Below are 115343 nucleotides of genomic sequence, written 5' to 3'. Positions count from 1 at the left end.
TCCGGCCGTCACTCGGCGACCATCAGCGGCGGCTCCGCCGGGGTGCTCCACGGCGCGCGCAGCTTCGTCATGCAGGACGAGGACGGCCAGACCATCCCCTCCCACTCCGTCTCCGCCGGGCTGGACTACCCCAGCGTCGGCCCCGAGCACGCCTGGCTCGCGGACATCGGCCGCGCCGAGTACCGCGCGATCGACGACGGCCCCGCCATGGAGGCCTTCGCGCTGCTGTCCATGACCGAGGGCATCATGCCCGCGATCGAGTCCGCCCACGCCCTCGCCGGCGCGCTCGAGCTGGGACGCGAGCTCGGCGAGGACGCCGTGATCCTGGTGAGCCTCTCCGGCCGAGGGGACAAGGACGTGGACACCGCCTCGCGCTGGTTCGGGCTGGTGGGCGACGATCCCGCGCGCGCCGACCTCGCCGCCATGCGCAATCTCGCCCGCACCGCCGCACCCGTCGCCCAGGAGGAGGCCCGATGACCGCCGCCGACACCCCCCGCCTGCGCGCCGGCGACGCCCTGGACCGCGCCCGCGCCGAGGACCGCGCCGCGCTCATCGGCTACCTGCCCGTCGGATATCCCGACCTCGACCGCTCGATCGAGGCCGCGAAGGTGCTCATCGACCACGGCGCGGACATGATCGAGCTGGGCCTGCCCTACTCCGACCCCGTCATGGACGGGGCCGTGATCCAGCAGGCCGCCTCGGCCGCGCTCGAGCGCGGCACCCGCACCCGGCACGTCCTGGAGGCCGTCGAGCAGCTCTCCGGCCGCGGCGCCGCGATCCTGGTGATGAGCTACTGGAACCCGGTGCTCGCCTACGGGCCCGACGCCTTCGCCCGCGACCTCGCCGCCGCCGGCGGCGCCGGGCTGATCACACCCGACCTCATCCCCGACGAGGGCGCCGACTGGATCGCCGCCTCCGAGGAGCACGGCGTGGACCGTGTGTTCCTCGTCGCACCGAGCTCCCCGCGGGACCGGCTCGAGCATGTGGTCTCGCACACGCGCGGATTCGTGTACGCGGCGAGCACCATGGGCGTCACCGGCACCCGGGCCAGCGTCTCCACCGCCACCGAGGGCCTCGTCGAGCGCACCCGGGCGGCCGGGGCGAGGAACGTCTGCGTGGGACTGGGCGTCTCGAACGGTGAGCAGGCCGCGCAGGTCGGCGCGTACGCTGATGGAGTGATCGTCGGCTCCGCCTTCGTGCGCGCCCTGATCGAGCACGAGGGCGACGACGCGGCGGCCCGCACGGCCCTCGCGGCCGTCGCGGCGGATCTCCGCGGCGGCGTCGAGCGCGCCCGCACCTGACCAGCCCCGCAGGACCGACAGCCGAGAGGAGAGCACGCGATGATCCCGAGCCCCAGCATCTCCGCCCTCTCCCTCGGCCCCCTCACGATCCACTTCTACGCCCTGTGCATCCTCGCCGGCATCGGCGTGGCGCTGTGGTGGGCGACGAAGCGGTGGGAGGCCCGCGGCGGCGACGGCGACACCCTCTTCGACATCGTCTTCGTCGCGGTGATCGCCGGGATCATCGGCTCGCGCGTCTGGCACGTCCTGACCTCCCCGGCGCCCTTCTTCGGCCCCGGGGGCGACCCGCTCTCGGTGCTGTACATCTGGCAGGGCGGGCTCGCGATCTACGGCGGCGTCGCCGGCGGTGCCCTCGCGGTGTGGATCATGGCCCGGCTCAAGGGCGTCTCCTTCACCGCGCTGGCCGACACCATCGCCCCCACCATCATGCTCGCCCAGGTGCTGGGCCGCTTCGGCAACTGGTTCAACCAGGAGCTGTACGGCCCGCCGCTGGACGCCTGGTGGGCATGGGACGTGACCTGCGAGACGAACGGGGCCACGATCGCCGGCTGCGTGCCGGGCACCTACCACCCCACCTTCCTGTACGAGCAGCTGTGGAACCTCGCCGGCCTCGCCGTGCTCCTGCTGCTCAGCCGCCGCTTCCAGTGGGCGGGCGGCCGCGTGTTCTGGGCCTACGTCGCGATCTACTCCAGCGGCCGCGCCTGGATCGACGCGATCCGCTCCGAGCCCGTGCTGATGGTGGGCCCGCTGCGCATCCACACCCTCGTCGCCCTGCTCATGGTGCTCGTGGGGGTGGGGATGTTCGTGCTGCTCACCCTGCGCAAGCGGAAGCGCGGGGGAGAGGTCGTCGCCGCCGACGGCTCCTTCAGCCTGCCCGCCCAGACCGAGGGCAACGGCCCCGACGAGGACGAGGTCGAGAAGTCGGGCACGCCTCCCTCTCCCGGCCCCGCTCCCTCACCCGGCCCCTAGGGCCCCTCCTCCAGCGGCGCGAAGCGCGCGGAGGGCGGCCCGGGGCCCGGGCGCTCGTCGGATCCTCGACGGGCTCGTCACCGGCCGCCGCTCCAGAAGGGCTCCCGCGTCATGCTCCCCCTCACCTCCCGCTTCTCGTCCCTCCCTGCCGCCCAGGGCCTCTACCGGCCGGACAGCGAGGTCGACTCCTGCGGCGTCGCGATGATCGCGACGCTCCGCGGCACCCCCCAGCACCGCATCGTCCAGCACGCCCTCGAGGCACTGCGCAACCTCGATCACCGCGGCGCGGTCGGCGCCGAGGAGAACACCGGTGACGGCACCGGGATCATGATCCAGCTGCCCGACGCCTTCCTCCGTGAGGTCAGCGGCCTGGACCTGCCGCCGCTGGGGCAGTACGCCGCCGGCATCGCCTTCGTGCCCCGCGAGGCCGACGGCCGCGCCGCCGTGCTCGAGACCCTCGAGCGCGTCGCCGCCGAGGAGGGCCTGCGTCTGCTCGGCACCCGCGAGGTGCCCGTGACCGACGGGCTCGTCGGCCCCTCGGCCGAGAAGGTCCGCCCCGACTTCGTGCAGGTCTTCCTCGCCGACGCCCGCGCCGAGCGCACCGGCCTCGAGCTCGAGCGGGCCGTCTTCGCCACCCGCCGCCGCGTCGAGCACGCCACCGAGGGCTACTTCCCCTCCCTCTCGACCCGCGTGATGGTGTACAAGGGGATGCTCACCCCCGTCCAGCTCGACGAGTTCTACCCCGATCTGCGCGATCCCCGCTTCGCCTCCGCCCTCGCGATCGTCCACTCGCGCTTCTCGACCAACACCTTCCCCGCCTGGCCGCTCGCCCACCCCTTCCGCACCCTCGCGCACAACGGCGAGATCAACACGGTGATCGGCAACCGCAACCGTGTCCGGGCGGCCGAGGGGTCGATGGCCACGGACGCCTTCGGCGAGGACTTCTCCCGCCTGCTGCCGATCACCACGCCCGGCGGCTCGGACTCCGCGGGCCTCGACGAGGTCGCCGAGCTGCTGCACCTCTCGGGCCGCTCCCTGCCCCACGCGCTGATGATGCTGGTGCCCGAGCCCTGGGAGAACGACGAGTCGATGGACCCGGACCTGCGGGCCTTCTACGAGTTCCATGCCGCGCTCCAGGAGCCCTGGGACGGCCCCGCGGCCGTCGTCTTCTCCGACGGCACGCAGGTCGGCGCGCGCCTGGACCGCAACGGCCTGCGTCCGCTGCGCTACTGGGTGATGGAGGACGACCTGGTGATCCTCGGGTCCGAGACGGGGCTCGTGGACGTCCCCCGCTCCGAGGTGGTGCGCACCGGCCGCATCGCGCCGGGAGAGATCTTCCTGCTCGATCTCGAGGCGGGCGAGATCGTGCCCAGCGACGAGCTCAAGCACGAGATCGCCACCGCCCGCCCCTACGCCACCTGGGTGAAGGAGCAGAAGGTCGCGCTCGGTGACCTGCCCCGGCGCGAGCACATCACCCACTCCCGCTCCTCCGTGCTGCGCCGCCAGCAGACCTTCGGGTACACGGAGGAGGAGCTGCGGGTGCTGCTCGCCCCGATGGCCGCCAAGGGCGCCGAGCCGCTCGGCGCCATGGGCACCGACACCCCCATCGCGGTGCTCTCTGACCGTCCCCGGCTGCTGTTCGACTACTTCACGCAGATGTTCGCGCAGGTCACCAACCCGCCGCTGGACTCGCTGCGCGAGGAGATCGTCACCTCGCTCGGGGTGAGCATCGGCCGGTCCCGGAACCTCCTGGACGCGACCCCGCAGCACGCCCGGCAGCTGTCGCTGGATGCTCCGGTGCTGGACAGCGACCAGCTCGCGCAGCTGCTCGCGGTCGACGCCCACCCCGCCACGGCCGACTTCCACACCGTGCGGCTGCGCGGCCTCTACCCGGTCGCCGGCGGCACCGCCGCGCTGCGCGCACGGCTCGAGGAGATCTGCGAGGAGGCCGTCGCCGCGATCGACGACGGCGCGACCTTCCTGGTCCTCTCCGACCGCGACACCAACCAGGTCCTCGCCCCGATCCCCTCGCTGCTGATGACCAGCGCCGTCCAGCACCACCTGGTGCGCACAGGCCGACGCACCTCCGCCGCGCTCGTGGTCGAGGCCGGGGACGTGCGCGAGGTGCACCATGCGGCGCTGCTCATCGGCTACGGCGCCAGCGCGGTCACCCCCTATCTCGCGATGGAGAGCGTCGAGGAGCTCGTCGAGCGCGGGGTGGTCAGCGACCTCAGCCCCGAGCAGGCCGTCGCGAACCTCGCAAAGTCGCTGTCCAAGGGTGTCCTGAAGATCATGTCCAAGATGGGCATCTCCACGGTCGCCTCCTACCGCGGCGCCCAGATCTTCGAGGCCGTGGGCCTCAGCCAGGAGCTGGTGGACACCTGGTTCCCCGGCACCATCAGCCGCATCGGCGGCATCGACCTCGAGGTCATCGCCCAGGAGATCGCCGCCCGCCACGCCCTGGCCCATCCGGTCGACGGCGTGCACCCGCCCCACCGCGGCCTGCCCGTCGGCGGCGAGTACCAGTGGCGCCGCGAGGGCGAGCCGCACCTGTTCACCCCCGAGTCGGTGTTCCGCCTGCAGCACTCCACCCGCGCGAGGAGGTACGACGAGTTCCGCGCCTACACCGACGCGGTCGACGAGCAGCACGAGCGGCTGCTGACGATCCGCGGGCTGCTGCGCCTGCGCACCGACGACTCGCCCGCGATCCCGCTGGAGGAGGTCGAGCCGGTCGAGTCGATCACGCGACGCTTCATGACCGGTGCGATGAGCTACGGCTCCATCTCCCAGGAGGCCCACGAGACCCTCGCGATCGCCATGAACCGCCTGGGCGGCATGTCCAACAGCGGCGAGGGCGGCGAGGACCCCGAGCGCCTGCACGACCCCGAGCGGCGCAGCGCCATCAAGCAGATCGCCTCCGGCCGATTCGGCGTGACCAGCGAGTACCTGACCTTCGCACGCGACATCCAGATCAAGATGGCGCAGGGCGCGAAGCCCGGCGAGGGCGGACAGCTCCCGCCCGAGAAGGTCTACCCCTGGATCGCCCGGACCCGCCACTCGACCCCCGGCATCGGACTGATCTCCCCGCCCCCGCACCACGACATCTACTCGATCGAGGACCTCGCCCAGCTGATCCACGACGCGAAGAGCGCGAACCCGGCCGCGCGCGTGCACGTCAAGCTCGTCTCCCGCTTCGGGGTCGGCACGGTCGCCACCGGCGTGTCGAAGGCCCATGCGGACGTCGTCCTCATCTCCGGGCACGACGGCGGCACCGGCGCGAGCCCGCTGAACTCCCTCAAGCACGCCGGCACCCCCTGGGAGCTCGGCCTCGCCGAGACCCAGCAGACCCTGCTGCTGAACGGGCTGCGCGACCGCATCACCGTCCAGGTCGACGGGCAGATGAAGACGGGCCGCGACGTGGTGATCGCGGCGCTGCTCGGGGCCGAGGAGTACGGCTTCGCCTCCGCGCCGCTGGTCGTCACCGGCTGCGTCATGATGCGCGTCTGCCACCTGGACACCTGCCCCGTCGGCGTCGCCACCCAGAACCCCGAGCTGCGCGCCCGCTACGCGGGCCGGGCCGAGCACGTGGTGACCTTCTTCCAGTTCGTCGCCGAGCAGGTGCGCGAGCACCTCGCCGCGCTCGGGCTGCGCTCCCTGGACGAGGCGATCGGGCGCACCGACCTCCTCGCCCTGCGCGAGGACCAGCGGGCGCTCACCGTGCTCGGCGAGGCGAAGCGCGAGGGCCTCGACCTCGCCGCCGTGCTCGCCGCGCCCGAGATCCACCCCGGCGACTTCCCGCGCCGCCGCCGCGGCCAGGACCACGCCCTCGAGAAGGCCCCTGACCATCCCTGGATCGCCGCGGCCGAGGAGGTGATCGACGCCCGCGCGGGCACGGTCCGGATCCCCGGGCAGGTGCGGAACATCGACCGCAGCGCGGGCACCCTGCTCGGCCACGAGGTCACCCGCCGCACCGACGGCGCGGGCCTTCCCGACGACGCGATCGTGCTCGAGCTGACCGGCACCGGCGGACAGTCCTTCGGGGCGTTCCTCCCGCGCGGCGTGAGCATGCACCTCACCGGCGACGCGAACGACTACGTCGGCAAGGGGCTCTCGGGCGGCGTGATCGCCGTCGGCCACGGCGTCGGCACCGGGCCCTCGCTGACCTCCGCCCCGATCGCGGGCAACACCTGCGCCTACGGCGCCACCAGCGGCCGCCTGCTGCTCGCGGGCGCCGCGGGGGAGCGGTTCGGGGTGCGCAACTCCGGCGCGACCCTGGTGGTCGAGGGGATCGGCGACCACGGCGCCGAGTACATGACCGGCGGCGCCGTGATCGTGCTCGGCCCGACCGGCCGCAACCTCGGCGCCGGCATGAGCGGCGGCACCCTGTTCGTCCTGGACCTGGACCCCTCCTGCCTGAACCCCGCCGACGCCCGGGGCTTCTCCGTCGCCCCCGTGCGCGAGGAGCACCGCGGCTTCGTGCTCGAGGCGCTGCGCGACCACCTGGCCCGCACCGGCTCCGACCGGGCGGCCGCGCTGCTGGCCGACGAGGAGGAGCTGATGGGGCGCCTCACCGAGATCGCGCCCCGCGCCTTCCTCACCATCACCGCGATCCGGGACGACGCGGTGGCCCAGGGGCTCGACCCCGATGCGAACGATGTCTGGAACGAGATCATGGAGGCCACCCATGGCTGATCCCCGAGGATTCCTGCGCACCCGCGACCGCGAGCTGCCCGCCCGCCGCCCGGTCCCGGTGCGGCTGATGGACTGGCGCGAGGTCTACGAGGCCCGCGAGAAGGGCACCCTCTCGGTGGTCTCCCGCCAGGCCGGGCGCTGCATGAACTGCGGCATCCCCTTCTGCCACCAGGGCTGCCCGCTGGGCAACCTGATCCCGGAGTGGAACGACCTGGTCTACCGCGACGACTGGGAGGAGGCCGCCGAGCGCCTCCACGCGACCAACAACTTCCCCGAGTTCACCGGCCGCGCCTGCCCCGCCCCCTGCGAGTCCAGCTGCGTGCTGGGCATCAACCAGCCGCCGGTGACGATCAAGAACGTCGAGGTCTCGATCATCGACCGTGCGTTCGAGGAGGGCTGGGTGCGCCCGGTCCCCGCGACCCGGCACACCGGCCGCTCCGTCGCGGTCGTCGGCTCCGGCCCGGCGGGCCTCGCCGCCGCCCAGCAGCTCACCCGCGCCGGCCACGCCGTGGTCGTGCTCGAGAAGGACGACCGCCTCGGCGGTCTGCTGCGCTACGGCATCCCCGAGTTCAAGCTCGAGAAGCGGCACGTCGACCGTCGCCTCGCCCAGATGCGCGAGGAGGGGACCCGCTTCCGCACCGGCGTCGACGTCGGCGGGACCGGCGAGGGCGCGCTGTCCGTCGAGGAGCTGCGCTCCCGCTTCGACGCGGTCGTGCTCGCGACCGGCGCGAGCGTCCCGCGCGAGCTGGCCGTCCCCGGCCGGGAGGCCGCCGGGATCCACCCCGCCATGGACTACCTCACCCAGGCGAACCGCCTCGTCGAGGGCGACTGGCTGGGGGAGCGGATCTCCGCCGAGGGCAAGGACGTGGTGATCATCGGCGGCGGCGACACCGGGGCCGACTGCCTCGGCACCGCGCTGCGCCAGGGCGCCCGCTCGGTGACGACCCTCGCCATCGGCACCCAGCCGCCCAGCGAGCGGGACGAGTCCCAGCCCTGGCCCACCCACCCGGTGCTCTTCGAGGTCTCCACCGCCCACGAGGAGGGCGGCGCACGCTCCTATCTCGCCTCCACCACCGGCTTCGAGGTCGACGCGGACGGCGCCGTGACGGGCCTGCGCGTGGCCCGGACGCAGTTCGTCGACGGTCGCCGCACCCCCACCCCCGGCACCGAGACCGTGCTCCCCGCCACCCTGGTCCTGATCGCGATGGGCTTCACCGGCGCGAAGGAGCAGGGGCTGATCGAGCAGCTCGGTGTGGAGATGACCTCACGCGGCACCGTCGTGCACGACGGCTCCTGGGCCACCTCGGCGCCCGGCGTCTTCACCGCGGGCGACTGCGCCCGAGGCCAGAGCCTGATCGTGTGGGCGATCGCGGAGGGCCGCTCCTGCGCGGCGGCGGTCGACGAGCACCTGATGGGCACCAGTTCCCTCCCGCGCCCCGTGCGCCCCGGCGAGAAGCCTGTCACAGTGTGAAAGACTAGGCGGAGTACACGCGACGCCGCGGCCCTGTCACGGCGCTCGCGCGCTGTCCACCGGGGCCGCGGCCCTTCACTCGAACTACAGATGGGTTGACATGCGCAAAGCGAAGATCGTCTGCACCCTTGGTCCCGCGACCAACACCTACGAGCAGATCCGGACGCTGATCGAAGCCGGGATGAACGTGGCGCGGATGAATCTCAGCCACGGCACTCACGAGGACCACGAGCAGGTCTACGCCAACATCCGCAAGGCCTCCGACGACCTCGGCAAGAACGTCGCCGTGCTCGTCGACCTGCAGGGCCCGAAGATCCGCCTGGGCAACTTCGCGGACGGCCCCCACATTCTCGAGGTCGGCGACACCTTCACGATCACCACCGACGACATCGTCGGCACGAAGGAGCGCGTCTCGACGACGTTCAAGGGCCTGCCGGGCGACTGCCGCCCCGGCGACGTGCTCCTCATCGACGACGGCAAGGTCTCCGTGCGCGTCACCGACGTCACCGAGACCGACGTGACCACCGTCGTGGAGGTCCCCGGGCCCGTCTCCAACCACAAGGGCATCAACCTGCCCGGCGTGGCCGTCTCCGTCCCCGCCATGAGCGAGAAAGACATCGCGGACCTCCGCTGGGGCCTCGCCCTCGGCGCGGACCTGATCGCCCTGTCCTTCGTGCGCGACGCCCACGACATGGACGACGTGCTCCGCATCATGCAGGAGGAGGGGCGCCGCGTCCCGGTCATCGCGAAGATCGAGAAGCCGCAGGCCGTGCGCGCGTTGCGCTCGATCGTCGGCGCCTTCGACGGCATCATGGTCGCCCGCGGCGACCTCGGCGTGGAGCTGCCGCTCGAGCAGGTCCCGCTCGTGCAGAAGCGCGCGATCGAGCTGGCCCGCCGCAACGCGAAGCCCGTGATCGTGGCCACCCAGGTGCTCGAGTCGATGATCGAGAACCCGCGCCCCACCCGAGCCGAGGCCTCCGACTGCGCCAACGCCATCCTCGACGGCGCCGACGCGGTCATGCTCTCGGGCGAGACCAGTGTGGGCAAGTACCCCTTCGAGACCGTGCGCACCATGGCGCGCATCGTCACGAACACCGAGGAGAACGGCGCCGACCGCATCCTGCCGCTGGGCACCATCCCGCACACCCGCGGCGGTGCGATCACCCGCGCGGCCTCGGAGATCGGCGACCAGCTCTCCGCGCAGTACCTGGTGACCTTCACCGAGTCCGGCGACACCGCGCGCCGCCTCTCGCGGCTGCGCCCGACCATCCCGCTGCTGGCGATGACCCCGTATCCCGAGGTCGCCCGCCAGCTGTCCCTCACCTGGGGCGTCGAGGCGCACCTGGTGCCCATGCAGAAGGACACCGACGAGATGGTCACCGTCGTCGACGAGCTCCTGCGCGAGCAGAAGGGGCTGCAGAAGAACGACCTGGTCATCATCGCGGCCGGGTCGCCCCCCGGCGTCCACGGCTCGACCAACACCCTGCGCGTGCACCGCATCGGCGACCTCGACGGCACCGAGTCGGCCCGCATCGAGGCCGACCGCATCGCCACCGGTCAGTGACCGCCGAGCGGTGACCTGCGGGCGAAGGCCCGTCCGGTCCGGGGAAGACCCCGGACCGGCGACGGCGCCCGCGGCCGATGGCCGCGGGCGCCGTCCCGTGCGTACCGGGTGCGGGACTCGAACCCGCACGCCCTTGCGGACAGCGCATTTTGAGTGCGCCGCGTCTACCATTCCGCCAACCCGGCCTGCCCTCGGGTGCCGAGGGCTGGACTAGGATACCGCTGATGACCACCGGCCACCGCCGACGGGTGCAGGGCACCCGGGCGCCGGCCCCGACCGAGACACAGGGCGACATGACTGACGACTTCACCGAACTTCCCGACGACGCCCAGGACACCGCCGCCGCGGGTGATGCACCGCGCCGCACCGCGGTCGTCGCCGAGGACGAGAGCCTCATCCGCATGGACATCGTCGAGACGCTCACGGAGGCGGGCTTCGACGTGATCGCCGCCGTCGGCGACGGCGAGAGCGCCATCGAGAAGACCCGGGAGCTGCGCCCCGACGTCGTGATCCTCGACGTGAAGATGCCGCAGACCGACGGCGTCACCGCCGCCGAGAAGATCGGCGAGGAGAACCTCGCCCCCGTCGTGATGCTCACCGCCTTCTCGCAGTCCGAGCTGGTCGAGCGGGCCCGCGACGCCGGCGCGATGGCCTACGTCGTCAAGCCCTTCACCCCGGCGGACCTCCTGCCGGCCGTGGAGATCGCGATCTCCCGCCACCAGCAGATCGTGCAGCTCGAGTCCGAGATCGCGGACCTGGGCGAGCGCTTCGAGACCCGCAAGCGCGTGGACCGCGCCAAGGGCCTGCTGCAGACCAACATGGGCCTGTCGGAGCCGGAGGCCTTCCGCTGGATCCAGAAGACCTCCATGGACCGTCGACTGACCATGCGCGAGGTCGCCGACGCGGTCGTCGACCAGCTCGGCGGCCAGGGCAAGGACTGAGGGCCGGCAGGCGCCATCGACCGGCGCGCGGGGGCGCGCCGGTCCTGCGGAGGGGGACACCGAGCACATGAGCATCACGCGACGCACGCTCGTGCAGGGACTCGGGGCCGGCGTGCTCGGCGCCGGGGCGCTGAGCGGCTGCAACCAGGGCGGCGGCATCCGCCGGGGGCGCCGTCGGCCCACCACCACCGAGCCCACCGCGGGTGACCTCGAGGAGCCCGACCAGCCGCTCGTGATCGGGCAGATCGGCGCCTCCTACGGCCGGATGGCGAGGTTCGAGGAGGCGATCGCGGTCTCGATCGACGAGGCGAGGATCGACGTCAACGCCCGCTGGGAGGGACTGTTCGGCCAGGAGGTCGTGCTCCTGGAGCGCCACGTCATGGAGGCGCCCGGCGAGGACCTCGCCCCGGTCATCGCCCAGATGGCAGATGCCGGCGCCACCTGCGTGATCACCTCGATAGACGAGGAGTCCCTGATCGCGGCGATGCCCGCTCTGGTCGAGGCGCAGCTGGCGATCCTCGACGTGCTCACCTCCGGGATGGGCGTCCGCGCGGCCGAGGTGAAGACCTCGAACCTGCTGATCCGCCTCGCCCCCAACGACCGCGTGATGGCCGCCCGCTACGCCGAGGAGGCCCTCGGAGGCGGAGGAGGGGAGAAGTCGGGGCCCGCCGGCACCGTCGCCTACCTCTCCGAGGACACGCTCCAGGGCCGCAGCCTCCTGAACGAGATGAGGCAGGTGCTGAACCCCTCGAGCGGCCGCGTCGTCAGCCAGCAGTTCTACGAGGTCGGGAAGATCGGCGACATCGGCGCCCGGGTGAAGGCGGTCCTCGAGTCGCCGCCCGCGCTGCTGGTCGCCAACGGCGGGGCGGAGCTCGCCCCGTTCCTCTCGGCCCTGCACACCGCGACCCTCGACGAGGGCAAGCGGCCCCGTATCGAGTTCCCGCGGAGGGTGTCGCCGGCGGCGACGATCGACTACTCGCAGGAGCCGGTCGCGAAGGACCTCGCCCCCGAGTCGCTGACCGCCGTGACCGGCTACGAGCCGGGCGGCGAGATCACCGTCGGCCACGAGAACATGATGCTCAACCGCAATCCCGAGTTCCTGCGGCGTGGCTACGCCTACTCGCAGCACGGCTACGACGCGCTGGTCATGCTGTGCCTCGCGGCGCAGCACGCCCTCTCGGTCGAGGGCACCGCGCTCGCGGCGGCCCTGAACGCCGTGCTCACCGGCAGCGAGGAGTGCACCGACTTCGAGGAGTGCCGCCGGGTGATGACCACGGCGCTGGAGGCGGGGGAGAAGGCCACCGTCGCCTACGTCGGCCGGATGGGGAAGGTCGAGCTCGGCGGGCAGTCGGACGCCCGCATCGGCCAGCTGCGGGAGTTCACCTGGAACGAGGCGAACGTGATGCAGCCCGGCACCGACGGGGGCTTCGAGTCGCCGGAGTGAGGCGCCGCCCGGGCGGCGACGGCGCCGCTCAGCGCGGCGGCAGCAGCTGCGTCGCGACCGTGATCGTGCTGAGCAGGGTCCCCGCCTCGTCGTGGACGTCCACCAGATAGCTCGCGACCTGGCGACCGAGATGGCGCGGGGTGCACGTCGCGGTGACCCAGCCCTCGCGCGCCGAGCGATGGTGCAGGGCGGAGACCGAGGTGCCCACCGCCTGGGCCCCCTCGCCGTGCACCTCGCGGGCGCGCAGCAGCGCCGCGACCGAGGCGATCGATTCGGCCAGCGCGATCGTCGCCCCGCCGTGCAGCAGCCCGGCCGGCTGGGTGCTGCCCGCGACCGGCATCCGCATCGTGCCGCCGCTCGGGGAGAGTGTGAGCACCTCCATGCCCAGCCGCTCCACGAGCGTCCCGGCGAAGGACGCCTCGAGCTGGGCGGCGAGCCGCGCGTCCAGGGGCGCCGGCGCCCCCTCGGTCGCGCCGACGGGGGCGTTGGCGGGGTCTGCGGGGCGGATGCGCTGATCGGACATGCCCCGAGACTGCCACAGCCCGCCGGGTGCGCGGAGGTGATCGCGACATGGGAGACTGCTCCTCATGAGTGCGAGCGACACCGATGACCAGCGCCTCCTTCTGATCGACGGCCACGCGATGGCCTTCCGGGCCTTCTTCGCCCTGCCCGCGGACGGCTTCAGCGACGGCCGCGGCCAGGCCACCAACGCCGTCTACGGCTTCACCCGCATGATCATCAACGTCGTCGCCGCCGAGCGGCCCACCCATCTCGCGGTGGCCTTCGACCTGCCCGGCGGGACCTTCCGCGACCGCATCTACGACCAGTACAAGGGCGGCCGCGACGAGACCCCGCAGGCCTTCCACGGCCAGATCGGCCTGATCCAGCAGGTGCTGGACGCGCTCGGCGTGCGCTGGCTGACCTACGAGGACTACGAGGCCGACGACATCATCGCCACACTCGCCACGCGCGCGGAGGAGCAGGGCCACGAGGCGCTGATCGTCTCCAGCGACCGCGACGCCATCCAGCTGGTGGGGGAGAAGGTCACCCTGCTGCAGCCGGTCAAGGGCGTCACCGAGATGCGGCGCATGACCCCCGCCGCCGTCGAGGAGAAGTACGGGATCCCGCCGGAGCGCTATCCGGACCTCGCCGCGCTCGTCGGCGAGGCGGCGGACAACCTCCCCGGCGTCCCCGGCGTCGGCCCGAAGACCGCCGCGAAGTGGATCGTGCAGTACGACGGGCTCGAGGGCGTGCTCGCGCACGCCGAGGAGATCAAGGGCAAGGCCGGCCAGTCCCTGCGCGACCACATGGAGGACGTCAGGCGCAACCGGCTGATGAACGCCGCCTTCACCACCCTCGAGCTGCCCGAGGACCCCGGGCACTACGCCCTCGGCGGCGGGGACCGGGCCCGCGTGCTCGAGGTGTTCGACGACCTCGCCTTCGGCGACACGATCCGCCGCGACCTCCCCGCCGCGCTGCTGGGCGAGGACGTGGCCGAGGAGGCGGCCCCCGAGCGCGCGGCCGACGTGCTGCGCCTGCGCGATGCCGCCTCACTCACCTCCCTGCTCGGCGAGGAGGACGCCCCGCTCTCCCTCGACCTCGTCGAGGACGTGCGCGGCGGGGCGCTGCTGGGCCTGGCGACCCCTGAGCAGGCCGGCGCCGCCGCGCTCGGCGCCCTGGACTCCGAGGCCTCCGAGCTGCTCGGCGCGGCCCTCGAGGGCTCCCGGGAGCTGCGGATCGCGGACGTCCCCGCCCTGCGCAGGCGCCTGGCGGAGAACGGCTACCGGCTCGGGGACGGGGTGCGCGACCTGGCGCTGGAGTCCTTCGTACTGCGCCCCGGCGCCCGCAGCTACGACACCGAGGCCCTCGCCGCGGATCTCGCGGGCGCGAGCTTCGAGCCGAAGCCGCGCAAGCCCGCCGAGTCGACCCTGAAGAAGGAGAGCGCGGAGACCCGCGCCGAGCACATCGCCCGGGCCGAGGACCGCCTCGCGAGCGCCGTCTCCGCCCTGCACCCAGCCGCCGCGGAGCTCGCGGACCGGATCGAGGCCGCCCCCTGGGCGGGGAGCATCCTCGACGACCTCGAGCGCCCCCTCCAGCGCGTGCTCGAGACGATGCACTCCCGCGGCATCGCGATCGACCACGCCGCGCTGCAGTCCCTGCGCGAGGAGTTCGAGGGTTTCGTCGCCCAGGCCAGGCGCGAGGCCGGCGAGATCGTGGGGGAGGAGGTCAACCTCGCCTCCCCGAAGCAGCTGCAGGTGGTGCTCTTCGAGACCCTCGCCCTGCCCACCACGCGCAAGATCTCCTCCGGCCACTCCACCGACGCCGAGTCCCTCACCGATCTGAGGGAGTCGCTCGACCCGGACTCCGCCGGCCACCGCTTCCTCTCCTGGCTGCTGCGCTTCCGCGAGATGAGCAAGCTGACCGGCTATCTCGTGGGCCTGGACAAGGAGATGGACACCGGCTCCCGCGTCCACACCACCTTCCAGCAGACCGCCGCGGCGACGGGTCGGCTCGCCTCGACCGAGCCGAACCTGCAGAACATCCCCGTGCGCACCTCCGAGGGGCAGCGGATCCGCGACGTCTTCGTCGCGGGCGAAGGCTTCGAGTCGCTGATGACCGCGGACTACTCGCAGATCGAGATGCGCATCATGGCCCACCTCTCCGAGGACGAGGGGCTGATCGCGGCCTTCCGCTCCGGGGAGGACCTCCACAACTTCGTCGCCTCGCGCGTGTTCGGCGTGAGCCCCGACGCGGTCGATCCGGCCATGCGCTCCAAGACCAAGGCGGTCAGCTACGGCCTCGCCTACGGGCTCTCCGCCTTCGGGCTCTCCCGCCAGCTGCGGATCTCCCGCGCGGAGGCGACCGCGCTGCGGGACGGCTACTTCGAGCGCTTCGGCGGGGTGCGCGACTACCTCCACCGCAGCGTCGAGAAGGCCCGGGAGACGGGCTACACCGAGACGATCCTCGGTCGGCGCCGCTACCTCCCGGACCTCACCAGCGACAACCGGCAGCGCCGTGAGAACGCCGAGCGGGTCGCGCTGAACTCCCCGATCCAGGGCAGCGCCGCGGACCTCATCAAGCTCGCGATGCTCGCCGTCGAGGAGCGGATGCGCGAGGCGGGGCTGCGCTCGCGCATGCTGCTCCAGGTCCATGACGAGCTCGTGCTCGAGGTCGCTCCCGGCGAGGTCGAGCAGGTGCGGGAGATCGTCGAGGACGGCATGGACTCGGCCTACGAGCTCTCGGTCCCGCTCGAGGTCGGCATCGGCGTGGGACGCACCTGGCGCGAGGCGGCCCACTGAGGCCCGGGTTCCCACCGCCGCCCCGTCGCCGGACAGGGCGGACATCACACCGGCGCGCCGCGGAGCGGTCGCCGGCGCCCTCGCGCGCCGGGGGCATCGCTGGTAGGCTGTCGAAGGCTTGCGCGCCCCGGTGCACGAGCGAACCGCCCTCCCGGCCCGGACCCCCGGTCCCGCCGCTGGGCGGAGCACGTCCCCCGACCCTACTCATTTCCTGTCCCGACGGAGTCCTTACCTACATGACCGACACCACGACCCCCCAGATCGCCATCAACGACATCGGTGACGCCGACGAGCTCATGGCCGCCATCGATGCCACCATCAAGTACTTCAACGACGGCGACATCGTCGAAGGCACCGTGGTGAAGGTCGATCACGACGAGGTCCTCCTGGACATCGGCTACAAGACCGAGGGCGTCATCCCCTCGCGCGAGCTGTCCATCAAGCACGACGTCGACCCGGCCGACGAGGTCGAGGTCGGCGACGAGATCGAGGCCCTCGTCCTCCAGAAGGAGGACAAGGAGGGTCGCCTGATCCTGTCCAAGAAGCGCGCCCAGTACGAGCGCGCCTGGGGCTCGATCGAGCAGATCAAGGAGGACGAGGGCGTCGTCACCGGTCGCGTCATCGAGGTCGTCAAGGGTGGCCTCATCGTCGACATCGGCCTGCGCGGCTTCCTCCCGGCCTCCCTCGTGGAGATGCGCCGCGTCCGCGACCTGCAGCCCTACGTCGGCCAGGAGATCGAGGCGAAGATCATCGAGCTGGACAAGAACCGCAACAACGTGGTCCTGTCCCGCCGCGCCTACCTGGAGGAGACCCAGTCCGCGGTCCGCTCCGACTTCCTGCAGACCCTCCAGAAGGGCCAGGTCCGCGAGGGCGCCGTGTCCTCCATCGTCAACTTCGGCGCGTTCGTCGATCTCGGCGGCGTCGACGGCCTGGTGCACGTCTCCGAGCTGTCCTGGAAGCACATCGACCACCCCTCCGAGGTCGTCGAGGTGGGCCAGAAGGTCAAGGTCGAGGTCCTGGACGTCGACATGGACCGCGAGCGCGTCTCCCTGTCGCTGAAGGCGACCCAGGAGGACCCGTGGCAGCTCTTCGCCCGCACCCACGCCATCGGCGAGGTCGTGCCGGGCAAGGTCACCAAGCTCGTCCCCTTCGGCGCCTTCGTGCGCGTCGAGGACGGCATCGAGGGCCTCGTGCACATCTCCGAGCTGGCCCAGCGCCACGTGGATCTGCCCGAGCAGGTCGTCACCGTCGACCAGGACGTCTTCGTCAAGGTCATCGACATCGACCTCGAGCGTCGCCGCATCTCCCTCTCCCTCAAGCAGGCGAACGAGGGCGTCGACCCCGAGGGCGACGACACCACCTTCGATCCCGCGCTCTACGGCATGGCCGCGGAGTACGACGCCAACGGCGAGTACAAGTACCCCGAGGGCTTCGACCCGGAGACCAACGAGTGGCTCGAGGGCTACGACGCCCAGCGCGAGGAGTGGGAGGCCCAGTACGCGGCCGCCTACGAGCGCTGGACCGCCCACAAGGCCCAGGTCGCCGAGGCGATCCGCGCCGACGAGGAGTCCGCGAACGCTCCGGCCGCCGCCTCGACCTCCTCCTCCGAGTCCGCGCCCGCCGCGCAGTCCTCCTACCAGTCGAGCTCCTCGGACGAGGGCACCCTCGCCTCCGACGAGGCCCTGGCCGCCCTGCGCGCCAAGCTCACCGGCAACTGATCCTCGGATCACCGGACGGCCCGGTCCCCGCAACTCGCGGGGGCCGGGCCGTCCCCGTTCCCGGCGTTCGGGCGGCCCCGATCCGGGAGCATCACGGCAGGGCACACTAGGCTCATGACCACTTCTCTCGAGTCCCACCCGATCCACACCTGGCTCACGGACATGGACGGCGTGCTCGTCCACGAGCAGTCCGCGCTGCCCGGCGCCCCCGAGTTCATCGCCGCGCTGCAGCAGTACGGGCGGCCCTTCCTGGTGCTCACCAACAACTCGATCTTCACCCCGCGCGATCTCCGGGCGCGCCTGGCCCGCAGCGGCATCGACCTCCCCGAGGAAGCGATCTGGACCAGCGCCCTGGCCACCGCCCGCTTCCTCGCCGAGCAGCAGCCCGGCGCCTCCGCCTACGTGATCGGCGAGGCCGGGCTCACCACCGCCATCCACGACGAGGGCTTCATCCTCGCCGACAGCGACGTCGAGTTCGTCGTGCTGGGGGAGACCCGCACCTACTCCTTCGAGTCCATCACCCGCGCCATCCGGCTGATCAAGGGCGGGGCGAAGTTCATCGCCACCAACCCCGACGTCACCGGACCCAGCGCCGAGGGCCCGCTGCCGGCGACCGGCTCCGTCGCCGCGATGATCACGGCCGCGACCGGGATCCATCCGTACTACGTCGGCAAGCCGAACCCGCTGATGATGCGCACCGCCCTGAACCGCATCGGAGGCCACTCGGAGACCTCGGTGATGATCGGAGACCGGATGGACACCGACGTGAAGTCGGGTCTCGAGGCGGGCATGCGCTCGATCCTCGTCCTCACCGGCTCCACCGACGTCGACGAGATCCCGCAGTTCCCCTTCCGCCCCACCGCCGTGCTGGACGGCATCGCGGACGTGGTCCCCTTCGTCGAGCGGCTGACCCCGCACGAGGCCGTCGAGCTCGACGAGGACTGAACACAGGGGGCGGGCACCGGCCCGGCAGGGCAGGACCGGCAGCGGCGATCCGGCCGGCGAGGTCCCGACCTGTGAAGATCCGGTGATGCCGTCGTGCGGGGTCGGCGAGTCGGCCTTGACCCCGGGCGTCCGAGCTGGAAAGGTCACGACCAGCTCGCCGGAGGGTCAAGGAACGGCAAAGGCCCAGGGGTGGTGGAGGAGTCCACGTCCCGACCGTCCGGAGGAGCCCGTGGGGACAGATGGTCCCCCGACGCACTCGGAAGGAGACGACGATGACTCGTCGGCACCAGGTCAGGACCCTCGCCGCGCTCGGCCTCGGCGCCCCGTTGCTCGTGGGCCTCGGCATCGGAGGATTCTCGCAGGCGGTCGCGACCACCGCCGTGCCGCCCGTCCAGGACGCGCCTGCCGCGGTCGCCGCACCCGCCGAGCGGACGGGCTCGCAGGAGGACGCCGCGGGGGAGGACGGCGCCGCCGGGGAGGAGGCCGCCGCGCCGAGCGAGGTCTTCACCACGGGCTCGCAGGAGTTCCCCCGCGCCGACCGGAGCACGATCACCGCGGGGGACGTCGCCTCGCAGCTGTACGGCTACGCCGCCGACCCGAGCCTAAGCGACGAGGCCACCTGCACCGACGGCCTCGCCCTCGACCAGCCCGGCGCGGTCACCCGCTGCACCGTGATCGGCTGGAGCGGCGAGCAGGAGACCTACTACGGCTACATGGCGCCGGCCGGCGTCGCCGAGGCCGACTACTGGCTCTACTTCAGCAAGGACGCCCCTCTGTCCGAGGAGGCCGCCGCGACGCTCAACGACGGGCTGAACGGCACCGGCGCCTATCCCGTCTGGGGCGAGGAGCAGGAGCAGTCCACCACGCTCTCGCAGGACGTCGCCGTGGAGCGCGCTAACTTCGTGCTCGACGGCTTCGGCCGCGAGGACCTCACGGTCACCTCCGTCGAGGGGGAGGTGGATCTCACCTCGACCACCCCGGTGCGCGGCACCGCCGTGGAGGACGGCTCCGGCCGCACCGTCGGGGTGACCCTGCTGCCGATCCCCACCGACGGCGAGGCGCCCGCGATGATGATCAGCATCGACGGCCCCTGATCCCCGCTCCGCTCCCCGCCGGTCCCACATCGGCGGGGTGCCCCTGAGCCCTCGGGCGGGCGTCCGCACAGCGCGGACGCCCGCCCGAGGGCCGCCGGGCTCATGAGATGATCGACGACATGCTGCGCTGGCTCACGGCCGGGGAATCCCACGGCCCCTCCCTCCTCTCCCTGCTCGACGGCGTCCCCGCCGGGATCGAGCTGACCAGTGACGATCTGAAGGACGCGCTCGCGCGCCGCCGCCTCGGTCACGGCCGCGGCAGTCGCCAGAAGTTCGAGCAGGACGTGCTGACGATCCACGGCGGGCTCCGTCATGGACGCACCCTCGGCTCCCCGCTCGCGATCGAGATCGCGAACTCCGAGTGGCCGAAGTGGGAGAAGGTCATGAGCGCGGACCCCGTGCCGCGCGAGGACCTGCTGATCGACGCCGGCACCGGCGACGAGCGCGAGATCGCCCGCAACCGCCCCCTCTCGCGCCCCCGCCCCGGCCACGCCGACCTCTCCGGGATGCTGAAGTACGGCTTCGACGAGGCCCGTCCCGTGCTCGAGCGCGCCAGCGCCCGCGAGACCGCGGCCCGCGTCGTCGCCGGCCGCGTCGCCGCGGCGCTGCTCGAGCAGGCCGCCGGCATCCGGCTGGTCTCCCACACCCTCTCCGTCGGCTCCGTGTCCGTGCCCGAGGATGCGCCGCTGCCCACCCCCGACCACCTCGAGCAGCTCGACGCCGATCCGCTGCGCTGCTTCCACGAGGGCACCTCCGCGGCGATGGTCGACGAGGTCGACGCCGCGAAGTCCGACGGTGACACCCTTGGCGGCGTCGTCGAGGTCCTCGCCTACGGCCTTCCCGTCGGCCTCGGCTCCCACACCCAGTGGGACCGGAAGCTCGACGCGCGCCTCGCCCAGGCCGTCATGTCGATCCAGGCCATGAAGGGTGTCGAGATCGGCGACGGCTTCGCCACCGCCGCCCGCCGCGGCTCCGTCGCCCACGACGAGATCCTCGTCGCGCCCTCCCCGCGCGGCGAGCGCTCCGCCTTCCCCCGCGCCACCAACCGCGCCGGCGGCCTCGAGGGCGGGATGACCAACGGCGAAGTGCTGCGCGTGCGCGGGGCGCTCAAGCCGATCTCCACCGTCCCCCGTGCGCTGCGCACGGTCGACGTCTCCACCGGGGAGCAGACCACCGCCAACCATCAGCGCTCCGACACCTGCGCGGTCGCCCCGGCCGCCGTGATCGCCGAGGCCGTGGTCGCCCTGACCCTGGCCGATGCGCTGCTGGAGAAGACCGGCGGGGACAGCATCGACGAGATCCGCGCCCACCTCGAGGGCACGCTCGACCTCCAGGCCGGGCTCGCCCGCCGTGGGGAGGACTCCGCCTCGTGACCGGTCCCGTGGCCGTCCTGATCGGTCCGATGGCCGCCGGGAAGACCAGCGTGGGACGCGCTCTGGCCGCACGCCTCGGCGTCCCCTTCGCCGACCTCGACGCGCTGATCGTCCAGGAGGCCGGACGCACGATCCCGGACCTCTTCGCGGACGAGGGGGAGCCCGCCTTCCGCGAACGGGAGGCCCGCTCGCTCGCCCGCGCCGTCGCGCACCAGCGGGGCGTGCTCTCCCTCGGCGGCGGCGCCCCGATGCACGCCGGCGCCGCCTCGACCCTGCGCGACCTGCCCGTGGTGCTGCTCGAGATCGACGAGGAGACGGTCTCGCGCCGGATCGCCCACGGCGTCGGCCGCCCGATGCTGTCCGGCGAGGACCCCATGGCCCGTTGGCGCGAGCTCGCCGCCGCCCGGGCGGAGACCTATCGTGGACTGGCGACCCATCGCATCGACGCCGCCCTCGGCAGCCCGGACCGGGTGGCCCTCGCCATCATCGACGCCCTGCAGCTTCAAGGGCCCGCGCGCCCCCAGGAGGAGACCGAATGAGCACCACCGTCATCCCCGTCACCACGCCCACCGGCGGCTACGACGTGCACGTGGGGCGGGGCCTGCTCGAGCAGGTCCCCGCCCTGGTGCCGGAGCGCGCCCGGCGCGTGGTGATCGTGCACCAGCCGAGCCTGCGCGACGTCGCCGAGCAGGTCCGCGCCGGGATCGAGGAGACGGGGCGGCAGTCCTTCGCCGCCGAGGTCCCCGACGGCGAGGAGGCCAAGACGGCGCAGGTCGCCGGGTTCCTGTGGGGCGTGTGCGGCCAGGCCGAGATCGGCCGACAGGACCTCGTGATCGGGCTCGGCGGTGGTGCGGCGACGGACCTCGCCGGCTTCGTCGCGGCCTCCTGGCTGCGCGGCGTCGACGTGCTCCAGGTCCCCACCACCGTCGCCGCGATGGTCGATGCGGCCGTGGGCGGCAAGACCGGCATCAACACGTCCGAGGGGAAGAACCTCGTCGGCGCCTTCCACCCGCCGATCGCCGTGGTCGCCGACCTCGACGTCCTCGGCGGGCTCGGCCACAACGACGTCGCCGCTGGCCTCGCCGAGGCGGTCAAGGCCGGCTTCATCGAGGACACCGCGATCCTCGACATCGTCGAGCAGGACCCCGCCGCGGTGCTCGACGTCTCCACCGACGCCTTCCGCGAGGTGATCGAGCGCGCGATCCGGGTCAAGGCCCGCGTGGTCTCCGCGGATCTGCGCGAGAGCGGGGAGCGGGAGATCCTCAACTACGGCCACACCCTCGCCCACGCGATCGAGCGCAACGAGCGCTACCAGTGGCGCCACGGCGCCGCCGTGAGCATCGGGATGATGTTCGTCGCCGAGCTCTCCCACCTCTCCGGCAAGCTCTCCGAGGCCGAGGTGGACCGCCACCGCAGCATCCTCACCTCGCTCGGCCTGCCCGTCACCTACCGCGACCGCCAGTGGCCCAAGCTCGAGGACGCGATGAAGCGGGACAAGAAGACCCGCGCCGGCCTGCTGCGCTTCGTGGTCCTGGACCGGATCGGCTCGGTCTCCCGGATCGAGGGGCCCGACCCCGCACTCCTGCTGAGCGCCTACGCCGCCATCACCGACGACTGAGCACGACCGAGCCCGCCCGAGCAAGGAGGAGCACCATGACCGAGCAGCCCGGCACCGCCGCGCAGGACGGCCCCGCCGCGCAGGGGATGGTCGATGTGCGCCGCCGCACCGCGACCGTGCGCGGCGTCGAGTTCGGCCGCGGGCGCCCCGAGATCATCGTGCCGCTGGTGGGCGACGACCTCGACGCCCTGTTCGCCCAGGCCGAGGCGGCGAGCGCGACCCCGGCCCGCGTGGTCGAGTGGCGCCTGGACCGCTTCCGCCCCGACCTCGAGGACGCCGAGCACCACCGCGAGGCGGTCCTCGCCGCGCTCGGCCCGCTGCGCGCCGCCCTCGGCGCCGACCGCGCCCTGCTGGTCACCTTCCGCACCACCGCCGAGGGCGGGCAGAGGCCCTACGGCCCCCGCGCCCTCGTCTCGCTGCTGGAGGCGCTGATCACGGGACGCCGGGCGGGCACGCAGTCGGCCGTCGACCTTGTCGACATCGAGACCTCCCACGACCCCGCGGTGGTCGCCTCGGTCATCGACTCCGCCCGCCGCCACGGTATCGCCGTGGTCGGCTCCTTCCACGACATGGAGGGCACCCCCGACGAGGAGACGATCGCGGGGATCCTGCGCGAGCAGCGCCGCCTCGGCGCGGACATCCCCAAGGTCGCCGTCACCCCGCGCACCGCCCGCGACGTGCTCACCCTGCTCTCGGCGAGCCTCGCCGTCGCCGAGGAGCGGACGGGCCCGCACATCGCGATCTCCATGGGCACCCTCGGGGCGAGCAGCCGCGTGGCCGCCGAGGCGTTCGGCAGCGCCGCGACCTTCGCGACCGCGGGGGAGGGGTCCGCCCCCGGCCAGCTCGGCGCGGACGACGTCGCCCGGATGATCGAGCTCCTGCGGCCCTGACCCGGCCCCGGCCGGCGCCTCGGCGCTCCGGCCGGACCGCGGAGGGGCCGGCGCGCCGACGCCCGGCAGCGCAGCCGCCTCAGCGCGGCGAGGCGGTCCCGGGGTCCTGCTCCTCGCGCCGCTCGTTCTCGGCGGTGCCAAGCAGCTCCGCCGGATCCGGGAAGATCCGGTCCTCGTAGTCGCTCGCGTCGAGGTCCTCGGCCCCGGCGTCCTCGGCGAGGTCGTCGTGGTCGATGTCGACGACGGGGATCGCCCCCGTCTCCTGCGCGACCCGCTCCCGCTCGTCCTTGCGGGTGCGGCGCACCAGCTGCTTCAGCTGGGTGGCGGACATCGTCACCTGCCACTCCTGATGGGCCGGCAGCGACCAGCGGCGCCACGCCGCGACCCCGGCGAGCAGCGAGCCGACGGCGACCGCGACCAGCACCGTCGGGGAGGGGAGCCCGAGAGCCAGCACCAGCCAGGTCAGCACCGCGGTGACCAGCGCACCGGTCGCGTACAGCGGGCCGCCCCCGAAGACTTGGGGGATCCTGCCCACGAGCACGTCGCGGATCACGCCGCCGCCCACCGCGCTGGTGACCCCGAGCAGGATCGCCGGCAGCGTGTCCAGGCCGTAGCCCAGGGACTTCGCCGTGCCGGTCGCGGCCCACAGCCCCATCGCCGCGATGTCCAGCGCCGTCACCAGGCGGCGCCACCAGGGGCCGTCCGCATGGATGACGAAGGTGAACATGGCTCCGCCGAGGGCGCAGGTGAGATACCAGGGCCCGTCGAAGGCCGCCGGGGTGCCGTAGTCGAGGATCAGATCGCGCACCAGACCGCCGCCGAGCCCGGCGACGATGCCGATCACCGCGAAGCCGACCGCGTCGAAGTTCAGGCGGGAGGCGATCGCACCGGCCGCCACGCCCATCACGAACACGCCCACGAGGTCCAGCACGCGGAGGAAGTCGTTCGTCACGAGCAGTTCAAGAGGGTCCACCCCAGCACCGTAGTCCGTGCAGGCAGGAGCGTGAACGGGCCCGTGACCCGGCCGACCCGCCCTACCATCGGACCATGCCCGGCAGCATTCCTCCCCCTCGTCCTGACCGCCCCCTGCGGATCGGCCTCACCGGCGGCATCGGCGCGGGCAAGTCGACCGTCGCCGCGCTCTGGCGGGAGCGCGGTCTGCGCGTGATCGATCTGGACGCCCACTCCCGGGCCGTCCTGGACGTCCCCGGCGACGGGGTCGAGGAGGCGATCGCCTGCTTCGGCGAAGGTGTGCGGAACCCTGCCGGCACGATCGACCGCGCCGCCATGGCCCGGATCGTCTTCGCCGATGCCGCGGCCCGCGCCGACCTCGAGCGGATCGTTCTCTCCCGCGTGGACCGGGCGGTCGCGGAGGAGGAGGCCGAGGCGGCCGTGTCGGGGGAGCGGGTCATCGTCCACGACAGCCCGCTGCTGCTGGAGAAGCACGGCGAGTCCGGCTACGACGCGGTCGTCGCGGTGCTCGCCCGGCGCGAGGACCGCATCGAGCGGGTGGTCCGGGACCGGGGCAGGGACCGCGCCTATGTCGAGTCGGTCATGGCGGCGCAGGTCACCGATCTCGAACGTATCCGCCGTGCGGACCGCCTGGTGCTGAACACGGCCGATCGCCCCGCTCTCCTCGCGCGCTCCGGCCGTGCCCTCGACGCGGTCCTCGAGGAGCACGACCTCCGCACCTGATCGCGTCGGACCCCGGCCGACCCGGCGCCGGGCGCCGGGAGCAGCCTGTGCGCCGTCCCGCCCGGCCCCGCGGGGCCGTCGGCCCTGAGCGGACAGAGGCACCGCATCGTGTCCTCCGACGGCCCCGGGTCGTAGGCTCGTCCTCATGCGTCCCGTCACCGATCTCGTCCGCGCCGAGCACCCCTTCGAGGTCGTCTCCGAGTACTCGCCCTCGGGCGATCAGCCGCAGGCGATCAAGGAGCTCACCAAGAGGATCAACGACGGCGAGCAGGACGTGGTCCTGCTCGGCGCGACCGGCACCGGCAAGTCCGCGACGACGGCCTGGCTGATCGAGCAGGTGCAGCGACCCACCCTGGTCATGGCGCACAACAAGACCCTCGCCGCGCAGCTCGCCAGCGAGTTCCGGGAGCTGCTGCCGCACAACGCGGTGGAGTACTTCGTCTCCTACTACGACTACTACCAGCCCGAGGCGTACGTCCCGCAGTCGGACACCTACATCGAGAAGGACTCCTCGATCAACGCCGAGGTGGAGCGGCTGCGGCACAGCGCCACCAACTCGCTGCTGACCCGACGGGACGTGGTCGTCGTCTCCTCCGTCTCCTGCATCTACGGCCTGGGCACCCCGCAGGAGTACGTGGACCGAATGGTGCAGCTGAGCGTCGGCGACCAGCTGGACCGCGACGAGCTGCTGACCCGCTTCGTGGACATGCAGTACGACCGCAACGACATCGCGTTCGAGCGCGGCACCTTCCGGGTGCGCGGGGACACGGTCGAGATCATCCCGATGTACGAGGAGCTCGCGATCCGCATCGAGTTCTTCGGCGACGAGATCGATGCGCTCTACACCCTCCACCCGATGACCGGCGAGGTCATCCGGCAGGAGGAGCACATCCACATCTTCCCCGCCTCCCACTACGTCGCCGGTCCCGAGCGGCTCTCCCGCGCGATCGGCACGATCGAGGAGGAGCTCGCCGAGCGGCTCGAGGAGCTCGAGGGGCAGAACAAGCTGCTGGAGGCGCAGCGCCTGCGCATGCGCACCACCCACGACCTCGAGATGCTGCGGCAGATGGGCTCGACCAACGGGGTCGAGAACTACTCCCGCCATCTCGACGGCCGCGCGCCGGGCACCGCCCCGAACACCCTCATGGACTACTTCCCCGAGGACTTCCTGCTGGTCATCGACGAGTCCCATGTGACCGTCCCGCAGATCGGCGCGATGTACGAGGGGGACCGCTCCCGCAAGCGCACTCTGGTCGACTTCGGCTTCCGCCTCCCCTCGGCGCTCGACAACCGCCCGCTGACCTTCTCCGAGTTCACCGAGCGCACCGGCCAGACCGTCTACCTCTCCGCCACCCCCGCCGAGTACGAGCTGAACCGCGCCCACGGCGTGGTCGAGCAGATCATCCGGCCGACGGGACTGGTGGACCCCGAGGTCATCGTCAAGCCCGTCAAGGGCCAGATCGACGACCTGCGCGAGGAGATCGACAAGCGGGTCAAGCGCGACGAGCGCGTGCTGGTCACCACCCTGACCAAGCGCATGGCCGAGGACCTCACCGACTTCCTGCTCGAGAACGGGGTGCGGGTCCAGTACCTCCACTCCGACGTGGACACCCTGCGCCGCATCGAGCTGCTGCGCTCCCTCCGGCAGGGCGAGTACGACGTGCTCGTCGGCATCAACCTGCTGCGCGAGGGCCTGGACCTGCCCGAGGTGTCCCTGGTCGCGATCCTGGACGCGGACAAGGAGGGCTTCCTCCGCTCCCGCACCTCGCTGATCCAGACGATCGGCCGTGCGGCCCGCAACGTCTCCGGCCAGGTGCACATGTACGCGGACACGATCACCGACTCGATGCAGGACGCGATCGACGAGACCAACCGTCGCCGCGAGAAGCAGATCGCGTACAACACCGAGCACGGCATCGACCCGACTCCGCTGCGCAAGCGGATCGCGGACGTCACCGACATGCTCGCCCGCGAGGACATCGACACCGACACCCTCCTGGCCACCGACTACCGCTCCGGGAAGGAGAAGGTGGCCCAGGACCGGGCGCGCGCGAACGCCGTCGACTCGATGCAGGGTCGCCAGATCGACCTCGGCGATGATCCCGTCGGCGCGCTGACCGGCATGATCGACGAGATGACCACGCAGATGCACCAGGCCGCGGAGTCGCTGAACTTCGAGGTCGCGGCGCGGCTGCGCGACGAGGTGCAGGAGCTGAAGAAGGAGCTGCGGGCCGTGCAGCGGTCCTGAGCCGATGACGACGAGGCGCGGGTGCACGCTGGGCGCCGTGCTGACCGCCGGCCATCGGATGCGCCGGCTCTGGTGGCGGGTGCGCAGACCGCGCACCTACGGTGTGAAGGTGCTGCTGCGCCACCCCGAGCGGCCCGAGCTGTTCCTGGCCGTGCGCCATTCCTACGTGGACCAGGACCGGTGGGCGCTGCCCGGTGGACGCTATCGCACCGCGCGGGAGACACCCTCCGACGCGGCGCGCCGCGAGGTGCACGAGGAGCTCGGCCTCCGCATCCGGGGCGAGCTCGACGAGCTGAGGACGCTCGAGGTGAGGACCGAGGGCAAGCGCGACACCCTCACGCTGCTGTCGGGGAGGGCCGGCGGGGTCGAGGTGCGCACCTCGCTCGAGCTGCGCGAGGCCCGCTGGCTGCGCACCGACCTCGCCGACGTGCCGGCCGGGGATCCCGTCTCGCGCTGGCTCCGCCTCGCGCTCGATGTCGGCACCGGCCGGGCCGACGACGGGACACCCGGATCGGACTGAGCCTCACCCCTCCAGCTGCGAGCGACGAAGCCCGATCTCCCGCAGGGCGCCGTGCCCCGGGAGATCGCTCACGGCGTGATCGTCACCTGGAGGCCGAGCACGGTGAGCACGCTCAGCACCGACCGCAGCGCGGGACCGCCCGCGCCGGACTCGATGTCGCGCAGCGTCCGGTCGGACACCCCGGCCAGATCCCCGAGCTGCTGCTGGGTGAGCCCGGCCTCCTTACGAGCACGACGGATCGCAGCGCCGATCTCCGTCGCGGGGTCCTGAGCCTGAGCCATACCGGAACGAACTTTCCGAAAGTGGGGTCGACGCGAGGAAGTCTGCCACCCCCGCTCCAGTTTCGGAAGGATCCTGCCGAAACGAGCGAGCGGTCATGTGATGCCCTGCCGCATAGCGTCCGCTGACTCACGATCGGCAGAATGCTTCCGGTCTTCGTCGGGAACGCCTGTCCGACGGTCTCGGAGGCGGCCCGGCTTCACCACCTCGCGGTGACGGTGCGACGCATGCATGGTGCCGTGTGCTCAGCGCGGCGGCTCCTCGGCGCGCTCCCAGCTCTCGACCGGCCCGGGGACCACCTCGAACAGCGGATGCGCCGTCGGCCCCGCGAGCGAGTTCGCGCGCTCCCAGCGCTCCGGACTGCGCTCCTCGAGCTTGTGGAGCAGATGCCGCCACTCGAGGTCGAGCTGCCCGCTGGTGACCGGGATCCTCGGCACCTCGACCCTGCTGACGACCGCGCCGGCAGAGGCGCCGTGGGCCGCCTCTCCGCTGGCTGCTCCGTCCTTGACCGACCGGGCGGGCCGACGGTCGATGCGGGAGCGGTCGAAGCGGTACCCGCGCGTCGCCGCCTCCTCGGCGAGCACTTCGAGATACTCCCCGATCGAGTCGAGTGGATCGGCCTGCGCGCGGAAGCGCTCGAGCTGAGGATGCGATCGGTACCCGCGGGTGCGCCCGGCCAGCACCGCCTGGGCCAGCAACGTCTCCCGCCAGCAGCCCGTGAGGCCCTGGCGGTCGAGGTGACGGGGGTGCAGGGACCACAGGCGCATCGGGCCATCCTCCCTCATCCGCCGAGGCAGGCGAAGGTCGCGCCGCGCACCGACGATCGTCGTCGGTCACGCTCAGGCTCTCCCGATAGCGTCATGAGCACGCCACGCCCCGCGGTGCGCGACTCGTCCCGCCGCGAGAGAAGGAGGACCCCGTGCCCCAGTCCCAGCGCAACCGGATCCTGTCATCGGCCGTCGGCACCGCCGCCGCGTCGGGCCTCGGGATGATCCCCGTGCACCGCCTCCCGCGCCCCGTGCGCGCCGGCTACGTCGCGCTTCCCGCGGTGCTTACCACCGGCGTCAGCCTCCTGGCGCAGCAGGGGCGCCCGGACCCGTCGGCCGACGACGACCCGAGTGCTCACGGCCTGCGGCCGCCGACGGTCCCCGAGACCGCGATCTCGCTCGCCCTCGGCGGCCTGATGGTCGGGGCGGGCGTCGCGGGCCTGCGCCTGGACCGCGGGGCGGAGAACTTCCTGCGGCGCCGCGGCGTGCCCGCACCTCGGCTCTGGATCGGACTCGCCACCGGTGCGGTGACCCTGGCCTCGACCCTCTTCGACGAACGCACCGCCGAGCCCGGCGGCACGTCGACGCAAGAGCAGGTCCTCGCGCTCCTGACCCGCGAAGACCCGATGGCCCTCGCCCCGGGCAGGGATGGTGTGCCCGAGGACGAGTACGCCCCGGAGGCGGAGGCGATCGCAGAATTGCTGGGCACCGGCGCCGCGCCCACTGCCGCCCAGCTCGACGAGGTCTGGGAGCAGTGGTTCTCCCAGCCGCTCAGCCCGCTCCTCGGCGCCGGCCGCATGGACTCGCTGCTCGAGGCGCTCTCCGCACTGGCCCCGGAGGATCCCGGCGCGTAGTGCCCGCGGAGAACGGCGGAGGTCTGCCAGGATCGAGTGATGACGACTCCCCGCAGCGCGCCGCCGCTCGTCGTCCTGCGGGGGAACTCCGCCTCCGGGAAGTCGACGGTCGCTCGCCGGGTCCAGCGCGCCCTTCCGCGCGGCGAGGTCGCGGTGATCGGGCAGGACCATGTGCGCCGCGAGCTACTGTGGGAGCGCGACAGCGGCCGGGGCGACACCGTCGGCCTGCTCGAGTCGATGGTGCGGCACTGCCTCGGGATCGGGCGGATCACCCTCCTCGAAGGCATCTTCGGCGCCGAGCGGTATGGGGGGATGTTCGCGCGGATGCTCGCGGAGGCACCCGGTCCGCGACTCGTGTACTACCTCGACGTGAGCCTGCCGGAGACGCTGCGGCGGCACGCCGGCAAGCCGATCGCGGGCCATGTGACCGCCGAGGAGGTCGCGTCCTGGTACCGCCCGCACGACGTGCTCGGCGTCCCCGGGGAGCAGGTCCTCGCCGAGGAGCTCGACGAGGACCAGATCGTCGAGCGGATCCTCGCGGACCTCTCGATGCTCCGCACCGGCCCGCGAGAGCGTGGGGGGCCGACGCCGTCCGCTCCTGAGGAGCTCACTTCTCCGCCGAGCGCTCCGTGATCGCGAGATCGAGGGGGAAGTCGATCGGGCTGCCGGGGAAGAGCAGGCGCCCGGCCGCATCGGCGCTCTCGCGGATCGCGGCGGCCGCGGCGTCCGCGTGATCGGCCGGGGCGTGCACGATCACCTCGTCGTGGAGGAAGAACGCCAGGTGCGCGCGGCGGGAGAACACCGGACCCGAGGCGTCGGCCCGCTCGTCGGTGGAGACCTCGGGGAGCTGCGCGAGCCGCAGCCGCAGCGCCGCCATCCAGGACAGCGCCCATTCCGCCGCGGTGCCCTGCACCACGAAGTTGCGGGTGAACCGGCCGCGGTCGCGGGCCGAGCGGCGGGCCCGCTCCTGCTCGCCGGCGCCCGCGTCGGGCCCGTTCGCGGAGCGCTGCGCCTGCACCCAGCCGGGCTCAGGGGCGGGGGAGGAGCGGCCCAGCCAGGTCGTCACCGTGCCGCCGCGCTCCCCGGTCGCGGCGGCACCGTCCACGAGCGCCATCGCCTCGGGGAACGTGCGTCGGAGCCGGGGCACGACTCGTCCGCTGTCCCCTGTGGTGCCGCCGTACAGGGCGCCGAGCACCCCGACCTTCGCCTCCTGCCGGCTCGCGACCACGCCCGCCTCGACGATGCCGGAGTAGAGGTCCTTCCCGGCCCCTGCCGCGATCATCTCCCCGTCGTGCGACATCGCCGCGAGCACCCGCGGCTCGAGCTGGGAGACGTCGGCGCTGACCAGCCGCCAGCCAGGATCGGCGCGCAGTGCGGGCCGCAGCCGGCGCGGGATCTGCAGCGCCCCGCCGCCGCTGGAGGCCCAGCGCCCGGTGACCACACCGCCCGGCACGTAGACGGGCCGGTACCGTCCCTCGCTCACCCACTCGTCCATCCATGCCCAGCCGTTGGCGGTCAGCAGGCGGGACATCTTCTTGTACCGCAGCAGGGGCTCGATCGCCGGATGCTCGTGCTCCTGCAGCTCCCACTGGGAGGTGGAGGAGACGTCGATGCCGGCGCGGTGCAGGGCGCGCAGCAGCTTCGGCGGCGAGTCCAGCGACACGGTCGGATCCCCGAGCGCGGTGCGCACCTCGGCGGCGACCTGCACCATCTGCGCGGGGAGCGTCCCGGGGGAGGGGCGCGGCCCCAGGGCCTCGGTGAGGATCCGGTCGTGCTCGGCCACGTCCCAGGGGATCCCCGCCGCCTGCAGCTCGGCCGCGATCAGCGCCCCGGCGGACTCCGCCGCCAGCAGCAGGCGCAGCCGCGTCGGGTCCTCGGCGCCCGCGATCGCCGAGAGCTGCCGCGCGAGCTCCGCACCGGTCTCCTCGATCCCGTCGGGCACGCCGTGGGCGGCAGACGGCCGGGCATCGAGGTCGAAGAGGGTCGCGCCGAGGTCGCGTCGCGGCTCCTCCGGCTCGAGCGGGGTGTCCCATCCCGTCGCCTCGCGCAGAGGACCGGGCTCCGTCACCAGGTCGGAATGGCGCAGGATCCGGTGCACCAGGCGCAGGTCGTGGCAGCGCTCGAGGGTCACCCCGGCCGCGAGCAGACGCGGGTACCAGGCGGCGGCGTCGCTCCAGACCCAGCGCGGCCGGTGCGCGGCCTCGAGCTCGGCGACGAGGGAGGGGAGATCCTGGACGGTGCAGGTCCGCTCGTCGAGGACGGATCCGCCGGCCGCGAGCCCGCGCAGCACGACCACTCCGCCCGCCCCGCGACCGAGCACGCACCGCGCCGGGGCGGGTGCGGCGGTGCCCGGCGGGGGAGAGGTCACCAGCCCCGCTCGCGCCAGGCCGGGAGGGAGGCCCGCTCGGCCCCGAGCGTGGTGTCGTCGCCGTGGCCCGGGTACACCCAGGTCGCATCGTCCAGCCGGTCGAAGATCCGCTGCTCGACGTCGTCGATCAGCTGCGCGAAGCGCTGCGGGTCGCGGTCGGTGTTGCCCACCCCGCCGGGGAAGAGGGAGTCGCCGGTGAAGAGGTGGTCGCCCTCCTCGCCGCCGCGCCACAGCACCGCGACGGAGCCGGGGGTGTGGCCGCGCAGGTGGATGATCTCCACCTGCTGCTCGCCGAACTCGATCACGTCGCCGTGGGCGAGGGGCAGGTCGATCTTCTCCGCGATCTCCTTCGCGTCCTCCGCACCGGCGGCGGTGCGCGCGCCGGTCGCCGCGACCATCTCCGCGAGCGCGCCCACGTGGTCGTGATGGGAGTGAGTGGTGAGGATGACGTCCAGCCAGTTGTGCTCGGCGCCCGCCGCGATCATCCGGCGCAGGGCGTCGGGGTCCGCGGCCGCGTCGATCAGCAGCTGGGCGCCGCTCGACCGACAGGTCAGCAGGTAGGCGTTGTTGTCCATCGGACCGACGGACAGCTTGCGGATCTGCAGGTGCTCGAGGTCGCGCACGGCGGGCTCGCCGCCCGGCTCGACGTGTCCGGTGTACTCGTGATCAGCCATGGGGACAGTATGTCGCCCTTATCTCCCCCGAACAACTGTTCGATGGTCGGTGTGCGCCCCTAGAATGCCGGGGTGACTGATTCCCTGGTCGTCCGTGGTGCGCGCGAGCACAACCTCAAGAACATCGACATCGACATCCCCCGCGACAAGCTGGTGGTGTTCTCCGGTCTGTCCGGCTCCGGCAAGAGCTCCCTGGCCTTCGACACCATCTTCGCCGAGGGGCAGCGACGCTACGTCGAGTCGCTCTCCAGCTATGCGAGGCAGTTCCTCGGGCAGATGGACAAGCCCAGCGTCGACCTGATCGAGGGGCTCTCCCCGGCGGTCTCGATCGACCAGAAGTCCACCAACCGCAACCCGCGCTCCACCGTCGGCACGATCACCGAGATCTACGACTACCTGCGCCTGCTGTTCTCCCGCACCGGCGAGCAGCACTGCCCCGTCTGCGGCGAGCTGGTCACCTCCTCCTCGGCCGAACAGATCGTGGACACCCTCCTCGAGGAGGAGCCCGGCACCCGCTTCCAGCTGCTGGCACCCGTCGTCCAGGGCCGCAAGGGAGAGCACCAGGACCTGCTCAGCTCCCTGCGCTCCCAGGGCTACGCCCGCGCCCGCATCGACGGGGACAACCGCCGCCTGGACGAGGAGATCAGCCTCGACAAGCGCTACAAGCACACCATCGAGGTGGTCGTCGACCGGCTCTCCGCGAAGCCCGACGCGCGCCGTCGCCTCACCGACTCGGTCGAGACCGCGCTGCGGCTGGCCGAGGGCATCCTGCTGGTCGACTACGTGGACCGCGACGACGAGGACCCGCAGCGCACCCGCCGCTTCTCCGAGAAGCGCGCCTGCCCGAACGACCACCCCCTCGCGATCGACGACATCGAGCCGCGAACGTTCTCCTTCAACGCCCCCTACGGCGCCTGCCCCGAGTGCACGGGCCTGGGCCAGCGGCTCGAGGTCGATCCCGAGCTCGTGATCCCTGACGAGGACCTCTCCCTCTCAGGCGGCGCGATCGCCCCGTGGACCATGGGGCACGCCGACCGCCACCTGGAGGTCATGTCCGGCCTCGCCGAGGAGCTCGCCTTCTCGATGGACACCCCCTGGCGCGCGCTGCCCGAGCGTGCGAAGGAGGCGCTGCTGCACGGCAAGGACTTCAAGGTCCACGTGAAGTACCGCAATCGCTTCGGACGCGAGCGCACCTACTCCACGGGCTTCGAGGGCGTCATGCACTTCCTCGAGCGGCGTCACAGCGACACCGAGTCCGACTGGGCCAAGGAGCGCTACGAGCAGTTCATGCGCGAGGTGCCCTGCCCCGCCTGCCAGGGTGCGCGCCTGCGCCCCGAGGTGCTCGCCGTGACCGTCGGCGGGAAGTCCATCGCCGAGGTCTGCGAGATGTCGATCGGCGACGCGCTCGCCTTCCACCAGGGCCTCGAGCTCGGGGTGCGGGAGGCCGCGATCGCCGACGAGGTGCTGCGGGAGATCCGCTCCCGCCTCGGCTTCCTGCTCGACGTGGGCCTGGACTACCTCTCCCTGGCCCGCGCGGCCGGCACCCTCTCCGGCGGCGAGGCGCAGCGCATCCGCCTGGCCACCCAGATCGGCTCCGGCCTGGTGGGCGTGCTCTACGTCCTCGACGAGCCCTCCATCGGCCTGCACCAGCGCGACAACGAGCGCCTCATCGCGACCCTCGAGCGCTTGCGCGACCTCGGCAACACCCTGATCGTCGTCGAGCACGACGAGGACACGCTCAACTCGGCCGACTGGGTCGTGGACATCGGCCCGCTCGCCGGCGAGCACGGCGGGAAGGTGGTCCACTCCGGCCCCGTCGAGGGCCTGAAACAGAACCCCGACTCCCTCACCGGCCGCTACCTCTCCGGCGAGCTGGAGATCCCCGTGCCCGCGGTGCGCCGCCCCGTGGACAAGGAGCGGATGCTGAAGGTCGTCGCGCCGCGCGCGAACAACCTCACCGGGCAGGACGTCTCCTTCCCGCTCGGCGTGCTCACCGCCGTCACCGGCGTGTCCGGCTCGGGCAAGTCCTCCCTGGTCAACGACATCCTGTACTCGGTCCTGGCCAAGGAGCTCAACCGCTCCCGCATCGTGCCCGGGCGGCACAAGCGCGTCACCGGCCTCGAGCACCTCGACAAGGTCGTGCACGTGGACCAGTCGCCGATCGGCCGCACCCCGCGCTCGAACCCCGCCACCTACACCGGCGTGTGGGACCGGGTGCGCACCCTCTTCGCCCAGACCAACGAGGCGAAGATCCGGGGGTACACCGCCGGGCGCTTCTCCTTCAACGTCAAGGGCGGTCGCTGCGAGGCCTGCTCCGGCGACGGCACGTTGAAGATCGAGATGAACTTCCTGCCCGACGTGTACGTGCAGTGCGAGGTCTGCAAGGGCCAGCGCTACAACCGCGAGACGCTCGAGGTGAAGTTCAAGGACAAGAACGTCGCCGAGGTGCTGGCCATGTCCATCGCCGAGGCGCTCGAGTTCTTCGACGCCGTCCCCGCGATCCGCCGCCAGATGCAGACCCTGGTCGACGTGGGCCTCGGCTACGTGAAGCTCGGCCAGTCCGCGACCACCCTCTCGGGCGGCGAGGCGCAGCGCGTGAAGCTCTCCTCCGAGCTGCACAAGCGCTCCAACGGCCGCACCATCTACGTGCTCGACGAGCCGACGACGGGCCTCCACTTCGAGGACGTGCGCAAGCTGCTCGAGGTGCTCGAGGGGCTCGTGGACAAGGGCAACTCCGTGATCGTCATCGAGCACAACCTCGACGTCATCAAGACCGCCGACCACGTCATCGACCTCGGCCCCGAGGGCGGCGCCGGCGGCGGGAGGATCGTCGCCACCGGCACCCCGGAGAAGGTGGCGAAGGTCGAGGGCTCCTACACCGGTCGCTTCCTCGCCCCGATGCTCGAGGGCGGACGAGCGGGCGCGGCCGCGGCCCGCTGAACAGGCGGAGCCATGGCTGATCCGGCGACCTACCGCCCCGCGACCGGCACGATCCCCACGAGGCCGGGGGTCTACCGGTTCCGGGACGAGCACGGCCGCGTCATCTACGTCGGCAAGGCGAAGAACCTCCGCCAGCGCCTGGTGAACTACTTCCAGGACCTCTCCGTCCTGCACGAGCGCACCCGGCGCATGGTCACCACCGCCACGAGCGTCGAGTGGACCGTGGTGGGCACCGAGGTCGAGGCGCTCACCCTCGAGTACACGTGGATCAAGGAGTTCGATCCGCGGTTCAACGTCAAGTTCCGCGACGACAAGTCCTATCCCTATCTCGTGATCACGATGGGGGAGAAGGTGCCGCGGGTGCACATCACCCGTCGGCCGCGCGCGAAGGGCGACCGCACCTTCGGGCCCTACCCGCAGGTCGGCGCGATCCGCGAGACTCTCGACCTGATGCTGCGGGTGTTCCCGATCCGCTCCTGCACCGCCGGGGTGTACCGGCGGGCGGAGAGGTCCGGCAGGCCCTGCCTGCTCGGTTTCATCGGGAAGTGCGCGGCGCCCTGCGTCGGAGATATCTCCGAGGACGAGCACCGACGGCTCGCCGAGCAGTTCGCGGACTTCATGGCCGGGAACACCTCGAAGTACACCCGCCGCATCGAGCAGCGGATGAGGGCCGCGGCCGCGGCGATGGACTACGAGACCGCCGCGAGCCTCCGCGACGACCTCCAGGCGCTCGAGAAGGTGATGGAGAAGAACTCCGTGGTCCTCTCCGACGCGACCGACGCCGACCTGATCGGCCTCGCCCAGGACCAGCTCGAGGCCTCCGTGCAGGTCTTCCACGTGCGCGGCGGACGGATCCGCGGCCAGCGCGGCTGGACCGCGGAGATCCTCGACGAGTCGACCGCGCCGGACCTGGTCGAGCGCGCCCTGACCACCCTGTACACCGAGGGGAGCGCCCCGAAGGAGGTGCTCGTCCCGATCCTGCCCACGAACCTCGATCAGGTGCGCGAGCTGATGGGCCGCACCGTCGACCTGCGCGTCCCGCAGCGCGGTGAGAAGAAGGACCTGCTGATCACCGTCGGCGAGAACGCGACCGAGGCGCTGCGCCTGCACCGCCTCAAGCGCACCGGCGACCTCACCGCCCGCACCAAGGCGCTCGAGGACCTGGGGGAGGCGCTCGACCTCGCCGAGCCGCCGCTGCGGATCGAGTGCTTCGACATCTCCCACTCCCAGGGCACCAACGTCGTCGGCTCCCAGGTGGTGTTCGAGGACGGGCTGCCCAAGAAGAGCGAGTACCGCCGCTACTCGGTCACCGGCGCCGCCGCCCGCGACGACACCGCATCCATGCACGACGTGATCACGCGCCGGCTGAAGCACCACCTCGACCCGCCCGAGCCGACGGAGGACGAGGAGACCGGCCGTTTCAAGCGCTTCGCGTACCCGCCCTCGCTGATCCTCGTCGACGGCGGCCCGCCGCAGGTCGCCGCCGCGCAGCGTGCCTTCGACGAGCTCGGCATCACCGACATCGCCCTGGCCGGCATCGCCAAGCGGCTCGAGGAGATCTGGCTGCCGGGGGAGGAGTACCCCGTCATCCTGCCCCGCACCTCCGAGGCGCTCTTCCTCGTCCAGCGCCTGCGCGACGAGGCGCACCGCTTCGCCATCACCTACCACCGCTCCAAGCGCGGACGGGCCATGCAGGCCAGCGCCCTGGACGGCATCCCGGGCCTCGGCCCGGCCCGGCGCCGCGCGCTGCTGGACCGCTTCGTCACCGTCTCCGCGATCCGCGAGGCGAGCGAGGAACAGCTCACGGAGGTCGACGGGATCGGGCCCGCGTTGGCCGCGCAGATCACCGCCGCGCTAACATCCGAGCAGGGAACCGCCTCGGACGCCGAGACCGCGGACGACGCACTCGGCGTCACCGTGGACATGGCGACCGGCGAGATCCTCGAGGGCTGAGAGCGAGGCCCGTCCACCCCCGATCCGGAAGGAGCACCCGTGACCGAGGAGTCCATCCCCGGCCCTACCACGGACACCCGAGGCGACGTGGTCATCATCACCGGGCTCGCCGGGGCCGGACGGGAGACCGCCGCGCACGCCCTGGAGGACATGGGCTGGTACGTGGTCTACAACATCGCCCCGCAGCTGATCGGCACGCTCTACGAGCTGCAGGCCTCCGCCGTCGGCCGCGAGAACCGGTTCGCGGTCGTGGTCGACCCGCGCTCCGGCCCCTTCTTCACGGAGCTCGGCGAGGTCGTCGACGAGCTGCGCAAGGCCGATCTGCGCCTGCGTCTGCTCTTCCTCACGGCCGACGAGCCCACCCTCGTGCGGCGCTTCGACTCGGTGCGCCGCCCTCACCCGCTGCAGGGCGAGGAGGGCGTGCTCGAGGGCATCCGCCGCGAGCGCGAGATGCTCGCCCGCTACCGGCGCACCGCCGATCTCGTCATCGACACCTCGCCGCTGAACGTGCACGAGCTGACGATGAAGATGCGCTCGCTGTTCGGCACCGGCGAGGAGCAGCGTCTGACCGTGACGATGCTGTCCTTCGGCTTCAAGTACGGGATCCCGCTGGAGGCCGACCACGTCAGTGACGTGCGCTTCATCCCCAACCCGTACTGGGTGCCGGAGCTGCGTCCCAAGCGGGGCACGGACGCCGACGTCGCCGAGTTCGTGCTCGGCGACGCGAACGCCGCCGAGTTCGTCGAGCGGTACATCGAGATGATCACCCCGGTGCTGCGCGGCTACAGCACCGAGAACAAGCACTTCACCACCCTCGCGATCGGCTGCACGGGCGGCAAGCACCGCTCCGTCGCGGTCTCGGAGCGGATCGGCGACGAGCTGCGCACCGCCGGGCACGCGGTGCGGATCCGTCACCGGGATCTGGGGCGGGAATGAGCATCGCCTCCCGCAGCCGACGTCTCCGGCTCCGCGGCGCCGACCGTTCGGCGAGCGCCCAGCGGGGCGGCCGCGGCGCCCCGCAGCGGCCCGTGCGCGTGGTCGCCCTCGGCGGCGGCCACGGCCTCGCCGCGAACCTCCGCGCCCTGCGCCTGCTCACCGACGACATCACCGCCGTGGTCACCGTCGCCGACAACGGCGGCTCCTCGGGCCGGCTCCGCACCGAGATGCCCGTGCTGCCCCCGGGAGACCTGCGGATGGCGCTCGCGGCCCTGTGCGAGGACTCCGAATGGGGGTCCATCTGGGGCGACGTGATCCAGCACCGCTTCGCCACCGACGGCGAGCTCGACGGGCACGCGCTCGGGAACCTGATGATCGTCGCGCTGTGGCAGATCCTCGAGGACCCCATCGAGGGCCTCGACCAGATGGCCGAGCTGCTCGGCGCGCGAGGGCGCGTGCTGCCGATGGCGCTGGATCCGCTGGACATCGAGGCGCGCGTGGTCGGCGCCGACGGCAGCGCCCGCACGGTCTCGGGCCAGTACCAGGTCGCGACCGCGGAGGGCCGCGTCGAGGACGTGCGCCTGATCCCGCCGCGCCCCCGCGTCCCCGCCGATGTGCTCGAGGCGATCGGGCGTGCGGACTGGATCATCCTCGGTCCCGGCTCCTGGTACACCTCCGTGCTGCCGCATCTGATGATCCCTGAGATCGCCGAGGCGATCGCGGCGAGCCCGGCGCGGAAGGGGATCATCACGAACCTCTCCGTCGGCGCGCAGGAGGCCGAGGGTATGACGAGCCTGGACATGCTGGACGTGCTGCTCGACCACGCGGGGGACTGCCTCTTCGACGCCCTCGTCGCCGACCCGACCACCCTCGAGGACGTCCTCGAGCTCGCCGAGGCGGCGCAGGAGCGGGGGCTGCGCACCCTGCTGCGCCAGGTCAGCGTCGGCGACGGGACGCCGCGGCACGACCCGGTGCGCCTGGCCGCGGCGTACCGCGATCTGTTCGACGACGCCTACGGGGACGTGGAGCGCGGCGACGACCGCCCCGCGTCGCGCCGGAAGCGACACCACCGCACCACGAGGGGCACGGCCCCCCGCATCGAGGAGGACATGCATGGCGCTGACGGGTGACGCGAAGGAGGAGCTCAGCCACCTCGAAGTGACCCGGCCCTCCGCCCGCAAGGCCGAGGCGGCCGCGATGCTGCGCTTCTCCGGGGGCCTGCACCTGGTCGCGGGCCGGGTCGTGGTCGAGGCGGAGCTGGACTCGGCGGCGGTCGCGCGGCGGCTGCACGGCATCATCGCCGACATGTACGGCCACCGCGCCGAGCTCGCGGTGCTGGCCCCCTCCGGGATCCGCCGCACCACCCGCTACCTGGTGCGGGTGGAGCGCGAGGGCGGGATGCTGGCCCGCCAGGCCGGACTCCTGGACGCGCGCGGCCGTCCCGTGCGCGGGATGCCGCCCTTCGTCGTCGGCGGGGCGCTGGTGGACGCGGAGGCCGCGTGGCGCGGGGCGTTCCTCGCCCGCGGCACCCTCACCGAGCCGGGCCGCTCCTCGGCCCTGGAGCTGTCCTGCCCCGGCCCCGAGGTGGCGCTGGCGATGGTCGGCGCGGCCCGGCGGCTCGGCGTCGCCTCGAAGGCCCGGGAGGCGCGGGGCGCGGACAGGGTGGTGCTGCGCGACGGCGACGCGATCTCCGCCCTGCTGTCCCGGATGGGCGCCCACGAGACGGTGCGCACCTGGGAGCAGCGCCGCACCACCCGCGAGGTGAAGGCGACCGCGCACCGGCTCGCGAACTTCGACGACGCGAACCTGCGCCGCTCCGCGCGGGCCGCGGTCGCCGCGGGCCAGCGCGTCCAGCGCGCGCTGGAGATCCTCGGCGAGGACGTGCCCGAGCACCTGCAGGCCGCCGGTCGCCTCCGTCTGGAGCACCGCCAGGCGAGCCTCGAGGAGCTCGGCCGACTCGCCGATCCGCCGCTCACGAAGGACGCCGTGGCCGGTCGGATCCGACGCCTGCTCGCCACCGCGGACAAGCGCGCGGAGGAGCTCGGCATCCCCGGGACCGACCACGGAGTGGACGAGGACCATCTTCCTTCGTCCCCTGATGCCGGTCGTTGATAAGATCGTCACGGTCGTCGGTCACACGCCGGCGTCGCCCGAGCGTACGAGGGCGTGCGCGCCATGTCAGTACTCGAACGTCGCGGACTCACCGCGACACTAGGAGGAACCCTTGACCGTCAAGGTTGGTATCAACGGATTCGGCCGCATCGGCCGCAACTTCCTGCGCGCCGCTCTCGAGCAGCAGGCGGACATCCAGATCGTCGGTGTGAACGACCTCACCGACAACGCCACGCTCGCGAACCTCATCAAGTACGACTCGATCGGCGGGGTGCTTCCCTACGACGTCTCGCACGACGAGGACTCGATCACCGTCGGCGACAACACCTTCAAGGCGTACGCCGAGCGCGATCCGAAGAACATCCCGTGGGGCGAGATCGGCGCAGACGTCGTCATCGAGTCCACCGGCATCTTCACCGACGCCGAGAAGGCCAAGGCCCACATCGAGGCCGGCGCCAAGAAGGTCATCATCTCCGCCCCGGCGAAGAACGAGGACGCGACCTTCGTCATCGGCGTGAACGAGGGCGACTACGACCCCGCGAAGCACGACATCATCTCCAACGCCTCCTGCACCACCAACAGCCTCGCGCCGGTGGCGAAGGTGCTGAACGACGAGTTCGGCATCGTCAAGGGCCTGATGACCACGATCCACGCCTACACCTCGGACCAGGTGCTGCAGGACGGCCCTCACAAGGACCCGCGCCGTGCACGCGCCGCCGCCCTGAACATCGTCCCGACCACCACCGGTGCGGCCAAGGCCGTGGCGCTGGTGCTCCCCGAGCTCAAGGGCAAGCTCGACGGCTACTCGCTGCGCGTGCCGGTCCCCACCGGTTCGATCACCGACCTCACCTTCGAGGCCTCCCGCGAGGTCACGATCGAGGAGATCAACGCCGCGATCAAGAAGGCCGCCGAGGGCCCGCTCAAGGGCGTCCTGCGCTACACCGAGGACCCGATCGTCTCCAAGGACATCGAGGGCGACCCGCACTCCTCGATCTTCGACGCGCAGCTCACCAAGGTGAACGGCAACCAGGTCAAGATCTTCTCCTGGTACGACAACGAGTGGGGCTTCTCCAACCGCCTCGTCGAGCTCTCGCAGCTGGTCGGCAAGTCCCTCTGATCCTCACGTCGTCCCGCTGACGACCAGGACAGCCCCGGAGCCCGCCGGTCGCCACCCCGAGGGGTCGGTGTCCGGCGGGCTCCGCTCGTCCCCCGTCCCGACGGGCCGCTCCGGCGTCCCGCGGTCGAACACCTGAAGGAGCACCACAGTGCTGAAGACCATCGATTCGCTCGGAGAGCTGCGCGGCAAGCGCGTGCTCGTCCGCGCCGATCTCAACGTGCCGCTGGACGGCACCACGATCACCGACGACGGCCGCATCCGCGCCGCGCTGCCCACCCTCACCCGGCTCGTCGAGGCCGGTGCCCGGGTCGCGGTGATCTCCCACCTCGGCCGCCCCAAGGGCGAGCCCGAGGAGAAGTACTCCCTCCGTCCCGTCGTGGGTCGCCTCGGCGAGCTGCTCGGCCAGGAGGTCGCCTTCGCGACCGACACCGTCGGCTCCTCCGCGCAGGAGACCGTCGCCGCGCTCGGCGACGGCCAGGTCGCCGTGCTCGAGAACCTGCGCTTCAACGCGGGCGAGACCACGAAGACCGACGAGGAGCGGCTCGCCTTCGCCCGCGAGCTCGCCGCCCTCGGCGACGCCTTCGTCTCCGACGGCTTCGGCGTCGTCCACCGCAAGCAGGCCTCCGTGTACGAGCTCGCCACCCTGCTCCCCGCCGCCGCGGGCGAGCTGGTGCTGCGCGAGGTCGACTCGCTGCGCAAGGTCACCGACGAGCCCGAGCGTCCCTTCGTCGTCGTCCTCGGCGGTGCGAAGATCGCCGACAAGCTCGGCGTGATCGACGCGCTGCTGGGCAGGGCAGACCGCATCCTCATCGGCGGCGGCATGGCGTACACCTTCCAGAAGGCGCTCGGCCACGAGGTCGGCCTGTCGCTGCTGGACGAGTCGAAGATCGACGTGGTGCGCGAGTACATGGAGCGCGCGAAGGCGAACGGCGTCGAGCTCGTGCTCCCCGTCGACACCGTCGTAGCGCCGGAGTTCTCCGCCGACGCGCCCGCCACCGTGGTGGGCGTCGACGGGATCCCCGCGGACCAGGAGGGCATGGACATCGGCCCCGAGACCGCGAAGCTCTTCGGCGAGAAGATCGCCGATGCGGCGACCGTGTTCTGGAACGGCCCGATGGGCGTGTTCGAGTTCCCGGCCTTCGCCGAGGGCACGAAGGCCGTCGCCGAGAAGCTCGGCGCGGCCTCCGGCTACACCGTGGTCGGCGGCGGCGACTCCGCCGCGGCGGTGCGCATCCTGGGCTTCGACGAGACGCTCTTCTCCCACATCTCCACCGGCGGCGGTGCCAGCCTCGAGCTCATCGAGGGCAAGGACCTGCCCGGAATCTCCATCCTCGAGGAGGACCAGAAGTGACCACCCGCACCCCGCTCATGGCGGGCAACTGGAAGATGAACCTCGACTGGAAGCAGGGCCTCGCCCTGGTCGAGGAGCTCGGCGAGCAGCTCAAGGAGGTCGACGCCACCAAGGTCGAGACCGTCGTGCTGCCCCCGTTCGTGGACCTGCGCACCGTGCAGGTCGCGGTCGACGCCGGCAAGCTCCCGATCGCCTACGGCTCCCAGGACATCTCCGCGCACGAGTCCGGCGCGTACACCGGCGAGGTCTCCGGCGCGATGCTCTCGGCCCTGGGCTGCACCTACGCCGCGGTCGGCCACTCCGAGCGCCGCCAATACCACGGCGAGACCGAGGAGGTCACGAACGCCAAGGTGAAGGCCGCCTTCGCCGCGGGCCTCGTGCCGATCCTCTGCGTCGGCGAGCCGCTCGAGGAGCGCAAGGCCGGCAAGCACGTCGAGTACACCCTCGCGCAGCTCGAGGGCGGCATCGAGGGCATCACCGCCGAGCAGGCCGCGAAGATCGTCATCGCCTACGAGCCCGTGTGGGCCATCGGCACCGGCGAGGTCGCGACCCCGGACGACGCGCAGGAGGTGTGCTCCGCGATCCGCGAGGCGCTGCGCGCGATGCACGGCGACACGGTCGCCGACGCGATCCGCGTCCTGTACGGCGGCAGCGTGAAGTCCTCGAACGTGGGCGAGCTCATGCAGCGCGCCGACGTCGACGGCGCCCTCGTCGGCGGCGCCTCGCTGAAGGCCGAGGAGTTCGCCAAGATCGCCGGTTTCCAGGGCTGATCGACGTACTGCGAGGAACGAGCGGTAGGAGATCAGCCGAGAGAGTTGAGTCTGATCTGATTACAGCGGAGTAAGCCTCCCCACGCGGGCCGGGTCCTCGTCGGACCCGGCCCGTGCCGTATGCTGGATCGGTCCGTCCGTCTCCGTGGAAGGGTGACCCCCTCGTGGACCTGTCCCTGCTGAAGCTCGTCCTCCAGATCTTGCTGGCGGTGTTCGGGCTGCTGACGATCATGCTGGTGCTCCTGCACAAGGGACGCGGCGGTGGCCTGTCGGACATGTTCGGCGGCGGCGTCTCCTCCTCCGCGAGCGCCTCGGGAGTCGCCGAGCGGAACCTGAACCGCCTCACGGTGACGGTCGCCGTCCTCTGGGGTGCGAGCGCCGTCGGCCTCGGCATCATCGAGACGATGCTCTGACACCCTCCTGCGGCGACCGCCGCACCTCTGCTCCGCGAACGGGCCGTCCCCTCGGGGACGGCCCGTTCTGCATCCCCGGATCTCGGGGCCCTGACAGGCCGAAGGGCCGGCCACCTCGCGGTGACCGGCCCTTCGGACGTCCTGCGTGCTCCCGGAGGAGCCGGGGCTCAGCGGGCGCTGCGCCCGGCGGCCGCCTCGTCGAGCACCCAGGTGGTGGACTCGAGGCCGCGCACCGCCGAGGCGGGCACCTCCCACGGGTCCACGCCGTCGTGCGCGGCGCGCACCGCGTCGGCCTTCTCCGCACCGGCCACGAGCAGCGCCACGTGGCGGGCTGAGTTCAGCACCGGCCAGGTCAGCGAGATCCGCTGCGAGGGCGGCTTCGGGGAGCCGGTCACCGCGACGGTGCTGCCGAGCACCTTCTCCTGGGCGGGGTGCTGCGGGAACAGCGAGGCGATGTGGCCGTCGGGGCCCACCCCGAGCAGCAGCACGTCGAAGAACGCCTGCCCGCGGGTGCGGAAGGGCTCGTCGCCGCCCGTCTGGTCCAGCTGCTGCCCGTACCAGGCGGCGGCGTCCTCGAGGGACATGCCGTCGGCGGGCGATGGCATGACGTGGACGTTGCGGGCAGGGAGTCCGTGCTCCTCACGCAGCACGTCCAGCAGCGAGGCGCGCACGCCCACCTCGTTGCGCTCCTCGGAGTCCGGCTCGACGAAGCGCTCGTCGCCCCACCACAGGTGCAGGCGGGCGACGTCCACGCCGGCCTCCACCAGCGCGGCGGGCAGGGCCGCGGCGGTGAGGGTGCCGACGGTGCCGCCGGTGAGCACCAGGTGCGCGACGGGGCGCTTCTCGAGCGCGGCGGCGAGCTGCTCCGCGGTGGCCGTGGCGGCGGCCTGCGCGACCGCCTCCGCATCGGCGACCACGACCTCCTGCGGGGCGGGCTTGCCGCTCGCGAAGGTCGCTGTGTCGGAGATGCCGGAGAAGGCGGCGCCGAGCACCTCGCCGTAGACCTCGTCGGGGTCCAGGCGGCGCAGCTCCTCGGTGACGAGCTCCGCGAGCGTGCGGCGAGGCATCGTCACGTGCTGGCCGGAGTCGTCGCCCGGCAGCTTCATGACGATCGAGTCGTCGCTGACGCGGGTGAGCTCGATCGTGCCGTCCTCGCGCACCAGACGCACGCCGTGCACCCCGGCGAAGTCGGGATCGTCCGAGGGCGGCGGGAGGATCGACGCCTCGACGCCGAGGGTGTGCTGCAGCCAGCTCGCCATCAGCAGCACCGAGGGGTTGCCCTCGGTGCCGAGGACCTCGACGGAGCTGGGCACGGAGACCGGCGGCACCTCGTAGGCGCTCGCGACCAGACCGCGCCAGCGGGTCAGCCGCGCCCAGGCGAAGTCCGAGTCGCCGCTGGCGTAGCCGCGGCGCAGACGCTTCAGCGTCCCCAGCGGGTCCGCGCAGGCGGCGGAGTCGGTGATGCGGCGCTGCGACATGGAGCCGAGCACGTCGTGGACGGGGGAGGACGGAGCGTTCTCCGGCCACCAGGTCACGATCGGCGCATCCGGCAGCAGCAGCGCCATCACCAGCGTGTCCAACGACCACAGCACGTCGCCGCGGGCGTGGAGGATCACGATCTCACCGGCGCCGGCGTCACGTCCCACGCGGATCTCGGCGTCGAGCCCGGAGGTCTCCGCCTCGGGATCGGCGTCGACCACGAGCACCCGGGCGGGGTGCTCGTGGCTCGCGGCGATCGCCGCCTCGAGCGGCTCCTCGATGTCGCCGGTGGCGATGATGATGAGCGTGAGGACCCGGCCGATGGTGTTCTCGCCGAAGGTCTCGCGCATCTCGGTCATGGTCTTGTCGACCGTCGACGCGGTGGTGTCGGTCAGGGTGGTGATCACGGTCGCCTCCAGGTGCGCCCGTCACGGGCGAGCATGTCGTGTGCGGTGTCGGGGCCCCAGGAGCCCGGCCGGTACGGCGCGGGGTCGAGGTTCTCGGCCCAGAACTCGGTGATGGGGTCGAGGATCTTCCAGGAGAGCTCGACCTCCTTCTGCCGCGGGAACAGCGGCGGGTCGCCGAGCAGCATGTCCAGGATCAGCCGCTCGTACGCCTCCGGGGACTCCTCGGTGAAGTTCATGCCGTAGGCGAAGTCCATCGTCACGTCCCGCACCTCCATCTGGGTGCCGGGGACCTTCGAGCCGAAGCGCATGGTCACGCCCTCGTCCGGCTGGACGCGGATCACGATCGCGTTCTGGCCCAGGTCCGCGGTGTCCGTGGAGTGGAAGGGCAGGAAGGGCGCACGCTTGAACACGACCGCGATCTCGGTGACGCGGCGTCCCAGGCGCTTGCCGGCGCGCAGGTAGAAGGGCACCCCGGCCCAGCGGCGGGTCGCGATGTCCAGGCGCATCGCCGCGAAGGTCTCGGTGGTGGAGTCGGCGGGGATGCCGTCCTCCTCGAGATAGGGGCGCACCTCCTCGCCGCCCTGCCAGCCGCCGACGTACTGGCCGCGCGCGGTGTGCGCGGCGAGGTCCTCCGGCAACTCGACGGCGGCGAGGACCTTCTCCTTCTCGGCGCGCAGATCGCTGGCGCGGAAGGTGACCGGCTCCTCCATCGCGGTGAGCGCGAGGAGCTGGAGGAGGTGGTTCTGGATGACATCGCGGGCGGTGCCGATGCCGTCGTAGTAGCCGGCGCGCGAGCCGATGCCGATGTCCTCGGCCATCGTGATCTGCACGTGGTCGACGTAGCCGGAGTTCCAGATCGGCTCGAACATCTGGTTCGCGAAGCGCAGCGCGAGGATGTTCTGGACCGTCTCCTTGCCCAGGTAGTGGTCGATGCGGAAGACGTCCTCGGGACGGAACGCCTTCTCCACCACGTCGTTGAGCTCGCGGGCGGAGGCGAGGTCGTGGCCGAAGGGCTTCTCGATGACCACGCGGCGCCAGGAGCCGTCCTGCGGGGTGTTCAGGCCCGACTCGGCCAGCTGCCCGCACACCTGCGGGAAGGCGTCCGGCGGGATCGAGAGGTAGAAGGCGTGGTTGCCGCCGGTGCCGCGCGTGCGGTCCAGCTCGCCGACGACCTCGGTGAGCCGCTCGAAGGCCGCCTTGTCGTCGAAGGTGCCGGTGACGAAGCGGAGGCCGCCGCGCAGCTGCTCGAAGACGCTCTCGTCGAAGCCGGTGCGGGAGTGCTCGGAGACGGACTTCTTCACGTACTCGGCGAAGTCGTCGTCGGACCACTCGCGGCGGCCGTAGCCGACCAGGCCGAAGCTCGGCGGGAGGAGACCGCGGTGGGTGAGGTCGTAGATCGCCGGCAGCAGCTTCTTGCGGGCGAGGTCGCCGGTGACGCCGAACATCACCATGGAGCTGGGCCCGGCGATCAGAGGCAGCCGTCGGTCACGGGGATCGCGCAGCGGGTTCGGCGCACCGGCTGCTGCGGAGGGGGCGGGGGAGTCGGTCACGATGGTCCTTTCTCGGACACGGACGGCGGGAGCACGGGTTCGCACCGCGGCGGACCCGTGCTCACCGGGTGGGGTCAGGCGCGGGCGGCCTCGACGGACGCCGAGACGGTCTCGAGCAGCTCGTTCCAGGCCTTCTCGAACTTCTCCACGCCCTCGCGCTCGAGCACCGCGAACACGTCGGCGAGGTCGACCCCGGCCTCGGCCACACGCTCCAGCGCGGCCTCGCCGGCTGCGGCGGTCTCGGCGGACAGCGCGGCCTTTGGCTCGGAGTGGTCGGCGGCGGCCTCGAGGGTCTTCTCCGGCATCGTGTTCACGGTCGGGTCGGCGACCAGGTTGTCCACGTAGAGGGTGTCGGAGTAGTCGGGGTTCTTCACGCCGGTCGACGCCCACAGGGCGCGCTGCACGTTCGCGCCCTTGTCGGCGAGGGCCGTGAAGCGCTCGGAGCCGAAGGCGGTGAGGTACACGCCGAAGGCGGCCTGGGCGTTGGCGACGCCGGCCTGGCCCTTGAGGGAGACGGCGTCGCCGCCCAGGGCGTCCAGGCGCGCGTCGATCTCGGTGTCCACGCGGGAGACGAAGAAGGAGGCGACCGAGTGGATCTTCGAGAGGTCCTGGCCGGCCTCCGCGGCCTTCTCGAGGCCGGCGAGGTAGGCGTCGATGACGGCCTCGTAGCGCTCGACGGAGAAGATCAGGGTGACGTTGACGCTGATGCCGGCGCCGATCACGGCGGTGATCGCGGGCAGGCCCGCCTCGGTCGCGGGGATCTTGATCATCACGTTCTCGCGGCCGACGACCTCGAAGAGGTGCTCGGCCTGCGCGATGGTCTTCTCGGTCTCGTGCGCGAGGCGGGGATCGACCTCGATGCTGACGCGGCCGTCGAAGCCCTTGGAGGAGGCGTAGGCGTCGGCGAGCAGGTCCGCGGCGTTCCGGACGTCGTCGGTGGTGAGCACCTCGATGACCTGGTCGACGTCCTTGCCCTCGCCGGCGAGGCGGGCGATGTCGGCGTCGTACTCGTCCGAGCCGGAGATCGCGGCCTGGAAGATCGAGGGGTTCGTGGTCACGCCCACGACGTTGCGGGTGGCGAGCAGCTCTGCGAGGTTGCCCGTCTGCAGGCGCTTGCGCGAGAGGTCGTCGAGCCAGATGGAGACTCCGGCGTCGGAGAGGGCCTGGGTGGAGGGGTTCTGGGTCATGACGTTCCTTCCGGGCGCGGCGCGCCCTGGGTCGACGCTGGTGTCATCGGGTGCAACGGGGACCGGCGGGCGCGGATTCCAGGAGGTGTCCGACGGAACATCGCAGGTCCCAGGGGTGGCAGGGGAGAGAGACGCGGGGGCGGGACCCTGGGGTCCCGCCCCCGCGTCGGATCAGGCGCCGGCGGCGGCCAGGGAATCCTGGGCGGCCTCGACGACGGCCTCGGGGGTGAAGCCGTACTCGCGGAACAGCGTCTTCGCATCGGCGGAGGCGCCGTAGTGCTCGAGCGACACGGCCCGGCCGTGCGCGCCGAGGAAGCGGTACCAGGGCATGGCGATGCCGGCCTCGACCGTGACGCGAGCGGTCACGGAGGAGGGGAGCACCGACTCCTTGTACTCGTCGTCCTGCTCGTCGAACCACTCGACCGACGGCATGGAGACCAGGCGGGTGGGGGTGCCCTCGGCCTCGAGGCGCTTCTGCGCCTCGGCCGCGTACTGCACCTCGGAGCCGGTCGCGATGAGGATCACCTTCGGCTCGCCGGTGGAGGCGTCCTTCATCACGTAGCCGCCCCTGGCGACGTTCTCCGCGCCGGCGTACTCGCTGCGGTCGAAGGTGGGCAGCGCCTGACGGGACAGGAGCAGGCCGACGGGGCCGTTGTCCCGCTCCAGCAGCACCTTCCACGCCTGCGCGGTCTCGTTCGCGTCCGCCGGGCGGACGATCGAGAGGTTCGGGATCGCGCGGTAGGCCGCGAAGTGCTCGACCGGCTGGTGGGTCGGGCCATCCTCGCCCAGGCCGATGGAGTCGTGGGTCCACACGTAGGTGACCGGGGTCTTCATCAGCGAGGCGAGGCGCACGGAGCCGCGCATGTAGTCCGCGAACTGGAAGAAGGTGCCGCCGTAGGGGCGGGTCAGTCCGTGCAGGGAGATCCCGGAGAGAATCGCGCCCATGCCGTGCTCGCGGATGCCGAAGTGGAGCGTGCGGCCGTACTGGTCGCCCGCGAACTCGGAGGAGCTGAGCTCGGCGGGGAGGAAGGACGGCTCGCCCTTCATGGTGGTGTTGTTCGAGCCGGCGAGGTCGGCGGAACCGCCCCACAGCTCGGGCATGACCGCGGCGAGCTCGCCGAGGACCTTGCCGGAGGCGGCGCGGGTGGCGACGCCCTTCTCGTCGGCCTCGAAGGTCGGGAACGCGTCGGCGAAGCCGCCCGGCAGCTCGCGCGCGACGAGGCGGTCCAGCAGCGCGGCCTTCTCCGCGTTCGCGGAGCGCCAGGCCTGGTAGCCCTTGTCCCACTCGGCCTTCTTCGCGGCGGCGCGCTCGGCGAGGCCGCGGGTGTGGGCCAGCACGTCCTCGTCGACCTGGAAGGTCTGCTCGGGGTCGAAGCCGACGGCCTCCTTGAGGCCCTTGACGCCCTCGGCGCCGAGCTTCGCGCCGTGCACGGAGTGCGAGCCGGCCAGCTCCGGGATCGGCCAGCCGATGACGGTGCGCAGGCGGATGAAGGTGGGCTTGTCGGTGACCTTCTGGCCCTCGAGGATCGCGTCCTTCAGCGCCGCGACGTCCTCGCGGTACGCCGTCCCCCCGTGGGTCCAGTCCACGGTGCGCACGTCCCAGCCGTAGGCCTCGTAGCGCGCGGCGGTGTCCTCGGTGAAGGCGATGGAGGTGTCGCCCTCGATGGAGATCTCGTTGTCGTCCCAGAGCACGATCAGGTTGCCGAGCTGCTGGGTGCCCGCGAGGGAGCTGGCCTCGGAGGAGACGCCCTCCTGCAGGTCGCCGTCGGAGGCGATGACGTAGGTGAAGTGGTCGAAGGGGCTGGTACCGGGCGCCGCCTCGGGATCCAGCAGGCCGCGCTCGCGGCGCTGGGCCATGGCCATGCCGACGGCGGAGGAGATGCCCTGGCCCAGGGGACCGGTGGTGATCTCCACGCCCTCGGTGTGGAAGTTCTCGGGGTGGCCGGGGGTCTTCGAGCCCCAGGTGCGCAGCTCCTCGATGTCCTTCTTCTCGAGGCCGAAGCCGCCGAGGAAGAGCTGGATGTACTGGGTCAGGCTCGAGTGGCCCGCCGAGAGCACGAAGCGGTCGCGGCCGAGCCACGCGTGGTCGGTCGGATCGTGGCGCATCACGTCCTGGTAGAGCAGGTACGCGGCCGGGGCGAGGCTGACGGCGGTGCCGGGGTGGCCGTTGCCGACCTTCTCGACCGCGTCGGCGGCCAGCACGCGGACGGTGTCGACCGCCCGCTTGTCGAGCTCGGTCCAGCCCTCGGGGGCCGTGAAGTTCTCCGTCATGTCGTGGGCATCCTTTCGCCGGGATGCGGCCTGGACGGCCGCTCGGAAAGACGGGCCTCTCCGCACGACGCCGGATGACCGGCTGCGACGTGCGCGTTCCGCACGGGAGGCAACGGGGTCCACCTTAGTCCGGGCGGTGCGGGGAGGTCATGCGCGTCCAGGCTGTTGCCGTGGCGGACGGTGCCCACTCTCACCTCGCGCCTCGCCCCGCCGTCGCGGACGAGCGCCTAGACTGGGGTGGTTCGTCGGCCGCGTGCCGTGACCAGGAGGAAGGACGGTGGGCGGTGACCGCCACCCAGGGAGCTCAGCTGCGGGGCGCAGGCCAGGACGGCGGGCGCGGTCCGCGGACCGTCGGCTCCACCCTCCGCGCCTACGTCGCGCTGACCAAGCCGCGGATCATCGAGCTGCTGCTCATCACGACGATCCCCACGATGTTCCTCGCCGCCGGCGGGTTCCCCTCGCTGTGGCTGATCATCGCGACCATGGTCGGCGGCTATCTCGCCGCGGGCGGCGCGAACGCGCTGAACATGTACCTCGAGCGCGACATCGACGCGAAGATGAAGCGCACCCGGAAGCGTCCGATCCCCTCCGGCGCCGTCACCCCGCGCGCCGCGCTGATCTTCGGCCTGACCATCTCCGCGGTCTCCGCGCTGTGGCTGGGCGTGCTGGTGAACTGGGTCTCCGCCGCGCTGGCGGTCGGCGCGATCCTGCTGTACGTCGTCTTCTACACGATGATCCTCAAGCGCCGCACCAGCCAGAACATCGTCTGGGGCGGCATCGCCGGCTGCATGCCGGTGCTGATCGGCTGGTCGGCGGTCACGGGCACCGTGTCCTGGACCGCGGTGCTGCTGTTCCTGGTGATCTTCTTCTGGACGCCGCCGCACTACTGGCCGCTGGCCGAGAAGTTCCAGGACGACTACGCCAAGGCGGGCGTGCCGATGCTGCCGGTGGTGTCCTCGCGCTCGAACGTCGCGCGCCAGATGCTGCTGCACACCGCGCTGATGATCGCTTCGAGCCTCGCGATCATCCCGCTGGGCGAGACCGGCTGGGTGTACGGCGTCGCCGCCGTCGCCTCCGGCGCCTGGTTCGGCTTCCTCGTGGTCCGCTACGCGATGCGGGTCCGCCAGGGGCTCTCCGGCCGGGCCCTCGGCCCGATGAAGGTCTTCCACGGCTCGATCACCTACCTCACGGTGCTCTTCGTCGCCCTCGCGATCGACCCCTTCGTCACCTTCTGACCCCATGAGCTCCGGGGAGGCCCCGCGCCCGACGGGCGAGGAGGACCCCCTGCGCCCGGGTGACCGGCGGATCCTCGAGCAGTACCTCGGCCACCTGCGCATCGAGCGGGGCCTGTCCGAGAACACCCTGGCGGCTTATCGGCGTGATCTGCGCCGCTATCTCGCCGACCTCGCGCGCCGCGAGGTCGACCCCGCCGCGGTGGATCCCGAGCAGCTGGGGGAGTGGCTGCAGTCCCTGCGCACCGGGGCCGACGGCGGCACCGCGCTCTCCGCCGCCTCCGCCGCCCGCTCGCTCGCCGCGGTGCGCGGGCTGCACTCCTTCCTTGACGCCGAGCGGGTCTCCACCACCGGGGACCCCTCCCGCCTGGTCCCGACCCCGACCCTGCCGCGACGACTCCCGCATCCGCTGACCCTCGATCAGGTCGAGGCGCTGCTCGAGGCCGCCGGACGCCCCGGCACCGGGCGCGACGCGACCGAGCGCGCCCTGCGCGACCGCGCCCTGCTCGAGCTGCTCTACGGCATCGGCGCACGGATCTCCGAGGTGACGGGCCTCGACCTCGACGACGTGGACCTGGCGGGGCGCTCCGCCGTGCTGCGCGGCAAGGGGGACAAGCAACGGGTGGTGCCCGTCGGCCGCTTCGCCGCCGAGGCGCTCGGGGCATATCTCAGGCGGGGCCGCCCGGCCCTCGCCGCGCGCGGCCGCGGCATCCCGGCGATCTTCCTCGGCGCCCGCGGCACCCGTCTGACCCGCCAGGCCGCGTGGCAGGTGGTGCAGCGCTGCGCCCGTGACGCGGAGCTGGAGGATCTGCCCGAGCCGATCAGCCCGCACACCCTGCGCCACTCCTACGCGACCCACCTGCTGCACGGCGGGGCCGACGTGCGCTCCGTGCAGGAGCTGCTGGGCCACGCCTCCGTCACCACGACCCAGCTCTACACGCAGGTGACGGTCGACTCCCTCCGCGAGACGCACGCCGGCGCCCACCCCCGCGCCCGGCGGGGGGCTTAGACTTGGGCGGCACGACGCCCCCGACCGGCCCCGGCCGCCGGGGGCTCGCCGCGGGTGACGCGGGGACCGACGCGCAGCCGTCCCTCCCCGGGCTGGGACCGGAGCACCTCCGGAGCCCGCTCGCCCCGCGGCGTGCACGCACCAGACCACGACGCCGACGACAGGACAACGACGTGAGCCCGACCTCCCCCCAGCAGCTGGACATCGATCTCGGCCCGACCGGCCGGCCGATGCCGGAGCTCCCGGAGCCGGCCGCGCTCGACTCCCACGGGCCGGCCCGGATCATCTCGATGGTCAACCAGAAGGGCGGGGTCGGGAAGACCACGAGCGTCATCAACCTCGGCGCGGCCCTCGCGGAGCTCGGCCGCAAGGTGCTGCTCGTCGACCTCGACCCCCAGGGTGCGCTGAGCGCCGGCCTGGGCGTGAACCCCTACGACCTCGACGTGACGGTCTACAACCTGCTCATGGAGCGGGGCCACGACGTGCGCACGGTGATCCAGGAGACCGACACCGAGGACCTCGACGTGCTCCCGGCGAACATCGACCTCTCCGCCGCCGAGGTCACCCTGGTCAACGAGGTCGCCCGCGAGATGGCGCTGGCCCGCGTGCTGCGCCCCGTGGCCGACGACTACGACGTGATCATCATCGACTGCCAGCCCTCGCTGGGCCTGCTCACCGTCAACGCCCTCGCCGCGAGCCACGGCGTGATCATCCCGCTGGAGGCCGAGTACTTCGCGCTGCGCGGCGTGGCGCTGCTGGTGGAGACTATCGAGAAGGTGCAGGACCGCATCAACCCCCGCCTCGAGCTCGACGGCATCCTGATCACGATGTTCGACCCGCGCACGCTGCACGCCCGCGAGGTGTGCCAGCGCGTGGTCGAGGCGTTCCCCGACAAGGTCTTCCACACCACCATCAACCGCACCGTGAAGTTCCCCGACGCCTCCGTCGCCGCGGAGCCGATCATCTCCTTCGCCACCTCGAACAAGGGCGCCGCCGCCTACCGGCAGCTCGCACGCGAGCTGATCTCGCGCGGCGCCGCGGCCTGATGGCCGGACAGGGGCCGCGCCGGGGCAGCGGCGGGGGAGCGGGACGCGGCGGCACCGATCGCGGCGGTGCGGGGAGGCCGGCCCGACGGCGCAGCGCCTTCACCCCGCCCAAGCAGGTCCGGCTGCGTGACGACGAGGGCACGCGCCTGCCCGCGGCGGACGGCGAGGAGGCCGAGGTCCACCGCGAGGACGGCGAGCGGCTGCAGAAGGTCCTCGCCCGCGCCGGCTTCGGCTCCCGTCGCGCCTGCGAGGCGCTGATCTCCTCCGGGCGGGTCCGCGTGGACGGCGCCGTGGTCCACGAGCAGGGCGTGCGCATCGATCCCGCGACCCAGGTGATCCACGTCGACGGGCGTCGGCTCCAGCTCGACGACGCGAAGCTCACCGTCGTGCTGAACAAGCCCCGCCGCGTCGTCTCCGCGATGAGCGATCCCGAGGGGCGCCGCGACCTCACCGAGTTCACCGCTGTCTACTCGCAGCGGCTCTACCACGTGGGACGCCTGGACTACGAGACCGAGGGTCTGCTGCTGCTGACCAACGACGGCGAGCTCGCCCACCGTCTGACCCACCCCAGCTTCGAGGTCGACAAGACCTACGTGTGCCGCTTCGACGCGCCGGGCGGCCCGCCGCGCGGGCTCGTGAAGGCGCTGCGGGAGGGTGTCGAGCTCGAGGACGGCCCGGCCCGCGCCGACCGCGCCCGGGTCCTCGCCCAGGACGGCCGCGAGGCCGTGGTCGAGGTGACCCTGCACGAGGGGCGCAACCGGATCGTGCGCCGCATGTTCGCCTCGCAGGGCTTCGAGCTCACCGCCCTGGTCCGCACCCGGATCGGTCCCGTGCTGCTCGGCGAGCTCGCCCCGGGCGAGACCCGCGAGCTCACCGATCGCGAGCTCGGCACCCTGATGGCGGAGGTCGGGCTGTGAGGACCCTCGTCCCCTCGCCCGTGCGGATCATCGGCACCGGGCTGATCGGCGGCTCTCTCGGCATGGCGCTGCGCCGTGCCGGGGTGCAGGTGCAGGTCGAGGACGTCTCCCCGGGCACCGCCGCCCTCGCGGTCGAGCTCGGCGTGGGGGAGCTGCCCGCCGCCGGGGACCGCCACCCGGAGCTCGTCCTCGTCGCCGCACCGCCCGACGTCGCGGCGTCCCTCGTCGAAGGGGCGCTGCGCCGCTGGCCGGACGCACTGGTCGCCGATGTCGCGAGCGTGAAGACCACCGTGCTCGAGGGCCTGCGCCGCCTCGCCCGGCCCGAGGACCTGTCCCGCTACGTCGGCGCCCACCCCATGGCGGGCCGCGAGGTCTCCGGCGTGATCGCCGCCCGCGCCGATCTGTTCCAGGGCCGCCCCTTCGTCGTCGTCCCCCACGAGGAGACGCTCCCCGACGCGGTCAGCGTGCTGAAGGGCCTCGCGACGGAGATCGGCTCCGTGCCGATCGTGCTGGACGCCGCGGCGCACGACACCGCCGTCGCGCACGTCTCCCATGTCCCGCAGGTCATCTCGAGCCTGCTGGCCACGACCCTGCTGGAGCCCTCCGAGCAGGCGCTGGGCCTGGCCGGGCAGGGGCTGCGGGACACGACCCGGATCGCGGACTCCGATCCGCGGCTCTGGGTCGAGATCCTCGGCGCGAACGCCGGCGCCGTCGGCGAGGTGCTCTCCTCCGTCGCGGACCGCCTGGAGGCGGTGCGCGGGGCGCTCGCGACCCTCGAGGGCGACCCCGACCCCGGCACCGGGTCCCGACGCGCCCTGGCCGACCTGATCGCCGAGGGCAACCGCGGCGTGCGCCGCATCCCGGGCAAGCACGGCGGGGCGACCGACGCCTTCACGACCCTCGTGGTGCTGGTGCCGGACAGGCCCGGCGAGCTCGCTCGTCTGCTCACCGAGATCGGGCAGATCGGCGTGAACCTCGAGGACCTCCGCCTCGAGCACGAGCTGGGGCGCGAGGTCGGCCTCGCCCACGTCGCGATCGACGCCGCCCGTGAGGACCTGCTCACGCGGGAGCTCACGGTGCGCGGCTGGAGGGTCGCAGGGGCCTGAGCGCCCCGTATCCTTCTGGAATGCACACCAGCGCGCCGCACGACCCCGCCGAGGGCATCACCATCGCGATCGACGGCCCGGCCGGCTCCGGGAAGTCGACCGTCTCCCGCCTCGTCGCCGAGGCGCTGGACGGAGGCTTCCTCGACACCGGCGCGATGTACCGGGCGATCGCCTGGGCCTGCCTCGAGGACGGCGTCGACCTCGCCGACCGCGAGGCCGTCGCCCGCATCGCCGAGGAGATCGACCTCGACCTCGGCACCGACCCGGCCGGGGCCACCGTGGTCGTCGCCGGCACCGACATCACCGCCGCGATCCGCGAGCAGCGCATCTCCCAGCGAGTCTCGGCCGTCGCGACGAACACCCTGGTGCGCCCGATCCTCCAGCGCCGCCAGCGCGAGGTGCTCTTCTCCACCGCCGCCGAGCGCGGCTTCTGCGTCGCCGAGGGCCGGGACACCACCACCGTCGTCGCCCCCGACGCCCGGGTGCGGGTGCTGCTGACCGCCTCGGACGAGGAGCGGATGCGTCGCCGCGCCGCGGAGCTCGGCCTCGAGGACACCGAGGAGACGCGCGAGCGCATGGCCGACCAGGTGCTGCGCCGAGACCGCGACGACTCCTCCGTCTCCGAGTTCCTCACCGCCGCCGAGGGCGTCGAGCAGATCGACACCACCGGCCTCGGCATCGAGGACGTCGTCGAGAAGGTGCTGATGCTGGTCGCCGCCGCGGAGGTCGCCGACGAGACCGCCGAGCACGGACCGGCCGAGCCCGCCCCCGCCGCGCCCGTGGTCGTCGGGGCAGGGGCCGACGGCCCGAGCGACGAGGACATCGAGGCGGCGCTGCGCGCGGGCCTGTCCGACTACGAGCTCGACGAGGAGGACCTCGCCCTGCTCGGCGGCGGCGAGGAGGCGCAGCTGCAGCCCGAGGCGCGCCGGAACCTGCCCGTCGTCGCCGTGGTCGGCCGCCCCAACGTCGGCAAGTCCACGCTGGTCAACCGCATCCTCGGCCGCCGCGAGGCCGTCGTCGAGGACCGTCCCGGCGTGACCCGCGACCGCGTCTTCTACGAGGCGGAGTGGTCCGGCAAGGACTTCTGGCTCGTGGACACCGGCGGCTGGGAGGACCGGGTCCAGGGCATCGCCTATCGCGTCGCGGAGCAGGCCGAGGTCGCCGTCTCCCTCGCGGACGTGGTCATGTTCGTCGTCGATGCGAACGTCGGCATCACCACCACCGACGAGCAGCTGCTGAAGGTGCTGCGCAAGGCGCGGGTGCCGCTGGTGCTGGTCGCCAACAAGGTCGACGACCAGCGCGGCGAGCTCGAGGCCGCGGCGCTGTGGAACCTCGGCCTCGGCGAGCCGTACCCGGTCTCCGCCCTGCACGGCCGCGGCTCCGGCGACCTGCTGGACGCGGTCGTCGCCGCCATGCCGGAGGAGGGTCGGGGAGCGCCGGTCGACCACGGCCCGCGGCGCGTCGCCCTCGTCGGCCGCCCCAATGTCGGGAAGTCCTCGCTGCTGAACCGGCTCGCGAAGGAGCAGCGCGTCGTCGTCGACGACCTCGCCGGCACCACCCGCGACCCCGTGGACGAGAAGATCGTCCTCGGCGGCAAGGAGTGGACCTTCGTGGACACCGCTGGGATCCGTCGTCGCATCGCGCAGTCCCAGGGCGCGGACTACTACGCCTCGCTGCGCACGCACGCGGCGCTGGACCGCGCCGAGGTCGCCGTCGTGCTGCTGGAGGCCAACGAGCCGATCTCCACCCAGGACCTCAAGATCATCGACATGGTCCTGGAGTCCGGGCGCGCGCTCGTGCTCGCCTTCAACAAGTGGGACCTGCTGGACGAGGAGCGGCACAAGGCGCTGGAGCGGGAGATCGAGCGGGACCTCGGCCATGTCGCCTGGGCGCCGCGCGTGAACATCTCCGCGGCCACCGGCCGCCACTCCGAGAAGCTCGTGCCGGCGCTCGAGAAGGCGCTCGAGTCCTGGGACCGTCGCATCCCGACGGGCCGGCTCAACGCCTTCCTGGGGCAGCTCGTCGCCGCGCACCCCCATCCGCTTCGCGGAGGGAAGCAGTCCCGGATCCTCTTCGCGACGCAGGCCCGCACCCGTCCGCCGCGGTTCGTCGTCTTCGCCAGCGGCTTCCTCGAGCACGGCTACCGCCGCTTCATCGAGCGACGGCTGCGGGAGGACTTCGAGTTCACCGGCTCCCCGATCGTGATCGGCGTGCGGATCCGCGAGAAACGCCGCCGCTGAGCGGCTCCGTCGACGCCCCGTTCCCGCTGCAGCGGGGGCGGGGCGTCGGCGTCCGAGCGCCCGACGCCGGGTGTCCCGGGGACCCAGCGCGCCGGGATGCAGGGCACCGGCGGCGCCACGTATCGTGGCGCCCATGAGCAACACCGGTGACGACGGCTCCTGGACCCCGCAGCACGACCCCTTCGCCCCGCAGGACCCCTCCGGGAAGCAGGGGCCCGGCGCAGGCCAGGACCCCTACGCCGCGCCGAGCGGCGGCCAGGACCCGTGGGCGCAGCCAGCGGGGGGACAGCCCGCGCCGGGACAGGGCGCGCAGGACCCGTTCGCCGCCCCCGCGGGGCAGGACCCGTTCGGGCAGGCCGACGCGCAGGAGGCCTACGGCCAGCAGGATCCGTACGGCCAGCAGGGCGGCTCCGGCGACGCCTCGCCCTACGGCCAGGCCTCGCCCTACGGCCAGCCGTCGCCCTACGGCCCCGCCTCCGGGGCGTCGGGCTCCGATCCCCACGCCGACGCCTCCGGCGAAGACCGCTGGTCGCCCGCGACGGGATCCGCCGCCGATCCCTACGGCCAGGCGCCCGGCTCCGACCCCTACGGCCAGGCCTCCCCGTACGGCCAGGCCTCCCCGTACGGCCAGGCCTCCCCGTACGGCCAGGCCTCCCCGTACGGCCAGGGCTCTCCCCAGGACGGCGCGCAGGGCGCCGCCCACGCCGCCCAGCCGGGTGCGGCGCCCGTGCAGGGCGAGGCGCAGAGCCGCGTGCTCGTCGGGGTCCTGGGAATCTTCTTCGGCGCCTTCGGCGTGCACCGCTTCCTCATGGGGTACACCGCCATCGGCCTGGTGCAGGTCCTGGTCACCGTGCTCAGCTGCTTCACGCTGTCCCCGATCACGACCATCTGGGGTCTCGTCGAGGGCATCATGGTCCTCGCCAAGTCCCCCTCCTTCGAGCGGGACGCCCATGGCCGCCCGCTGAGGGACTGATCCCACCCGTCCCGGAAGGACGCCCATGACGCTCCCACCCGCTCCCGATCGCGGCTCGATCCAGACCAGCGCGATCCTGCTGATCGTGCTCGGCTTCCTGTGCGGAGGGTGGATCCCCACGATCTTCGGGATCATCGCCCTGGTGCAGATGGAGTCCGACCCCCGCTCCGCGCGCACCATGAACAAGGTGGGCTGGATCGTCCTCTGCGTGATCGTGGGGCTCGTGATCCTCGGGATCCTCGCCTACTTCGTGTTCGGCATCGCGATCCTGGGGATCTTCGGGATCGCCGCGAGCACCGGCTGAACCCGGGAACCGTCCCCGCCGCCGTCGTCCGCCGCGCCGCGGCCGCACCCCGCCGACCCCTTCCAGGAGGAGCATCATCGCCACCCCGGACTTCGTCCTCTCGCTGCGCGAGAGGATCGGCAACGAGCTGCTGTGGATGCCGGGCGTCACTGCCGTCGTCCTGAACCCCGCACGCAGCCACCTGCTCGTGGTGCGCCGCGCCGACGACGGCCGTTGGACCCCGGTCACCGGGATCGTCGACCCGGGGGAGGAGCCCGCCAGCGCCGCCGAGCGCGAGGTCGCCGAGGAGGCGGGCGTCGCGTGCACCGCCCTGCGGCTGCTGGACATGCGCGCCCTGCCGGAGATCACCTACCCCAACGGGGACCGCGCCCAGTACCTCGACATCTGCTTCCTGTGCGAGGCCGACGACTCCCAGCGGCCCTTCCCGGCCGACGGGGAGAACACCGAGGCGCGCTGGTGCCCCGTCGAGGACCTGCCGCCGATGAACGACCGCTTCCGCGAGCAGCTCGCCCTCGCCCTCGAGGACCGGGCCGAGGCGAGGTTCCGCCGATGAGCACGGGCAACCCCCTCCCCGGCACGCGGGTGCGTATTCCGCTGACCGACCGGCCGGGAGACCACGCCGTGGTGCGGGTGATCGCCGCACCGCGCCGGGACCTCGCCCGCGCGGGACGGCTCAGCGAGGCGCTGCGCCCCTTCGCCGAGGCGCTGCTGGTCGACGTCCACGTGGGCGAGAAGCTCCTGCTGCCCGGCGCCTGGGTGCAGCACGAGGTGCTGCGGCGGGGCGAGCCCCTCGCGCCCGTCCCGGTCGCCGCCGCGGACCTGCGCCCGCCGGCCGTCATCGCCGGCACCCCCGAGCGGGCGGAGCTGCACTGGGGCGAGACGGTGTGGCCGCTCGACCTCGGCGGAGCGGTCGCGATCCCCGAGGCGGCCCGCGCCGACCCCCATCCGCTCTCCCGCCTGCGACGGCTGCTGCTGGTCGCCGCCGGACGCCGCGCCGAGATCGCGCTGACCCTCTGGCAGGCGCCCGACTTCGAGATCCCCTGGCAGGACGTGCGCCTCCTCCCGCGCGCCGCGTCCTGGTTCGAGCTCGCACAGGTCCCGGCCGGGATGCGCTACGCCGACGCGGAGCGCGCGCAGGGCGTCGGCCGCGCCCGCGGCTGAGGGCACCGCCGAGGAGGACGGGACAGGGGAGGACGGCGCAGGACCTGCGACGCGCCGGGGCGCACCGTCTTCCCGGCGTGACGGGTCTCACCCGCTACTCTCAGGGCCTGAGAGACGTCGACGAGGAGGTCTTCGTGGCCCCGACCCCTTCCCCACGGACAGGCACCGACCGCCGGTCCTTCCTGCGCTTCACCGCGGGTGCCGCCGCCCTGCTGCCGCTGGCCTCGCTGGCCGGCTGCTCCGGAGGAGGGCGTGACGCGGGCACCCTGCGCATCGCCTTCCAGCAGTTCGGCTCCAACACGATCAAGCAGGAGTGGATCGAGCGCGCCGCGGAGACGTTCTCCGCGCAGAACCCGGAGCTGGTCATCGACCTGGTGCCGATCGTCGCCTCGGAGAACGACTACTTCACCAAGAACGAGCTGCTGATGAGCTCCCCGAGGACCAGCCCGGACCTCGTCTACGAGGACTCCTTCATCCTCCTGTCCGACGTCGGGGCCGGATACCTCCAGCCCATGACCGACCTGGTCGAGGGCTGGGACCACTGGGACGACATCGCCGAGGCGTCCAAGCTCGCCGTCACCGGCGAGGACGGGGAGGTCTACGGGGTGCCGATCACCACCGACACCCGTGCGATCTGGTTCCACCGCGAGGTGTTCGAGCAGGCGGGCCTGCCCACCGACTGGCAGCCCACCTCCTGGGAGGACATCCTCGAGGCGGCCCGCGCGATCAAGGACTCAGGCTCCGAGGCGATCCCGTTCTTCATGTTCGCCGGCACCCCGCAGGGCGAGAAGGCCTCGATGCAGGGCTTCGAGATGCTGCTGTACGGCACGGGCGACGGCACCGGCCTGTACGACGAGGACACGAAGAAGTGGGTGCTGGGCTCGCAGGGGTTCATCGACTCCCTCGCCTTCCTCAAGACCGTCGTGGACGAGGAGCTGACCGCCTCCCTCGGCCAGCTGCTGGACCCCAACATCTCCGAGCAGATCTACACCTCCCTGCTGCCCGACGCGAAGCTCGGCATGCTGATCGACGGCTCCTGGATCTCGCAGAACTGGACCGAGACCGCCGGCCGGCCCTGGCCCGAATGGCCCGAGGTGGTGGGGCTCGCGAACATGCCCACCCAGGACGGCGGCGGCACCGGCACCGTCACCCTCGCCGGCGGCTGGGGCCTGTCCATCCCGCAGCACGTCACCGACCGCGAGACGGCCTTCCGCTTCCTCGAGACGCTGGTCTCCACCGAGACCCTCGTGGACTACGCGATCGCGGACAACCACATCACCGTCCGCAACGACGTCGCCGAGGTCGAGGAGTACCTCAGCTACTCCCCGGCGGTCGAGTACTTCACGAACCTGCTGGACACCGCTTACTACCGGCCGGCGCTGCCCGCCTATCCGGAGGTCTCCTCCGCGCTCCAGGAGGCGATGGAGGCCGTGCTCACCGGGAGCGATCCCGAGGCGGCGGCCGCCGCCTACGACGCGACGGTGCGCGACATCGTCGGCCCTGAGAACGTGCAGGAGGCCCAGGGATGACCGCGACCGACACCACGACCCGCCCCGCCGCAGGGGCCGGCGCCCCGCGCCGCGGGGGCCGACGCACCCGGCTCGGGGACGGGCTCTCGCCGATGCGCGCCGTTCCGATGCTCCCGGCCGCGCTGCTGCTGCTCGGCTTCATGCTCGGCCCGATCCTGTACTCCCTCTACCTCGCCTTCACCGACTCCGCGATCCGCGGCGACGGCGCCTCCGACACGAGCTTCGTCGGCGTCCAGAACTTCACCGACGCCTTCGCCGACGGGGACTTCTGGAACTCGGTCGTCCTCACGCTGGTGTTCACGCTGGTCTCCGCGGTGCTCGGCCAGAACCTGCTCGGCATGGGCCTGGCCCTGCTGATGGAGCGCTCGCACCGCGTGGTCACCTTCGCGGTCACCTCGATCGTGATCGCCGCGTGGATCCTTCCCGAGGTGGTCGCCGGATACCTGCTCTACACCTTCTTCGCCGACGCCGGCAGCCTGAACGCCATGCTCACCGCGATCGGGCTGCCCGGGCAGGACCTGCTGTTCAGCGCCCCGATCATCGCGGTCTCCTTCGCCAACATCTGGCGCGGCGCGGCGTTCTCGATGCTGGTCTACTCCGCGGCGCTGAGCTCCGTGCCCGGGGACGTGTACGAGTCCGCGGCGCTGGACGGCGCCGGGCCCGTGCGCCGCTTCGTCTCGGTGACCGTGCCGCTGCTGCGGCCCGCCATCGCGACGAACCTGATGCTGACCACCCTGCAGACCCTGTCCGTCTTCGGACTGATCTTCATCATGACCGGCGGCGGCCCCGCCCGGCAGAGCCAAACCCTGCCGCTGTACATGTACGAGCAGGCGTTCTCCTACGGACAGCTCGGCTACGGCACCGCCGTCGCCCTGCTGCTCCTGCTGATCGGGGCGCTGGCCTCGATCGCCTACCTGCGCCTGCTGCCCGAGGAGGACAAGCGATGACCGCCGCTCCCACGACCACGACCGCCCCGGCGGACGGCGCGTCGGCCGCTCGTCCCGCACCCCGGAAGGGACGCTCCCGCGCCGCCGGCACGAAGCTCGCCAGCAACCTCGTCATGGCCGCGATCGGCATCGCGTTCCTGGTGCCGCTGCTGTGGGTGGTGCTGGCCTCCTTCGACACCGAGGCCTCGCTGTCGGTGGCCTGGCCGCAGCGCTGGAGCCTGGACAACTACGCGGCGATCTGGAACGAGGAGACGACCTTCCGGCCGCTGGGGAACTCGCTGATCCTGTGCGGCGGCGCGACGATCCTCACCATGGTCTCCGCGGTGCTGTGCGCCTATCCGCTCTCCCGCTACCGCTTCCGCGCCAAGCGACCGCTGCTGCTGACGATCATCTTCTCGACCGGGCTGCCGATCACCGCGATCATGATCCCGGTCTACTCGATGTTCGTGCAGGTCAACCTCATCGACTCGATGGGCGGGGCGATTCTGTTCCTCGGGGCGAGCTCCCTGCCCTACGCCATCTTCCTCACCAAGGGGTTCATGGACGGGGTGCCGCTGGAGATCGAGGAGTCCGCGTGGACCGAGGGGGCGGGGGTGCTGCGCACCCTGTGGTCGGTGGTGCTGCCGCTGATGCGCTCGGGCCTGTCGGTGGCGACGATCTTCACCTTCGTCTCGATGTGGGGGAACTTCTTCGTCCCCTTCATGCTGCTGCTGAGCCCGGACAAGCTCCCCGCTGCGGTGACGCTGTACACCTTCTCCTCCCAGTACGGGCAGGTCGCCTACGGCCAGCTCGCCGCGTTCTCGATCTTCTACTCGCTGCCGGTGGTGGTGCTCTACCTGTTCCTGGGCCGGAACCTCGGTCAGGGCTTCGCCGCCGCGGGCGGCGTGAAGGGCTGAGACGGCCCGGTCCGGGACCGACCGGGCGTTCGGTCCTCGGCGGCCCGGGCCCGTGGTCGGTAGCGTGGACCTCCCGCATCCGTCCCACCGACCCAGGAGGCTCCCGTGACCGATCAGGACCCGCGCCAGGACCGCGTGCGCTCCCGAGTGGCTGAGCGCGCCGAGCAGCTCTCGACCTCCGGCGGCGAGCCGGCCTTCTCCCCGCAGGACCAGGAGCCGCCCGGACTGACGGGACCGATGAGCCCCGTGCCCGATCACGGCGAGCGCAGCTATGTCGGACACGCACGACTCGAGGGGATGGCCGCCCTGATCACCGGGGGCGATTCGGGCATCGGCCGGGCCGTCGCGATCGCCTATGCCCGCGAGGGCGCCGATGTGGCGATCGCCTACCTCCCCGAGGAGCAGGAGGACGCAGAGGAGACCCGGCGGTGGATCGAGGATGCCGGACGCCGTGCCCTGCTGCTGCCCGGCGATCTCCGCGACGAGGAGCATGCGCGCTCCCTCGTCCATCGAACTGTCGAGGAGCTCGGCCGTCTCGACGTGCTCGTGAACAACGCGGCCTTCCAGTGGGGCCGGGCCGAGCCGAAGGGCCTGGAGGGGATTGCCTCCGAACGGCTGCACCGCACCCTCACCACGAACCTCGAGGTGCTGTTCTGGCTCACCCAGGAGGCGGCCCCGCACCTCCGACCCGGAGCGAGCGTCATCAACTCCTCCTCGATCCAGAGCTACGACCCCTCCGTGCCGCTCATGGACTACGCCGCGACCAAGGCCGCGATCAACAACCTGACCGTCAACCTCGCTGCGGATCTCGGCCCCCGCGGCATCCGCGTCAACGCCGTCGCCCCCGGGCCGATCTGGACCCCGCTGAACGTCGCGACGCGCGTGCCGGACGACTACGTCGCCTTCGGGGCGAACACGCCCCTGGGCCGTGCAGGGCAGCCCGCCGAGTGCGCAGGCGCCTACGTGTTCCTGGCCAGCCCCGAGGAGGCGAGCTACGTCTCCGGCACCGTGCTCGGGGTCACCGGAGGCCGCCCCGTGTTCTGAGCGGCGCGCCGCGCTTGACGGGGAGCCTCTCCGCCTGTGAGGGTCATCACACCGGGCCGCACAGGACATGAGAGGCGATCTCAGCTCTCGCCCGGGCACGGAGATCGGATCGCCTCCTGGGCAGGAAGAGGTCTCCCATGGACACCGCCATCTTCGAGAACCACGAATCCGAGATCCGCGGCTACTGCCGCAACTACCCGACGGTCTTCGCCTCCGCCTCCGGCGCGCGCCAGGTCGACGAGGAGGGCCGCAGCTACATCGACTTCTTCGCCGGGGCCGGGGTGCTGAACTTCGGCCACAACCATCCCGCGATGAAGAAGGCGCTGATCGAGTTCCTCGAGGCCGACGGTGTCGCGCACTCTCTCGACACCTACACCACCACCAAGCGCGACTTCGTCGAGCGCTTCCACGAGGTGGTCCTCGCGCCCCGCGGCATGGACCACCGCCTGCAGTTCATGGGGCCGACGGGCTCGAACGCCGTGGAGGCCGCGATGAAGCTGGCCCGCGCCGCCACGGGGCGCCGCGAGATCGTCGCCTTCAGCCACGGCTTCCACGGCATGACCCTGGGCTCCCTCGCCGCGACCGCGAACGACGCCTTCCGCCGCTGGGCCGGGGTGCCGCTGGAGAACATCCTGCGCCTGCCCTTCGAGACCGCGCCGGGCGGGGACACTGCCCTCTCCGACTACGCGGCGGCGCTGAAGGACCCCTCGAGCGGGCTGCTGCCCCCGGCCGCGTTCCTGGTCGAGGTCGTGCAGGCCGAGGGCGGGGTGAACGTCGCGCGCCGCGAATGGCTCCACCAGGTCCAGGACCTCGCCCGCGAGCACGGGGCGCTGCTGATCATCGACGACATCCAGGCAGGGATCGGCCGCACCGGCAGCTACTTCTCCTTCGACGGGATGGGGCTGGACCCCGACATCATCACGCTCGCCAAGGGCCTCGGCGGATTCGGCACCCCGATCGCGATGAACCTCAACAAGCCCGAGGTGGACCGGCACTGGAGCCCCGGCGCCCACACCGGCACCTTCCGCGGCCAGGGCCTCTCCTTCGTCGCCGGGACGGTGGCGCTGGACTTCTTCACCGACGACGCCTTCCTCGAGGGGGTCCTCGTGAGGGGCGAGCAGATGCGCGCCCGCCTCCAGGCGATCGCCGACGCCCACCCGGACCGCGGCTGGGAGGTGCGCGGACGCGGCATGATGCAGGCCCTGGACACCGGCGACGGGGCGCTGAACGCGCGCCTGCAGCGGGAGTGCTTCGACCGCGGCCTGCTGTTCGGCCCCTGCGGCAGCGGCGGCCGGGTGATCAAGCTGATCCCGCCGCTGATCATCGAGCCGGACGACCTCGCCGAGGGTCTGGACATCCTCGAGGCGGCGATCGCCGCCGTGCTGGAGGAGGCGTGATGCGCCGCCGCGAGGACATGACCTTCGCCCCGGAGGAGTACGAGCGCAGGATCCGGGAGCTGCGGGAGCGGATGGCGGCGAGGGAGCTGGACGCGGTGATCATCAGCGACCCCGAGAACCTGATGTACCTCACCGACCACCAGACCTCCGGGTACTCCTTCTTCCAGGCCCTGATCGTGCCGCTGGAGGCGGAGCCGGTGATGATCACCCGCGCGCTCGAGGAGTCCAACGTCGTCTCCCGCACCTGGCTCGAGCACTCCCGCGCCTATCCCGACTCGGGCGACGCGATCCTCGAGCTGGTCTCCACCCTGCGGGACCTGCGACTGGCGGACTCCCGGGTGGGCTACGAGCGCAACAGCTACTACTTCCCCGCCCACCAGCAGGACCGCTTCCACGACGCCTTCGGCGAGGGCCTCGTGGACTGCTTCGGGATCGTCGAGGAGGGGCGGATCCGCAAGTCCCCGGCGGAGATCGAGGTGATGCAGCTGGCCGCCTACGCGGGGGAGGCCGGCATGGCCGCCGGCCTGCACACCGCCATGTCCGGCGCGACCGAGAACGAGGTCGCCGCCGCGATCAGCTCGGCGATGTTCCGCGCGGGCGGGGAGTTCCCGGCGGTGATGCCCTATGTCGCCTCCGGCCCCCGCTCGATGATCGGCCACTCCACCTGGGAGGGGCGCATGATCCGCCCCGGGGAGCACGTCTTCCTCGAGGTGGGCGGCTGCTACCGCCGCTATCACGCCGCGATGATGCGCACCGTGGTCAACGGCGCGCTCTCGGACTCGATGCGCTCCGCACAGGACCTCATGAAGCACACCCTGGCGGAGCTGCGCTCGCTCATGAAACCCGGGGTGACGGGCTCCGAGGTGGACCGGCTGACCCGTCGGATGATCGAGAGCAACGACGTCGGCGCGAGCCTCGCCACCCGCGCCGGCTACTCCATCGGTATCGCCTTCCCTCCCTCCTGGGACGAGGGGTACATCCTCTCCCTCCTCGAGGGAGACGAGCGGCCGCTCGAGGAGGGGATGACCTTCCACCTCATCCCCTGGATGTGGGGCGTCGACGGGGACAAGACCGTCGGCATCTCCGACACCGTCCGGATCACCGCCGACGGCTGCGCCTCCTTCCTCACGCTCCCGGAGGACTTCACCGTCCACGAGAGCGCCGCCCGATCCTTCCCGGCCGCGGCCGGCACACCCCGCCCCTGAGAGGAGCAGCACCATGACCACGCAGAGCACACAGGCCGCGCCGCAGGCGACGCTCACCGCCGTCGACCCCTCGACCGGCGCCGTCGTCCGCGAGGTGCCCGCCGCCACGCCCACCCAGATCGACGCCGTCCTCGACCGTGCCCGCAGCGCCTTCCTCGCCTGGCGCGAGACCTCCTTCGGGGAACGGGCCGCGCTGCTGGACGCCGTCGCCGCCCACCTGCGCGAGCACGTCGAGGAGCTCGCGCCGCTGATGACCGAGGAGATGGGCAAGCCGATCGGCGAGGCCCGCGGCGAGGTGGCCAAGGCGGCATGGGCGGCCGAGCACTACGCCGCCCACGGCGCCGACTATCTCGCCGAGGAGCACATCGCCTCCGATGCGAGCTCCTCCTACGTCCAGCACCTGCCGCTGGGGACCGTGCTGGGGGTGCTGCCGTGGAACGCCCCGTTCTGGCTCGCCTTCCGCTTCGCCGCCCCCGCGCTCATGGCCGGGAACACGGCCGTGATGAAGCACGATCCCCATGTCCCCGGCTGCGCGGCCGCGATCGAGGAGGCGTTCCGCGCCGTCGGCGCCCCGGAGGGGGTGTTCCAGACGCTCCACGCCGCGACCGCCGACGTCGAGCAGGTGATCCGCGACCCGCGCATCCAGGCGGTGTCCTTCACCGGCTCGGACCGGGCCGGCGCCGTCGTCGCCTCGATCGCGGCCAGCGAGATCAAGCCCGCCGTGCTCGAGCTCGGCGGCTCGGACCCGTGCCTCGTCCTGGCCGAAGCCGACCTCGAGGAAGCCGCGCGGGTCGCCGCGCTCTCCCGCATCATCAACGCCGGCCAGTCCTGCATCGCGGCGAAGCGGGTCATCGTCGAGCGGCCCGTGCACGACCGCTTCGTCGAGCTGCTCGCCGCGCAGCTCGCGGCGCTCGTCGTCGGCGACCCGCGCGAGGAGACCACGCAGGTGGGTCCGATCGCCCGCGCCGAGCTGCGGGAGAACCTCCACCGCCAGGTCACCACCTCCGTCGAGGCGGGGGCGGAGCTCGTCCTGGGAGGCGAGATGCCGACGGGGGAGGGCTTCTACTATCCCGTCACGCTGCTGACCGGGGTCGAGGCCGGGATGAGCGCCTGCACCGAGGAGACCTTCGGGCCGGTCGCCTCCGTGATGGTCGCCGAGGACGCCGAGCACGGCCTCTCCCTCGCCAACGACACCCCGTACGGGCTCGGGGCGAGCATCTGGACCGAGACCTCTCGCGGCGAGGCGATGGCGCGCCGGATCGAGGCGGGGCAGGTGAGCGTCAACGGGATCGTCAAGACCGACCCGCGCCTGCCCTCCGGCGGCATCAAGCGCTCCGGCTACGGCCGGGAGCTCGGCCCGCACGGGATCCGGGAGTTCGTCAACGCCCAGCAGGTCTGGGTGGGGCCGGCCCGGAGCTGAGGGACCTGCACGGCGAAGGGGCCGCACCGCTCGCGCGGTGCGGCCCCTCCGGGCTGTGCGGTGCGGGGAGATCCCGTCGTGCCCTGCGGCGCGGCGTAGATCCGTGCCGCACCGCTCAGCGGAAGACGATGGTGCGCGAGCCGTCCAGCAGGACACGGCGCTGCGCGAACAGCCCCACGGCCTCGCGCAGGGTGCGCACCTCGGTGTCCTGACCGATCGCCATGAGCTCCTGCGGGGAGCGGGTGTGGTCCACGCGGATGACCTCCTGCTCGATGATCGGGCCCTCGTCGAGGTCGTCGGTGACGAAGTGGGCGGTCGCCCCGATCTGCTTCACGCCGCGGGCGTAGGCCTGGCGGTACGGGTTCGCGCCCTTGAACCCGGGCAGGAAGGAGTGGTGGATGTTGATGCAGCGTCCGGAGAGCTCGGCGCTCAGCTCGGGGGAGAGGATCTGCATGTAGCGGGCCAGCACCACGAGCTCGATGTCGTGCTCGACGACCGCCTCGCGCACCCGGTCCTCGAAGGCCGCCTTCTCCTCGGCGGAGGTCACCGGACGGTGCTCGAAGGGGACACCGTGGAACTCGGCGTACCGGGCCGGGGTGTCGTGGTTCGCGATCACGAGCGGCACCTCGATCGGGAGGTTCCCGATCGAGGTCTGGAACAGCAGGTCGTTCAGGCAGTGGGTCGACTTCGAGGTGAGCACGAGGGTGCGCACCGGGCGGCCCACCTCGTCGATCTCCGCCTCGATCCCGAAGCTCTCGATCGGTGCGGCGAGCGCGGCGCGCACCTCGTCCGGCGACGCCGAGGTCAGCACCTCGACACGCATGTAGAAGCGGTGGGAGTCGCCGCTCTCGAACTGGCGGCTCTCGACGATGTTGCCGCCGGCCTCGACGATCGCGCCGGTGATCGCATGCACGATGCCGGGGCGGTCCTCGCACACGAAGGTCATCACGTAGCGGCGGGCAGGGGACGGGGAGGGATGCGCTGAGGTCATGGGGGGAGTGTAGGAGCGCCGCGGGCAGTGCGACACCCGGGTCCGCCACGGCGAGCGGCACCGGGTGGATAGGCTGGTCAGCGCACCGACAAGGACGGGACGGCGAGCATGGCACCAGCAGGCGGGCGGCCGGATCGAGGGTCCCTGGTCGGAGTCCTCGCCGTCCTGGTCACCGCCGTGCTGTGGGGCACCAGCGGCACCGCGGCCACCTTCGCCCCGGCGGTCGGACCGCTCGCGATCGGCGCCTCGGCGCTCGGCATCGGCGGGATCCTGCAGGCGCTGATCGCCCTTCCACAGCTGCGCCGCGAGTGCGCCGCCCTGTCCTCCCACCGGGGTGCGGTGCTCGCCGGAGCGATGGGCGTGGTGATCTATCCGCTGGCGTTCTACAGCTCGATGCACCTGGCGGGCGTCGCCGTCGGCACGGTCGTCTCCCTCGGATCGGCGCCGCTCGCCTCGGGTCTCCTGGAGCGGATCCTCGAGGGGCGCCGGCTCGGCGCCCGGTGGATACTGGCGGCGGGCCTGGGCGTCGCGGGCAGCGCCGTGCTGTGCGCCGCGACGATGCAGGACGCCGCCGCCGACACGCCCGGCGCGCTTGCGGGCGTGGGACTCGGCCTGGTCGCCGGAGCGACCTACGCGCTCTACTCCTGGAGCACGCACCGCCTGATGGGCCGGGGGATCGGTCGCGCCGCGGCGATGGGCTCCGTGTTCGGGCTCGGCGGCCTGGCGCTCCTGCCCGTGCTCGCTCTCACCGGCGCCCCGCTGCTCGCTTCCCCGCAGGCGTTCGCCGTCGACGCCTACATGGCGCTCGTGCCGATGTTCCTCGGCTACGTGCTTTTCGGCCTCGGCCTGACCCGGATCTCCGCGAGCACGGCGACGACCCTCACCCTCGCCGAGCCGGCGGTCGCCGCCGCGCGGGCCGTGATCGTCGTCGAGGAGAGGCTGCCGCTGCTCGGCTGGTTCGGGATCGCCGGGATCGGCCTCTCGCTGGTGATCCTCGCCCTCGCGCCCTCGGGACGGGAGGTCGAGCTTCTGGCGGTGCCGGACGTCGCGGCCGCCCCGTGATCCCCGGCGCCGCGGGGACGGGCCGGGGTCTGACATGACGAAGGCCGCCGACCGGTGTTCCCACTGGTCGGCGGCCTTCTCTCGGTCGGGCTGACAGGATTTGAACCTGCGACCCCTTGACCCCCAGTCAAGTGCGCTACCAAGCTGCGCCACAGCCCGAGACCCTCCGTCACCGGAGGGCCGAGGAATACAGTACCCCGCTCCGAGCGCTGGGGCGAATCGAGAGGGGCGTGACCTGCGGCACCCGTGGCGGAGCGCGGATCCGCGGCGTCCATGGGATAGGCACGCCGGGCGGTGGTCGTCGGGCGCGTCGGCCCCGCCCAGCTCCTACACTCCAGGCATGGCTGAGCGACGGATGCGACGGGGGGAGGAGCGCACGACTCCCCACGGCGAGACCCCGTACTCGCCGACCTCCCTCCTGCGCGCGCTCACCGCCGACCCCTACTCGGTCGACCCGCTGCGGGAGGACGAGCACCCGCTGGAGTCGGCCACGCCGCCCGACAACCGCCGGATGCGCGCCGTCACCCTGCTGCTGGCCGTGCTGCTCGGCTTCGCGGTCGCCGTCTCCGTGGTCGACCTGCGGCAGGAGGCCGCCGGCGCGGACAGCCCCCGCGCCCTGCTCGAGGAGGAGGTGCGCGAGGTGCGCGCCGAGACCGACCTCCTCGAGGATCGCCGCACCCTCCTCGAGCAGCAGATCCTCGAGGCGCAGGAGGAAGTCCTCGACACCGCCGACGGCAGCTCCGCGGAGCGGATCGGCGAGTACGAGCGCGCGGGCTACGGCGTGTCGCTGACCGGCCCGGGCGTGCAGCTGACCCTCGACGACTCCGCCCCGCTGCCCTCCCGCCCCGGCGCGGGCCCGGGCACCGTGAACCGGGTGACCGACGGCGACCTGCAGATCGCCGTGAACGGCCTCTGGGCCGCCGGTGCCGAGGCGATCTCCGTCAACGGCCAGCGCGTCACCGAGACCACCGCGATCCGCACCGCCGGCTCCGCGGTGCTCGTCGACTTCCGCCCCCTCTCCCCGCCCTACGAGATCACCGCGCTCGGCGATCCCGAGCAGCTGCGCACCGGCGTCGAGGAGGCGGAGACGGGCGCGTACCTCTCGGAGATCTCGACCCGCTACGGCATCGGCCTGACCTGGACTGCGGGGGAGGAGCTCTCCACCCCCGCCCGCGCCCAGGGCACCCTGCGCGAGGCCTCCGTGCTCGAGGACCCCGCCGGGTCCGCGCCCGCGGACGTCCGCGACCCGACCCCCGACAGCGCCGCCGAGGGCGGCGAGGACCAGGAGGACACCCCGTGATCGCCATCCTCGGCCTGGTGGTGGGCATCGTGCTGGGCGTCGTCGTCCAGCCCGACGTCCCCGCCGGCCTGCAGCCCTATCTCCCGATCGCCGTGGTGGCGGCGCTAGACACCCTCGCGGGCGGTCTGCGTGCGAGCCTCGACGGCGCCTTCGACGCCCACGTGTTCATCACCTCGTTCCTGTTCAACGTGCTGATCGCCGCGTTCCTGGTGTTCCTCGGGGACCAGCTCGGGGTCGGCTCCCAGCTCTCCACCGCCGTGATCGTCGTGCTCGGCATCCGGATCTTCTCCAACGCGGCCGCGATCCGGCGGCTCCTGTTCCGGTCATGAGCGACGGCACCCGCACCCCGTCCAGCCGGGACCAGCAGCGGATCGTGTGGCACCGGCTGAAGGACACCCTCCGCCCTCAGGCGACCGTCGCCCAGGTGATCGTGGGTCTGCTGTGCCTCCTGCTCGGCGTGTCGATCGCCGCGCAGATGGGTCGCAACGACGAGTCCCTCGAAGGGGCCACGCAGCAGGAGCTGGTGCGCCTGCTGGACGAGTCCGGTCGCCACGCCTCGGACCTCGAGCTCGAGAACGCCGAGCTCGAGCGCACCCTGGAGACCCTCCGCTCGGGACGCGAGGGCGACGTCGCCGCGCAGGACGCTGCCGAGCAGCGGCTCGCCGACCTCGAGATCCTGGCCGGCACCGCCCCCGCCCAGGGACGCGGGATCGTCGTCTCGATCGCGGACCCGGAGCAGGGCGTGCGCGCCTCGACCCTGCTGGGCGTGCTGCAGGAGCTGCGCAACGCCGGCGCCGAGGTGGTGCAGATAGGCGACGTGCGCGTGGTCGCCTCGACCTCGATCACCACCGCGCCCGACGGGGGTCTGCTCGTGGACGGCCGGGCGATCCGTGCGCCCTACACGCTGAAGGCGATCGGCGATCCCGCCGTGATGGAGCCCGCGCTGCGGATCCCCGGCGGCGCGGCCGACTCGGTCTCGGGCGACGGCGGGACGCTCTCCGCGGCCGCCGAGGACGAGGTCCGGATCGAGGCGACCGTGGACCTCAGCGCCCCCGAGCACTCCCGGGTGGTCAAGTGATCGTCAAATCCTGACGTGCTGGAGGGAAGGAACCCCCGGTGGGCGCCATGGGCGTGCGAGAATGGATCAGCGGCGGCCTGCACCGCCACGACGCACGGTCGCAGCAGGCCAGGAAGGGGTGTGAGGTGTCAGGGAACACCGAGTGGAACGACGCCAATCTCGACCACACGTCGAAGCTGAGCGCGATCTCGCCCAGCGACCCCCTCGAGGACGCCGAGCCCGGCCTGTCCTCGCAGGATCGTCGGGCGATCGAGAACCTCCCCCCGCGCAGTGCGCTGCTGATCGTGCGGAAGGGCCCGAACCTCGGCGCCCGCTTCCTGCTGGACTCCGAGACCACGGTCGCGGGGCGCCACCCCAAGAGCGAGATCTTCCTCGACGACGTCACGGTCTCCCGCAAGCATGCTGCCTTCGTGCGTGACGGAGACGGCTTCCTGGTGCGCGACCTCGGCTCGCTCAACGGCACCTACGTGGGCAAGGAGCGCGTCGACGAGGCGCGGCTCCACGCCGGCCAGGACGTGCAGATCGGCAAGTACCGCCTGACGTACCACCCGTTCCCCGGGACGGTCTGACCCGATGCCGGCCGCCGCCTCGCGCAGGCCGGGCTCCACCGCCGCCGCACGCATGAGCATCGGCCAGGTGCTCGAGATGCTGCGGGACGAGTTCCCCGACCTCGCCCACTCCAAGCTCCACTACCTGGAGTCCGAGGGCCTCATCGCGCCCGCACGCACGCCCGCCGGCTATCGCAAGTACAGCCGCGAGGACGTGGACCGACTGCGCTTCGTGCTGCGCGCACAGCGGGACCGGTTCTGGCCGCTGAAGGTCATCAAGGAGCATCTGCTCGAGCACGGCGTCGACTCCGAGGTCACCTCGATCGCCTCCCGGCCCGGCCCCAGCTCTGCCCTCCAGGCGGTGCGTCTGGACCGGCGCGGCCTCGCCCGCGAGGCCGGGGTGGAGGAGGACTTCCTCATCGAGCTGGAGCAGTACGGCTTCCTGACGGACGACGTGCTCTTCTACGGCACCACCGAGCTCGAGATCGTCACCGCCGCCCGCGACCTCGCCGACGAGGGCCTGCACCCGCGCCACCTGGTGATGCTGCGCACCGCCGCCGAGCGGGAGGCGCACATGATCCGCTCCGTGGCCCGGCCCCGCTCTCGGGCCGGGGACGCCGCAGCGCGCGGCGAGGCGGAGGACTTCGCCCGCGACCTCGGCGAGTCGATGATCACCCTGCACGGCGCGATGCTGCGCACGAAGCTGCGGGAGGTCTGAGCGCTCCGGGCTCCCGGCACCTCACTCGTCACCTCTCCGTGACCTTCGCGCGGCGCGTTGGTACCGGAGAGGGGGCGCTTCGCGCTACTCTGGGCAGGCGCTCTCATCCTTCCCCCTCTGAGAGCCGGAACCCGGAGGTAGACGTGAACGCCACCCGAGGCGATGATCGCACTGAGCAGTCCACCGTCCCCGCAGAGCCCGCCCAGGGCGTGCTCTTCGACGACGTGGTGGACACCCCTGGCGAGCTCGGCTATCGCGGCCCCGCCGCGTGCAAGGCCGCCGGCATCACCTATCGCCAGCTGGACTACTGGGCCCGCACCGGTCTGGTCGAGCCCGGCGTGCGCGCGGCCCACGGCTCCGGCAGCCAGCGCCTCTACGGCTTCCGCGACATCCTCGTGCTCAAGGTGGTCAAGCGGCTCCTCGACACGGGCGTGTCCCTCCAGCAGATCCGCATCGCGGTCGCGGCTCTTCGTGAGCGCGGCATCGACGACCTCGCCGGCATCACCCTGATGAGCGACGGCGCCTCCGTCTACGAGTGCACCTCCGCCGAGGACGTCTTCGACCTGGTCCAGGGCGGCCAGGGCGTGTTCGGAATCGCCGTCGGCCGCGTGTGGCGCGAGGTCGAGAACGATCTCGCCGTGCTGCCCGGCGTCGACCCGGCCGATGACGCGGCGCTCGCCCTCCAGGACGAGCTCGCGGCGCGTCGCCGCTCCCGCCAGGCCGGCTGAGCGCCGCCCGCACCACCACCGACGAGAACGGCGGGACCCTCGGGGAAGGGGGCCCGCCGTTCTCTCGTGCGGAGATCGTGTCCGTCCTGCGGTGATCGCGCTGGTGCTGCGCGGCGCCGAGGTCACGGGCGGGCCCGAGGAGCCCGGCGAGGGCGACGGGCTCCGCGGCCGCGCAGTCCCTGCGCAGGTTTGGGGCCTGCGCGGGGGAGGGGTGCTCAGGAGTTCTGGCGCGAGTCCATCACGGTGCGCAGCAGCGCGTCGAAGTCCTCGGTGAGGCGCGCGCCGGAGGCGCCCTCGTAGCGGTGCAGCGGAACCGCACCGCCCTGCGCCTGCTGCAGGCCCACCCGCTCCTCGATGACCGGGTCCAGGACCGAGTCGCCGAAGAGGTCGCGCAGCTCGGCCAGACGGTACTGGTGCTCGACCGAGCGCGGACGGTAGCGGTTCACCACGAGGCCCAGGGGCTGCAGCCGCGGGGCGATGCCCTCCTCGTGCATCTCGGCGGCGAGCTTGAGCGCGCGGTCCGCGGCGGTGACCGCGAAGAAGCCCGGCTCGGCCACCACGAGGGAGCGGTCCGAGGCGGCCAGCGCCATCTGCGTGAGCCCGTTGAGGGAGGGCGGACAGTCGATGATGACCAGGTCGTACTGGTGGGTGCGCTTGTCCAGCGCCTGGTGCAGTCGACCCACGTCCTTCTGGTTCAGCGCGGGGGAGTCCATCACCGCCGAGCGGCTGGTGCCCGGGATGATGTCGAGATGGGAGGCGGCGTCCTTCGACCACGGCGTGGGGATGATCGCGCGATCGATCGTCTCCGTGCGCGGGGAGGAGAGCACCTCGGCGATGTCGAGCGTGGAGGCCGGCTCCCCCAGCAGGCCCAGCGTCGAGTCGCCCTGGGGGTCGAGATCGATGACGAGCGCGTTCACCCCCTGGTGCAGGGCGGCAGAGGCCAGGCCCAGGGTCACGGACGTCTTGCCGACGCCGCCCTTCAGGGAACACACACTCACGATGAACACTCCCGCAGTCTACCGACCCGGGCAGGCTCCTCGGTGCCGCGACGAGCGGTAACCTGCCGTGGCCACCCGCACCCCGCCCCTCGGAGGGACCCCGATGACGCAGCTGACCCACGACCTCGTGCTCGAGGTGCTCGAGGGATGTGCCGCGAGCGCCCTGGCCGAGGCCCGCGAGCTCGGTGCCGTAAGCACCGTCTCCGCGACGGAGCTGACGCTGCGCACCGACGATCTCGACGCCGTCCGCTCCCTGCGCCGCGTCGTGGCCGCCTCGACCTCGCTCACGGTCCCCGCGCGCCGCCCCCGGGAGCTGCTGGAGACCTCCGTGCAGCAGCGGCTCGCCGAGCTGATCGAGGACCTGCGCCGGCAGCGACCCCGCCAGGTGTTCCACGGGCTGCGCCTGGAGGCGGCGGGTGCCGGGACGGCGGAGATGCGACGTCTGGCCGCCGCCCTCGCCGAGCTCGCCGATCTCCCGGTCGACGACGCCGACGGGGACCTCGTGGCCCGGGTGCGCCGCGGCGCCTCGCCCGGGACCTGGCAGGTGCTGCTGCGCACCACGCCGCGCCCGCTGGCGACCCGGGCATGGCGCGAGGTCGACTACCCCGGCGCCGTCAACGCCACCATCGCCGCGACCGTGCTCGACCTCCTGGACGTCTGCGCGGAGGACTCGCTGCTGGACATGACCTGCGGTTCGGGCACCTTCCTCGTTGAGCAGCTGCACCGGGCGGTCCCGGCCCGCGCCGTCGGCGTCGACCCCGATCCGGCGGCGCTGGACGCGGCGCGCCGCCATCAGCGCGCGGCGCGGCGCAGAGGCCGCGTCGACTGGGTCGCGGGCGATGTGCTGACCGCGGAGCTCGAGGGAGGCTTCACGCGTCTGGTCACCAACCCGCCCTGGGGCACCCTCCACGGCGAGCACGAGAGCAACGAGGACCTCCTCGCGGCGCTGCTCGAGCGGGCCGCCGAGCTCGCCGCTCCCGGGGCGCGCCTGGGCGTGCTCACCCACGAGATCACCCGCATGCAGCGCGTCCTCGAGCAGCGCGCCGCGGGCTGGCGGCGGGTCGGGGAGCACCGCTTCTTCCAGAAGGGTCACCACCCGCGGCTGTTCCTGCTCGAGCGCTGAGCCGGTCGGCGTCGCGGGAGCGCTCAGAGTCCGCGGCGCCCCGCGGCCAGCGCCCGCCTGCCGGCGGAGTCCCCGTGGATCCGCACTCGCGCGACCTCGTCGCGGCCCGTCACCCACAGCAGCAGCTCGAGCGGCTCGCCGTGCACGCGCAGGCTCCCCTCGGCGCCGCGGGAGCGCAGCCGCCGCCCGCCCAGCGGGGAGACGAGCGTGACGTCTGCCGGGATCCGCATCGCCAGCGGCGCCATCAGGCCCACGGCCCGCCACGCCGCCCGGTCCCGCTCCGCATCCGGACGGCGCGGCTCCCAGCCGGGCCGGCCTCGGCGCAGGTCCTCGTGGTGGATGAGCAGCTCGGCCTGGCCGCTCAGCCGGTCCATCCGTCCTGCGAAGGAGAGCGGGCCGGGGCCGCTCCGGAAGTCCTCGACCCGCTGCGTCCACGGGCGATCCCGCCGGCTCTCCCGCGCCTCGCGGGCTCGTCGGCCGAGCGGCCCGGGCAGGCGCGGCCCGACGATCAGGTGCGGGGCGGACTCCCGCAGCACGAGGTGCTCCAGGAGGTCCTCCGCGTCCCAGCCGGGCAGGATCGTCGGCGCCGCGGGGCCGAGCGCGGCGAAGCTCGCCGCGAGGGCCTCGCGCTCATCGCTCTCGCGGTCTTCGCCGGCGCGTTCCCCGGCGCTGCGCACGCGGCTCATGCCTGGTTGCTGAAGGCCGCGTCGAACGACTGCTCCGAGACCGGGTAATCCAGGCTGCGCAGCATCTCGAGCGCCTCCTTCGCGCCGTGGAGGCGGTCCATCCCGGCGTCCTCCCACTCGATGGAGATCGGGCCCTGGTAGCCGATCGAGCGCAGCGCCCGGAACGCCGCGTCCCACGGCACGTCCCCGCGGCCGAAGGAGACGAAGTCCCAGCCGCGCCGCGGATCGCCCCACGGCAGGTGCGAGCCGAGACGGGTGTTGCGCCCGGTGGTGCGCACCCTGATGTCCTTGCAGTCCACGTGGTAGATCCGGTCGGCGAAGTCGGTGATGAAGGAGACCGGGTCGATCTCCTGCCACATGAAGTGGGAGGGGTCCCAGTTCAGGCCGAAGGACTCCCGGTGCCCGATCGCCTCGAGGGTCCGCTTCGTGGTCCAGTAGTCGTAGGCGATCTCGGAGGGATGGACCTCGTGCGCGAAGCGCACGCCGCACTCCTCGAAGACGTCGAGGATCGGGTTCCAGCGGTCGGCGAAGTCCTGGTAGCCCTCGTCGATGACGTCCTGGCCGACGGGCGGGAACATCGCCACGTACTTCCAGATCTTCGAGCCGGTGAATCCGACGACCGTGTCCACGCCGAGCTTCTGTGCGAGGCGGGCGGTGTTCTTCATGTCCTCGGCGGCGCGCTGCCGCACGCCCTCCGGATCGCCGTCGCCCCACACGGCGGGGCCGACGATCGCCTGGTGGCGGAAGTCGATCGGGTCGTCGCAGATCGCCTGGCCCTTGAGGTGGTTGGAGATCGTCCAGACCTTCAGCCCGTGCTTCTCCAGGATCCCGAGCCGCTCGGCGATGTAGGCCTCGTCGTCCCAGCGGCTCGCGTCGAGGTGCTCGCCGGAGACGGCGATCTCGAGACCGTCATAGCCCCAGCCGGCCGCGAGCTCCGCGACCTCCTCGAGGGTGAGATCGGCCCACTGGCCGGTGAACAGGGTGTGGGGGTGCGCCATGGCGGCGTGGCTCCTTCTCGTCGGTGAGGGTGGCGTGCGAGGGGTCAGAGGCGGACGGTCGCGCCGTCGGCCCGGTGGGAGGCGATGACGGCGTCGAGGATCCGCTGGAGGGCGAGCCCGTCCTCGAAGTCGGGGGAGTAGGCGGCGGGGTCGCGGTCCCGGACGGCCAGCAGCAGGTCGCGGGCCTGGTTCGTGAAGGCGTTCTCCCAGCCCAGGATGTGGCCCTGCGGCCACCAGCCCTCGAGATAGGGGTGCTCGGGCTCGGTGACGAGCACCCGGGTGAAGCCCTGCTCCGTCACCGGCGCGGTGGCGTCGAGGAACCACAGCTCGTCCAGGCGCTCGAGGTCGAAGCGCAGCGCGCCCTTCGTTCCGTACACCTCCAGCGCGAGCTCGTTCTTCGCACCGGTGGCCATGCGGCTGGCCTCCACGGACGCGATCGCCCCGCCGTCGAGCTCGAGGGTGGCCCAGGCGGCGTCGTCGACGGTGACGGGCTCGGGGCCGTCGGGGCCGGGCCGCTCGGGGACCATCGTCGCGAGCCGGCCGCGCACGGCGGTGACCTGCTGCCCGGTGACGTACTGGATCTGGTCGATCGCATGGGAGCCGATGTCGCCGAGCGCGCCGGAGCCCGCGGTCTCCTTCCTCAGCCGCCAGGTCATCCCGGCCTCGGCGTCCACGAGCCAGTCCTGCAGGTAGGAGGCGCGGATCTGGCGGATCTCGCCGAGCCGACCGGCGGCGACGAGGTCGCGGGCGTGGGCGAGGGCGGGCACGCGACGGTAGGTGTGGCCGAGGGCGGCGATCTGTCCGCGCTCGCGCGCGGTGCGGGCGGCCTCGACCATGCGCTCCGCCTCGGCCGGGTCGTTCGCGAGCGGCTTCTCGCACAGCACGTGCTTGCCGGCCTCGAGCGCTGCGATCGCGATCTCGGCGTGGAGGAAGCCGGGGGTGCAGATGTCGACGATGTCGACGTCGTCCCTCGAGATCGCCTCGCGCCAGTCGGTGGCGTGCTCCTCCCAGTCCAACCGGCGCGCCGCCTCCGCGACGGCCTGCTCGTCTCGTCCCACGATCACGCGTCGCGCGATCGGCGGCACGTCGAAGGCGGCGCCGACGGTGCGCCAGGCCTGGGAGTGGGCGCGGCCCATGAAGGCGTAGCCGATCAGGGCGACGCCGAGCGGACGGGCGGGGGACGTGGGCACGGGGGCTCCTTCGGACGACGGGTCGTGGCCGGGCGGGCGGCTGCCCGCGAGGGCGCGGCGTGCTCGGCGGGGCCGCGGGGCCCGGGTCGATGGCGTCCCGGCCGTGCGGCGCTCCGGCGCCGATGACGCACCGCTGACCACCCTATGTCGCTGATCACGTCCGGGCAAAGGCGTCGGCCGCCCGCCGGACATCCGGCGATGCCGGAGACTGGGGGCATGGAACGTCATGTGCGCGCGTGGATGAGGGCCGAGGTCCAGGAGGGGACGGACGTCGCGCTGCTCGTCGCGGTGTCGGACGCCCCGGTCGCGGAGGAGTCCCTGAGCGTGCGCGCGGGCGGGGTCGAGCATCCGGTGACGGAGACCCGGGATCGATTCGGCAGCCGCCTGCACGTCCTGCACGGCCTGCCCGGTGGGGAGGTGGAGATCGTCTATGACGCGCGCGGTGTGAGGGAGGCGCCCGCGCCGCGGGTCCTCGAGGCGGATTCGGTGCTGCACCTGCGCCCCTCCCGCTACTGCGAGGTCGACGAGTTCACACGCAGCGCCCAGGAGATCGTGGGCGAGCGGGAGGGGATCGAGGCCCTCGACGCGGTCGTGGACTGGGTGCACGGCCACCTGGACTACGTTCCCGGGTCGAGCACGATCACGGACTCGGCGCGCAGCACCTTCGTCGCCCGGCGCGGAGTGTGCCGGGACTTCGCCCATCTCACTGCGACGCTGCTGCGCGCGGCGGGCATCCCGGCGCGCTGCGCCTCGGTCTATGCGCCGGGTCTGAGCCCGATGGACTTCCACCTCGTGGTCGAGGCGCTGGTGGAGGGGGAGTGGCTGGTGGTGGACGCGACGCATCTCGCGCCGCGCGCCTCCATGGTGCGCATCGCCACGGGTCAGGACGCCGCGGACACGGCCTTCATGACCACACTCGCCGGGGACGTCGCGCTCACCGGCATCCAGGTCACCGCCGTCGTCGATCCGGAGCTGCCGCGGGAGCGGCCGGGGGAGCGGCGAGCGCTGCGCTGAGCGCGGCGCCCGCCGCCGCGCCGCTCAGGCCTGCGGCGTCTCGGGGCCGGAGGGATCCTCGGGATCCGTCGGCCCCTCGAGCCCTGTCGGCCCTTCGGAGCCGGTGCTCCCCTCGGCGCCGGTCGGGCCCTCTTCGCCCGTCGGTCCTGTGGAGCCCACGCCGCCCGTCGGCCCGGTGGAGCCGTCGGGCGACTGCCCGGTGGAGCCCTCGGGCGCCTGCCCGTCCTCGTCCTCGAAGCTCGCCAGGTACTCCTCGACCTCGGCGGCGATGTCCTCGGCGCTCGGCACGACGGAGCCGACCCCGGAGGTGATCATCCGGTCGTAGCGCTGCTCGAACCCGTCGACCATCTCCTGCAGCTGGGGCTGGGCCTCGATCTGGGCGGCGATGGCCTCGCGCACGGGGCCCGCCTGGGCCTCGAGCGCTCCGGCACCGATCTGCGGCCCCTTCTCCTCGCCGACTGCGGTCAGCAGCGCGATCGCGGCGTCGGGGAAGGACATCTCGTGGAGGTACTGGGGCACGTGCGCGGTCAGGCCCACCACGTCGTGCCCGCCCTCGGCCAGACGCATCGTCAGCAGCGCCGTGAACGGGGCACGGAGACGGAAGGTGCCCGGCATGGTGCGGCGCACCGCGATCGACTCCGGGTCGCCGGCGAAGCGGGTCACGGGCAGCTCCCGGGTGTGGGGGACCGGGGCGGGGAAGCCCTGCAGCAGCAGGGTCCGCTCGATCCCGAGCTGCTCGACCACGATCCGCAGCGCGCTCGCGACGCGCTCCCACTGGAAGGACGGCTCCGGCCCGGTGAGCAGGAAGAAGGGCTGCCCCTGCTCGTCGGTCACCTCGTGCAGCAGGATCTCGGGCTTCTCGTAGTCGTCGAAGTGATCCAGCTGCAGCGTGACCTCGGGGCGGCGCCCGGCGTAGTCGTGGACCTGGTCCATGTCCAGCCGTCCCACGACACGGCTGGAGAGGGTGTTGAGCAGGTGGTCGTCCAGGAGCCGCTGCGCATCGCCCGCATCGGTGAAGGCGCCGAGGGTGACCAGCAGCGTGCTGCCGTGGAGGGCGCGCGAGTCGACATGGCGCTCGTAGCTGAACAGGGTCGTCGGATCCATCATGACCTCCAGGGCGACAGGACGGCCTCGGCGGGCCGCGGGTGGGTGACCTCCTGGTCAACGGTCCCTCCGTCGGAACTATTCCGCCCTCGGCGCAGATGGGCCGGAGTTGGTGCACCTCACAGCAGCATCAGGGACGTGTCCACGGCGAGCCGCGCCGCGAGCGCCCCGGTCACCACCAGGAACACGATCCGCACGAAGCGCGATCCCAGGCGCAGCGCGAGCCTCGCGCCGAGGAAGCCGCCGCTGAGGTTCGCCAGCGCCAGCACGCCGCCCAGCAGCCACCACACCTGGCCCTGGAGCCCGAAGACCAGCAGCGCCCCGACGTTGGTGGTGAGGTTCGCGAGCTTCGCGTGGACGCTCGCCTCGAGGAAGCCGTAGCCCAGCAGGGAGACCATCAGGATGATGAAGAAGCTGCCTGTGCCGGGGCCGAGGATCCCGTCGTACACGCCGACGCCCGCCCCGATCCCGCTCGCGCGCAGCAGATGGGAGCGTCCCTGGTGGCGCGGGGCGTGCTCGAGCCCCATCGACGGCTTGAGCAGGGTGTACGCGCCGACGGCGAGCAGGGCGACCAGCACGATCGGGGTCAGCCACGGCTTGGGGATCAGGCTCGCCATCGCCGCCCCGGCCGCGCTGCCGCCCAGCGCGCACACCACCAGCGGCCCCGCGGTCGCGGCGACCGGGGTGATCCGTCGGACGTAGGTCCAGGAGGACACGGCCGTCCCCGCGGCGGAGGCGATCTTGTTCGTGCCGAGCACGGCGCCGCTGGAGGCGTCGGACGGCATGGCGGTCAGCAGCGCGGGCAGCTGGATCAGCCCGCCGCCGCCGACGACCGCATCCACCCAGCCGGCCACGAAGGCGGCCCCGATGAGCAGGACGAGGGTCAGGGCGGAGAGCTGGGTGAGCTCGGCGAGCAGAGGCACCGCCCCAGTGAACCACCGCCTCGGCCCGGCGTGCCGGGCTGACACACTGGGGCCATGCGCGCGCTCATCTGGGACCTCGGCGGCACGCTCGTGGACACCTATCCGGACGTCGACCGGGCGCTCGCCGAGGCGCTGAGTGCTCAACCGGACCGGGAGCTGCTGCACGAGGTCGCGGTGCTGACCCGGCGCTCCAGCTCCGAGGCGATCACCGCGCTCGCCGCCCGCCATGAGGTGCCCGAAGCACGCCTGCGCGCCGCCTACGAGGCGACGAAGGAGCAGTGGGCGCGCAGGCCGCCGCCGCTGAAGGACGGCGCCCGGGAGGTGCTGGCGGCCGTGCGCGAGCGTGGCGGGCTGAACCTCGTGGCCACCCATCGTGATCGCGCGAGCGCCGCCGCCCTGCTCGCCGCGCACGGCCTCGAGGTCGATGACATGGTGTGCGCGCCCGACGGCCACCCCCGCAAGCCCGCCCCCGAGATGGTGCTCGTCCTGCTGGCCCGGCACGAGCTGACGGCGGGGGAGTGCCTCGCGGTGGGGGACCGGCCGGCCGACGTCGAGGCCGCTCGGGCCGCCGGGGTCGAGGGCGTGCTGCTGGAGACCCCCGGGATCCCGCTCGAGGTGCCGGGGGCGCGCCGCATCCACTCGCTGCGCGACCTGATCCTGATGCTCTGACCGTTGCGACCCGGGCAGGCCCCGTGGTCACTCACGGCCCAGGGGTCGCCGCGCGCGCCGATCGCGTCGTCCGTCTCGACGACGGACGGAACGCGAGCATCACTCCGATGGTGCCCCCTGCTGCACCGCCGGGTCCAGCCGGTAGTGACCGCTCGCCGCATCGTGCTGGAAGAGGCTGATCAGGGCCGCCAGCGCGAGGGCGATCCCGCTCATCTCCAGCAGCTCCTCGAGCATCGTGCCGTAGATGTAGCGGTTGTCCACGATCCAGTCCGATGCCGCCAGATGGCGGCCGTTGAGGCTCTCCACCCCGATCGCACCGACCAGGAACAGCGCCCCGCCCAGCAGTATCCCGATCAGCGCCCGACGGGGGAGGGAGCGAACCAGGCGCAGCAGGAGCAGCCCGATCACCAGCGCGATCGGCGCCCCGACGAGGACCCAGGTGAAGCCGATGTCGAAGGGCAGCAGCGCGGCGAGCCGGTCCCCGGGCACGTCGAAGCGCTCATGGATCTCGAGGTACTCGTCGACCGAGGCGAACAGCGCCACCACCGCCAGAAGCCACCAGGAGCGACGGAAGGCGGGCCTGGCCAGGGCGAGCATCGCCGCGAGCCCGCCCAGCAGCAGCCAGAGGCCGGAGTTGTACCAGGTCGCCATGTTGTACTCGCGGCCCACGTCGAAGTACCAGAACACGGTGTGGAAGTTCTGCGAGGTGACGCCGGTGGTGCGCTGATGGGCCAGCAGCGTCACGAGCGCCACGAGGATGATCACCACCGCCACGGCGATCAGGCGGACGGCGATGCGGGGGAGGGAGAGCGGGCGGAAATCGGCCTCGTCGGGAGTCGCGGCGTCGGTGGCGCGCTCGTCCGCGGTGCGCTCGGCGGCGGGGTCGGTCATATCCGACACTCTATGAACTTACGATGAGATGTCTGTGAACCCTGGATGTGGACGCTCTCACGCGTGTCGCGGCGCGTCGGGGGACTACGTTGGAGACATGGCGATCATCTACCAGGCAGAGCTCAGCCCGACGAAGCCCGAGGTGCTGCGAGAACTGCTCACCTCCCGCCCCTGGGGCGAGGACGGGGAGCTCGAGGTGCTCGGCGCGTACCGCTTCGACGACCCGACCGGCGAGGTCGGCGTGGAGTGCCATCTCGTGCGTGTGGGGGAGAGCATCTACCACCTGCCCCTGACCTACCGGGGCGCGCCGCTCGAGGACCCCGCGGCGCAGCCGGTGACCACGATGGACCACTCGGTGCTGGGGACCCGCTACGTCTACGACGGCCTCGAGGACGAGCTCGCGATCGAATGCTTCGCCCGGGCGCTCGCCGGCGAGCAGCAGCAGGCGGTGCAGGAGATCTTCGCGCCCGACGGCACCCCCGAGGGGACCCGCCCGCAGGCGGTGGAGCTGACGCTCGAGGTCGACGAGGGCGAGGTCGCGCCGACCCTCGAGGAGCTGCTCGACGGCGACGAAACGTTCACGATCGCGCGCACGGTCGACGGGCTCGACGGCGCGGTGCGGCTCGTCGCCGCCTGGGACGGCGGACGCGGGGTCGTCGCGGCCTGCTGAGCGGGTCGACGCCCCTCAACCTCCACTCCCCGTCGGGGAGGGCTGCCCGCCGAGACGTGCGGTGACCTGTGCGGCGGCTTCGATCACGGCATCGCGCAGCACACGGTGGCTCCCCGTGTGCTGGACTCGGGAGCGCGGTGCGCTCGCGGTGATGCATCCGACGAGCTCGCCGCGATAGTCGTGGACAGGGGCGGAGACGCCGTACTCGTCCATCGTCGTCTCTCCGTCGTTCACGGCCACGCCCTGCTCGCGGACGCGGGCGAGCTCCTCGTGCACGGGGTCCTCGGGACCCAAGTAGTCCTGCAGGCCGAAGCCGTGCCGTGCGAACAGCTGATCGGCCTCTTCGGGGCTGAGCGGCGCGAGGAAGACCCGCACGGACGAGCTGGCGAGCCGCGTGTAACGGGTGCCGATCGAGGCGCTGTGCTTGACCTGGTGCGGGCTCGCGTACTGCTCGACGACGATGGCCTCCGTGCTGTTCCAGACAGCGAGGGCCGAGGTCTCCTGCGTCTGCTGCGTCATGGCCTCGAGGTGCGGGGCAGCCGCGCGGCGGATGTCGAGCTCCGCGAGCAGCGGACCGGCCAGGCCGATCATCCCCAGTCCGAGGCGGTACCTGCCGGAGGACTCATCCCGCTGGACGTATCCGCCCTCTGCGAGCCCGGCCAGCATGCGGGAGACGGTGCTCTTGTGCAGGTTGACGATCTCCGCGATCTCGGTGACACCGAGCAGCGATCGATCCGAGGCGGAGAATGCCTCGAGCACCAGGAACCCGTTGAGCAGCGACGCGGCCGCCCCCTGCTTCTCGTTGTTCTCCCTCTCGCCCACCATCGAAAGCCCCTCCGAACTCGTCGTCGCACTGCGCCCGGTCGGGCGCCTCGAAAGTGTAGAGCGCACGGACGGACGGTGAGACCGAGGACCGGGCGGTCCTCGGGCCCACTCTTCGCCAGGGCGCCGTGTCGGCTCAGGCGGGGTCCGCGGGTGCCGCGACCTCGGGCTGAGGATCCGAGAGGGTCTTGGGGACCGTCTCCTCGAACTGCGGAAGAGCCTCGAGGTAGCGCACGACGTCGTCGGTGGACTCCACATCGCCGAACTTGTTGTCGATGTCGTAGAGGTTCCACTGCACGACGCCCGGCACGCGATCACCGATCGTCTCGCGAGGGATGATCGGTCGGAAGCCCTTGGCCAGGGCGTCCTCGACCGTGTGGCGCACACAGCCGGCGGCCGTCGCTCCTGTGACGATCAGGGTGTCGATGCGGTTGGAGGTCAGGAACAGCTCGAGGTTGGTGCCCGGGAAGGCCGAGGCGCGGTTCTTCTCGATGACGACCTCGCCCTCGGCGGGGGCGATGCGGTCGTCGATCTGCGCCCAGTAAGAATCGGCGGGGAGGGTCTCCGTGGGGATCTTCGAGTACCACAGGCCCATGTCGTTGGTGCCCGAGGAGGCATCGCGGTTCTTGTAGACGTTGGTGGTGTAGAAGACCGGGACACCCTTCGCACGGGCGGCCTCGTTGATGCGCTGGACGTTCGGGATGATCGTGTCCATACCGGCGCAGGTGAAGGGGTGACCGGGGCGGGTCCAGGCATTCGCCAGGTCGATGTGGATCACGGCGGGGCGGTTGCCGTAGCCGACGCGGCGCTTGAAGCCGCGCTCGTTGTAGATGCCGACGCCGGCCTCGAAAGCCTCCTCCAGCACGGCGGCGAGGCGGGTCTCGATGTCGTTCGCGGTCTCGATCGTGTCGGTCATGGGAGTCTCCAACTCTTCTGCGAAATGGTTGTCTGCTCAGCAACGGCGTTGCTGGTGTAAGTACTGTAGCTCAGGTCACGTCCAAGAACCAGGGGGCTCCCTGCGGTGTCGGGATAGTGGATCAGTCGGTGCGGACCGCACGCGGATCTACATTGCGGGCACCCAGAATGACCAGGCCAGACAGCAGGATCGGCGCACAGCCCCACGCCATCACCGAGGAGCCCCAGCCGCTGCCCGAGGCGAGTGCCGCGGTCACGCCGATGCCGGCGATGAGGGCGCCGAGCTGCCCGCTGGCATTGATGATCGATCCGCCGGTGGCCCTGGTGTGGGCCGGGAAGCTCTCGCCGTTGAAGAACAGGAGCGCTGCGAAGGGCCCGATGAGGAAGAAGAGCCCCGAGCTGTAGAGCGCGATGATCAGTCCGAAGCTGCCCTGTGGTGCGAGCACCAGCGCGAGGAACGAGAGGCCCGAGAGGATCCAGCCCAGTGCGATCGTGTTGCGCCGGCCGATGCGATCTCCCAGCCAGCCGTGGAACAGATAGCCCAGGAACGCGGTCCCGTTGGAGACGACGAGGATCCCGAGCGCGTTGGTGAACGGAACGTCCTTGCCATCGGGAGCTGTGAGATACGACGTCCCCAGCATCACGAAGCACAGAACCCCGAACCAGCTCAGCATGAAGGCGATCGAGATGATGAGCGTAGGGCGAAGGGAAGCTCCCTTGAACGCGGCCGCCAGCGGCGTGGACTGCTCGGCGAGGTCGATGCCGGACTCTCGGGCGAGCTCGAACGCCTCGGCCTCGTGACCGTCCTTCAGCAGACGGTCCGCCTCGCGCCGCAGCACGAACTGCGGGGTCTCCTTGAGCTTCTTCGCCGCGAGCAGGACGAAGACGGCCGGGAACATCGCGACCACGAACGGGAGCTCCCAGCCGCCGATCGGGAACAGCACGTACACCGACGCCGCGGCGAGCACCGATCCGACGGGCCAGCCTGACTGCACCAGAGAGTAGATGAATCCGCGCCGCTTCGCCCGTCTCGCGTCGGTGTGGGTCTGAGCGAAGAGCTCGTTGAGGTAGGTGGCATTGATCGCCTGCTCGGCATAGCCCAGCCCTGCCATCGAACGAACCATCACGAGCACGATCACTCCGAGGCCGCCCACGACTCCGGCGATCAGGCCCGCGACTGCGGTCAGGCCGGATGCGAGGGCGGCGCCGGCTACAGCCAGGACGATTCCCTTGCGGCGTCCGAAGCGGTCCACGATCGGCCCGATGCCGAAGGCCACCAGTGCCGTGCCGGCGGTGACGGCAGTGTTGATGCCGGTGCTCTGCGCGGAGCTCCAGCCGAGGTCGGCGGCCATCTCCGGCAGCAAATTCCCGAACAGCACGAAGTCGTAGACGGCGAATGTCCAGGCCAGGAAGCACAGGACGAGGGCCCAGTTGAGGTCCTTGCGGGTGATCGACGGTGCTTCGGCGAGGGCCGCTGCCACGAGGCGGCTGTCGGCGGCGGGTTCGGGGCGGGTGATATCAGGAGCGTCTCCGGCCAGGGCGGCGGAAGTGCTGGCGTCGTCGGTGGGGGTGTTCATGTCGGTTCCCTCTCGCGGGTCCGGTGATCTCTGCGGGATGCGGCGGCGTTCGGAGCGCGGAGTCAGCGAACGCGACCAGGTGCTCGACCGACGGGGCCGCTAGGAGATGACCGGGTCGGGGAGGAGTGGGAGCGCGGTGGTGCGAGACAGCGGTGAAACGGGGAAGCAGTGAAGCGGGTGGTGCAAGGGAAGAGCTGCAGGGCCGCAGCGCTGCAGGACGCGATGGGCGTGGAGCGGAGCTGTCCGCTCCGGGCCTGAGGAGGCAGGTACGCCAGGACCCGGCGTCGCCGTGGACGGCGCCGGGTCCTGACCTGCCGGTGTGCGATGCGGGCGGTGCCGACGAAGGTCGCCGGTGGGCGAGCCGTTCGGTCGGCGTTAGCCGTGCGTGAGGATCAGACGTTGGCGGGAGCGAGCGCCTGCTCCGCCGGATCCTCCGAACCGGTCGTCTCGGAGTCGCTGGTGCGAGCGGCCCGCAGCGCAGCGGTGGCCGCGCCGTCGAGCACGAGCTCGCCCTGCTCCTCCTCGAGGACCACGCCGTAGTCGTCCTTTGCGGCCTCGCGGGTGGTGAAGCCGTCGAGGACGTCCTCGAGCACCTTCTCCGGTGCCCGCCTGAGCGGATCGCCGAAGCCGCCTCCCGAGGGGACCGTGATCGTCAGCGAGTCACCGGCCGAGATCTTGAAGCCCGTGACCTTCGAGGGCCAGTTCTCCTCGCCCTCCCGGCCCTTGTTCTTCACGATCGAAGCGTTCAGTCCGTCGTGGCCGCCGAAGATGCCCCATGGGACGTCCGAGTCATGGCGCTCTCCCTCACAGGTGACCACCGTGTCGGTGAGGAAGGTGTTCTCCCGGACGATGCCGATGCCGCCCCGGTGCTCGCCGGCCGCGGCAGGCTCCTCGCGCAGCTCGTAGCGGTCGGTCCGCATCGGGAACCGCCACTCGAGCTCCTCGATGGGGTTGTTGCGGGTGTTGGCGATGAGGTTGTCGGTCGAGTCGGGACCGTCCGAGTGGGCCCGGCCGCCGTAGGATCCCTCATTGACCTCGAGGTAGACCCAGTACTCGCCCTCGTTCTCGTCCCAGCCCGCGTAGGACATGAAGTGGATGTGGGCGGAGTTGCCGGCCGTAACCCGCTCGGGGATCTGGGGCGCTAGCGCCCTCAGGGCCAGGTCCACGGCGCGCTGCACCTGCGAGAAGCGGGAGAACGTCGCAGCGGGGTACGTCGGATTGAAGATCGTGCCCTCGGGAGCGATGACCTTCAGCGGCTTCAGCATGCCCTCGTTCTGCGGGACGTGGACCGGGAAGGCCACCTCGTCGAGGAACATCATTCGAGTGATGAAGGTGAAGGCCGAGACCGTCGTCCCCTCGAATGCGCAGTTGTAGGCGGTGGGCACTTGGGGTGAGGACCCGGTGAGGTCGTACGTGATCTCGTCGCCCTCGACGATGACCTTCACCGCGATCGGCAGCTTCTCCCCGTAGTTCCGCCCGTCGTCGTCCAGGTATCCGACCTCGGTCTCGTAGACGCCATCGGGGATCTTCGCGATCTCCTGACGCAGCATGCGCTCGGAGTAGTCGATCCACGACTGCCCGGCCTCACGCACCGCCGGATAGCCGTAGCGCTCGACCAGCGCGAGGTAGCGGGAGCGTGCGAGCTCACAGGCGGCGATCATCGCCTGGAAGTCACCGAGGTTCGAGGTGGGGGTGCGGGAGTTGTTCAGGATGTGCCGGATCAGAGACTCCTGGCGCACGCCCTTCTCGTAGATCTTCACAGCCCGGAAGATCTGGCCCTCGGACTGCATGTCCTGGATGTCGACCATCAGTCCGGAGAACGCGCCGCCGTTGTCGATCAGCTGACCGGAGGCGCCGGCGAAGCCGACGAGCTCGCCGTCGTGGAAGATCGGCTGGATCACGGCGACGTCGGGGGAGTGGGTCGCACCGAGATAGGGGTCGTTGTGCAGGATGACGTCGCCCTCGTGGATGTCGTCGCCGAGCACGGAGATGACGCCCTTGACGATCTTCGGCATGGAGCCCATGAACATCGGGGTCGAATCGGACTCGGCCAGGACGTTGCCGTCCCTGTCGAACAGGCCAGCGCCGAGGTCCTCGGACTCGCGGATGATCGAGGAGTAGGCCATGCGGAACAGGACCGAGGCCATCTCCTTCGCCGCCGAGCTCAGGGCGCCTCCGATGACGCGCATGAGGATCGGGGTGGCGAGCTTTACATCCGCAGCCTGGATTGCAGGGCAGGTGATGACGATGTTGCCGGCCTCGTCGACGACGCCGGTGAACTCCGGCGGCACCACGACGGTCGAGTCGTACTGCTCGATGATGATCGGGCCCTCGAACTCGGTTCCGCACGCGAGCCCCGCTCGATCGTAGAAGCCGGTGGCGAAAGTCTTGGGCTTGCCGTCCACGCTGAAGGTGACGTCACGGGTCTCGATGAGCGCGCCCTCGAGGTCACCGCCCTGGGGAGGCTGTGCAGGGGGCAGGTCGTCCATCACGCCGATCGCCTCGACGCGGATCGTGATCAGCTCGACCTCTCCGTCGGCGAACCGATGGCCGTACTCGGCGAAATGCGCCTCGTGGAAGGCCTCCTCCGCCGCCTTCAGCCAGGCCTCGTCGACCGGTCCCTCGGGGACGTCGAAACGGATCTCGTAGCCCTGACCCGCGTAGCGGGCGTCGGCCTTCCAATCGATCCTGCGACGCTCGGGCGGGACCTCCTCGGCGTCGAGCTGGGCGACGGCCCGCGCCTCGAGCGCCTCGTAGGCCTTCTGGACCCTCTCGGGCTCCGGCTCCGCGAAGCGCATCCGCAGGGTCGACATGAACTCGTACTCCTCGTCGGTCGCGAGGAGGCCGATGCCGGCGATGATGCCCGGGTGTGCGGGGACGAGGACGTGGGGGACCTCGAGCTCCGAAGCGATCTCGCAGGCGAACAGTGCCCCTGCACCGCCCTCGGCGACCAGGGTGAAGTCTCGCGGGTCGTAGCCTCGGCGCACCGAGTTCTGCTCGATGGCCTGGGTCATCCCGAACTTCTGAATCTGCAGCGCACCGAGCGCCGCCTCGTCGATGCTCATGTCCAGCTCATCGGCCAGGCCCTGCATCGCCCGCCGGGCCGCCTCGATGTCCATGTCCAGGTCCGAGCCGGCCAAGATCCGATCGGGCCGCATGCGGCCGAGCAGCACCTGGGCGTCGGTCGAGGTGGGTTCGGTGCCGCCGCGGCCGTAGCAGACGGGACCGGGCACGGCTCCGGCAGACTGCGGGCCGACCCTGAAGACGCCGCCCTGGTCCACGTAGGCGATCGAGCCGCCGCCCGCACCGATGGTGTCGACGTCGACCATGGGGACCATGGCCTGGTAATCACCGATCTTCGTGTCCAGCAGATGGCGCATCCGCAGCTCGCCCTGGTGCGCCACACCGATATCCGCCGAGGTGCCGCCGATGTCGAGGGTGATGACGTTGTCGAAGCCGGACTGCTTCCCGGCCCATACGCCGCCGATGAGGCCGCCGACGGGGCCGGACATCATCAGGGTCACGGGCAGCTTCGCGGCCTCGGCGATCGGGACCATGCCGCCGGAGGACTGCATCAGCAGGATCTCGCGCTTGTAGCCGAGACCGGTGGCCGCTTCCTGGAGCCGACGGAGATAGCGGGAGACCTTCGGACCGACGTAGGCGTTCAGCGCGGTGGTGGAGAAGCGCTCGTACTCGCGATAGAGCGGGACGACCTCGCTGGAGAGGGAGAGGTACGCCTCGGGGAACTCCTCCTGAACAATCTCGCCGATGCGTCGCTCGTGCGAGTCGTTGAGATAGCTGTGCAGCAGGCACACGGCGATCGCCTCGACACCGGCCGCCTTCAGCTCGCGGACGCGCTCGCGGACCTCGCCCTCGTCGAGTTCGACGAGGACTTCGCCGTGAGGCGCGGTGACGCGCTCCCGCACGGTCAGCCGATGGCGCCGCTTGACCAGGGGGTGGGTCTGCCAGGGGAGATCCTGCTGGAGCGAGAAGTTGTGCGGCTTCTTGTGGCGGGCGATGTGGAGGATGTCGCGGAAGCCCTCGGTCGTGATCATGCCGACCTCGGCGCCCGTATGGGTGAGGGCGGTGTTCGTCGCGACAGTGGTGCCGTGGACGAGCTGGTCGATCTCGGAGAGCGGGACGCCTGCCTTCTCCGAGAGCTTCTCGAGGCCGTTGATGACGGCCTCGGACGGATCGTGCGGCGTGGACGGGACCTTCTCGACCACGGCAGTGCGGTTCTCATCGTCAGAGAAGTAGAGATCTGTGAACGTTCCGCCGACATCGACGCCGATGCGCTTCATGGTGGGATCCTTCCCGGGGAGATCTGTGGGCAGCACTCCACGAACGTGACCTGCGCCATAGCTCGTGTTGCTTGGGTAGCACCGTATATGTGGCAGGAGCAACACGCAATGGGTGTCGGGGGAGTAGCCGTTCTGTGATCAGAGGTCTCATGGCGAGGGGTGCGCTGACCGCCCACCGTCCGAAATGCCGTGGGGTGTGGAGGGCGATCGATTCCCGCCCTAGCCGTCCTCTCCGGCGAGGTGGGTGTCGAGGACGTCCTGGGCGATCTCGCGCAGCAGCCGGATCGAGTCGCGGGGGAGCTGGGCCTCGGCGCTGCCGGCACGCATCGCCGCGATGATGCGCCGGCTCAGACGGCCCGGGCCCGCCAGACGCACACGGCGCACGCCGGGGGTGTCCGAGAGGCTGACCAGGCGGGGGAGCAGGCCGACTCCCGCCCCGGCGCCGACGAGGGCGATGGCCGTGCCCCACTCCGTGGCCTCGTGGGCGATCCGCGGCGTGAGACCCGCCGCCGTGAAAGCGGTCGTGAACAGTGCGCGATAGGCGGAGCCGGGCTGGTCGGTCACCCACGGGTCGGCGACGAGCTGGTCCAGCGACACGCGCTCCTGCGCGGCGAGGGGGTGGTCCGCCGGCACCATGACGTCCAGCGGGTCGTCGAGCAGGGTGATCTTCTCGAACCGGGGATCGGCCTCGAGCAGCACCTCGCCCTGCATCGAGACGACCACCGCCACGTCGATGCGCTCGGCCACCAGCAGGTCGAAGCAGCGTGCCGGGCTCGCCTCCATCACCTGGACCTCGACGGAGGGGTGCAGGGCGCGCAGGCGGGGCAGGAGAGGGGCGATGAGGTGCGAGGCCGCGGTGGAGAAGCCGCCGATGCCGAACTGCCCCGGGACCTGACCGTCGGCGCTCGCGCTCGCGGCCCGGATCTGCTCCCACTGCGCGAACAGCGCGTCGCTGCGGCGCACCAGCTCCTTCCCCGCGGCGGTCAGGCGCAGCCCTCGGCCGTCGCGCGTGAGCAGCGTCAGGCCCAGGGACTGCTGGAACTCCCTCAGCTGCGCCGACACCGCCGAGGGGGAGTAGCCCATCAGCTCCGCGGTGGCCGCGACGGTGCCGCATCGGGCGAAGGTGCGCAGGGTGACGAGGCGAGGATCGATCATGCGGAGATTCTGCACTGCATTCGTCGATGATTCGCGCTTATCGTGCATGATCCGCGGCGCTAGCCTTCTGCGTATCCGCTGTCATCCCCCGACGATGAGGGAGAGCATGTCCACGATCGACGCACGACCCGCAGCACCCTTCGCGACAGCCGCCATCGCGCCCGAGAAGCTCTCCGAGCTCCAGGCGCTCGTCGACTCCCGTCGGCCCGGCTTCTCGCTGACGGCCCCGTTCTACACCGACAGGCAGCTGTTCGACCTCGACATGCGCGCCGTCTTCGGACGGCACTGGCTGTTCGCGGGGAGCATCGCCGAGGTGCCCGAGCCGGGCGACTACATCACCGTCGACTTCGGTCCCTATGCGCTCATCCTGCTGCACCACGACGACGGCTCCGTCAGGGCCCTGCACAACGTGTGCCGCCACCGCGGAGCCCGGGTCCTCACGGAGGACTCCGGCACGACGGGGAACCTGGTGTGCGGGTACCACTCGTGGACGTACTCCCCGGACGGAGCGCTGATCCACGCCTCCGCGCCCGGCGAGATCGACTTCGACGCCGGCTGCTTCGCGCTCAAGCGCGCGCACTGCAGGGTGGTGGGCGGCCTGATCTTCGTGTGCATCGCGGCGGAGCCGCCGGAGGACTTCAACGAGGTCGCCGAGATCTTCCGCCCGTACATCGAGCCGCACGAGCTCGGCGCGACGAAGGTCGCGTACCAGCAGCACATCGTGGAGCAGGGCAACTGGAAGCTCGTGATGGAGAACAACCGCGAGTGCTACCACTGCGACGGCCACCCCGAGCTGGCGTGCTCGCTGTTCCCCACCTGGGGCCTCACCGACGAGACGGTGCCGTCCCACCTCGCCGACGTGTGGAGCCGCAACCTCTCGGCGAGCGCCGCCCTCGAGCAGCGATGCCGTCGGTACGGGCTGCCGTTCGAGGTGGTCGAAGAGCTCGACACCCGCGTGGCCGGCATCCGCATCTCGCGCGAGCCGCTCGACGGCGAGGGGGAGTCGTTCTCGGCCGACGGCCGTCGGCTGTCGAAGAAGCTGCTGGGGGACCTGCCCGACTTCCGGCTGGGCCGCTGCTCCATGCACCTGCAGCCCAACAGCTGGTTCCACCTCCTCGGCGATCACGTCATCACCTTCGCGGCGTTCCCCCTCGACGAGGGGCGCACGCTGGTGCGCACCACCTGGCTGGTCGCCGACGACGCCGTCGAGGGCGTCGACTACGACCTCGAGGCCCTGACGCACACCTGGAAGCAGACCAACCTGCAGGACAAGGCGTTCGTCGAGCTGTGCCAGCGAGGCGCCGCCAGCCCTGCCTACGAGCCGGGCCCCTACATGAAGAGCGAGTACCAGGTCGAAGCGTTCGTGAACTGGTACATCACCCGCCTGCGGGAGGCGCTGCAGTGAGCTTCGACGTCGACGTGGACAGGGGAGCGGTGTCGCTCGCCCTGCGCACCCGTGGCCTCGAGATGCCGTGGAACCGCGTGCTCGCGGCGGTGGCGGGGCCGGCGCACGCCGCGACGGCCCTCGGCCCCTGGTACCCGGAGGAGTTCCAAGCCGAGTGCGTCGAGACCATCCCCGAGTCCCAGGACTGCACGACCTTCGTGTTCCGACGGCTCGACGGCGCGCCGCTCGCGTTCCGTGCGGGCCAGTACCTCAACATCGACTTCCCCGTGGACGGGGAGGACGCCGAGCCGGTCAGCCGCAGCTACTCGCTCTCGAGCGCCCCGACCTCTCCCTGGACCTTCGCCGTGACGGTGCGCCGCGACCCGGCAGGTCTGGTGTCGTCCTGGGCCCACGCCACCATGCGTCCGGGCATGATCCTGGACATGCTGGGCCCGGTCGGCGCGTTCCACCTGCCCGACTACGACCGCCGGGCGCGCTACCTGTTCCTCGCCGCCGGATCGGGCATCACCCCCATCATGTCGATGATCCGCACGATCCACTCCCTGCCGGGACAGGCCGACGTCTGCCTGCTGTACCACGGCTCGTCCCCGGAACGCTTCGCCTTCGTCGACGAGCTCGACTTCCTCGAGAAGGCCGACTTCCGGATCCGGGTGGCCTATTCGCTCGGCGACCGCGAGCGGCCCGAGGGGTGGGGCGCCCGCGTGGGGCGCATCTCGGCGGAGATGATCGACGCCGTCGCGCCCGACGCCAACGGTCGACAGGTGTACGCCTGCGGCCCGCAGGGATACCTCGAGCAGGTCCTCGACTGCCTGCCCGCGGTCGGCGTGGACGACACCTCGGTGTTCGTCGAGAACTTCACCGGCGACTCCGCCACACGGCGCGAGTACGCGGCAGAGCTCGCGGCCGCCACGGAGTTCGCCGAGGACCTGCAGGTCGCCGTCGAGGAGAGCGCGGAGCACCAGGGTGCGGTCCTGGACGTCTTCGACCTCGCGGCGGATCTCCCCGAGCTCGCGCACGTGGAGCCCACCGTGGCGGTCGACGCCGAGGCGAGCGCGCCCGTCCCCCGCACCCCGGACGCACCGGAGGGGGAGCGCCAGGTGGTCGGTGCCGGCGCGCTCACCATGTCCTTCGTCCGCAGCGGGCTCGACGTGCGCATCGACCCCCAGCAGAACATCCTCCAAGCGGCACGGGCCTCCGGCGTGCGCATCGGCGCCAACTGCCAGGAGGGCATGTGCGGCTCCTGCAAGATCGTGAAGCTGGAGGGCGACGTCGACATGCACCACCAGGGCGGCATCCGCGCACGCGAGATCGCCGCCGGGAAGTTCCTGCCCTGCTGCTCCACCGCCGTGACCGACCTCGTCATCGACGCCTGACCCCACGAGAGAGAGCTCCCATGAGCACCGCACCCCGCATCGTCATCATCGGCGCCGGCATCGTCGGCGCGAACCTCGCCGACGAACTCGCCCAGCGCGGCGCCACGAACACGCTCGTGCTCGAGCAGGGCCCGCTCGAGACGCCGGGCGGGTCCACCTCGCACGCCCCCGGCCTCGTCTTCTCGACGAACCCCTCGAAGTCGATGACCGCGTTCGCGCAGCAGACCATCGAGAAGTACACGCACCTGAGGGGACCGGACGGCACCGGGTCGTACCTGGCCGTCGGCGGTCTCGAGCTCGCGACCACCCCCGAGCGGCTGCAGGACCTGCATCGTCGTGCCGGCTGGAACCGCTCCTGGGGAGTCGAGGCGCAGGTGGTCGACACCGACGAATGCCGTCGACTCTTCCCGATGGTCGATCCCGAGCCCGTCCTCGGCGGCCTCTGGACGCCCGGGGACGGCCTCGCGCTCGCGATGAAGGGAACGCGCCTCGTCATCGAGCGCGCGCGGAGGGCCGGGGTCGAGTTCCGCGACCGCACCACCGTGACGGGCATCGACACCTCGGGCGGCCGCGTGCGCGCCGTGCTCGTGGGGGAGGAGCGCATCCCGGCCGACGTCGTCGTCTCCTGCGCCGGGTTCTGGGGCCCGCGGATCGGCGAGATGGCCGGGGTCGACGTGCCGCTGCTGCCGCTCGGCCACCAGTTCGCGATCACCTCGCCCGTGCCGAGCCTCCGGGGGAAGAACGAGCTGCCCAAGGGCGCCTCCGCCCCGATCCTGCGCCATCAGGACCGCGATCTCTACTACCGCGAGTGGGGCGACCGGATCGGGATCGGCTCGTACGCGCACCGCCCCATGCCCGTCGCCCTCGACGACCTGCCGCAGCACCGCGCCGAGGAGATCACCGACGAGGCGATGCCCTCGAGCCTCCCGTTCACGCCGGAGGACTTCGCGGCCGAGTGGGAGGAGTCGCAGAGGCTGCTGCCCGAGCTGCGGCAGACCTCGGTCGATCGTGCCTTCAACGGCGTCTTCTCCTTCACGCCGGACGGCGGATCGCTGGTGGGGGAGTCCGCCGGGGTCGACGGGTTCTTCATGGCCGAGGCCGTGTGGGTGACCCACTCGGTCGGCATCTCGCGGGCCCTCGCCGAGGTGATCACGACGGGATCCTCGGAGACCGACCTGTCGGGCCTCGACGTCAACCGGTTCGAGAAGATCCAGACCACGCGCGCCTACGTGGACGAGACGAGCCAGCAGAACTTCGTCGAGATCTACGACATCCTGCATCCCCGCCAGCCGCGGGTCTCGCCGCGCGACCTCCGGCTCAGCCCGTTCCACCGGCGCCAGGTGGAGCTGGGCGCCTTCTTCCTGGAAGCGCACTCCTGGGAGCGTCCGCACTGGTACGAGGCCAATGCGCACCTGCTCGAGGAGCTGCCCGCCGAGTGGGCGGCCCCGCCCCGCGACGACTGGTCGGCGCAGTTCCATTCGCCCGTCGCGGCATGCGAGGCGTGGAGGACGCGCACCGCCGTCGCGATGTACGACATGACGGCGCTGACGCGCTTCTCGGTGACGGGCCCCGGTGCCGCCGACCTGCTCGACCGTCTGACCACGTCGTCGATGCGGCGCAGGCCCGGCGCGGTCAGCTACACACTCCTGCTCGACCGGGCGGGCGGCATCACCAGTGACATCACCGTCGCGATCCTCGGCGAGAACGACTACCAGGTGGGCGCCAACGGCAGCATCGACCTCGCCTATCTCGCCCGCGAGGCCAGGCACCAATCGCAGCAGGACCCCGCGAAGTGGGTCGAGGTGCGCGACATCACGCCCGGGACGTGCTGCATCGGGCTGTGGGGCCCGCTCGCGGGCGAGGTGGCGGCCCGGCTGACGGACGAGGACCTCGGCGCCGAGGAGCTCGGCTACTTCCGCACCCGCAGCGTCACGCTGGCGGGGATCCCGGTGACCGCCATGCGGCTGTCGTACGTCGGCGAGTTCGGCTGGGAGCTGTACACCTCGGCGGACCTGGGGGAGCGGCTGTGGGACGCGATCTTCGCGACGGGGCAGGAGTACGGCATCGTCGCGGCGGGGCGCGAGGCGTTCGAGTCGCTGCGCCTGGAGAAGGGCTTCCGCTCCTTCGGGACGGACATGACCACCGAGCACGAGCCCGTCCAGGCCGGCATCGGCTTCGCGGTGAAGGCCTCGAAGACGGCGGACTTCGTGGGCAAGGACGCGCTGGCCGCGCGTGCGGCCGCTGCGACGACGCGGCTGACCTGCCTGACCTTCGACGAGCCGACGTCGATCGCACTCGGCCTCGAGCCGGTGTTCCTGCCCGGGTCCGAGTCCGCCGCCGGGTACGTCACCAGCGCCGCCTACGGCTACACGCTCGGTCGTGCGATCGCGTACGCCTGGCTGCCCGACCATCTGACGGTCGGCGACGGCGTCGAGGTCGAGTACCTCGGCAGACGCTTCGCGGCAACCGTGGCGGAGGAGCCGCTCTACGATCCCGCGATGGACAGGATCCGTCCCGAGAAGGCGGCGCAGGCGTCCGCAAGCCAGTCAGCGTGAGGGGGAGGGCAAGCAGCCCGGGCTCCTCACCCTACTTTACATAACGTGCATTATCGGCCCAGTGTTCAGAGGTGCTCAGAGCCGAGTGGCGGGTATCAGTCGGTATTCCTTTCATGAAGCGATCGAAACCTGCCACTCGATCGCGACCGGTCAGGTCTCCGAGTGTCTACGACCGGTCATGACTCCGAGCGTCGTCTCACGCCGGCATCTCGTCGCAGTGCCTGGTCTTTCGGAACCTTGTGGCAGCGAGATGTGGACGTGTTCTGACTCCGGGCAGTCGTCGGGCGCTGTCGACGCTGCGTAGGCGGTGCCCGATGCGAAGACGGCATGGAGATGGCATGCGGTGCGTCAGGGCCGTCGACCTCAGCGGTCGTCCTCGGCATCGTCCGATGTTTCGAGGACTATCCGACCGCTGTCCAGGAACTCATCCTTCGGGCTGGGGACGTCGAGACCGGCGGAGTCTGCGTCATGCGCGATCTCGATGGAGTCGACGCCTTTCTCGCCCGGGTACAGCTCGGGCAGAGACGGTGTTCCGCCCGGGCTGAGCCGTCGTCGGATCCGCTGCCACGTCTCGTTCATGCTCACTCCGTCCGAGGATCCGTCAGCACGACCGGTGCATCATTGCTGGTCACAGGCCCTGGACTGCCTATGCTCCAGCATTGGGGCCGCTCCCCCGCATTCTCGCTGTGATGTGCGCCATGCGCAACGAGGCGAGGCCGGAGAGCAAGCGCGGGATCAAGGGCGGGCAGAGCTCAGGCCTCGCCCGGCATCCTTCCGGTGTCGGCGCCGCTCCCCCGGCCCGCCATGACGAAGAACGCACCGGAGATCAGCACGCCGCAGACCATCGCGATCGCCATCGGCAGCGAGGAGTGCGTGCCCGCGACGCCCACGAGAGGCGCCGCGATCGAGGCCGAGAACGAGAAGCCGAGCCCCAGCATCGCCGAGCCCGTGCCCGCGAACTCGCGCGCCTGGTCCGAGGCGAGCGCGCCGCCGTTGCCGAAGATCATGCCCTGCGGCGCGACGGTGAAGAAGAACGCCGGCAGCACGATCCATGCCGGGGTGTCCAGGAACAGGCTCCCGATCAGCAGCGCGAAGCTCGCCAGCGACACGACGATCAGGCCCACGCGGATGAGCCTGCGCGGATGGATGGTGCGGGTCAGCCGCGCCGAGAGCAGCGACATCGCCATCATGCCCATCGAGTTGATCGCGAAGCTCACCGAGTACTCGCTCGAGGAGAACCCCAGCATCTCCTGCACCACGAAGGACGACGCGGAGACGTACGCCATCAGCGCGAAGGCGGAGAACGCGTTGACCAGCATGTAGGCGACGAAGATCCGTCGGCCCAGCAGGGTGCGGCAGTTGCGCAGGAAGGTGCGGAAGCCGCCCGAGTGGCGCCGGGAGACCGGCAGCGACTCGGGGATCAGGAAGAGCACGCCGAGCAGCGAGATCAGCGACATCACCGCGATGACCACGAAGATCTCGCGCCACTGGCCGAACACCAGGATGATCCCGCCCAGCAGCGGGGCGACGATCGGGGCGACGCCGCCCACGCCCTGCATGATGTTCATGATCCGGAACAGCTCCGGGCCGTCGGTCATGTCGATCAGCACCGCGCGGCCCAGCACCATGCCGAAGCCGCCGCCGATCCCCTGCAGCACGCGCAGCACCAGCAGCACCTCGACCGAGGGCGCCAGGGCGCAGCCGATCGAGGCGAGCAGGCACAGGATGATCCCGATCAGCAGCGGGCCGCGCCGCCCCATGCGGTCCGAGAGCGGCCCGGCGACGATCTGCCCGCTCGCGGTGCCGAGGAAGAACGCGGTGATCGTCAGCTGCATCCGCGAGGCGGTGGTGCCGAGCTCCCCCGCGACCTCCGGGAAGGCGGGGATGTACATGTCGGTCGCGAGCGGGCCGATCGCGCTCAGCGTGGTCAGCACGACGATCACCATCACGGTGACCTTGGAGCGGGTGCGGCTCAGCTGCTCCTCGTCGGGCAGGTGCGCGAGCTCGTGGTCGGCCGGATCCTCGAGGACGGGGATCGCGCCGGTGATGGTGGGGATCGATCCGGTGACGGTGGGGACGGAACCGGTGGAGGTGGGGACCGGGCCGGTGGAGGTGGTCGGCTCGGGGCGGGGGTCCTGGGCGGGATCCTCGCGGGGGATGTCGTCGGCGGCGGGGGCCACGGTGCTCCTTCAGGGGATCGGCAGACGACGAGCCGGGAGGAGATCACAGGGATCCCGCCCGGCTCGATCGCACCATCCTAGGGACGCTGTGACCTCTCGTACAGCCACACCAGGCCGACGGCCACGAGATCCACGGCCATGATCGCGAGCATGACCGGCCCGCCCATCCCCACGCTGCGGTCGATGACGATGCCGCCGCCTCCGGCGAACAGCGCGCCGACGACCATCATGATCAGGTTGTTCATCACGTGGAAGGCGATCGGCGCCTCGAGGCCGTGGCTGATCACGGCCATCGCCGCCATGCACAGACCGAAGACCGCGTAGTAGCTCAGCAGCCACGGATCCACCGACATGTGCACGAGGCCGAAGACGATGCTGGAGGCGATCATGCCGAGGACGAGCGCGGGCCTGACCGCTCGGATCCAGGAGGCGAACAGCGGCATCATCGCGCCGCGGAACATGAGCTCCTCCCCCGCCGCCTGCAGCGGGGTGGTCAGCAGCGCGACCAGGACCAGCCCGATCGTGGTCGAGGTGATCGCGAACTGCCCGATCCCCGCGGCCGACGGGTCGATCAGGGCGGTGAGGGCGAGCGCCGCGCCGACGAGCGCCGAGAACGCCCCGGCGTAGACGATCCCGCGGCGCAGGCTGGCCCGTCGCGGGGAGGCGATCAGCGAGCGCCAGGGCACGCGGGCCGCCAGCGCCGTCACCAGGACCGCGAGCGGTCCCATCGCGGCGAGGCTGAGGTTCATCACCGCCATCATCAGTGGGCTGATCGAGACGTCCATCGGGTCGCGGCCGAAGGCCGCCACCTCCACGAGGACGACGATCAGCGTCAGCACGGTCTGGAGCACGACCATCGCCACGAGCAGGCCGGGGATGACCAGCAGCGGCTTCCACCAGGCCAGGCGCAGGTGCGCGCCGAAGGGGCGCTCCGGGTCGAGTCCGGTGCGCGGTGCGGCGTCGTGGCGGGATGCGAGCTCCGCCTCAGGTGCGCGGGGCGGTGCGATGGCGCCGGCCGACGAGGCCGCGCTCGTGGGGTCAGGGGGCAGGGGCGAGGAGGTGTTCGTCGTGGTCATGGGAACACCCTCCCCGCCCTCGCACCGTCGAGGAAGTGCCGCTTCGTCGGCGGCGGCGCCGACCTTCGTCAGGCGGGAGGGCGTCGGCCTCGACGTTCGTCGGCCGGGCGGACGCCGAGGGTCGATCAGCGCGCGTCGGCTCCCTGCTCCGCCAGTCGGCGCTGATAGGTGGGGTCCGTGCGCTTCAGCCAGCGGATCACCGCGGAGGTCACAGGGATCATCGCGTACTGGACGAGCACCTTGTAGAGCACGCCGAGCACGGTGTACTCCAGGTACTGCTCGAAGGTGGTGATGCCGATCGCGACCGAGGCGATCGCGCAGAAGATGATGGTGTCCACCAGCTCGCCGAGGCCGCTCGAGGTGAACAGGCGCGCGATCAGGCCCCGCTCCCCCATCCGGCGCTTCATGCGGGAGACGACCAGGGAGTTCAGGGTCTGCCCGGCGAGGAAGCCGGCGAGGCCCGCGAGCACGACGATCCAGACCGGCCCGAGCGCGAGCTCGAGGGCCTCCTGCTTGGCGAGGCCGTACTCGTCGGGGAAGGGCGGCAGCGCGATGATCACCTGGTAGCTGAGCGAGGCGAGGATGCTCACGGCGAAGGAGGTGAGGATGGCGCGGCGGGCGCTGCGGGGGCCGTACAGCTCGGTGACGATGTCGCCGAGCACGTAGGCGAGGGGGAAGAGGAAGAAGCCGCCGTCGGTGATGATCTCGAACCCGGTGCCGGGCACGTCGCCGAAGCTGACGCCCTTGGCGGCTCCGATGCCGGAGAGGATCACGACCGTGACCATGGAGGCCAGGAGGATGTCGAAGTGGGAGGAGCCCCGGTCGGCGTAGACGGCGCCGGCCGGGCGTCCAGACGGCGGGGCGGGGGCGGTGCGGTTCTGTTCAGCAGTCACCGGGGAAGGGTACACAGCACGGCGCTGCCCCGGCCGGTCACGGGACCGGCCGGGGCGGCGCAGGGGCCGACGGGGACTCGCCGTGAGGCGAGGGCGTCGGCGGTGTCAGATGCCGGCGGCGTCGTAGTCCGCGTCAGCGACGAAGCTCTCGAACTGGCTCTCGCCGCCGTACCAGAGGTTGGAGTCGCCGGCGAAGGGGCCGGAGTCGGAGTACTGCCACAGCTCCCAGCCCCACCATCGGCCCGGGAGGGTGCTGGGGCGGGAGGAGCTGTAGGAGGCGAGGAAGAGAGGCGAGTTCGTCGGGGTCCAGTCCCCCACCACGTCATTCCACCAGTGCAGGTTGGTGTAGATCACCGGGCGGCGCCCGGCCTGGTCGCGGTAGCGGATCGAGAAGGCGGAGATCCAGTCCCGCATCTCCTGCTGGCCGAGCCCGTAGTTCCGCGGGAGACCGGAGTAGGCCTCGAAGTCGACCATGCCCGGCAGGGTGATCCCGTCGCCGGTCCAGCCGCCGCCGTTGTTCAGGAAGAAGTCCACCTGCTCCTCGGGGCCGCCGGAGTCGGGGCGGGCGAAGTGGTAGCCGCCGCGCACGAGCCCGGCGCCGCCGGCGCCGGTGTACTGGTGGGAGAAGGCGGGGCTGCGGTAGGAGCGGCCCTCGGTGGCCTTGACGTAGGCGAAGCGGGAGCCGGCCGCGGCCTGGGCGGCCCAGTCGACCTCCCCCTGCCAGCCGGAGACGTCCTGGCCGTAGATGCCGGCGGCCTGCGCGGCGGGTGCGGCGAGGGCGGCGGTGCCGGTGCCGAGCGCCATGGCGCCGAGGGCTCCGCCGCGCAGCACGCTGCGGCGGGAGGCTCCCGAGGCGGGGTCGGCGGCCTCGGCCGGAGGGGCGAGATGGCGGGGACGGTAGGACGACATGGGGAAGCTCCTGGGGAAGGGGACAGCTGCACTGCGAGGAAGAGTGCGACGGGGATCACACCGCGTCCACCGTAGAGGGGTCCCCAGGATCGCGCCACCGCCCGCTCCTGTTCCGGCGTGTCGCGGCGAAACGGGCGGACGGTGCGCAGTGCCGCGAAGCGGTCAGTCCGACTTCGGGGCGATGAAGGCCCGCAGGGTGCCCAGGATCGTGGTCGCCGCGAGCTGGGTGACGTCCCGTCCTTCCAGCTGCTCGCGCACGAGCAGGTCGATGAAGATGCCCATCAGCAGCTGGGCGAGGTCCTCGACGGGCAGCAGCGCCCGCTCCCCCGAGGCCTCCAGGCGTGTGGCCAGGAGTGCCCCGATCTGGTTCCGCATCCGCTCCCGCTGCTCGGCGAGCTCCGCGCGGAGGGCCTCGTCCCGCAGGGAGCGGGCGATCGCGTCGGAGTACAGCAGGTACCACTGGCGGCCGAAGGGGCGGATCCCCTCGAACACCGCGAGCATCACCTGCGCGTCGTCGGCCTCGAGGATCGAGCAGCTCTCGTCGGCCTCGACGTCCGCGACCGCGCTCTCCACGGAGCTGTTCGCGATTGCCATGAGCTCGGCGGTCACCTCGTCGAACAGGGCGATGAACACCTCCTCCTTGCTCGAGAAGCTCGAGTAGAAGGCGCCGCGCGTGAAGCCGGCCGCCTTCACCAGGTCGTCGACGGTCGCGCCGTCGATGCCCTTCTCGACGAAGACGTCCAGCGAGGCGCGCACGAGCTTGGCGCGGGTGTTCTCCTTGCGTCGCGTGCCCGCGGACTCGGGCAGCGGCTCGAACAGATCGGTCATGGCTCCTCGGTTGCGCGACTGAGAGGCGCCTCACGCGGTGACGCCGTTTGAAGGGGGTGCGGCGGGACCGATAGTATCCCATCGATACATCTTCGTATCGAATTCGCGGACGTCTCGAGCAGGGGTCCGTCGTCGCCCTCGTGCCGAGCTCGTCCTGGAGGCCGCGTGTCCTCGTCCCTGTACCGTCTGGGCCTTCTGATGGCCTCCCTGCGCTGGAAGATCGTCGGAGCCTGGGTCGCACTGCTGGTGATCGTCGGCGGCCTCGCCGTCGGCCTCGGCGGCACCTTCACCGCCGACATCGAGATCCCCGGCACCGAGGGGCAGCGCGGCATCGACACCCTCGCCAACCGCTTCCCCGAGATGGGCGGCACCGCCGGGCAGGTCGTGCTGGTGACCGAGGACGGCTCGAGCGTCGATCAGCACCAGGACGAGATCGACGCGCTCATGCAGGACATCGCCGAGGTCGAGGGCGTCGCGGCCGCCCCCTCCCCCTTCGATGACCTCTCCCCCGGCACGCGCACCGACGACGACACCGCGATCATCGCCCAGTTCCAGATGGAGGGGCAGACCGGCGCCTTCCCCGAGAGCTCCGTCGAGGAGATCCGCTCCCTCGTCGAGGAGGCCGGCACGCCGAGCCTGGAGACGCACCTCGGCGGGCAGGTGCTGCAGAGCGCGGAGGTCCCCTTCGGCGCCGGCGAGGTCTTCGGCATCATCGCCGCCCTGATCATCCTCGCGATCGTCTTCCGCTCGCTGATCCCCGCCTTCATCCCGATCGTCACCGCGATCGTCGGCGTGGGCGTGTCGATGCTGGCGCTGGTCGCGCTGTCCGCCGGGGTGGACATCCCCTCGGTCACCACCGCGCTGGGCGCCATGCTCGGCCTCGCCGTCGGCATCGACTACGCCCTGTTCATCCTCTCCCGCCACCGCGACCAGCTCGCGCAGGGCGACGACGTGCACGAGTCGATCGGCAAGTCCCTGGCCACCTCCGGCAGCGCCGTCATCTTCGCCGGCCTCACCGTGATCATCGCGCTGGTGGGCCTGTTCATCACCGGCATCCCCTTCCTCACCGTGATGGGCGTCGCCGCGGCCGCGACCGTGGCGCTGTCCGTCGTGGTGGCGCTGACCATGCTGCCGGCGCTGATGGGCATCCTCGGCGAGCGGCTGCGGCCCCGCAGGATCCGCCGTCTGATGGCCGAGAACGACGGCGCCCTGCCCGAGCCGGACCCCGCACAGCGCCCCCGCCGCTCCTTCGGCCGCACCTGGGTGCGCCTGGTGACCAAGGTGCCGGCGCTGACGATCCTGGCGGTCGTGATCGGCGTCGGCGCGCTCGCGATCCCGATCAAGGACCTCGAGCTGGCCCTGCCGGACCTGGGCACCGAGCCGGTCGGCACCGACGCGCGCGACACCTACGACCTCGTCTCCGAGGAGTTCGGCCCCGGCTACAACGGCCCGCTGCTGGTCACCGCCGACATCATCAACACCACCGATCCGCTCGCCGTCGTCGACGAGCTCGAGAGCGACATCTCCGAGCTCGACCACGTCAAGGAGATCCAGCTGGCGACCCCCAACCAGGGCGCCGACATGGCCGTGGTGGTCGTGATCCCCGAGGGCGGACCCACCGAGCAGTCCACCAAGGACCTCGTCGCCGCTCTGCGCGACAGCGCCGACGGCTGGGAGCAGGACCTCTCGATCTCCGACGTCACCGTCACCGGCGCGACCGCGATCGGCATCGACGTCACCGACAAGCTCTCCGCCGCGCTGCTGCCCTTCGCGCTGTTCGTCGTCGGCCTGTCCCTGATCCTGCTGACGCTCGTCTTCCGCTCCCTGTGGGTGCCGCTGAAGGCGTCGGTCGGCTATCTCTTCTCGGTCGCCGCGGCCTTCGGCGTCACCTCGATGGTGTTCGAGTACGGCTGGTTCAACGGGCCGCTTTTCGTGGACGTCAACGGGCCGGTCGTCTCCTTCATGCCGATCATGGTGATGGGCGTGCTGTTCGGGCTCGCGATGGACTACGAGGTCTTCCTCGTCTCCCGCATGCGCGAGGAGTTCGTGCACACCGGCGATGCGAAGCACTCGATCGAGCGCGGCTTCACCGCCAACGCCCCCGTCGTCACCGCCGCCGCGCTGATCATGGTCTCCGTGTTCGCGGGCTTCGTGACCTCGGGCTGGTTCATGCTGCAGCCGATCGCGGTCGCGCTCGCCGTCGGTGTGCTGGTGGACGCCTTCGTGGTGCGGATGACCTTCGTGCCCGCCGTGCTCGCGCTGCTGGGCCGGCACGCCTGGTGGCTGCCGCGCTGGCTCGACCGCCTCCTGCCCACCGTCGACGTCGAGGGCGAGGGCCTGGCCGGCGTGCTCGAGCACCGGCACTGGACCGAGCAGAACGGCCGGCACTCGCTGCGCCTCGAGGACACGGTCGCTCCCCTGCTCGGCGAGAAGGGGACCCTCGGCCCGCTCACCGGCGCGGTCGCCCCCGGCTCCCTGCTGGTGGTCCGCGCCCCCGACAGCGCCGCCCGCGCGACCTTCCTCGGCCTCGTCGCAGGCCGCGTCGCCCCGGTCTCCGGCATCCTCGCCGTCCACGACCGGCTCTCCCCCGATGACATCGGCGCCGTGCAGGCCCAGGCCCACTGGATCGGCGCGGACGCCCCCGTGGCCCGGCGCCTCGAGCAGATCGACGGCCGACGCGTCGGCCGCTCCGTGATCGTGATCGAGGAGCTCGAGGACCTCGCCCACGCCGCCGTGTCCGTCGACGACACGCTCGTCGAGCGCCTCGACGCGCTCCTCGCCCGCGGGGCCACGATCGTGGTCGGCTCCCGCGCCGAGCACGCCACCGACGCCGAGCGCCGCCTCCACGCGACCCTGCGGGACCCGCGCCGCATGCTCGCCCTCTCCGTCCAGCGCTCCACCGCCCAGACCCCCGAAGGAGCTCTCGCATGAAGCGCCTCGCCCACCCCCGCACGCTGATCGTCGTCCTGGTGCTGCCCCTGCTCGTGGCGGCGCTGGGCATGTGGGCGCTCAGCGGCCGCGTGGACCGGCTCGACGCCGTGCCCGCCGCCGTGGTCAACCTCGACGAGGGCGCGGAGGTGACCGACGCGGACGGAGAGACGCAGACGGTGCCCTTCGGCCGCCTGCTCGCCGGCTCCCTCACCCAGCCCGGCACCGTCGAGGGGCAGGACGTCGCGGAGACCACCGGCTTCGACTGGCAGCTGACCAGCCAGGAGGACGCCGAGCAGGGGCTGAAGGACGGCAGCTACTCGGCCGTCGTCGTCATCCCGAAGGACTTCTCGAAGCATCTGGCCACCCTCGGCACGCCCGAGGCATCCCGGGCGATCCTCGAGGTCACCACCAACGACGCGAGCGGCCAGATCAACGCGCTCGTGGGCACCGCCGTCGCCGAGGCCTCGGCGAACACCATGGGCGGGCAGATGGCGGAGCAGTACCTCGACCAGCTCTACGTGGGCTTCAACGACCTCGGCGACGGCTTCTCCGACGCGGCCGACGGGGCCGAGGAGCTCGCCGGCGGCACCTCCGACCTGGCCGAGGGCACGGACGAGCTCGCGGGTGGCACACGCGATCTGGCCGACGGCACCACGCAGGCCGCCGAGGGCGCCCGGGAGTTCTCGGGCGGCGTGTGGACGTTCGCCGACGGCACCTGGCAGGCCGCCGACGGCACCCGCACTCTCGCCGACGGGCTCGACGACCTCGCCACCGGGACCGAGGAGCTCGCCGGCGGCATCGGGGAGCTGCAGACCGGGATGCGCGGCACCGAGGGACAGCCGGGCCTGCTGACCGGCGTCGAGCAGCTCGCCGCCGGCGTCGAGGGTGACGGCACCGCCGAGAACCCCGGCCTCGAGGCAGGGGCCGACCAGCTCGCCGACGGGCTCGAGCAGTTCGCCGGCGGCGTCTCCCAGACGGGCACCGCGGTCACCGGCGACGGCACCGAGGAGAACCCCGGACTCGCCCCCACGGCGCGCCAGGTGGACCAGGGCGTGACCGAGCTCGGCCAGGGCGCCCAGCAGGCGGCCGACGGGCTCCGCGGCACCGAGGACCAGCCCGGCCTCGCCCAGGCCGCCGAGGGCGTGGTCGCCTACGCCGACGGCGTCGACCAGGCCGCAACCGGCCTCGACGCGATCGTGGACGGAGATGACAAGGGCCCGGGCATGACGAGCCTGATCGAGGGCGACGGCACAGCGCAGAACCCGGGGATGAAGGCCCTCGCCGTCGGAGACGCCTCCGCCGACGCTCCTGCGGCCGGCTCCATGCAGGCGAACGCCTGCGACCTCGCCGCGCGGTACCCCGATGATCCCCAGGCCGTGGCGCTGTGCCAGCAGGCCGAGGGGATGTCCCGGTCGGTCGAGGGCATGTCCGGCTACGTCGACGGGATCGACCAGGCCCGCTCGGGCCTGCACACCGTCGTCGACGGCGACGGCACCGCGCAGAACCCGGGTCTCGCCGCCACCGCCCAGGGCGTCGGCGAGGGCGCGACCGCCGCGGCCGACGGCGTCCAGCAGATCGCCGACGGCATCAACGGCACCGACCGGCAGCCCGGTCTCGTCCAGGGCACCGGGGGCATGGTCACCTATGCCGAGGGGATCGAGACGGCCTTCGCCGGAGACGGCACCGCCCAGAACCCGGGCCTCACCGAGTCCGCGAACCAGCTCGCCACCGGCGCCCGCGCGAGCGCGGACGGCGCCGGCGAGCTCGTCACCGGCGTGACCGGTCTGCGCGACGGGCTCACCGAGTACGCGAACGGCGTCGACCAGCTCGCCGCCGGCGCGGACCAGCTCGCCGAGGGCACTCGCGGCGCCGCCGACGGCGCCTCCGACCTCGCCGACGGCAACGAGGAGCTCGCGCTCGGCGCCGGCCGGCTCGGCACCGGAGCGGACCAGCTCGCCGGCGGCAACCAGCAGCTCGCGGACGGGGCCGGCGAGCTCGCCGAGGGCACCGACGAGCTCGCCGAGGGCTCCGGGCAGCTCGCCGAGGGCAGCGAGGAGCTGGCCGGCGGTCTGCGCGAGGGCGCCGACGGCGTGCCCTCCTACAGCGAGGCCGAGCGCCAGCGCATGAGCGAGATGGCCGCATCCCCCGTCGGCACCGACGCGCAGCGGCAGAACGAGGCGAACGGCGCGGACACCGCGACCTTCCCGTTCGTCACCTCGCTCGCGCTGTGGCTGGGCGCCTTCGGCACCTTCCTGCTGCTGCCGGGACTCTCGCGCCGCCTGCTGGACCGGGCGATGCCGATGTGGAAGGTGGTGCTGCGCTCCCTCGCCCCGGCGCTGCTGATCGCGGTGGTGCAGACCGTCGCGGTGCTCGCTGTGCTCACGGCGATCGGGATCTCCCCCGTCTCGCCGCTGTCGGTGGGGGTGGTCGCCTTCGCGGGCGCGGTGATGTTCGCGGCGCTGCACCAGGCGCTGCTGACGGTGCTGGGCGACCGGATCGGGCGGATCGCCTCGATCGTGCTGATGGTGCTGCAAGTGGTGACCCTGGTGGGGATCGTGCCCGTCGAGACGGCGCCCGCGCTGCTGCAGTCGGTGAGCTCGCTGATGCCGCTGTCGATCGTCACCCAGGGCCTGGTCCATGCGGCGCTCGGCGGCAGCCTGGTCAGCACCACCGGGACGCTGCTGGCGATCCTCGCCTGGGCGGCGGTGTCGCTGCTGGTGACCTTCGCGGCCTCGCGCAAGGCGAGGATCGCTCGACGCTCCTCGCACGTGAGCGTCGTCGGCGCGGTGCCCGCCGCGGCCTGATCCCGCCTACTGGAAGTCCCTGGACCGGCCCGCCGCGGCCAGGTCCAGGGGCTCCACCGCGTCGGCGACGAGGTTCACCGCGCCGGTGCGGTTCTCGACGATGCCGCGCAGCACGATCGCCCGCGCGGTGCGCAGAAGCGCCCGGTGCCGCACCCAGAACCCCTGGGAGCAGACCACGTTGAGGATCCCGGTCTCGTCCTCGAGGCTGAGGAAGGTGACGTTCCCGGCGGTCGCGGGGCGCTGGCGGTGCGTGATCACCCCGGCGACGTGGATCCGGGAGCCGTCCTCCGCCTCCCGGGTGCCGATGATCGAGAGCACCCCCTCGGCCGTCATCCGTTCCCGCACCAGCGCCATCGGATGGTCCGCGAGGGTGATCCCGGTGGCCCAGGCGTCGGCGGTGGCGAGCTCCGCATCGCTCATCCCCGGCAGCATCGGCGCCTCGGCGCCGACGGCGAGGTGCGGGATCGTGTCCGGGGACTCCTGCGCGGCGGCGCCCGCCGCCCACAGCGCCTGCCGGCGCGAGCTCGCGAGGCGGTCCAGCGCCCCAGCGGTCGCGAGCGCCTCGAGCTGACGGGCGGTCAGCCGCACCCTCCGCGCCAGGTCCGGGACGGAGGCGAAGGGGCCGCCGCGCTCCCGCTCGGCGACGATCTGCTCGGCGGTCTCGGTGGAGATGCCGCGCACCTGGTCCAGGCCCAGCCGGATCGCGGGGCCGCTCGCGGCCCGCTCCCCCTGCACCTGCTCCCCCGGGGTCTCGAGCCGGTACCCGACGTGCTCCTCGTCGGTCTCCAGGTCGGTGCGGGCGCGGGAGGCGAGCACATCCGGGCCGTGGGTGAGCACGCCGTGGCGCCTCGCGTCGGCGACCAGGGACTGCGGGGAGTAGAAGCCCATCGGCTGGGAGCGCAGCAGCGCGGCGGTGAACGCGGCCGGGTAGTGGCACTTGAGATAGGAGCTCGCGTAGACGAGATACGCGAAGGAGTAGGCGTGCGACTCGGGGAAGCCGTAGTTGGCGAAGGCGAGGAGCTTGCGGTGGATCGCCTCGGCGTCCTCCCCGGTGATGCCGTGGCGGGCCATCCCCGTGAACAGCGCATCGGACAGCTCGAGCATCTTCTGGGTGGAGCGCTTGGAGCCCATGGCGCGGCGCAGCTGGTCGGCCTGGGCGGGGGTGAAGTCGGCGACGTCGACCACCATCTGCATCAGCTGCTCCTGGAACAGCGGGATCCCGAGCGTGCGGCCCAGGGACTTCTTCAGCTTCGGGTGCAGGTAGGTGACCTCCTCCTCGCCGGCGCGGCGGCGGATGTAGGGGTGGACGGACCCGCCCTGGATGGGGCCGGGCCGGATCAGCGCCACCTCGACCACCAGGTCGTAGAACACCCGCGGCCTCAGCCGCGGCAGGGTGGAGATCTGGGCGCGGGACTCGACCTGGAAGACGCCCACGCTGTCCCCGGCGCAGAGCATGTCGTAGACGGCCGGGTCCTCCTGCGGCAGGGTGCGCAGCTCGAAGTGCTGGCCGTGGTGCTCGGCGACGATCTTCAGCGCATGGTCGAGCGCCGTCAGCATCCCCAGGCCCAGCAGGTCGAACTTCACCAGGCCCGCGTCGGCGCAGTCGTCCTTGTCCCACTGCAGCACGGAACGGTCCGCCATCGCCGCCCACTGCACCGGGCACACCTCGATCACGGGCCGGTCGGCGAGGACCATCCCGCCGGAGTGGATGCCGAGGTGGCGCGGTGCGTCCCGCAGCTGCTGGGCGAGGGCGACCACGTCGTCCGGCACGTCGGCGTCCTTCAGCGAGGAGAAGGAGCGCTCGATCCGCTTGGCGAAGGCGTCCTGCGCGCCGGGGTCGTAGCCGAGCGCCCTCGCCGCGTCGCGCACCGCGAGCTTCGCCCGGTAGGTGATGACGTTGGCGACCTGCGCGGCGTTCTCCCTCCCGTAGCGCTCGTAGACGTGCTGGATCACCTCCTCCCGGCGGTCCGAGGCGATGTCGATGTCGATGTCCGGCGGGCCGTCCCGCTCCGGGGCGAGGAACCGCTCGAACAGCAGCTCGTGGCCGACGGGTTCGACCGCCGTGATCCCCAGCGCGTAGCAGACCGCGCTGTTGGCGGCGGAGCCGCGGCCCTGGGCGAGGATCCCCTCCCCTGCGCAGAAGTCGACGAGCTCGTGGACGATCAGGAAGTAGCCGGGGAAGTGCAGGTCGGTGATGACCTTCAGCTCGTGGTCGATCTGCGCCCACGCCCCGGGGATCTTCTCGGGAAGGCCCGGTGCGGGCCGCGGCCCGTAGCGCTCGCGCCCCTCGATCTCCACCAGCTCCACCAGCCAGCTCGCCTCGTCGTGCCCGGCGGGGACGGGGAAGGGCGGCAGATCTGGGGCGAGCAGGCGCAGGTCCAGGGCGCAGTCCCGGCCCAGCTGTGCGGCCTGCGCGATCGCGGAGGGATAGCGGGGCAGCAGCTGCGCCATCTCCTCCCCGCTGCGCAGGTGCGCGGGGCGGGAGGTGAGATGGGGGTCGGCGCTCTCCAGCGATCCCCCGGCGCGCAGGGCGGCGTGGGTGTCGGCCAGGCGCTTGTCCGAGGGACTGGCGTAGTGCGCGTTCGTGCTCGCCACCAGCGGCAGCGAGACCGCGTCCAGCCCGTGCGACTCGCGCACCAGGCGGGCGCCCTGGGCGAGCGCGTCGTGGAGCTCGTCGGCCTCTCCCCCGCCGCCGACGATCAGCTCGACGGCGACGTTGCCCGCCCCGAACAGCTCCACCAGGCGGGCGATCTGCTCCGCGGCGGCATGCGCGGCGCCTTCGAGGTCGCCCTCGGCCAGGCGCGCGCTCGCGGCCCGGGTCACGGCGCCCTTGCGGCAGCCGGTGAGGATCAGCCAGTGCCCCTCCCGGGCGATCCGCGACAGCTCGGCGAGACGGTAGCGGGGCGCGGCCTTCTGCCCGCTGTCCAGGTGGGCGCGGGCGATCGCGGCGGAGAGGCGGCGGTACCCGGCCTCGTCCCGCACCAGCACCAGCAGGTGCTCGCCCTCGGGGTCGGGCGTTCCGGTGCGGGGTGCGGAGATCACGGGGGTGCTGCTCGCGGTCTCGGCCCCGGGCTCGAGGCCGAGGGTCAGCTCGGCGCCGAACACGGTCGCGATCCCTGCCTCGGCCGCGGCCTTCGCCGCCTGCACCACCCCGGGCAGCCCGTCGTGGTCCACCAGCGCGATCGCACCGAGCCCGAGCCGGGCCGCCTGGATGGCCATGTCCTCGGGGCTCGAGGCGCCGTCGAGGAAGCTGAAGTGGGAGTGGGCGTGCAGCTCCGCGTACTCGACGTGA

The 115343-nt window shown here is 72.0% G+C and carries 93 protein-coding genes and 2 tRNA genes (2 of these 95 running past the window's edge); 63 read left to right on the top strand and 32 right to left on the bottom strand.

Annotated features, from left to right (window positions below; genetic code table 11):
• From trpB to pyk, 6 genes are all read left to right on the top strand, one after another.
• Positions 1 to 477 carry the 3' end of a tryptophan synthase subunit beta gene (trpB, locus tag A4A78_RS16300; RefSeq protein ID WP_062951039.1) on the top strand. It extends 849 nt beyond the left edge of the window, so only the last 477 of its 1326 coding nucleotides appear in the window; its start codon lies off the left edge, out of view; it ends in the stop codon at positions 475 to 477.
• The gene (gene trpA / locus A4A78_RS16295) at positions 474 to 1301 is read left to right on the top strand and encodes a tryptophan synthase subunit alpha (protein ID WP_062951038.1); all 828 of its coding nucleotides are present in this window, start codon (positions 474 to 476) and stop codon (positions 1299 to 1301) included. The genes trpB and trpA overlap by 4 nt, the downstream gene beginning before the upstream one ends.
• Positions 1302 to 1340: 39 nt before the next feature.
• Positions 1341 to 2270 carry a prolipoprotein diacylglyceryl transferase gene (gene lgt, locus A4A78_RS16290; RefSeq protein ID WP_062951037.1) on the top strand — a complete coding sequence of 310 codons (930 nt, stop codon included), beginning with the start codon at positions 1341 to 1343 and terminating at the stop codon, positions 2268 to 2270.
• 111 nt (positions 2271 to 2381) lie between these two features.
• Entirely contained in the window at positions 2382 to 6962 is a 4581-nt protein-coding gene (gene gltB, locus A4A78_RS16285; RefSeq protein ID WP_062951036.1) for a glutamate synthase large subunit, read from the top strand.
• Complete coding sequence (locus tag A4A78_RS16280) at positions 6955 to 8433, top strand: glutamate synthase subunit beta (RefSeq protein WP_062951035.1); 1479 nt, start codon at positions 6955 to 6957, stop codon at positions 8431 to 8433. The genes gltB and A4A78_RS16280 overlap by 8 nt, the downstream gene beginning before the upstream one ends.
• Positions 8434 to 8533: 100 nt before the next feature.
• Positions 8534 to 9997 (top strand): pyruvate kinase, encoded by a 1464-nt coding sequence (gene pyk, locus A4A78_RS16275; protein WP_010550670.1) that lies wholly within the window; start codon positions 8534 to 8536, stop codon positions 9995 to 9997.
• Positions 9998 to 10099: 102 nt separating this feature from the next.
• Here pyk and A4A78_RS16270 read toward each other — a convergent pair.
• Positions 10100 to 10182 (bottom strand) — tRNA-Leu (locus A4A78_RS16270).
• A 39-nt stretch (positions 10183 to 10221) separates the two neighbouring features.
• Here A4A78_RS16270 and A4A78_RS16265 point away from each other — a divergent pair.
• Positions 10222 to 10938, top strand: a complete 717-nt coding sequence (locus A4A78_RS16265) for an ANTAR domain-containing response regulator (RefSeq protein WP_082835382.1) — start codon at positions 10222 to 10224, stop codon at positions 10936 to 10938.
• A 67-nt stretch (positions 10939 to 11005) separates the two neighbouring features.
• Complete coding sequence (locus A4A78_RS16260) at positions 11006 to 12382, top strand: ABC transporter substrate-binding protein (protein ID WP_062951033.1); 1377 nt, start codon at positions 11006 to 11008, stop codon at positions 12380 to 12382.
• 28 nt (positions 12383 to 12410) lie between these two features.
• Here A4A78_RS16260 and A4A78_RS16255 read toward each other — a convergent pair whose 3' ends face one another.
• Entirely contained in the window at positions 12411 to 12905 is a 495-nt protein-coding gene (locus tag A4A78_RS16255; RefSeq protein WP_062951032.1) for a hotdog fold thioesterase, read from the bottom strand.
• A 64-nt stretch (positions 12906 to 12969) separates the two neighbouring features.
• Here A4A78_RS16255 and polA point away from each other — a divergent pair, with 64 nt between their 5' ends.
• The 8 genes from polA to aroD all read left to right on the top strand — a co-directional run bounded on the left by polA (position 12970) and on the right by aroD (position 23319).
• On the top strand, positions 12970 to 15681 hold the full coding sequence (gene polA, locus A4A78_RS16250; RefSeq protein ID WP_062951031.1) for a DNA polymerase I: 2712 nt from the start codon (positions 12970 to 12972) through the stop codon (positions 15679 to 15681).
• Between the two features lie 236 nt (positions 15682 to 15917).
• Entirely contained in the window at positions 15918 to 17399 is a 1482-nt protein-coding gene (rpsA, locus tag A4A78_RS16245; RefSeq protein ID WP_062951030.1) for a 30S ribosomal protein S1, read from the top strand.
• A gap of 114 nt (positions 17400 to 17513) precedes the next feature.
• The gene (locus A4A78_RS16240) at positions 17514 to 18344 is read left to right on the top strand and encodes an HAD-IIA family hydrolase (RefSeq protein ID WP_062951029.1); all 831 of its coding nucleotides are present in this window, start codon (positions 17514 to 17516) and stop codon (positions 18342 to 18344) included.
• A gap of 272 nt (positions 18345 to 18616) precedes the next feature.
• The gene (locus A4A78_RS16235) at positions 18617 to 19438 is read left to right on the top strand and encodes a hypothetical protein (protein WP_062951028.1); all 822 of its coding nucleotides are present in this window, start codon (positions 18617 to 18619) and stop codon (positions 19436 to 19438) included.
• Positions 19439 to 19557: 119 nt separating this feature from the next.
• Positions 19558 to 20811, top strand: a complete 1254-nt coding sequence (gene aroC, locus A4A78_RS16230; protein WP_062951318.1) for a chorismate synthase — start codon at positions 19558 to 19560, stop codon at positions 20809 to 20811.
• Positions 20808 to 21350, top strand: a complete 543-nt coding sequence (locus tag A4A78_RS16225) for a shikimate kinase (RefSeq protein WP_062951027.1) — start codon at positions 20808 to 20810, stop codon at positions 21348 to 21350. Before aroC ends, A4A78_RS16225 begins: the two co-directional genes overlap by 4 nt.
• Positions 21347 to 22429 carry a 3-dehydroquinate synthase gene (gene aroB / locus A4A78_RS16220; protein ID WP_062951026.1) on the top strand — a complete coding sequence of 361 codons (1083 nt, stop codon included), beginning with the start codon at positions 21347 to 21349 and terminating at the stop codon, positions 22427 to 22429. Before A4A78_RS16225 ends, aroB begins: the two co-directional genes overlap by 4 nt.
• A 35-nt stretch (positions 22430 to 22464) precedes the next feature.
• The gene (gene aroD, locus A4A78_RS16215; RefSeq protein WP_062951025.1) at positions 22465 to 23319 is read left to right on the top strand and encodes a type I 3-dehydroquinate dehydratase; all 855 of its coding nucleotides are present in this window, start codon (positions 22465 to 22467) and stop codon (positions 23317 to 23319) included.
• 79 nt (positions 23320 to 23398) lie between these two features.
• Here aroD and A4A78_RS16210 read toward each other — a convergent pair whose 3' ends face one another.
• A complete protein-coding gene (locus A4A78_RS16210; protein WP_062951023.1) occupies positions 23399 to 24292 on the bottom strand; it encodes a trimeric intracellular cation channel family protein in 894 nt (297 codons plus the stop codon).
• Between the two features lie 74 nt (positions 24293 to 24366).
• On the opposite strand from A4A78_RS16210, the gene coaE reads away from it, so the two are divergent.
• The 3 genes from coaE to A4A78_RS16195 all read left to right on the top strand — a co-directional run bounded on the left by coaE (position 24367) and on the right by A4A78_RS16195 (position 27782).
• Entirely contained in the window at positions 24367 to 25014 is a 648-nt protein-coding gene (coaE, locus tag A4A78_RS16205) for a dephospho-CoA kinase (protein WP_062951021.1), read from the top strand.
• Positions 25015 to 25159: 145 nt separating this feature from the next.
• Entirely contained in the window at positions 25160 to 27262 is a 2103-nt protein-coding gene (uvrB, locus tag A4A78_RS16200; protein WP_062951019.1) for an excinuclease ABC subunit UvrB, read from the top strand.
• Between the two features lie 37 nt (positions 27263 to 27299).
• Positions 27300 to 27782 carry an NUDIX hydrolase gene (locus tag A4A78_RS16195; RefSeq protein WP_231881077.1) on the top strand — a complete coding sequence of 161 codons (483 nt, stop codon included), beginning with the start codon at positions 27300 to 27302 and terminating at the stop codon, positions 27780 to 27782.
• A 68-nt stretch (positions 27783 to 27850) separates the two neighbouring features.
• On the opposite strand, the gene A4A78_RS16190 is transcribed toward A4A78_RS16195, so the two are convergent.
• Together A4A78_RS16190 and A4A78_RS16185 are read right to left on the bottom strand one after the other, a co-directional pair.
• Positions 27851 to 28063 carry a helix-turn-helix domain-containing protein gene (locus tag A4A78_RS16190; protein ID WP_062951017.1) on the bottom strand — a complete coding sequence of 71 codons (213 nt, stop codon included), beginning with the start codon at positions 28061 to 28063 and terminating at the stop codon, positions 27851 to 27853.
• A gap of 243 nt (positions 28064 to 28306) precedes the next feature.
• A complete protein-coding gene (locus tag A4A78_RS16185) occupies positions 28307 to 28828 on the bottom strand; it encodes a pyrimidine dimer DNA glycosylase/endonuclease V (RefSeq protein ID WP_062951015.1) in 522 nt (173 codons plus the stop codon).
• Between the two features lie 152 nt (positions 28829 to 28980).
• Between A4A78_RS16185 and A4A78_RS16180 the strand changes: the two genes are divergently transcribed.
• Positions 28981 to 29682 carry a hypothetical protein gene (locus A4A78_RS16180; RefSeq protein WP_062951013.1) on the top strand — a complete coding sequence of 234 codons (702 nt, stop codon included), beginning with the start codon at positions 28981 to 28983 and terminating at the stop codon, positions 29680 to 29682.
• Between the two features lie 39 nt (positions 29683 to 29721).
• Entirely contained in the window at positions 29722 to 30315 is a 594-nt protein-coding gene (locus A4A78_RS16175) for an AAA family ATPase (RefSeq protein WP_062951011.1), read from the top strand.
• Here A4A78_RS16175 and A4A78_RS16170 read toward each other — a convergent pair.
• Both A4A78_RS16170 and A4A78_RS16165 read right to left on the bottom strand, forming a co-directional pair.
• Entirely contained in the window at positions 30290 to 32050 is a 1761-nt protein-coding gene (locus tag A4A78_RS16170) for a bifunctional 3'-5' exonuclease/DNA polymerase (RefSeq protein ID WP_231881076.1), read from the bottom strand. The genes A4A78_RS16175 and A4A78_RS16170 overlap by 26 nt on opposite strands.
• Positions 32047 to 32724 (bottom strand): MBL fold metallo-hydrolase, encoded by a 678-nt coding sequence (locus A4A78_RS16165; protein WP_062951009.1) that lies wholly within the window; start codon positions 32722 to 32724, stop codon positions 32047 to 32049. The genes A4A78_RS16170 and A4A78_RS16165 overlap by 4 nt, the downstream gene beginning before the upstream one ends.
• 72 nt (positions 32725 to 32796) lie before the next feature.
• On the opposite strand from A4A78_RS16165, the gene uvrA reads away from it, so the two are divergent.
• From uvrA to secG, 9 genes are all read left to right on the top strand, one after another.
• Positions 32797 to 35664 (top strand): excinuclease ABC subunit UvrA, encoded by a 2868-nt coding sequence (gene uvrA / locus A4A78_RS16160; RefSeq protein WP_062951007.1) that lies wholly within the window; start codon positions 32797 to 32799, stop codon positions 35662 to 35664.
• A 12-nt stretch (positions 35665 to 35676) separates the two neighbouring features.
• Positions 35677 to 37617 (top strand): excinuclease ABC subunit UvrC, encoded by a 1941-nt coding sequence (gene uvrC, locus A4A78_RS16155; RefSeq protein ID WP_062951005.1) that lies wholly within the window; start codon positions 35677 to 35679, stop codon positions 37615 to 37617.
• A gap of 39 nt (positions 37618 to 37656) precedes the next feature.
• Positions 37657 to 38553 (top strand): RNase adapter RapZ, encoded by an 897-nt coding sequence (gene rapZ / locus A4A78_RS16150; RefSeq protein ID WP_062951003.1) that lies wholly within the window; start codon positions 37657 to 37659, stop codon positions 38551 to 38553.
• Positions 38550 to 39683: a uridine diphosphate-N-acetylglucosamine-binding protein YvcK gene (yvcK, locus tag A4A78_RS16145; RefSeq protein ID WP_062951002.1), complete on the top strand. Its 1134-nt coding sequence runs from the start codon at positions 38550 to 38552 to the stop codon at positions 39681 to 39683. Before rapZ ends, yvcK begins: the two co-directional genes overlap by 4 nt.
• Positions 39667 to 40665 (top strand): DNA-binding protein WhiA, encoded by a 999-nt coding sequence (gene whiA / locus A4A78_RS16140; RefSeq protein WP_062951001.1) that lies wholly within the window; start codon positions 39667 to 39669, stop codon positions 40663 to 40665. The genes yvcK and whiA overlap by 17 nt, the downstream gene beginning before the upstream one ends.
• 112 nt (positions 40666 to 40777) lie before the next feature.
• On the top strand, positions 40778 to 41782 hold the full coding sequence (gene gap, locus A4A78_RS16135; protein ID WP_010551492.1) for a type I glyceraldehyde-3-phosphate dehydrogenase: 1005 nt from the start codon (positions 40778 to 40780) through the stop codon (positions 41780 to 41782).
• 148 nt (positions 41783 to 41930) lie between these two features.
• A complete protein-coding gene (gene pgk, locus A4A78_RS16130; RefSeq protein ID WP_231881075.1) occupies positions 41931 to 43133 on the top strand; it encodes a phosphoglycerate kinase in 1203 nt (400 codons plus the stop codon).
• Positions 43130 to 43903 (top strand): triose-phosphate isomerase, encoded by a 774-nt coding sequence (gene tpiA / locus A4A78_RS16125; protein ID WP_062951000.1) that lies wholly within the window; start codon positions 43130 to 43132, stop codon positions 43901 to 43903. The genes pgk and tpiA overlap by 4 nt, the downstream gene beginning before the upstream one ends.
• A 170-nt stretch (positions 43904 to 44073) precedes the next feature.
• Positions 44074 to 44316 carry a preprotein translocase subunit SecG gene (gene secG, locus A4A78_RS16120; RefSeq protein ID WP_062951312.1) on the top strand — a complete coding sequence of 81 codons (243 nt, stop codon included), beginning with the start codon at positions 44074 to 44076 and terminating at the stop codon, positions 44314 to 44316.
• Positions 44317 to 44483: 167 nt separating this feature from the next.
• Here the strand turns inward: secG and pgl are convergent, their stop codons facing one another.
• The 4 genes from pgl to tkt form a co-directional block, all read right to left on the bottom strand.
• Complete coding sequence (gene pgl / locus A4A78_RS16115; RefSeq protein WP_062950994.1) at positions 44484 to 46202, bottom strand: 6-phosphogluconolactonase; 1719 nt, start codon at positions 46200 to 46202, stop codon at positions 44484 to 44486.
• On the bottom strand, positions 46199 to 47752 hold the full coding sequence (gene zwf / locus A4A78_RS16110) for a glucose-6-phosphate dehydrogenase (protein ID WP_010551497.1): 1554 nt from the start codon (positions 47750 to 47752) through the stop codon (positions 46199 to 46201). Before zwf ends, pgl begins: the two co-directional genes overlap by 4 nt.
• A 74-nt stretch (positions 47753 to 47826) precedes the next feature.
• Positions 47827 to 48939, bottom strand: a complete 1113-nt coding sequence (gene tal / locus A4A78_RS16105; protein WP_062950992.1) for a transaldolase — start codon at positions 48937 to 48939, stop codon at positions 47827 to 47829.
• Positions 48940 to 49110: 171 nt separating this feature from the next.
• Positions 49111 to 51210, bottom strand: coding sequence for a transketolase (gene tkt, locus A4A78_RS16100; protein WP_062950990.1), 2100 nt, complete (start codon positions 51208 to 51210; stop codon positions 49111 to 49113).
• A gap of 284 nt (positions 51211 to 51494) precedes the next feature.
• Between tkt and A4A78_RS16095 the strand changes: the two genes are divergently transcribed.
• The 17 genes from A4A78_RS16095 to A4A78_RS16015 all read left to right on the top strand — a co-directional run bounded on the left by A4A78_RS16095 (position 51495) and on the right by A4A78_RS16015 (position 69636).
• A complete protein-coding gene (locus A4A78_RS16095; RefSeq protein ID WP_062950988.1) occupies positions 51495 to 52445 on the top strand; it encodes a heme o synthase in 951 nt (316 codons plus the stop codon).
• 4 nt (positions 52446 to 52449) lie between these two features.
• Entirely contained in the window at positions 52450 to 53451 is a 1002-nt protein-coding gene (locus tag A4A78_RS16090) for a site-specific tyrosine recombinase XerD (protein WP_082835381.1), read from the top strand.
• 173 nt (positions 53452 to 53624) lie between these two features.
• A complete protein-coding gene (locus A4A78_RS16085; RefSeq protein ID WP_010551502.1) occupies positions 53625 to 54497 on the top strand; it encodes a ParA family protein in 873 nt (290 codons plus the stop codon).
• Positions 54497 to 55414: a pseudouridine synthase gene (locus A4A78_RS16080; protein ID WP_062950986.1), complete on the top strand. Its 918-nt coding sequence runs from the start codon at positions 54497 to 54499 to the stop codon at positions 55412 to 55414. Before A4A78_RS16085 ends, A4A78_RS16080 begins: the two co-directional genes overlap by 1 nt.
• On the top strand, positions 55411 to 56520 hold the full coding sequence (locus tag A4A78_RS16075) for a prephenate dehydrogenase (RefSeq protein ID WP_062950984.1): 1110 nt from the start codon (positions 55411 to 55413) through the stop codon (positions 56518 to 56520). Before A4A78_RS16080 ends, A4A78_RS16075 begins: the two co-directional genes overlap by 4 nt.
• Positions 56521 to 56540: 20 nt before the next feature.
• Entirely contained in the window at positions 56541 to 58760 is a 2220-nt protein-coding gene (gene der, locus A4A78_RS16070; RefSeq protein WP_062950977.1) for a bifunctional cytidylate kinase/GTPase Der, read from the top strand.
• 133 nt (positions 58761 to 58893) lie between these two features.
• On the top strand, positions 58894 to 59733 hold the full coding sequence (locus A4A78_RS18220) for a TM2 domain-containing protein (protein ID WP_062950975.1): 840 nt from the start codon (positions 58894 to 58896) through the stop codon (positions 59731 to 59733).
• Positions 59734 to 59758: 25 nt separating this feature from the next.
• Positions 59759 to 60037: a PLDc N-terminal domain-containing protein gene (locus tag A4A78_RS16060; RefSeq protein WP_062950970.1), complete on the top strand. Its 279-nt coding sequence runs from the start codon at positions 59759 to 59761 to the stop codon at positions 60035 to 60037.
• A 136-nt stretch (positions 60038 to 60173) separates the two neighbouring features.
• Complete coding sequence (locus tag A4A78_RS16055; RefSeq protein ID WP_197466698.1) at positions 60174 to 60590, top strand: NUDIX domain-containing protein; 417 nt, start codon at positions 60174 to 60176, stop codon at positions 60588 to 60590.
• Complete coding sequence (locus A4A78_RS16050; protein WP_010551509.1) at positions 60587 to 61198, top strand: hypothetical protein; 612 nt, start codon at positions 60587 to 60589, stop codon at positions 61196 to 61198. The genes A4A78_RS16055 and A4A78_RS16050 overlap by 4 nt, the downstream gene beginning before the upstream one ends.
• 134 nt (positions 61199 to 61332) lie before the next feature.
• Complete coding sequence (locus A4A78_RS16045) at positions 61333 to 62727, top strand: extracellular solute-binding protein (RefSeq protein ID WP_062951308.1); 1395 nt, start codon at positions 61333 to 61335, stop codon at positions 62725 to 62727.
• Positions 62724 to 63674: a carbohydrate ABC transporter permease gene (locus tag A4A78_RS16040; protein ID WP_062950968.1), complete on the top strand. Its 951-nt coding sequence runs from the start codon at positions 62724 to 62726 to the stop codon at positions 63672 to 63674. The genes A4A78_RS16045 and A4A78_RS16040 overlap by 4 nt, the downstream gene beginning before the upstream one ends.
• Positions 63671 to 64570: a carbohydrate ABC transporter permease gene (locus A4A78_RS16035; RefSeq protein WP_062950967.1), complete on the top strand. Its 900-nt coding sequence runs from the start codon at positions 63671 to 63673 to the stop codon at positions 64568 to 64570. The genes A4A78_RS16040 and A4A78_RS16035 overlap by 4 nt, the downstream gene beginning before the upstream one ends.
• Positions 64571 to 64675: 105 nt before the next feature.
• Positions 64676 to 65614 (top strand): SDR family oxidoreductase, encoded by a 939-nt coding sequence (locus A4A78_RS16030; protein WP_062950966.1) that lies wholly within the window; start codon positions 64676 to 64678, stop codon positions 65612 to 65614.
• Positions 65615 to 65751: 137 nt separating this feature from the next.
• Positions 65752 to 67011, top strand: coding sequence for an aspartate aminotransferase family protein (locus A4A78_RS16025; protein ID WP_062950964.1), 1260 nt, complete (start codon positions 65752 to 65754; stop codon positions 67009 to 67011).
• Positions 67011 to 68216: an ectoine hydrolase gene (doeA, locus tag A4A78_RS16020; protein ID WP_062950962.1), complete on the top strand. Its 1206-nt coding sequence runs from the start codon at positions 67011 to 67013 to the stop codon at positions 68214 to 68216. Before A4A78_RS16025 ends, doeA begins: the two co-directional genes overlap by 1 nt.
• A gap of 13 nt (positions 68217 to 68229) precedes the next feature.
• A complete protein-coding gene (locus tag A4A78_RS16015; RefSeq protein ID WP_062950959.1) occupies positions 68230 to 69636 on the top strand; it encodes an NAD-dependent succinate-semialdehyde dehydrogenase in 1407 nt (468 codons plus the stop codon).
• 115 nt (positions 69637 to 69751) lie between these two features.
• On the opposite strand, the gene A4A78_RS16010 is transcribed toward A4A78_RS16015, so the two are convergent.
• On the bottom strand, positions 69752 to 70627 hold the full coding sequence (locus A4A78_RS16010; protein WP_062950957.1) for a formyltetrahydrofolate deformylase: 876 nt from the start codon (positions 70625 to 70627) through the stop codon (positions 69752 to 69754).
• Between the two features lie 108 nt (positions 70628 to 70735).
• On the opposite strand from A4A78_RS16010, the gene A4A78_RS16005 reads away from it, so the two are divergent.
• Complete coding sequence (locus A4A78_RS16005; protein ID WP_062950955.1) at positions 70736 to 71689, top strand: DMT family transporter; 954 nt, start codon at positions 70736 to 70738, stop codon at positions 71687 to 71689.
• An 85-nt stretch (positions 71690 to 71774) separates the two neighbouring features.
• On the opposite strand, the gene A4A78_RS16000 is transcribed toward A4A78_RS16005, so the two are convergent.
• A tRNA-Pro gene (locus A4A78_RS16000) sits at positions 71775 to 71848 on the bottom strand.
• Positions 71849 to 72029: 181 nt separating this feature from the next.
• On the opposite strand from A4A78_RS16000, the gene A4A78_RS15995 reads away from it, so the two are divergent.
• The 6 genes from A4A78_RS15995 (at position 72030) to A4A78_RS15970 (ending at position 76061) form a co-directional block, all read left to right on the top strand.
• Positions 72030 to 72989: a DUF881 domain-containing protein gene (locus tag A4A78_RS15995; protein ID WP_156488644.1), complete on the top strand. Its 960-nt coding sequence runs from the start codon at positions 72030 to 72032 to the stop codon at positions 72987 to 72989.
• Complete coding sequence (locus A4A78_RS15990) at positions 72986 to 73318, top strand: small basic family protein (RefSeq protein WP_010551520.1); 333 nt, start codon at positions 72986 to 72988, stop codon at positions 73316 to 73318. The genes A4A78_RS15995 and A4A78_RS15990 overlap by 4 nt, the downstream gene beginning before the upstream one ends.
• The gene (locus A4A78_RS15985; RefSeq protein ID WP_010551521.1) at positions 73315 to 74067 is read left to right on the top strand and encodes a DUF881 domain-containing protein; all 753 of its coding nucleotides are present in this window, start codon (positions 73315 to 73317) and stop codon (positions 74065 to 74067) included. Before A4A78_RS15990 ends, A4A78_RS15985 begins: the two co-directional genes overlap by 4 nt.
• A gap of 125 nt (positions 74068 to 74192) precedes the next feature.
• The gene (locus A4A78_RS15980; RefSeq protein WP_062951306.1) at positions 74193 to 74636 is read left to right on the top strand and encodes an FHA domain-containing protein; all 444 of its coding nucleotides are present in this window, start codon (positions 74193 to 74195) and stop codon (positions 74634 to 74636) included.
• Between the two features lie 4 nt (positions 74637 to 74640).
• The gene (locus tag A4A78_RS15975; RefSeq protein ID WP_062950952.1) at positions 74641 to 75333 is read left to right on the top strand and encodes a MerR family transcriptional regulator; all 693 of its coding nucleotides are present in this window, start codon (positions 74641 to 74643) and stop codon (positions 75331 to 75333) included.
• A gap of 143 nt (positions 75334 to 75476) precedes the next feature.
• Complete coding sequence (locus A4A78_RS15970) at positions 75477 to 76061, top strand: MerR family transcriptional regulator (protein WP_010551524.1); 585 nt, start codon at positions 75477 to 75479, stop codon at positions 76059 to 76061.
• 215 nt (positions 76062 to 76276) lie between these two features.
• Here the strand turns inward: A4A78_RS15970 and A4A78_RS15965 are convergent, their stop codons facing one another.
• Positions 76277 to 77068 (bottom strand): ParA family protein, encoded by a 792-nt coding sequence (locus A4A78_RS15965; RefSeq protein ID WP_010551525.1) that lies wholly within the window; start codon positions 77066 to 77068, stop codon positions 76277 to 76279.
• Positions 77069 to 77162: 94 nt separating this feature from the next.
• On the opposite strand from A4A78_RS15965, the gene A4A78_RS15960 reads away from it, so the two are divergent.
• On the top strand, positions 77163 to 78182 hold the full coding sequence (locus A4A78_RS15960; RefSeq protein ID WP_062951304.1) for a methyltransferase: 1020 nt from the start codon (positions 77163 to 77165) through the stop codon (positions 78180 to 78182).
• A 23-nt stretch (positions 78183 to 78205) separates the two neighbouring features.
• Here A4A78_RS15960 and A4A78_RS15955 read toward each other — a convergent pair whose 3' ends face one another.
• From A4A78_RS15955 to A4A78_RS15945, 3 genes are read right to left on the bottom strand one after another with little or no spacing between them, the layout of a single operon-like run.
• Positions 78206 to 78868, bottom strand: coding sequence for a TIGR03085 family metal-binding protein (locus A4A78_RS15955; RefSeq protein WP_062950950.1), 663 nt, complete (start codon positions 78866 to 78868; stop codon positions 78206 to 78208).
• Positions 78865 to 79866 (bottom strand): sugar phosphate isomerase/epimerase, encoded by a 1002-nt coding sequence (locus A4A78_RS15950; RefSeq protein ID WP_062950948.1) that lies wholly within the window; start codon positions 79864 to 79866, stop codon positions 78865 to 78867. The genes A4A78_RS15955 and A4A78_RS15950 overlap by 4 nt, the downstream gene beginning before the upstream one ends.
• A gap of 44 nt (positions 79867 to 79910) precedes the next feature.
• Entirely contained in the window at positions 79911 to 81056 is a 1146-nt protein-coding gene (locus A4A78_RS15945) for a Gfo/Idh/MocA family protein (RefSeq protein ID WP_082835380.1), read from the bottom strand.
• A gap of 216 nt (positions 81057 to 81272) precedes the next feature.
• Here A4A78_RS15945 and A4A78_RS15940 point away from each other — a divergent pair, with 216 nt between their 5' ends.
• Positions 81273 to 82070 carry a transglutaminase family protein gene (locus tag A4A78_RS15940; protein WP_231881074.1) on the top strand — a complete coding sequence of 266 codons (798 nt, stop codon included), beginning with the start codon at positions 81273 to 81275 and terminating at the stop codon, positions 82068 to 82070.
• A gap of 24 nt (positions 82071 to 82094) precedes the next feature.
• Here A4A78_RS15940 and A4A78_RS18215 read toward each other — a convergent pair whose 3' ends face one another.
• The gene (locus A4A78_RS18215) at positions 82095 to 83177 is read right to left on the bottom strand and encodes a PAC2 family protein (protein ID WP_304438558.1); all 1083 of its coding nucleotides are present in this window, start codon (positions 83175 to 83177) and stop codon (positions 82095 to 82097) included.
• Between the two features lie 116 nt (positions 83178 to 83293).
• Positions 83294 to 84097, bottom strand: coding sequence for a TSUP family transporter (locus A4A78_RS15930; protein ID WP_062950944.1), 804 nt, complete (start codon positions 84095 to 84097; stop codon positions 83294 to 83296).
• A gap of 54 nt (positions 84098 to 84151) precedes the next feature.
• Between A4A78_RS15930 and A4A78_RS15925 the strand changes: the two genes are divergently transcribed.
• Positions 84152 to 84766, top strand: a complete 615-nt coding sequence (locus A4A78_RS15925) for an HAD-IA family hydrolase (RefSeq protein WP_062950942.1) — start codon at positions 84152 to 84154, stop codon at positions 84764 to 84766.
• Positions 84767 to 84865: 99 nt separating this feature from the next.
• Here A4A78_RS15925 and A4A78_RS15920 read toward each other — a convergent pair whose 3' ends face one another.
• Complete coding sequence (locus A4A78_RS15920) at positions 84866 to 85657, bottom strand: hypothetical protein (protein ID WP_062950938.1); 792 nt, start codon at positions 85655 to 85657, stop codon at positions 84866 to 84868.
• 97 nt (positions 85658 to 85754) lie between these two features.
• Here A4A78_RS15920 and A4A78_RS15915 point away from each other — a divergent pair, with 97 nt between their 5' ends.
• Complete coding sequence (locus A4A78_RS15915; RefSeq protein ID WP_062950937.1) at positions 85755 to 86327, top strand: hypothetical protein; 573 nt, start codon at positions 85755 to 85757, stop codon at positions 86325 to 86327.
• A gap of 15 nt (positions 86328 to 86342) precedes the next feature.
• On the opposite strand, the gene A4A78_RS15910 is transcribed toward A4A78_RS15915, so the two are convergent.
• From A4A78_RS15910 to A4A78_RS15890, 5 genes are all read right to left on the bottom strand, one after another.
• Positions 86343 to 87152, bottom strand: coding sequence for an IclR family transcriptional regulator (locus tag A4A78_RS15910; RefSeq protein WP_062950935.1), 810 nt, complete (start codon positions 87150 to 87152; stop codon positions 86343 to 86345).
• Positions 87153 to 87285: 133 nt separating this feature from the next.
• Positions 87286 to 88065 (bottom strand): N-carbamoylsarcosine amidohydrolase, encoded by a 780-nt coding sequence (locus A4A78_RS15905; protein WP_062950934.1) that lies wholly within the window; start codon positions 88063 to 88065, stop codon positions 87286 to 87288.
• A gap of 121 nt (positions 88066 to 88186) precedes the next feature.
• The gene (locus A4A78_RS15900) at positions 88187 to 89641 is read right to left on the bottom strand and encodes an MFS transporter (protein ID WP_062950932.1); all 1455 of its coding nucleotides are present in this window, start codon (positions 89639 to 89641) and stop codon (positions 88187 to 88189) included.
• 392 nt (positions 89642 to 90033) lie between these two features.
• Positions 90034 to 93942 carry a hydantoinase B/oxoprolinase family protein gene (locus A4A78_RS17625; RefSeq protein WP_082835378.1) on the bottom strand — a complete coding sequence of 1303 codons (3909 nt, stop codon included), beginning with the start codon at positions 93940 to 93942 and terminating at the stop codon, positions 90034 to 90036.
• A gap of 219 nt (positions 93943 to 94161) precedes the next feature.
• Complete coding sequence (locus A4A78_RS15890; RefSeq protein ID WP_062950931.1) at positions 94162 to 95097, bottom strand: LysR family transcriptional regulator; 936 nt, start codon at positions 95095 to 95097, stop codon at positions 94162 to 94164.
• 106 nt (positions 95098 to 95203) lie between these two features.
• Between A4A78_RS15890 and A4A78_RS15885 the strand changes: the two genes are divergently transcribed.
• Genes A4A78_RS15885 through A4A78_RS15875 form a run of 3 tightly spaced genes read left to right on the top strand, consistent with a single transcriptional unit; the run spans position 95204 to position 100430 of the window.
• Positions 95204 to 96502 (top strand): SRPBCC family protein, encoded by a 1299-nt coding sequence (locus A4A78_RS15885; RefSeq protein WP_062950929.1) that lies wholly within the window; start codon positions 95204 to 95206, stop codon positions 96500 to 96502.
• Complete coding sequence (locus tag A4A78_RS15880; protein WP_197466697.1) at positions 96499 to 97875, top strand: flavin reductase family protein; 1377 nt, start codon at positions 96499 to 96501, stop codon at positions 97873 to 97875. Before A4A78_RS15885 ends, A4A78_RS15880 begins: the two co-directional genes overlap by 4 nt.
• A 20-nt stretch (positions 97876 to 97895) precedes the next feature.
• Complete coding sequence (locus A4A78_RS15875; RefSeq protein WP_062950927.1) at positions 97896 to 100430, top strand: FAD-dependent oxidoreductase; 2535 nt, start codon at positions 97896 to 97898, stop codon at positions 100428 to 100430.
• Positions 100431 to 100793: 363 nt separating this feature from the next.
• Here the strand turns inward: A4A78_RS15875 and A4A78_RS15870 are convergent, their stop codons facing one another.
• The 6 genes from A4A78_RS15870 to A4A78_RS15845 form a co-directional block, all read right to left on the bottom strand.
• Positions 100794 to 101009, bottom strand: coding sequence for a hypothetical protein (locus tag A4A78_RS15870; RefSeq protein ID WP_062950925.1), 216 nt, complete (start codon positions 101007 to 101009; stop codon positions 100794 to 100796).
• Positions 101010 to 101182: 173 nt separating this feature from the next.
• Positions 101183 to 102610, bottom strand: a complete 1428-nt coding sequence (locus A4A78_RS15865; protein WP_062950924.1) for a multidrug effflux MFS transporter — start codon at positions 102608 to 102610, stop codon at positions 101183 to 101185.
• A gap of 77 nt (positions 102611 to 102687) precedes the next feature.
• Positions 102688 to 103686: a CPBP family intramembrane glutamic endopeptidase gene (locus A4A78_RS15860; RefSeq protein WP_062950923.1), complete on the bottom strand. Its 999-nt coding sequence runs from the start codon at positions 103684 to 103686 to the stop codon at positions 102688 to 102690.
• A gap of 125 nt (positions 103687 to 103811) precedes the next feature.
• Positions 103812 to 104579: a queuosine precursor transporter gene (locus A4A78_RS15855; protein ID WP_062950922.1), complete on the bottom strand. Its 768-nt coding sequence runs from the start codon at positions 104577 to 104579 to the stop codon at positions 103812 to 103814.
• 105 nt (positions 104580 to 104684) lie between these two features.
• A complete protein-coding gene (locus A4A78_RS15850) occupies positions 104685 to 105488 on the bottom strand; it encodes a GH25 family lysozyme (protein ID WP_062950921.1) in 804 nt (267 codons plus the stop codon).
• A gap of 162 nt (positions 105489 to 105650) precedes the next feature.
• Positions 105651 to 106316 (bottom strand): TetR/AcrR family transcriptional regulator, encoded by a 666-nt coding sequence (locus A4A78_RS15845; protein WP_062950920.1) that lies wholly within the window; start codon positions 106314 to 106316, stop codon positions 105651 to 105653.
• A 165-nt stretch (positions 106317 to 106481) separates the two neighbouring features.
• On the opposite strand from A4A78_RS15845, the gene A4A78_RS15840 reads away from it, so the two are divergent.
• Together A4A78_RS15840 and A4A78_RS15835 are read left to right on the top strand one after the other, a co-directional pair.
• A complete protein-coding gene (locus A4A78_RS15840) occupies positions 106482 to 109247 on the top strand; it encodes an MMPL family transporter (RefSeq protein ID WP_062950918.1) in 2766 nt (921 codons plus the stop codon).
• On the top strand, positions 109244 to 112051 hold the full coding sequence (locus A4A78_RS15835) for a YhgE/Pip domain-containing protein (protein WP_062950916.1): 2808 nt from the start codon (positions 109244 to 109246) through the stop codon (positions 112049 to 112051). Before A4A78_RS15840 ends, A4A78_RS15835 begins: the two co-directional genes overlap by 4 nt.
• Positions 112052 to 112057: 6 nt before the next feature.
• On the opposite strand, the gene A4A78_RS15830 is transcribed toward A4A78_RS15835, so the two are convergent.
• A protein-coding gene (locus tag A4A78_RS15830; RefSeq protein WP_062950915.1) for an error-prone DNA polymerase crosses the window boundary here: on the bottom strand, positions 112058 to 115343 show its 3' portion. 140 nt of this gene lie beyond the right edge of the window; 3286 of the gene's 3426 nt are visible here — the last part of the coding sequence; its start codon lies beyond the right edge, outside the window; the stop codon is at positions 112058 to 112060.

Origin of the sequence: Brachybacterium sp. sponge, from assembly GCF_001613775.1 — a bacterium.
Classification (GTDB): domain Bacteria; phylum Actinomycetota; class Actinomycetes; order Actinomycetales; family Dermabacteraceae; genus Brachybacterium; species Brachybacterium conglomeratum.
The sequence above is the reverse complement of the archived record's forward strand: the minus strand, read 5'-3'. Positions and strand labels throughout refer to the sequence as shown.

Coding starts and splice junctions, on each gene's coding strand:
- trpA (WP_062951038.1), top strand. CDS start 474: ATGACCGCCGCCGACACCCCCCGCCTGCGCGCCGGCGACGCCCTGGAC.
- lgt (WP_062951037.1), top strand. CDS start 1,341: ATGATCCCGAGCCCCAGCATCTCCGCCCTCTCCCTCGGCCCCCTCACG.
- gltB (WP_062951036.1), top strand. CDS start 2,382: ATGCTCCCCCTCACCTCCCGCTTCTCGTCCCTCCCTGCCGCCCAGGGC.
- A4A78_RS16280 (WP_062951035.1), top strand. CDS start 6,955: ATGGCTGATCCCCGAGGATTCCTGCGCACCCGCGACCGCGAGCTGCCC.
- pyk (WP_010550670.1), top strand. CDS start 8,534: ATGCGCAAAGCGAAGATCGTCTGCACCCTTGGTCCCGCGACCAACACC.
- A4A78_RS16265 (WP_082835382.1), top strand. CDS start 10,222: ATGACCACCGGCCACCGCCGACGGGTGCAGGGCACCCGGGCGCCGGCC.
- A4A78_RS16260 (WP_062951033.1), top strand. CDS start 11,006: ATGAGCATCACGCGACGCACGCTCGTGCAGGGACTCGGGGCCGGCGTG.
- A4A78_RS16255 (WP_062951032.1), bottom strand. CDS start 12,905: ATGTCCGATCAGCGCATCCGCCCCGCAGACCCCGCCAACGCCCCCGTC.
- polA (WP_062951031.1), top strand. CDS start 12,970: ATGAGTGCGAGCGACACCGATGACCAGCGCCTCCTTCTGATCGACGGC.
- rpsA (WP_062951030.1), top strand. CDS start 15,918: ATGACCGACACCACGACCCCCCAGATCGCCATCAACGACATCGGTGAC.
- A4A78_RS16240 (WP_062951029.1), top strand. CDS start 17,514: ATGACCACTTCTCTCGAGTCCCACCCGATCCACACCTGGCTCACGGAC.
- A4A78_RS16235 (WP_062951028.1), top strand. CDS start 18,617: ATGACTCGTCGGCACCAGGTCAGGACCCTCGCCGCGCTCGGCCTCGGC.
- aroC (WP_062951318.1), top strand. CDS start 19,558: ATGCTGCGCTGGCTCACGGCCGGGGAATCCCACGGCCCCTCCCTCCTC.
- aroB (WP_062951026.1), top strand. CDS start 21,347: ATGAGCACCACCGTCATCCCCGTCACCACGCCCACCGGCGGCTACGAC.
- aroD (WP_062951025.1), top strand. CDS start 22,465: ATGACCGAGCAGCCCGGCACCGCCGCGCAGGACGGCCCCGCCGCGCAG.
- coaE (WP_062951021.1), top strand. CDS start 24,367: ATGCCCGGCAGCATTCCTCCCCCTCGTCCTGACCGCCCCCTGCGGATC.
- uvrB (WP_062951019.1), top strand. CDS start 25,160: ATGCGTCCCGTCACCGATCTCGTCCGCGCCGAGCACCCCTTCGAGGTC.
- A4A78_RS16190 (WP_062951017.1), bottom strand. CDS start 28,063: ATGGCTCAGGCTCAGGACCCCGCGACGGAGATCGGCGCTGCGATCCGT.
- A4A78_RS16185 (WP_062951015.1), bottom strand. CDS start 28,828: ATGCGCCTGTGGTCCCTGCACCCCCGTCACCTCGACCGCCAGGGCCTC.
- A4A78_RS16175 (WP_062951011.1), top strand. CDS start 29,722: ATGACGACTCCCCGCAGCGCGCCGCCGCTCGTCGTCCTGCGGGGGAAC.
- A4A78_RS16165 (WP_062951009.1), bottom strand. CDS start 32,724: ATGGCTGATCACGAGTACACCGGACACGTCGAGCCGGGCGGCGAGCCC.
- uvrC (WP_062951005.1), top strand. CDS start 35,677: ATGGCTGATCCGGCGACCTACCGCCCCGCGACCGGCACGATCCCCACG.
- yvcK (WP_062951002.1), top strand. CDS start 38,550: ATGAGCATCGCCTCCCGCAGCCGACGTCTCCGGCTCCGCGGCGCCGAC.
- whiA (WP_062951001.1), top strand. CDS start 39,667: ATGGCGCTGACGGGTGACGCGAAGGAGGAGCTCAGCCACCTCGAAGTG.
- tal (WP_062950992.1), bottom strand. CDS start 48,939: ATGACCCAGAACCCCTCCACCCAGGCCCTCTCCGACGCCGGAGTCTCC.
- tkt (WP_062950990.1), bottom strand. CDS start 51,210: ATGACGGAGAACTTCACGGCCCCCGAGGGCTGGACCGAGCTCGACAAG.
- A4A78_RS16090 (WP_082835381.1), top strand. CDS start 52,450: ATGAGCTCCGGGGAGGCCCCGCGCCCGACGGGCGAGGAGGACCCCCTG.
- A4A78_RS16080 (WP_062950986.1), top strand. CDS start 54,497: ATGGCCGGACAGGGGCCGCGCCGGGGCAGCGGCGGGGGAGCGGGACGC.
- der (WP_062950977.1), top strand. CDS start 56,541: ATGCACACCAGCGCGCCGCACGACCCCGCCGAGGGCATCACCATCGCG.
- A4A78_RS18220 (WP_062950975.1), top strand. CDS start 58,894: ATGAGCAACACCGGTGACGACGGCTCCTGGACCCCGCAGCACGACCCC.
- A4A78_RS16060 (WP_062950970.1), top strand. CDS start 59,759: ATGACGCTCCCACCCGCTCCCGATCGCGGCTCGATCCAGACCAGCGCG.
- A4A78_RS16055 (WP_197466698.1), top strand. CDS start 60,174: ATGCCGGGCGTCACTGCCGTCGTCCTGAACCCCGCACGCAGCCACCTG.
- A4A78_RS16050 (WP_010551509.1), top strand. CDS start 60,587: ATGAGCACGGGCAACCCCCTCCCCGGCACGCGGGTGCGTATTCCGCTG.
- A4A78_RS16040 (WP_062950968.1), top strand. CDS start 62,724: ATGACCGCGACCGACACCACGACCCGCCCCGCCGCAGGGGCCGGCGCC.
- A4A78_RS16035 (WP_062950967.1), top strand. CDS start 63,671: ATGACCGCCGCTCCCACGACCACGACCGCCCCGGCGGACGGCGCGTCG.
- A4A78_RS16025 (WP_062950964.1), top strand. CDS start 65,752: ATGGACACCGCCATCTTCGAGAACCACGAATCCGAGATCCGCGGCTAC.
- doeA (WP_062950962.1), top strand. CDS start 67,011: ATGCGCCGCCGCGAGGACATGACCTTCGCCCCGGAGGAGTACGAGCGC.
- A4A78_RS16015 (WP_062950959.1), top strand. CDS start 68,230: ATGACCACGCAGAGCACACAGGCCGCGCCGCAGGCGACGCTCACCGCC.
- A4A78_RS16010 (WP_062950957.1), bottom strand. CDS start 70,627: ATGACCTCAGCGCATCCCTCCCCGTCCCCTGCCCGCCGCTACGTGATG.
- A4A78_RS16005 (WP_062950955.1), top strand. CDS start 70,736: ATGGCACCAGCAGGCGGGCGGCCGGATCGAGGGTCCCTGGTCGGAGTC.
- A4A78_RS15995 (WP_156488644.1), top strand. CDS start 72,030: ATGGCTGAGCGACGGATGCGACGGGGGGAGGAGCGCACGACTCCCCAC.
- A4A78_RS15985 (WP_010551521.1), top strand. CDS start 73,315: ATGAGCGACGGCACCCGCACCCCGTCCAGCCGGGACCAGCAGCGGATC.
- A4A78_RS15975 (WP_062950952.1), top strand. CDS start 74,641: ATGCCGGCCGCCGCCTCGCGCAGGCCGGGCTCCACCGCCGCCGCACGC.
- A4A78_RS15960 (WP_062951304.1), top strand. CDS start 77,163: ATGACGCAGCTGACCCACGACCTCGTGCTCGAGGTGCTCGAGGGATGT.
- A4A78_RS15955 (WP_062950950.1), bottom strand. CDS start 78,868: ATGAGCCGCGTGCGCAGCGCCGGGGAACGCGCCGGCGAAGACCGCGAG.
- A4A78_RS15950 (WP_062950948.1), bottom strand. CDS start 79,866: ATGGCGCACCCCCACACCCTGTTCACCGGCCAGTGGGCCGATCTCACC.
- A4A78_RS15940 (WP_231881074.1), top strand. CDS start 81,273: ATGGAACGTCATGTGCGCGCGTGGATGAGGGCCGAGGTCCAGGAGGGG.
- A4A78_RS18215 (WP_304438558.1), bottom strand. CDS start 83,177: ATGATGGATCCGACGACCCTGTTCAGCTACGAGCGCCATGTCGACTCG.
- A4A78_RS15925 (WP_062950942.1), top strand. CDS start 84,152: ATGCGCGCGCTCATCTGGGACCTCGGCGGCACGCTCGTGGACACCTAT.
- A4A78_RS15920 (WP_062950938.1), bottom strand. CDS start 85,657: ATGACCGACCCCGCCGCCGAGCGCACCGCGGACGAGCGCGCCACCGAC.
- A4A78_RS15915 (WP_062950937.1), top strand. CDS start 85,755: ATGGCGATCATCTACCAGGCAGAGCTCAGCCCGACGAAGCCCGAGGTG.
- A4A78_RS15910 (WP_062950935.1), bottom strand. CDS start 87,152: ATGGTGGGCGAGAGGGAGAACAACGAGAAGCAGGGGGCGGCCGCGTCG.
- A4A78_RS15905 (WP_062950934.1), bottom strand. CDS start 88,065: ATGACCGACACGATCGAGACCGCGAACGACATCGAGACCCGCCTCGCC.
- A4A78_RS15900 (WP_062950932.1), bottom strand. CDS start 89,641: ATGAACACCCCCACCGACGACGCCAGCACTTCCGCCGCCCTGGCCGGA.
- A4A78_RS17625 (WP_082835378.1), bottom strand. CDS start 93,942: ATGAAGCGCATCGGCGTCGATGTCGGCGGAACGTTCACAGATCTCTAC.
- A4A78_RS15890 (WP_062950931.1), bottom strand. CDS start 95,097: ATGATCGATCCTCGCCTCGTCACCCTGCGCACCTTCGCCCGATGCGGC.
- A4A78_RS15885 (WP_062950929.1), top strand. CDS start 95,204: ATGTCCACGATCGACGCACGACCCGCAGCACCCTTCGCGACAGCCGCC.
- A4A78_RS15875 (WP_062950927.1), top strand. CDS start 97,896: ATGAGCACCGCACCCCGCATCGTCATCATCGGCGCCGGCATCGTCGGC.
- A4A78_RS15870 (WP_062950925.1), bottom strand. CDS start 101,009: ATGAACGAGACGTGGCAGCGGATCCGACGACGGCTCAGCCCGGGCGGA.
- A4A78_RS15860 (WP_062950923.1), bottom strand. CDS start 103,686: ATGACCACGACGAACACCTCCTCGCCCCTGCCCCCTGACCCCACGAGC.
- A4A78_RS15850 (WP_062950921.1), bottom strand. CDS start 105,488: ATGTCGTCCTACCGTCCCCGCCATCTCGCCCCTCCGGCCGAGGCCGCC.
- A4A78_RS15845 (WP_062950920.1), bottom strand. CDS start 106,316: ATGACCGATCTGTTCGAGCCGCTGCCCGAGTCCGCGGGCACGCGACGC.
- A4A78_RS15835 (WP_062950916.1), top strand. CDS start 109,244: ATGAAGCGCCTCGCCCACCCCCGCACGCTGATCGTCGTCCTGGTGCTG.